General features: G+C 66.5%; 101 protein-coding genes. 69 read left to right on the forward strand and 32 right to left on the reverse strand.

Translation table 11 applies throughout. The features are described from left to right. From V6M37_RS05010 to V6M37_RS05020, 3 genes are all read left to right on the forward strand, one after another. Window positions 1-861, forward strand: an 861-nt coding sequence (locus V6M37_RS05010) for an anthranilate synthase component I family protein (RefSeq protein WP_332671425.1), incomplete at its 5' end; no start/stop codon positions are given. A gap of 71 nt (window positions 862-932) precedes the next feature. Beyond that, window positions 933-2,285, forward strand: a complete 1,353-nt coding sequence (locus V6M37_RS05015) for an aspartate aminotransferase family protein (RefSeq protein WP_332671426.1) — start codon at window positions 933-935, stop codon at window positions 2,283-2,285. Beyond that, window positions 2,282-3,109, forward strand: a complete 828-nt coding sequence (locus V6M37_RS05020) for a 3-keto-5-aminohexanoate cleavage protein (RefSeq protein ID WP_332671427.1) — start codon at window positions 2,282-2,284, stop codon at window positions 3,107-3,109. The genes V6M37_RS05015 and V6M37_RS05020 overlap by 4 nt, the downstream gene beginning before the upstream one ends. An 88-nt stretch (window positions 3,110-3,197) precedes the next feature. Here V6M37_RS05020 and V6M37_RS05025 read toward each other — a convergent pair whose 3' ends face one another. Together V6M37_RS05025 and V6M37_RS05030 are read right to left on the reverse strand one after the other, a co-directional pair. After that, window positions 3,198-4,346 carry a trans-sulfuration enzyme family protein gene (locus V6M37_RS05025; RefSeq protein WP_332671428.1) on the reverse strand — a complete coding sequence of 383 codons (1,149 nt, stop codon included), beginning with the start codon at window positions 4,344-4,346 and terminating at the stop codon, window positions 3,198-3,200. Between the two features lie 22 nt (window positions 4,347-4,368). Next, window positions 4,369-5,739 (reverse strand): cystathionine beta-synthase, encoded by a 1,371-nt coding sequence (locus tag V6M37_RS05030; RefSeq protein ID WP_332671429.1) that lies wholly within the window; start codon window positions 5,737-5,739, stop codon window positions 4,369-4,371. Between the two features lie 315 nt (window positions 5,740-6,054). Here V6M37_RS05030 and V6M37_RS05035 point away from each other — a divergent pair, with 315 nt between their 5' ends. The 3 genes from V6M37_RS05035 to V6M37_RS05045 all read left to right on the forward strand — a co-directional run bounded on the left by V6M37_RS05035 (window position 6,055) and on the right by V6M37_RS05045 (window position 8,414). Beyond that, window positions 6,055-7,182, forward strand: coding sequence for an aminotransferase class V-fold PLP-dependent enzyme (locus tag V6M37_RS05035; protein ID WP_332671430.1), 1,128 nt, complete (start codon window positions 6,055-6,057; stop codon window positions 7,180-7,182). A 229-nt stretch (window positions 7,183-7,411) separates the two neighbouring features. Beyond that, the gene (trxC, locus tag V6M37_RS05040) at window positions 7,412-7,852 is read left to right on the forward strand and encodes a thioredoxin TrxC (protein ID WP_332671431.1); all 441 of its coding nucleotides are present in this window, start codon (window positions 7,412-7,414) and stop codon (window positions 7,850-7,852) included. 220 nt (window positions 7,853-8,072) lie between these two features. Next, window positions 8,073-8,414: a zinc ribbon domain-containing protein YjdM gene (locus V6M37_RS05045; protein WP_332671432.1), complete on the forward strand. Its 342-nt coding sequence runs from the start codon at window positions 8,073-8,075 to the stop codon at window positions 8,412-8,414. A 20-nt stretch (window positions 8,415-8,434) separates the two neighbouring features. Here V6M37_RS05045 and V6M37_RS05050 read toward each other — a convergent pair whose 3' ends face one another. Together V6M37_RS05050 and V6M37_RS05055 are read right to left on the reverse strand one after the other, a co-directional pair. Then, entirely contained in the window at window positions 8,435-10,420 is a 1,986-nt protein-coding gene (locus tag V6M37_RS05050) for a GumC family protein (RefSeq protein ID WP_332671433.1), read from the reverse strand. Between the two features lie 297 nt (window positions 10,421-10,717). Continuing rightward, the gene (locus V6M37_RS05055; RefSeq protein ID WP_442880992.1) at window positions 10,718-11,530 is read right to left on the reverse strand and encodes a transferase; all 813 of its coding nucleotides are present in this window, start codon (window positions 11,528-11,530) and stop codon (window positions 10,718-10,720) included. 234 nt (window positions 11,531-11,764) lie between these two features. On the opposite strand from V6M37_RS05055, the gene V6M37_RS05060 reads away from it, so the two are divergent. The 8 genes from V6M37_RS05060 (at window position 11,765) to V6M37_RS05095 (ending at window position 20,504) form a co-directional block, all read left to right on the forward strand. After that, window positions 11,765-12,043, forward strand: a complete 279-nt coding sequence (locus V6M37_RS05060) for a hypothetical protein (protein WP_332671435.1) — start codon at window positions 11,765-11,767, stop codon at window positions 12,041-12,043. 201 nt (window positions 12,044-12,244) lie between these two features. Next, on the forward strand, window positions 12,245-12,811 hold the full coding sequence (locus V6M37_RS05065; RefSeq protein WP_332671436.1) for an aminodeoxychorismate/anthranilate synthase component II: 567 nt from the start codon (window positions 12,245-12,247) through the stop codon (window positions 12,809-12,811). A gap of 48 nt (window positions 12,812-12,859) precedes the next feature. Then, the gene (gene trpD, locus V6M37_RS05070; RefSeq protein ID WP_332671437.1) at window positions 12,860-13,891 is read left to right on the forward strand and encodes an anthranilate phosphoribosyltransferase; all 1,032 of its coding nucleotides are present in this window, start codon (window positions 12,860-12,862) and stop codon (window positions 13,889-13,891) included. A 7-nt stretch (window positions 13,892-13,898) separates the two neighbouring features. After that, window positions 13,899-14,687, forward strand: coding sequence for an indole-3-glycerol phosphate synthase TrpC (gene trpC / locus V6M37_RS05075; protein WP_332671438.1), 789 nt, complete (start codon window positions 13,899-13,901; stop codon window positions 14,685-14,687). 141 nt (window positions 14,688-14,828) lie between these two features. Then, entirely contained in the window at window positions 14,829-18,962 is a 4,134-nt protein-coding gene (locus V6M37_RS05080) for a translocation/assembly module TamB domain-containing protein (protein ID WP_332671439.1), read from the forward strand. Window positions 18,963-19,023: 61 nt separating this feature from the next. Beyond that, entirely contained in the window at window positions 19,024-19,587 is a 564-nt protein-coding gene (gene msrA, locus V6M37_RS05085; RefSeq protein WP_332671440.1) for a peptide-methionine (S)-S-oxide reductase MsrA, read from the forward strand. Between the two features lie 33 nt (window positions 19,588-19,620). Continuing rightward, a complete protein-coding gene (locus tag V6M37_RS05090; RefSeq protein ID WP_332671441.1) occupies window positions 19,621-19,965 on the forward strand; it encodes an FKBP-type peptidyl-prolyl cis-trans isomerase in 345 nt (114 codons plus the stop codon). A gap of 80 nt (window positions 19,966-20,045) precedes the next feature. Further along, window positions 20,046-20,504 carry an Lrp/AsnC family transcriptional regulator gene (locus tag V6M37_RS05095; protein WP_332671442.1) on the forward strand — a complete coding sequence of 153 codons (459 nt, stop codon included), beginning with the start codon at window positions 20,046-20,048 and terminating at the stop codon, window positions 20,502-20,504. Between the two features lie 174 nt (window positions 20,505-20,678). On the opposite strand, the gene V6M37_RS05100 is transcribed toward V6M37_RS05095, so the two are convergent. Together V6M37_RS05100 and V6M37_RS05105 are read right to left on the reverse strand one after the other, a co-directional pair. Next, window positions 20,679-21,668 carry a sodium-dependent transporter gene (locus V6M37_RS05100; protein WP_332671443.1) on the reverse strand — a complete coding sequence of 330 codons (990 nt, stop codon included), beginning with the start codon at window positions 21,666-21,668 and terminating at the stop codon, window positions 20,679-20,681. Next, window positions 21,665-22,036 (reverse strand): hypothetical protein, encoded by a 372-nt coding sequence (locus V6M37_RS05105; protein WP_332671444.1) that lies wholly within the window; start codon window positions 22,034-22,036, stop codon window positions 21,665-21,667. Before V6M37_RS05105 ends, V6M37_RS05100 begins: the two co-directional genes overlap by 4 nt. Window positions 22,037-22,806: 770 nt before the next feature. Between V6M37_RS05105 and V6M37_RS05110 the strand changes: the two genes are divergently transcribed. Continuing rightward, entirely contained in the window at window positions 22,807-26,409 is a 3,603-nt protein-coding gene (locus V6M37_RS05110; protein WP_332671445.1) for an indolepyruvate ferredoxin oxidoreductase family protein, read from the forward strand. Window positions 26,410-26,606: 197 nt separating this feature from the next. Then, window positions 26,607-27,659 (forward strand): Glu/Leu/Phe/Val dehydrogenase dimerization domain-containing protein, encoded by a 1,053-nt coding sequence (locus V6M37_RS05115; protein WP_332671446.1) that lies wholly within the window; start codon window positions 26,607-26,609, stop codon window positions 27,657-27,659. Here the strand turns inward: V6M37_RS05115 and V6M37_RS05120 are convergent. After that, window positions 27,649-27,879: a hypothetical protein gene (locus V6M37_RS05120; RefSeq protein ID WP_332671447.1), complete on the reverse strand. Its 231-nt coding sequence runs from the start codon at window positions 27,877-27,879 to the stop codon at window positions 27,649-27,651. The two genes, V6M37_RS05115 and V6M37_RS05120, sit on opposite strands and share 11 nt — an antisense overlap. 81 nt (window positions 27,880-27,960) lie before the next feature. On the opposite strand from V6M37_RS05120, the gene V6M37_RS05125 reads away from it, so the two are divergent. Further along, window positions 27,961-29,349, forward strand: a complete 1,389-nt coding sequence (locus V6M37_RS05125; RefSeq protein WP_332671448.1) for a fused MFS/spermidine synthase — start codon at window positions 27,961-27,963, stop codon at window positions 29,347-29,349. Window positions 29,350-29,391: 42 nt separating this feature from the next. On the opposite strand, the gene V6M37_RS05130 is transcribed toward V6M37_RS05125, so the two are convergent. The 3 genes from V6M37_RS05130 to recQ form a co-directional block, all read right to left on the reverse strand. Further along, a complete protein-coding gene (locus V6M37_RS05130) occupies window positions 29,392-30,303 on the reverse strand; it encodes a YihY/virulence factor BrkB family protein (protein ID WP_332671449.1) in 912 nt (303 codons plus the stop codon). Between the two features lie 262 nt (window positions 30,304-30,565). Beyond that, on the reverse strand, window positions 30,566-31,915 hold the full coding sequence (locus tag V6M37_RS05135; protein WP_332671450.1) for a dicarboxylate/amino acid:cation symporter: 1,350 nt from the start codon (window positions 31,913-31,915) through the stop codon (window positions 30,566-30,568). A gap of 340 nt (window positions 31,916-32,255) precedes the next feature. Then, on the reverse strand, window positions 32,256-34,088 hold the full coding sequence (recQ, locus tag V6M37_RS05140) for a DNA helicase RecQ (protein WP_442880993.1): 1,833 nt from the start codon (window positions 34,086-34,088) through the stop codon (window positions 32,256-32,258). A gap of 72 nt (window positions 34,089-34,160) precedes the next feature. On the opposite strand from recQ, the gene V6M37_RS05145 reads away from it, so the two are divergent. Further along, the gene (locus V6M37_RS05145; protein ID WP_332671452.1) at window positions 34,161-34,514 is read left to right on the forward strand and encodes a hypothetical protein; all 354 of its coding nucleotides are present in this window, start codon (window positions 34,161-34,163) and stop codon (window positions 34,512-34,514) included. Between the two features lie 188 nt (window positions 34,515-34,702). Here V6M37_RS05145 and rfaE2 read toward each other — a convergent pair whose 3' ends face one another. After that, window positions 34,703-35,191 carry a D-glycero-beta-D-manno-heptose 1-phosphate adenylyltransferase gene (rfaE2, locus tag V6M37_RS05150; RefSeq protein WP_332671453.1) on the reverse strand — a complete coding sequence of 163 codons (489 nt, stop codon included), beginning with the start codon at window positions 35,189-35,191 and terminating at the stop codon, window positions 34,703-34,705. Between the two features lie 556 nt (window positions 35,192-35,747). On the opposite strand from rfaE2, the gene coxB reads away from it, so the two are divergent. The 6 genes from coxB to V6M37_RS05180 all read left to right on the forward strand — a co-directional run bounded on the left by coxB (window position 35,748) and on the right by V6M37_RS05180 (window position 40,264). Continuing rightward, a complete protein-coding gene (coxB, locus tag V6M37_RS05155; protein ID WP_332671454.1) occupies window positions 35,748-36,662 on the forward strand; it encodes a cytochrome c oxidase subunit II in 915 nt (304 codons plus the stop codon). A 103-nt stretch (window positions 36,663-36,765) separates the two neighbouring features. Then, entirely contained in the window at window positions 36,766-38,343 is a 1,578-nt protein-coding gene (gene ctaD, locus V6M37_RS05160; RefSeq protein ID WP_332671455.1) for a cytochrome c oxidase subunit I, read from the forward strand. Window positions 38,344-38,354: 11 nt separating this feature from the next. Next, the gene (locus V6M37_RS05165) at window positions 38,355-38,462 is read left to right on the forward strand and encodes a cytochrome oxidase small assembly protein (protein WP_332671456.1); all 108 of its coding nucleotides are present in this window, start codon (window positions 38,355-38,357) and stop codon (window positions 38,460-38,462) included. Continuing rightward, a complete protein-coding gene (locus V6M37_RS05170) occupies window positions 38,459-39,016 on the forward strand; it encodes a cytochrome c oxidase assembly protein (protein WP_332671457.1) in 558 nt (185 codons plus the stop codon). Before V6M37_RS05165 ends, V6M37_RS05170 begins: the two co-directional genes overlap by 4 nt. Continuing rightward, entirely contained in the window at window positions 39,013-39,246 is a 234-nt protein-coding gene (locus V6M37_RS05175; RefSeq protein WP_332671458.1) for a DUF2970 domain-containing protein, read from the forward strand. The genes V6M37_RS05170 and V6M37_RS05175 overlap by 4 nt, the downstream gene beginning before the upstream one ends. A gap of 166 nt (window positions 39,247-39,412) precedes the next feature. Further along, window positions 39,413-40,264, forward strand: a complete 852-nt coding sequence (locus V6M37_RS05180) for a cytochrome c oxidase subunit 3 (protein ID WP_332671459.1) — start codon at window positions 39,413-39,415, stop codon at window positions 40,262-40,264. Here V6M37_RS05180 and V6M37_RS05185 read toward each other — a convergent pair whose 3' ends face one another. Continuing rightward, window positions 40,265-40,459 carry a twin transmembrane helix small protein gene (locus V6M37_RS05185; protein ID WP_332671460.1) on the reverse strand — a complete coding sequence of 65 codons (195 nt, stop codon included), beginning with the start codon at window positions 40,457-40,459 and terminating at the stop codon, window positions 40,265-40,267. A 72-nt stretch (window positions 40,460-40,531) separates the two neighbouring features. Here V6M37_RS05185 and V6M37_RS05190 point away from each other — a divergent pair, with 72 nt between their 5' ends. The 5 genes from V6M37_RS05190 to V6M37_RS05210 are packed head-to-tail and all read left to right on the forward strand — an operon-like array spanning window position 40,532 to window position 44,319. Further along, a complete protein-coding gene (locus V6M37_RS05190) occupies window positions 40,532-41,224 on the forward strand; it encodes an SURF1 family protein (RefSeq protein WP_332671461.1) in 693 nt (230 codons plus the stop codon). Further along, a complete protein-coding gene (locus tag V6M37_RS05195; protein WP_332671462.1) occupies window positions 41,221-41,796 on the forward strand; it encodes an SCO family protein in 576 nt (191 codons plus the stop codon). Before V6M37_RS05190 ends, V6M37_RS05195 begins: the two co-directional genes overlap by 4 nt. Beyond that, window positions 41,793-42,839 carry a COX15/CtaA family protein gene (locus V6M37_RS05200; protein WP_332671463.1) on the forward strand — a complete coding sequence of 349 codons (1,047 nt, stop codon included), beginning with the start codon at window positions 41,793-41,795 and terminating at the stop codon, window positions 42,837-42,839. Before V6M37_RS05195 ends, V6M37_RS05200 begins: the two co-directional genes overlap by 4 nt. Continuing rightward, complete coding sequence (gene cyoE, locus V6M37_RS05205; RefSeq protein ID WP_332671464.1) at window positions 42,814-43,719, forward strand: heme o synthase; 906 nt, start codon at window positions 42,814-42,816, stop codon at window positions 43,717-43,719. The genes V6M37_RS05200 and cyoE overlap by 26 nt, the downstream gene beginning before the upstream one ends. An 18-nt stretch (window positions 43,720-43,737) precedes the next feature. Next, window positions 43,738-44,319, forward strand: coding sequence for an SCO family protein (locus tag V6M37_RS05210; RefSeq protein ID WP_332671465.1), 582 nt, complete (start codon window positions 43,738-43,740; stop codon window positions 44,317-44,319). A gap of 279 nt (window positions 44,320-44,598) precedes the next feature. Here V6M37_RS05210 and rpoH read toward each other — a convergent pair whose 3' ends face one another. Continuing rightward, complete coding sequence (gene rpoH, locus V6M37_RS05215; RefSeq protein WP_332671466.1) at window positions 44,599-45,450, reverse strand: RNA polymerase sigma factor RpoH; 852 nt, start codon at window positions 45,448-45,450, stop codon at window positions 44,599-44,601. Between the two features lie 462 nt (window positions 45,451-45,912). On the opposite strand from rpoH, the gene V6M37_RS05220 reads away from it, so the two are divergent. Further along, window positions 45,913-47,064, forward strand: a complete 1,152-nt coding sequence (locus V6M37_RS05220; protein WP_332671467.1) for a porin — start codon at window positions 45,913-45,915, stop codon at window positions 47,062-47,064. Window positions 47,065-47,226: 162 nt separating this feature from the next. Here the strand turns inward: V6M37_RS05220 and V6M37_RS05225 are convergent, their stop codons facing one another. Together V6M37_RS05225 and V6M37_RS05230 are read right to left on the reverse strand one after the other, a co-directional pair. Continuing rightward, on the reverse strand, window positions 47,227-48,636 hold the full coding sequence (locus V6M37_RS05225; RefSeq protein WP_332671468.1) for an MBL fold metallo-hydrolase: 1,410 nt from the start codon (window positions 48,634-48,636) through the stop codon (window positions 47,227-47,229). 186 nt (window positions 48,637-48,822) lie between these two features. Then, entirely contained in the window at window positions 48,823-49,605 is a 783-nt protein-coding gene (locus V6M37_RS05230; RefSeq protein WP_332671469.1) for an outer membrane lipoprotein-sorting protein, read from the reverse strand. A gap of 45 nt (window positions 49,606-49,650) precedes the next feature. Between V6M37_RS05230 and V6M37_RS05235 the strand changes: the two genes are divergently transcribed. Both V6M37_RS05235 and V6M37_RS05240 read left to right on the forward strand, forming a co-directional pair. Continuing rightward, window positions 49,651-50,409, forward strand: a complete 759-nt coding sequence (locus V6M37_RS05235) for an ABC transporter ATP-binding protein (RefSeq protein ID WP_332671470.1) — start codon at window positions 49,651-49,653, stop codon at window positions 50,407-50,409. Further along, complete coding sequence (locus V6M37_RS05240; protein WP_332671471.1) at window positions 50,406-51,725, forward strand: DUF1302 family protein; 1,320 nt, start codon at window positions 50,406-50,408, stop codon at window positions 51,723-51,725. Before V6M37_RS05235 ends, V6M37_RS05240 begins: the two co-directional genes overlap by 4 nt. A gap of 160 nt (window positions 51,726-51,885) precedes the next feature. Here V6M37_RS05240 and V6M37_RS05245 read toward each other — a convergent pair whose 3' ends face one another. Next, entirely contained in the window at window positions 51,886-52,500 is a 615-nt protein-coding gene (locus V6M37_RS05245) for an N-acyl amino acid synthase FeeM domain-containing protein (RefSeq protein WP_332671472.1), read from the reverse strand. Between the two features lie 384 nt (window positions 52,501-52,884). On the opposite strand from V6M37_RS05245, the gene V6M37_RS05250 reads away from it, so the two are divergent. From V6M37_RS05250 to V6M37_RS05355, 22 genes are all read left to right on the forward strand, one after another. Next, window positions 52,885-53,499 (forward strand): XrtA/PEP-CTERM system exopolysaccharide export protein, encoded by a 615-nt coding sequence (locus V6M37_RS05250; protein ID WP_332671473.1) that lies wholly within the window; start codon window positions 52,885-52,887, stop codon window positions 53,497-53,499. An 86-nt stretch (window positions 53,500-53,585) separates the two neighbouring features. Continuing rightward, entirely contained in the window at window positions 53,586-55,127 is a 1,542-nt protein-coding gene (locus V6M37_RS05255) for an XrtA system polysaccharide chain length determinant (RefSeq protein WP_332671474.1), read from the forward strand. Window positions 55,128-55,138: 11 nt separating this feature from the next. Further along, entirely contained in the window at window positions 55,139-56,140 is a 1,002-nt protein-coding gene (locus tag V6M37_RS05260) for an XrtA-associated tyrosine autokinase (RefSeq protein ID WP_332671475.1), read from the forward strand. Next, window positions 56,109-57,656, forward strand: a complete 1,548-nt coding sequence (locus V6M37_RS05265) for a TIGR03016 family PEP-CTERM system-associated outer membrane protein (protein WP_332671476.1) — start codon at window positions 56,109-56,111, stop codon at window positions 57,654-57,656. The genes V6M37_RS05260 and V6M37_RS05265 overlap by 32 nt, the downstream gene beginning before the upstream one ends. A gap of 10 nt (window positions 57,657-57,666) precedes the next feature. Next, window positions 57,667-58,755, forward strand: a complete 1,089-nt coding sequence (locus V6M37_RS05270; protein WP_332671477.1) for an XrtA/PEP-CTERM system-associated ATPase — start codon at window positions 57,667-57,669, stop codon at window positions 58,753-58,755. After that, window positions 58,745-59,905 (forward strand): non-hydrolyzing UDP-N-acetylglucosamine 2-epimerase, encoded by a 1,161-nt coding sequence (wecB, locus tag V6M37_RS05275; RefSeq protein ID WP_332671478.1) that lies wholly within the window; start codon window positions 58,745-58,747, stop codon window positions 59,903-59,905. The genes V6M37_RS05270 and wecB overlap by 11 nt, the downstream gene beginning before the upstream one ends. After that, the gene (locus tag V6M37_RS05280) at window positions 59,902-60,741 is read left to right on the forward strand and encodes an XrtA system polysaccharide deacetylase (RefSeq protein ID WP_332671479.1); all 840 of its coding nucleotides are present in this window, start codon (window positions 59,902-59,904) and stop codon (window positions 60,739-60,741) included. Before wecB ends, V6M37_RS05280 begins: the two co-directional genes overlap by 4 nt. 24 nt (window positions 60,742-60,765) lie before the next feature. Further along, window positions 60,766-61,803, forward strand: coding sequence for a FemAB family XrtA/PEP-CTERM system-associated protein (locus V6M37_RS05285; RefSeq protein WP_332671480.1), 1,038 nt, complete (start codon window positions 60,766-60,768; stop codon window positions 61,801-61,803). Window positions 61,804-61,810: 7 nt separating this feature from the next. Next, window positions 61,811-63,367 carry an exosortase A gene (xrtA, locus tag V6M37_RS05290; RefSeq protein ID WP_332671481.1) on the forward strand — a complete coding sequence of 519 codons (1,557 nt, stop codon included), beginning with the start codon at window positions 61,811-61,813 and terminating at the stop codon, window positions 63,365-63,367. Next, window positions 63,364-64,533, forward strand: a complete 1,170-nt coding sequence (locus V6M37_RS05295; RefSeq protein ID WP_332671482.1) for a TIGR03088 family PEP-CTERM/XrtA system glycosyltransferase — start codon at window positions 63,364-63,366, stop codon at window positions 64,531-64,533. Before xrtA ends, V6M37_RS05295 begins: the two co-directional genes overlap by 4 nt. 15 nt (window positions 64,534-64,548) lie before the next feature. After that, window positions 64,549-66,477, forward strand: coding sequence for an XrtA/PEP-CTERM system amidotransferase (locus tag V6M37_RS05300; RefSeq protein WP_332671483.1), 1,929 nt, complete (start codon window positions 64,549-64,551; stop codon window positions 66,475-66,477). A 3-nt stretch (window positions 66,478-66,480) separates the two neighbouring features. Further along, window positions 66,481-67,698, forward strand: coding sequence for a TIGR04063 family PEP-CTERM/XrtA system glycosyltransferase (locus tag V6M37_RS05305; RefSeq protein ID WP_332671484.1), 1,218 nt, complete (start codon window positions 66,481-66,483; stop codon window positions 67,696-67,698). A 3-nt stretch (window positions 67,699-67,701) separates the two neighbouring features. Beyond that, window positions 67,702-69,630: an asparagine synthase (glutamine-hydrolyzing) gene (gene asnB / locus V6M37_RS05310; protein WP_332671485.1), complete on the forward strand. Its 1,929-nt coding sequence runs from the start codon at window positions 67,702-67,704 to the stop codon at window positions 69,628-69,630. Continuing rightward, complete coding sequence (locus V6M37_RS05315; protein WP_332671486.1) at window positions 69,627-70,856, forward strand: TIGR03087 family PEP-CTERM/XrtA system glycosyltransferase; 1,230 nt, start codon at window positions 69,627-69,629, stop codon at window positions 70,854-70,856. Before asnB ends, V6M37_RS05315 begins: the two co-directional genes overlap by 4 nt. Beyond that, window positions 70,853-72,169 (forward strand): nucleotide sugar dehydrogenase, encoded by a 1,317-nt coding sequence (locus V6M37_RS05320; RefSeq protein WP_332671487.1) that lies wholly within the window; start codon window positions 70,853-70,855, stop codon window positions 72,167-72,169. Before V6M37_RS05315 ends, V6M37_RS05320 begins: the two co-directional genes overlap by 4 nt. 13 nt (window positions 72,170-72,182) lie before the next feature. Further along, a complete protein-coding gene (locus tag V6M37_RS05325) occupies window positions 72,183-73,238 on the forward strand; it encodes a transglutaminase domain-containing protein (protein WP_332671488.1) in 1,056 nt (351 codons plus the stop codon). Continuing rightward, window positions 73,235-74,494 carry a glycosyltransferase gene (locus V6M37_RS05330; RefSeq protein ID WP_332671489.1) on the forward strand — a complete coding sequence of 420 codons (1,260 nt, stop codon included), beginning with the start codon at window positions 73,235-73,237 and terminating at the stop codon, window positions 74,492-74,494. The genes V6M37_RS05325 and V6M37_RS05330 overlap by 4 nt, the downstream gene beginning before the upstream one ends. A gap of 1 nt (window position 74,495) precedes the next feature. Continuing rightward, entirely contained in the window at window positions 74,496-75,875 is a 1,380-nt protein-coding gene (locus V6M37_RS05335) for a phenylacetate--CoA ligase family protein (RefSeq protein ID WP_332671490.1), read from the forward strand. Then, window positions 75,868-77,199, forward strand: coding sequence for a putative O-glycosylation ligase, exosortase A system-associated (locus V6M37_RS05340; RefSeq protein ID WP_332671491.1), 1,332 nt, complete (start codon window positions 75,868-75,870; stop codon window positions 77,197-77,199). The genes V6M37_RS05335 and V6M37_RS05340 overlap by 8 nt, the downstream gene beginning before the upstream one ends. Then, window positions 77,196-78,161 (forward strand): polysaccharide deacetylase family protein, encoded by a 966-nt coding sequence (locus V6M37_RS05345; protein WP_332671492.1) that lies wholly within the window; start codon window positions 77,196-77,198, stop codon window positions 78,159-78,161. The genes V6M37_RS05340 and V6M37_RS05345 overlap by 4 nt, the downstream gene beginning before the upstream one ends. Then, window positions 78,158-79,639, forward strand: coding sequence for a polysaccharide lyase (locus tag V6M37_RS05350; protein ID WP_332671493.1), 1,482 nt, complete (start codon window positions 78,158-78,160; stop codon window positions 79,637-79,639). The genes V6M37_RS05345 and V6M37_RS05350 overlap by 4 nt, the downstream gene beginning before the upstream one ends. A 25-nt stretch (window positions 79,640-79,664) precedes the next feature. Continuing rightward, complete coding sequence (locus V6M37_RS05355) at window positions 79,665-80,912, forward strand: hypothetical protein (RefSeq protein ID WP_332671494.1); 1,248 nt, start codon at window positions 79,665-79,667, stop codon at window positions 80,910-80,912. 24 nt (window positions 80,913-80,936) lie between these two features. On the opposite strand, the gene V6M37_RS05360 is transcribed toward V6M37_RS05355, so the two are convergent. Beyond that, window positions 80,937-81,692 (reverse strand): tetratricopeptide repeat protein, encoded by a 756-nt coding sequence (locus V6M37_RS05360; RefSeq protein ID WP_332671495.1) that lies wholly within the window; start codon window positions 81,690-81,692, stop codon window positions 80,937-80,939. A 138-nt stretch (window positions 81,693-81,830) separates the two neighbouring features. Here V6M37_RS05360 and V6M37_RS05365 point away from each other — a divergent pair, with 138 nt between their 5' ends. The 8 genes from V6M37_RS05365 to V6M37_RS05400 all read left to right on the forward strand — a co-directional run bounded on the left by V6M37_RS05365 (window position 81,831) and on the right by V6M37_RS05400 (window position 92,121). Continuing rightward, window positions 81,831-83,378 (forward strand): oligosaccharide flippase family protein, encoded by a 1,548-nt coding sequence (locus V6M37_RS05365; protein WP_332671496.1) that lies wholly within the window; start codon window positions 81,831-81,833, stop codon window positions 83,376-83,378. A 59-nt stretch (window positions 83,379-83,437) separates the two neighbouring features. Further along, window positions 83,438-84,442: an aminoglycoside phosphotransferase family protein gene (locus V6M37_RS05370; RefSeq protein WP_332671497.1), complete on the forward strand. Its 1,005-nt coding sequence runs from the start codon at window positions 83,438-83,440 to the stop codon at window positions 84,440-84,442. A 30-nt stretch (window positions 84,443-84,472) separates the two neighbouring features. Beyond that, entirely contained in the window at window positions 84,473-85,372 is a 900-nt protein-coding gene (locus tag V6M37_RS05375; RefSeq protein WP_332671498.1) for a polysaccharide pyruvyl transferase family protein, read from the forward strand. Window positions 85,373-85,421: 49 nt separating this feature from the next. Continuing rightward, window positions 85,422-86,459 carry a hypothetical protein gene (locus tag V6M37_RS05380; RefSeq protein WP_332671499.1) on the forward strand — a complete coding sequence of 346 codons (1,038 nt, stop codon included), beginning with the start codon at window positions 85,422-85,424 and terminating at the stop codon, window positions 86,457-86,459. A 23-nt stretch (window positions 86,460-86,482) separates the two neighbouring features. Then, window positions 86,483-88,279 (forward strand): asparagine synthetase B family protein, encoded by a 1,797-nt coding sequence (locus V6M37_RS05385; RefSeq protein WP_332671500.1) that lies wholly within the window; start codon window positions 86,483-86,485, stop codon window positions 88,277-88,279. 88 nt (window positions 88,280-88,367) lie between these two features. Beyond that, window positions 88,368-89,477, forward strand: coding sequence for a sugar-transfer associated ATP-grasp domain-containing protein (locus V6M37_RS05390; RefSeq protein ID WP_332671501.1), 1,110 nt, complete (start codon window positions 88,368-88,370; stop codon window positions 89,475-89,477). A 70-nt stretch (window positions 89,478-89,547) separates the two neighbouring features. Next, window positions 89,548-90,657, forward strand: a complete 1,110-nt coding sequence (locus V6M37_RS05395) for a sugar-transfer associated ATP-grasp domain-containing protein (protein ID WP_332671502.1) — start codon at window positions 89,548-89,550, stop codon at window positions 90,655-90,657. A 411-nt stretch (window positions 90,658-91,068) separates the two neighbouring features. Next, on the forward strand, window positions 91,069-92,121 hold the full coding sequence (locus tag V6M37_RS05400; protein WP_332671503.1) for an ATP-grasp domain-containing protein: 1,053 nt from the start codon (window positions 91,069-91,071) through the stop codon (window positions 92,119-92,121). Between the two features lie 234 nt (window positions 92,122-92,355). Here the strand turns inward: V6M37_RS05400 and V6M37_RS05405 are convergent. Then, window positions 92,356-93,302 (reverse strand): IS5 family transposase gene (locus V6M37_RS05405; protein WP_442880994.1). Its coding sequence is split into 2 segments (ribosomal slippage): window positions 92,356-92,610 and window positions 92,613-93,302, totalling 945 coding nucleotides; the frame shifts between segments, so codons are not numbered across the junction. A 122-nt stretch (window positions 93,303-93,424) separates the two neighbouring features. Here V6M37_RS05405 and V6M37_RS05410 point away from each other — a divergent pair. Next, window positions 93,425-94,396: a glycosyltransferase gene (locus V6M37_RS05410; RefSeq protein ID WP_332671505.1), complete on the forward strand. Its 972-nt coding sequence runs from the start codon at window positions 93,425-93,427 to the stop codon at window positions 94,394-94,396. Window positions 94,397-94,868: 472 nt separating this feature from the next. Then, window positions 94,869-96,776, forward strand: a complete 1,908-nt coding sequence (gene pth / locus V6M37_RS05415) for an aminoacyl-tRNA hydrolase (RefSeq protein ID WP_332671506.1) — start codon at window positions 94,869-94,871, stop codon at window positions 96,774-96,776. 25 nt (window positions 96,777-96,801) lie between these two features. Here pth and V6M37_RS05420 read toward each other — a convergent pair whose 3' ends face one another. The 4 genes from V6M37_RS05420 to V6M37_RS05435 form a co-directional block, all read right to left on the reverse strand. Further along, the gene (locus tag V6M37_RS05420; protein WP_332671507.1) at window positions 96,802-97,743 is read right to left on the reverse strand and encodes a glycosyltransferase family 2 protein; all 942 of its coding nucleotides are present in this window, start codon (window positions 97,741-97,743) and stop codon (window positions 96,802-96,804) included. A gap of 11 nt (window positions 97,744-97,754) precedes the next feature. Then, window positions 97,755-98,999: a pyridoxal-dependent decarboxylase, exosortase A system-associated gene (locus tag V6M37_RS05425; RefSeq protein WP_332671508.1), complete on the reverse strand. Its 1,245-nt coding sequence runs from the start codon at window positions 98,997-98,999 to the stop codon at window positions 97,755-97,757. Window positions 99,000-99,097: 98 nt separating this feature from the next. After that, window positions 99,098-100,678, reverse strand: a complete 1,581-nt coding sequence (locus V6M37_RS05430) for an acyl-CoA ligase (AMP-forming), exosortase A system-associated (protein ID WP_332671509.1) — start codon at window positions 100,676-100,678, stop codon at window positions 99,098-99,100. Window positions 100,679-100,767: 89 nt separating this feature from the next. After that, window positions 100,768-101,496 carry a GNAT family N-acetyltransferase gene (locus tag V6M37_RS05435; protein WP_332671510.1) on the reverse strand — a complete coding sequence of 243 codons (729 nt, stop codon included), beginning with the start codon at window positions 101,494-101,496 and terminating at the stop codon, window positions 100,768-100,770. A 159-nt stretch (window positions 101,497-101,655) separates the two neighbouring features. On the opposite strand from V6M37_RS05435, the gene V6M37_RS05440 reads away from it, so the two are divergent. The 4 genes from V6M37_RS05440 to V6M37_RS05455 all read left to right on the forward strand — a co-directional run bounded on the left by V6M37_RS05440 (window position 101,656) and on the right by V6M37_RS05455 (window position 104,348). After that, complete coding sequence (locus tag V6M37_RS05440) at window positions 101,656-101,904, forward strand: acyl carrier protein (RefSeq protein ID WP_332671511.1); 249 nt, start codon at window positions 101,656-101,658, stop codon at window positions 101,902-101,904. An 11-nt stretch (window positions 101,905-101,915) separates the two neighbouring features. Continuing rightward, window positions 101,916-102,734, forward strand: coding sequence for a hydrolase 2, exosortase A system-associated (locus V6M37_RS05445; RefSeq protein ID WP_332671512.1), 819 nt, complete (start codon window positions 101,916-101,918; stop codon window positions 102,732-102,734). Then, on the forward strand, window positions 102,731-103,600 hold the full coding sequence (locus V6M37_RS05450; RefSeq protein WP_332671513.1) for a hydrolase 1, exosortase A system-associated: 870 nt from the start codon (window positions 102,731-102,733) through the stop codon (window positions 103,598-103,600). The genes V6M37_RS05445 and V6M37_RS05450 overlap by 4 nt, the downstream gene beginning before the upstream one ends. A 115-nt stretch (window positions 103,601-103,715) precedes the next feature. Then, the gene (locus V6M37_RS05455; RefSeq protein ID WP_332671514.1) at window positions 103,716-104,348 is read left to right on the forward strand and encodes a hypothetical protein; all 633 of its coding nucleotides are present in this window, start codon (window positions 103,716-103,718) and stop codon (window positions 104,346-104,348) included. A gap of 3 nt (window positions 104,349-104,351) precedes the next feature. Here V6M37_RS05455 and V6M37_RS05460 read toward each other — a convergent pair whose 3' ends face one another. From V6M37_RS05460 to V6M37_RS05480, 5 genes are all read right to left on the reverse strand, one after another. Continuing rightward, on the reverse strand, window positions 104,352-105,287 hold the full coding sequence (locus V6M37_RS05460; RefSeq protein ID WP_332671515.1) for a GNAT family N-acetyltransferase: 936 nt from the start codon (window positions 105,285-105,287) through the stop codon (window positions 104,352-104,354). Then, window positions 105,287-106,249: a polysaccharide deacetylase family protein gene (locus tag V6M37_RS05465; RefSeq protein WP_332671516.1), complete on the reverse strand. Its 963-nt coding sequence runs from the start codon at window positions 106,247-106,249 to the stop codon at window positions 105,287-105,289. Before V6M37_RS05465 ends, V6M37_RS05460 begins: the two co-directional genes overlap by 1 nt. A gap of 276 nt (window positions 106,250-106,525) precedes the next feature. Further along, window positions 106,526-107,701, reverse strand: a complete 1,176-nt coding sequence (locus V6M37_RS05470; RefSeq protein WP_332671517.1) for a VanZ family protein — start codon at window positions 107,699-107,701, stop codon at window positions 106,526-106,528. Window positions 107,702-107,766: 65 nt separating this feature from the next. After that, window positions 107,767-108,669, reverse strand: a complete 903-nt coding sequence (argB, locus tag V6M37_RS05475; protein ID WP_332671518.1) for an acetylglutamate kinase — start codon at window positions 108,667-108,669, stop codon at window positions 107,767-107,769. A 135-nt stretch (window positions 108,670-108,804) separates the two neighbouring features. Continuing rightward, complete coding sequence (locus tag V6M37_RS05480) at window positions 108,805-109,224, reverse strand: Hsp20/alpha crystallin family protein (RefSeq protein ID WP_332671519.1); 420 nt, start codon at window positions 109,222-109,224, stop codon at window positions 108,805-108,807. Between the two features lie 128 nt (window positions 109,225-109,352). Here V6M37_RS05480 and V6M37_RS05485 point away from each other — a divergent pair, with 128 nt between their 5' ends. Continuing rightward, a complete protein-coding gene (locus V6M37_RS05485; RefSeq protein ID WP_332671520.1) occupies window positions 109,353-109,574 on the forward strand; it encodes a cysteine-rich CWC family protein in 222 nt (73 codons plus the stop codon). Here V6M37_RS05485 and nudB read toward each other — a convergent pair. From nudB to aspS, 5 genes are all read right to left on the reverse strand, one after another. Beyond that, on the reverse strand, window positions 109,499-110,053 hold the full coding sequence (gene nudB, locus V6M37_RS05490) for a dihydroneopterin triphosphate diphosphatase (protein WP_332671521.1): 555 nt from the start codon (window positions 110,051-110,053) through the stop codon (window positions 109,499-109,501). The two genes, V6M37_RS05485 and nudB, sit on opposite strands and share 76 nt — an antisense overlap. After that, window positions 110,050-110,493, reverse strand: a complete 444-nt coding sequence (locus V6M37_RS05495; RefSeq protein ID WP_332671522.1) for a barstar family protein — start codon at window positions 110,491-110,493, stop codon at window positions 110,050-110,052. Before V6M37_RS05495 ends, nudB begins: the two co-directional genes overlap by 4 nt. Continuing rightward, a complete protein-coding gene (locus tag V6M37_RS05500) occupies window positions 110,490-110,855 on the reverse strand; it encodes a ribonuclease domain-containing protein (RefSeq protein ID WP_332671523.1) in 366 nt (121 codons plus the stop codon). The genes V6M37_RS05495 and V6M37_RS05500 overlap by 4 nt, the downstream gene beginning before the upstream one ends. A 65-nt stretch (window positions 110,856-110,920) precedes the next feature. Further along, complete coding sequence (locus tag V6M37_RS05505) at window positions 110,921-112,543, reverse strand: response regulator (RefSeq protein WP_332671524.1); 1,623 nt, start codon at window positions 112,541-112,543, stop codon at window positions 110,921-110,923. Between the two features lie 153 nt (window positions 112,544-112,696). Next, window positions 112,697-114,496 (reverse strand): aspartate--tRNA ligase, encoded by a 1,800-nt coding sequence (gene aspS, locus V6M37_RS05510; protein ID WP_332671525.1) that lies wholly within the window; start codon window positions 114,494-114,496, stop codon window positions 112,697-112,699. Between the last annotated feature and the right edge of the window lie 34 nt (window positions 114,497-114,530).

Raw genomic sequence — 114,530 nt, forward strand, 5'->3', positions numbered from 1 at the left:
CAGCCCGCGACGTCGAGCTTCGGCGAGGACGCGTTCAAGGTCGCGGTGAACCGCGCGAAGCAGTACATCATCGACGGCGACATCATGCAGGTCGTGCTGTCGCAGCGCATGAGCAAGCCGTACACGGCGAGCCCGATGGCGCTCTATCGCGCGATCCGCACGCTGAACCCGTCGCCGTATCTCTTCTACTTCAATTTCGAGGACTTCCACGTCGTCGGTGCGTCGCCGGAAATCCTCGTGCGACTCGACGAGGACGGCGACGGCAAGCGCGTCACGGTGCGGCCGATCGCCGGCACCCGCCCGCGCGGCGCGACCGCGACGGACGACGTCGCGCTCGAGGCGGATCTGCTCGCCGACGAGAAGGAGCGCGCCGAGCACCTGCAGCTCCTCGACCTCGGCCGCAACGACGCCGGGCGTGTCGCCGAAATCGGCACGGTGAAAGTCACCGAGCAATTCACCGTCGAACGCTATTCCCACGTGATGCACATCGTGTCGAACGTCGAAGGGCGCCTCAAGGACGGGCTCAACGCGCTCGCGGTGCTGCGCGCGACCTTCCCGGCGGGCACGGTGTCGGGCGCGCCGAAGCTGCGCGCGATGGAAATCATCGACGAGTTAGAACCGGTCAAGCGCGGCATCTATGCCGGGGCGGCCGGCTACATCGGCTTCCACGGCGACATGGACCTCGCGATCGCGATCCGCACCGCGGTGATCAAGGACGGCCAGATCCACGTCCAGGCCGGCGCCGGCATCGTCGCGGATTCGAATCCCGACTCCGAATGGACCGAGACGCAGAACAAGGCGCGCGCGATGCTGCGCGCCGCGGAGATGGCCGAATCCGGCCTCGACACGCGGGTCGATTGACGCAGGGCGGCGCGGCCGCGGCGGTCGAACGCTGCGCACCCCCGCGTCGAAGGCGGCAGGGAGGAAACCGGATGCTGGCGAACGACGAGACGCATGTCTTTTACCGCAACCCCTTCACGCGCTATCCGACGGTCGCGCGGGGTGAAGGGCCGTACCTATTCGACGAGAACGGCAAACGCTACCTCGACGCGTGCGGCGGCGCCGTCGTCTCGGCGCTCGGCCATTCGGTGCCCGAGATCGCCGACGCGATCAAGGCGCAGCTCGATCGCGTCGAGTTCGCGCATACGAGCCAGTTCACGAACCCGTCCCAGGAGGAACTCGCGCGGCTCCTCGCCGAGCGGGCGCCGCCCGGGCTGAATCACGTCTACTTCGTCTCCGGCGGATCGGAAGCGGTCGAGTCGGCGATGAAGATGGCGCGCGCGTACTGGGTGCAGATGGGGCGCCCGGACAAGTGGATGATCCTCGGGCGCGAGCAGAGCTACCACGGCAACACGCTCGGCGCGCTGGCGGCGGGCGGCAACCGCTGGCGGCGCGCGGTGTACGAGCCGATGCTGTTCAAGGCGCCGCGCGTCGCCGCGTGCTACTGCTACCGCTGCCCGTTCGACAAGACGCCGGACACCTGTTCGCTGCCGTGCGCCGACGACCTCGAGCGCGCGATTCTCGAAGCCGGCCCCGAGAGCGTTGCGGCCTTCATCGCCGAGCCGATCGTCGGCGCGACCGCCGGCGCTCTCGTGCCGCGCGACGATTATTTCCGGCGCATCCGCCAGATCTGCGACAAGTACGACGTGCTGCTGATCGCCGACGAGGTGATGACGGGCCTCGGGCGCTGCGGCACGTGGTTCGCGATCGACCAGTTCGGCGTCGTGCCGGACCTGATCTGCCTCGCGAAAGGGCTCGCCGCCGGGTTCGTGCCGATCGGTGCGACGCTCGTGCACGACCGCATCATCGAAACCTTCCACCGCCGGCGCAACGTCTTCCAGCACGGCCACACCTACATGGGGCATCCGCTCGCGACCGCCGCGGGCGTCGCGGTGATCCGCTACCTCGAACAGCACCGGCTCGTCGAGGCGAGCCGGACGCTCGGCGACGAACTGATCGGACGGCTGCGCGGCGCGCTCGGCGGCCACCCGCAGGTCGGCGACATTCGCGGCCGGGGATTGTTCGTCGGCATCGAGTTCGTCGCCGACCGCGAAACGAAGACGCCGTTCGAGCCCGAGCTCGCGTTCCACCGCGTGCTCGGCGACGCCGCGTTCGCCAACGGCCTGATCGTCTACGCGATGGGCGGCACGATCGACGGGCGCCGCGGCGACCACGTGCTGATCGCGCCGCCGTTCATCGTCACGCGCGCGCAACTCGACGAAATCGTCGAACTGCTGGTCCGGTCGATCGACGCTGCGGTCGCCGAGGTCGGCGCGCGCCAATGAGCATTCTTGCGCCGGTCTCGATCACCGTCGCGCCGAACGGCGCGCGGCGCGGCAAGGCCGACCACGCGGCGCTTCCGCTGACGCCAGCCGAAATCGCCGCCGACGCGGCAGCTTGTTATGCGGCCGGCGCGTCGATCCTGCATCTGCACGTGCGCGGACTGGACGGCCGGCACAGCCTCGACGTCGGATGCTACCGCGACGCGATCGCGGCGGTGCGCGAAGCCTGCGACATCGTCATCCAGCCGACGACCGAGCGCGCGGGCGCCTTCGCGCCGGACGACATGATCGCGGCGTTCCGCGGCCTCGCGCCGGAGATGATGAGCTTCAACCTCACCGAACTGCTCGACCCGGACGACGCCGCACAGCACGCGAAAGTGCGCGACTTCCTCGCCGAAGTCGCGGCCGCGGGCACCGTGCCGCAGTACATCGTCTATCATCGCGACGAACTCGACCGCTTGCGGCGCTGGCACGACGCGGGCTGGCTGCCACAGGCTCAGCCTTTCGTGCTGTTCGTGCTCGGTCGCCGCGCCGGGGCCGTCAGTCGGCCGGCCGAACTGTTCGACTATCTGCCGCATGTCCCGCAAGGCTGGCGCTGGGGGCTGTGCGCGTTCGGCGCGCCGGAACTCGCCTGCGTCGTCCAGGCGGCGCTCGCCGGCGGCCATTGCCGTGTCGGCTTCGAGAACAACCTCGTTGCCGCCGACGGTACGCCGCTCGCCGGCAACGCGGAGCAGGTCCGGCGGCTGCGGAACATTCTCCGGGAACTCGGCATCGGCGCGATGGCCCCGGACGACGTGAGGCAGGCCTTCGGCATTCGGGCACGCTGACGGCGGCGGGCGTGCTCGGGGTTATGCAGGCGTGAGGCCGGCACCCCTTCGCCCGGCCGGACCCCCGGTTTCGACGGCTTCGGCGTCGTTACACCGCCTCCAGCGCCTGCGCCAGGTCGCCGATCAGGTCGTCGATGTCCTCGATGCCGACCGACAGCCGCACCAGCGCGTCGCCGATCCCCAGCGCCGCGCGCACGTCCGCCGGCACCGACGCGTGGGTCATGATCGCCGGGTGCTCGATCAGGCTCTCGACGCCGCCGAGGCTCTCGGCGAGCGTGAACAGTTCGCAGCGTTCGAGGAAGCGCCGCGCCTCCGCTTCGCCGCCGCTCAGGACGGCAGTCACCATGCCGCCGAAGCCGCGCATCTGGCGGCACGCGAGCGCGTGCTGCGGGTGGTCCGGCAGGCCGGGATAGAGCACGCGCTCGACTTTCGGGTGCGCCGCGAGCCATTGCGCGACCGCGAGCCCGTTGTCGCAGTGGCGCTGCATCCGCAGTCCGAGTGTCTTCAGCCCGCGATTGACGAGGAAACAGTCGAACGGGCCCGGGATCGCGCCGACCGCGTTCTGCAGGAAACCGAGCCGTTCGGCGAGCCCGGCGTCGCGCACGACCGCGATGCCACCGACGACGTCCGAATGGCCGTTGAGGTACTTCGTCGCCGAATGCACGACGACGTCGAAGCCGGCCGCGAGCGGGCGCTGGATCCACGGCGACGCGAAAGTGTTGTCGGCGACGGCGAGGACGCCGCGGCGCTTCGCGACGCGCGCGACCATCTCGAGGTCGACGAGCTTCAGCAGCGGGTTGCTCGGCGTTTCGATCCAGACCATCCGCGTCTCCGGCGTGATCGCCGCATCGAGATCGGCTTCGGACGCGAGCGCCGAGTACGTGAAGCGCAGCCCCGCGGAGCGCCGCCGCACGCGCTCGAACAGTCGCCGCGTGCCGCCGTACAGGTCGTCGAGCGCGACGACGTGCGCGCCGGCATCCAGCAGTTCGAGCACGCTCGCGATCGCCGCCATCCCGGAGCCGAACGCGAAACCGGACGTCCCGTCCTCCAGCGCCGCGAGGCAGCGCTCGTACGCCCAGCGCGTCGGGTTGTGGCTGCGCGCGTAATCGAGGCCCTGATGCACGCCGGGGCTCGACTGCGAGTAGGTGGACGTCGCATAGATCGGCGGGATCACCGCGCCGGTGGAGGGGTCCGGCGCCTGGCCCGCGTGCACCGCGCGCGTCGAGAATCCGTTCATGTCCGTCACCCCTTCATGTCCTTCACGGCCGCTTGATCCTGCGCCGCAGATGGTTGAGAAGGTCGATGCGCGTGATGAGGCCGACGAAGGCGTCGCCGTCCATGACGATCGCGACCATGCCTTGGTCGAGAATCTGCATCACGCGGGTGAGCGACGCGTCGGGCTGCAGCGTCTCCAGCCGCGTGCTCATCACCGACGACACCGTATCGCCGAAGTGCGTCGTCTCGCTGACGACCGCGTGCAGCACGTCGGACTCGTCGATGATGCCGACGACGCGGTTGGCATCGACGACCGGCAGCTGCGACACCTGGTAGAGCTTGAAACGGCCGAACGCGGTCAGCAGTGTGTCGTCGGGCCGCACGGTGACGACCGAGCCTTCGGCGTAGCGGCGCTGCACGAGGTCCGTGAGCCCGCCGGCGGCCGGATGCGTCAGGAAGCCCTGGTCGTACATCCAATAGTCGTTGAACATCTTCGACAGGTACTTGTTGCCGCTGTCGCACGCGAAAGTCACGACGCGCTCGGGTTGCTCGCGGCTGCGGCAGTAGCGCAGCGCCCCCGCGAGCAGCGTTCCCGACGACGAACCCGCGAGGACGCCTTCCTTCGCGAGGAGTTCGCGCGCGGCGGAAAAGCTTTCCGCGTCGTCGATCGTGTAGGCCGCGGCAACGCCCGAGAGATCCGCGATCGGCGGGATGAAATCCTCGCCGATGCCTTCGACGAGCCACGATCCGGCCTCGGTCATTTCGCCGGTGGCGACGAAATGCGCGAGCACCGAGCCCGCCGGGTCGGCGAGCACCATCTTCACGTGCGGCGCGACGGCGCGGAAATAGCGCGTCAGCCCGGTCAGCGTGCCGCCGCTGCCGACCCCGCAGACGACCGCATCGAGCCGGCCGTCGGTCTGCGCCCAGATTTCGGGGCCGGTCGTCTTCTCGTGCGCGTCGGGATTCGCCGGGTTGCCGAACTGGTTGATATAGACCGAGTCCGGCGTCTTCGCGGCGAGCGCCTCGGCCATGTCCTGGTAATACTCCGGGTGGCCCTTGCCGACGTCCGAGCGCGTCATCACGATCTCGGCGCCGAGCGCGCGCAGATGGAAGACCTTCTCCTGGCTCATCTTGTCGGGCAGCACGAGTTTCGTGCGGTAGCCCTTCGCGAGGCCGACCAGCGCGAGCGCGAGCCCGGTGTTGCCGGCGGTCGCTTCGATCAGCGTGCCGCCGGGCCGCAGGCGGCCGTCGCGCTCGGCCGCCTCGATCATCGCCACGGCGATGCGGTCCTTGATCGAGCCGCCGGGGTTCTGGTTTTCGAGCTTGATGAAAAGCTCGCAGCGACCGGTGTCGATGCGGGTGATCGGCATCAGCGGCGTGTTGCCGATGAGGTCAAGCAGGCTCGAGGGTGCCATCGCCGTCTCCTCCCGATCCGGGGTCTGCCCCGTGCGACAGCCGAAAGGCGCACGGAGTTCGCGACGGCGGGAGCCGGGTCGAGTTCAGGCGCCCCGAGTCGCTGAAAGGGCGAGCTTCGGCGGCGTGCTCGCGTCTGAACGGCTGGACGCATCAGCCGAACCGGGCAGCGTCCTGCCGTCGCCGTCCGCCCCAACCGACGATCGGGAAAGCCCGGCAGGCGCTACCTCGCTCCCGGTAAGCGCGCAGCCGGCGCCGCTGCAGCCCGAGGACGACGTGCTAAGCTCCCCGCTCATTCCCCTTCGCCGGAGATCGCGATGCCCAGTCTGTTGTCCGATGTCGACCCCCAGGGACTGCTCGAATATTCGGTCGTGTATACCGACCGCGCGCTGAACCACATGTCGCAGAAGTTCCAGGGCGTCATGCGGGATATTTCGAAGATCCTGCGCGACGTGTATCGCGCGAAGGCGGCCGTGATCGTGCCCGGCAGCGGATCGTTCGCGATGGAGGCGGTCGCGCGCCAGTTCGCCACCGGCAAGCGCTGCCTGGTGATCCGCAACGGCTGGTTCAGCTACCGCTGGACGCAGATCTTCGACATGGGCGGTATTCCTTCGGCTTCGACCGTGCTGAAGGCGCGCCGGCTGGTCGACGACGCAAAGGCGCCGTTCGCGCCGGCGCCGATCGAAGAAGTCGTTCGCACGATCCGCAGCGAGCGGCCGGACGTCGTGTTCGCGGCGCACGTCGAGACCGCCTCCGGGATGATGCTGCCCGACGATTACGTGCGCGCGGTCGGCGAAGCGGTGCGCGCGGTCGGCGGCCTCTTCGTGCTTGACTGCATCGCGTCCGGAACGATGTGGGTCGACATGGTCGGAAACAGCGTCGACATCCTGATCAGCGCGCCGCAAAAGGGCTGGAGCGGGCCGCCGTGCTGCGGCCTCGTGATGCTCGGCGAGCGCGCGCGCGCGCGAATCGACGAGACGACGAGCACGAGCTTCGCGTGCGATCTGCGCAAATGGCTGCAGATCATGGAAGCCTACGAAAACGGCGGCCATGCGTATCACGCGACGATGCCGACCGACGCCCTTGCGCGCGTTCGCGACGTCATGCAGGAAACCGAGGCCTACGGCTTCGACAAGGTGAAGGCGGAGCAAGTCGAGCTCGGCGCACGGGTCCGTGCGCTGCTCGTGCGCAAGGGCTTCCCGAGCGTCGCCGCCGCGGGCTTCGAGGCGCCCGGCGTCGTCGTCAGCTACACCGACGACCCGGAAATCCAGTCCGGCCGGCGCTTCCTCGGCGCCGGGCTGCAGGCCGCCGCGGGCGTGCCGCTGCAATGCGACGAGGGAACGGATTTCCGCACTTTCCGCCTCGGCCTGTTCGGGCTCGACAAGCTGCACGACCCGGGCCGCACGGTCCGCAACCTCGAAGACGCGCTGAACCGGATCCTCTGACGCGGTGCTCAACCCGAACGGTATTTGACTGCCGGGCAATAAGCCTTTGCGGGTGATCGCGGCGGACTCGGTCGACGCTCCGGCGCCGCGACCCCGCCGCGACCCCGCTGCGACAGGGCGGGACTCCGCCAGGACTCGCCCCGGCACCGTCCCGGTTACCGCCGCCCGGATCGTTTCGGAACCACCCCGGTCCACCACGTTTCGTCCATCCGCGAAAACGGGAGCTGAAATGACGACCGACAATCTCACGATCGCCTGTCCGCACTGTCACGCGCCGAACCGCGTGCCCGGTGCCCGGGTCGCCGAAGGGCCGAATTGCGGCAAATGCCATCGGCCGCTCTTCACCGGACACCCGGTCGCGCTCGATTCGGCGAGCTTCGACCTGCACGCGGGGCGCAGCGACGTGCCGCTGCTCGTCGATTTCTGGGCGTCGTGGTGCGGGCCGTGCCGGATGATGGCGCCGGCGTTCGAGGAAGCCGCGGCGAAACTCGAACCGCGCGTGCGGCTCGCGAAAGTGAATACCGAGGAAGCGCAGGATCTCGCCGCGCGCTACGCGATCCGCAGCATCCCGACGATCGTGCTGTTCCGCGCGGGGCGCGAAGTCGCCCGCCAGGCCGGCGCGATGAACAGCGGACAGATCCTGCAATGGGTCCGCGGGCAGGGCATCTAAGCCGGCCCCGCCGCCCGGTCTCGGCACGTCTCGGGGCGGAGCGCGCGCGCCGCCCGCCGGTCAGGGTCGTCGTCGTTCGTTCGGGCGTCCGCTCGTGATCGCGCTGTTGCAGCGCGTCTCGACCCTCGCCGGATATTGCGCGGTTTCGCGGAATGGTTGCGTGGGCGGGTTCGGGCGCCGATACTCGCGGCCTCCGATCGACCCGATACCCGAAAGAACCATGTCCACGATCCCAGCCTGCCCGCAATGCGCGATGGAAAACACCTACCCTGACGGCGACAACTATGTCTGCGCGGACTGTGGCCATGAATGGCCGATCGCCGCCGCCGGGGATGCCGAAGACGACGCGGACGCGGCCGTGAAGGACGCGAACGGCAACGTGCTCGCGAACGGCGACTCGGTCGTGCTGATCAAGGACCTGAAGGTCAAGGGATCGTCGATCACGCTGAAGGTCGGCACGAAGGTCAAGAGCATCCGCCTCGTCGGCGGGGACCACGAAGTCGATTGCCGGATGGATGCCGGCAACTTCATGCTGAAGGCCTGTTACCTGAAGAAGGTCTGAAGGCCTTCGCCGCCCGCTTTTTACCCGAAGCGGATCTGGCGCAGCGCCGGGTGGAACAGATCGATTTCGTCGAGCGCCCGCTTCCTGCCGGCCGGCGACAGCGCGGTGTAGGCGCCGAGCAGATCGGCCGGGAGCCGCCCGACGATGCCGGCGAGGTCCGCGAAGCGCACGCCCTGGCGCACGAGGTACGCGACGTAGCTGTGGCGCAGGCTCGCGGCCGTGATCTCGTCGGCGCCGGCGAGACCGGCGTCATGCGCGGCATAAAGGAGCGCGGCGTCGACCGCCTCGCGTGTCCGTAGCGGCGCCGGAACGACCAGGCCGCCGTCCGCGTCCCCGCGCCTGCCGCGATAAGCGTCGAGTTGCCGCTCGAAGGCCGGCGACAGCCGCAGCGTCCGGTCGGGCGGCCGGATGCGCCGGTGCTCGAGATCCACCGCGGCCCATTCGAGCCGCGCGATCTCGTCGATCGACAGGCCCGAAAGCAGGCCGAGCGCGACGATGCCAAGGTCATCGGGCAGCTCGTCGAGCAGTTGCGCGATCTCGGCGTCGTTGAGTTCGCGCGGCAGTTGCGCGGCGCCCGCGAGCAGCGCCGAAGGCGAGATGCCCGCGAGTGGTTCGGGTGTGCGGGCCGCGGGCGCCTGCAGGCTGCGCACCCAGGCCGGCGCGACGACCAGCGACGGGCCCGCAGGCGTGCGGTTGAAAAGCTCGACGATCCACGTCGCGAGCAGCGCGAGGAGCAGCGACGCCGACACGCCGATCGCCGCGTCCCGCCCGTATTGCGGGCGCCACGGCTCGCCGGGCGCGAACGCCGCTTCGAGCAGCGTGATCTCCGGCACGCGGATCCGCTCGGCCGCCTGCAGCCCGGTCGCCTGCACGACCGCGGCGCGGTGCATGTCCTCAAGCCCGGCGAGCTCCTCCTGCATCGCCTTGAATTCGCCGAGACGCGCGGTGAACGCCTGCACCGCACGACGGTCGCCGCCCGCCTGCTGCTTCAGGCGCTCGACGGCCGCCCGCGCCGCCGTGACTTCCTCTTCGGCCTCGTTCAGCGCCGCGCGCTGGCCTCCCTCCCGGACCTGCTTCATCTGCTCGTCGAGGTTCGCGAGCCGCATGCGCAGCGCCTTCGCGCGTGGATCGAACGCGAGGAAGTCGGGCGTGTAGGTGCGCTCCATCTCGTGCTGTTCCTCGCGCAGCTGCGACGCGCGCTGCTCGAGGTTCGACAGCGTCGGGTTGTCGCGCGCGCGGACGACCGGATTGCCGGCCGCGACCGAATCGCGCAGGGAACGCAGTTTCGCTTCGGCGGCGACGAGGCGGTCGTTCGCGATGTTCAGCGATTGCCCCACGCCCTTGACCTGGCTGAGGACCTGGTTCTCCTCCCGTTCGAGCGAGACGATGTCGTGGCGGCTGCGGAACTCGTCGAGCGCTTCCCGCTTCTCGGTCACGCGCACCGCGAGCCGCTCGGCTTCGGCCTGCGCCTTCGCCGCGCGGCTGCTGGAGTCCTGCCGGTAGCGCTCGGCGAGCTGGTTGCGGTAGACGTCGATCAGCGTGTTGACGAGCGTCGGGAGCACCTCCGGCGGCGAGCCGTTTGCGGTGAGCTGCACGACGTTCGTCCCGTCGACCGGCGTCGCGGTCAGCATCCGCCGGTAGTCTTCGGCCGGATCGAGCGACTCGTCCGGCATCGGCACGCCGATGATCGCGAGCCGGCCGACCGCCTTGTCGACGGTCGGGCGGCTCGTGAGGACTTCGACTTCGGTCAGGAACGCGGCCCGGCTCGCGCTGCGGCGCTCGTCGGCGGTGTCGCCGTGGCCGGGCATGTCGATCCGCAGCCGCGCCGCGGTCCGGTACTCGGCCGGGCGCGAGTAGTCGTACAGCAGGCTCAGGCTGGCGAGGAGCAGAAAAGCGACGCCGAAGACCGCGACGCGCCGCCGCAGCGCCGGCGCGGCGCGGTAGGTCGGGGCGATGCCGGTCCAGAACGGATCGAGGCTGGCAGGGCCGGTGTCGTCGCGGATCATCTCAGCGGGTCCCCCCGCGACGGCAGTGACGCGAAGCGATGTACCGGCGGACGCAGGCTGAACCGGCGCCCGCGCGGATCACGAGGGCGCCCGAACCGGAATCTTCCATCTGCTTGTCTCCTTCCTGAGCGCATCGCGTCTACTTGACGGACGGATTGCGTGAATGCATCGACGTATGCTCATTGAAGCACCGTGCGCGGGAAAATACATGCACGTATTCATCCGCTTACAGTCTCGGGCTGGGCGGGTCGCGGAAGAAGTCCGGCCGGGGACGCCGCGCCCGGGCTGCAGGCCGCGTCAGCGGCGCCGATGGTCCCGCGGCCAGTCGTCGCCGCCGAGCTCGCGGCGTCGATCGAGACGATGCAGCACGCGCTGCGCCAGCGGAACCATTCCGATCGGGTGGGCTGCGGCGAGTGCGCGCGCGCGTTGCAGCAGTTGCGAGCGGGCGGGCGGGAAGCGCCGGTCCTTGCTCGCGAACACGATGCGGTTCGTGTCTTCCTCGGCGCGCACGACGACGACCCGGTCGTCGAAGCTGTCGCGGATGCGCGACGCGTAGAGCCCGTAGCGCGAATCGCCGGACCACAGGTTCACGACCATCATCCCGTCGTCGGCCAGCATCGCGCAGCAGTGATCGTAGAAGCCTGCCGAGCACAGCTGGCGCGGCATGCCGGCGACGTCGAAACCGTCGACGATCAGCACGTCGGGCGCCTCCCCCGGATCGCGCACGTAGTCGGCGCCGTCGCGACACAGCACCTTCAGGCGCGGGCCGTCCGGAGGGATGCCGAATTCGTCGCGCAGCGCGATGACTTCCGGGTTGATCTCGACCGCGGTCACGGCGGTCTCGGGGAGGGTCGCGAGGCAGTACTTGACGAGCGAACCGCCGCCGAGCCCGATCATCGCGATGCGGCGCGGCGCGGGGTGGAACAGCAGGAAGCCCATCATCGAGCGCGTGTAGTCGAGCGCGAGGCCGTCGGGATCGTCCACCGCCATCTGGCTCTGGATCGTCACGCCGTCGAACTGCAGCGAACGCTGGCCGTCCGCGTCGACGATGAACGGATGACCGTCGCCGCGCCGTGAAAGCAGGCCGCACCAGCCGACCAGATCCTCCATGTCCTCCAAGTTCCTTACTCCTTGCGCGCGATTCGCGTTTTCAGCCGGTGCACACTACGTTGCAACCGGTGACGCTTTCAATGTCGATCCGATGTTAATGGTGCAGCAGGTGGAGCGGCGGACGGCAGCACGCGTAGGTCGGCGCGGGGCGCAGGCGAAGGCCGGCGTCAGGGGCTCGGGTTCGACGATGCCCGGTTCCAGCCCGCGACCCGATTCGCAGTGGAGACATTTCCGATGAAGAGACCTTTCCATGCCGGTCCCGGCCCCGAAATTCCGAATCCGGTGCAGCCCAAGCCCGAGATCCCGGACACGACCCCGGCGAAGCCGGAGATCCCGAAGCCCGATCAGCCGGTGCCCGAGGAGCCGCGCCCGATTCCGCCGAAGCCCGAAATCCCGGATCCGGGTCCCGCGCGGCCGGAGACCGAGCCGGACACGCCCGCCCCCGAGTTGCCCCCGCTCGGCGAGCCGCCCGACGTCGTCGGGGCATCGCATTCGCCGCCGGTCGCGGCATAGCTTTCTCCCGGGCGAAGGCGGCGTCCGCATTTCGAGCGGGCCGCCGCCTTTGCGCGAAAGCCGTTCGCGGCCGATAATGCCCGGCTCGGATGCCGTCTCATCCGGCGTTGTGCCAGGGCAGGAAATAGCGCGTAGCAAAGCGGGTACCAAAGTGACGGCATCGCGCTCGCGGTCCAGTCAAATCAAGGTGATACGCCAACTATGCTGCTGATGATCGACAACTACGACAGCTTCACGTACAACCTCGTGCAGTATTTCGGCGAGCTGGGTGCGGACGTGAAGGTGTATCGCAACGACGAGCTGACGCTCGAACAGCTTGCGGCGCTGAAGCCCGCGCAACTCGTGATCTCTCCCGGGCCGTGCACGCCGGCCGAAGCCGGGATCTCGGTGCCGGCGATCCGCGAATTCGCCGGCAAGCTGCCGATCCTCGGTGTCTGCCTCGGCCACCAGAGCATCGGCGCGGCGTTCGGCGGCAAGGTCGTCCACGCGAAGCGCCTGATGCACGGCAAGACCTCGCCGGTTTTCCACGAAGGGCAGGGCGTGTTCCGCGGGCTGCCGAACCCGGTGACCTGCACGCGCTATCATTCGCTGGCGATCGAACGCGAAAGCCTGCCCGACTGCCTCGAAGTCACCGCGTGGACCGACGACGACGAGATCATGGGCGTGCGCCACCGCACCCTCGCAGTCGAGGGGGTGCAGTTCCACCCCGAATCGATCCTTTCCGAGCAGGGCCACCAGCTGCTGCGGAATTTCCTCGAACAGAACTGAAACCGGGCCCGGCGCCGCGCGGCGCCCGGTCACCGCAAAAGGGACGTCATGACCATTACTGCGCAGGAAGCGCTGCAACGTACGATCGACCACCGCGAAATCTTCTACGACGAGATGCTGTCGCTGATGCGCCAGATCATGGCCGGGGAAATCTCCCCGCTGATGACGGCGGCGATCATCACCGGCCTGCGTGTCAAGAAGGAAACGATCGGCGAGATCACCGCCGCGGCGACCGTGATGCGCGAACTCGCGACGAAGGTGACCGTCCCCGGCCCGGACAACAACTTCCTCGACGTCGTCGGCACCGGCGGCGACGGCGCGAACACATTCAACATCTCGACGACGACGATCTTCGTCGCGGCCGCGGCGGGTGCGCGCGTCGCGAAGCACGGCGGGCGCAGCGTGTCGTCGAAGAGCGGCGCGGCCGACGTCCTCGAAGCGCTCGGCGTCAAGCTCGGCCTCGCGCCCGAGCAGGTCGCCGAGTCGATCGAGGCGACCGGCATCGGCTTCATGTACGCCCCCGCGCACCACAGCGCGATGAAGAACGTCGCCGCGGTGCGCCGCGAGATGGGCGTGCGCACGATCTTCAACATCCTCGGCCCCCTGACGAACCCGGCCGGCGCGCCGAACACCTTGATGGGCGTATTCCATCCCGATCTCGTCGGCATCCAGGCGCGCGTGATGCAGCGCCTCGGCGCGAACCACGTACTCGTCGTGTATGGCATGGACGGCATGGACGAAGCCAGTCTCGGCGCCGCGACGATGGTCGGCGAACTCAAGGACGGCGAGATCCGCGAATACCAGATTCATCCGGAAGACTTCGGCCTGCAGATGATGGGCACGCGCAACCTGCGCGTCGAAACCGCCGAGGAATCGAAGGCGACGCTGCTCGGAGTGCTCGACAACCGGCCCGGCCCGGCGCGCGAGATCGTGATCCTGAACGCCGGTGTCGCGCTCTACACCGCGAACCTCGTCGATTCGATCGCCGCCGGCATCGGCCGTGCGCGCGAACTCATCGAGAGCGGCGCGGCGCGCGCGAAGCTCGACGAGTTCGTAACCTTCAACCGCAAGTTCGGCTGAGCGCGAGATGAGCGACATCCTGAACAAAATCCTCGCGGTCAAGCGCGACGAAGTCGCCGCCGGCAGTGCCGCCCGGCCGCTCGGCGCGGTCCGTGCCGAAGCGGGAGCCCAGGCTCCGGCGCGCGACTTCGTCGGCGCGATCCGCGCGAAGATTGCCGCCGGAAGCGCTGCGGTGATCGCCGAGGTCAAGAAGGCGAGCCCGTCCAAGGGCGTGATTCGCGAGGATTTCCGCCCGGCCGAGATCGCCGTGCAGTACGAGCGCTCGGGCGCGGCCTGCCTGTCGGTGCTGACCGACCGGCAGTTCTTCCAGGGCGCGCCGATGTATCTGCAGGCGGCCCGCGCGGCGTGCGCGCTGCCGGCGCTGCGCAAGGACTTTCTCGTCGACCCGTGGCAGGTGTTCGAGGCGCGCGCGATGGGCGCGGATGCGATCCTGCTGATCGTCGCGGCGCTCGATCTCGACACGATGCGCGAGATGGAAGCGGTCGCCGACAGCCTCGGCATGGCGGTGCTCGTCGAAGTGCATGACGCGGCCGAGCTCGACACCGCGCTGCAGCTTCGCACGCCGCTCGTCGGCATCAACAACCGCAACCTGCGCACCTTCGACGTCAGCCTGCAGACGACGCTCGACCTGCTCGGGCGTGTGCCGGCCGACCGCATCGTCGTCACCGAATCGGGCATCGTGACGCCGGAAGACGTCGCGCTGATGCGCGTGAACAAGGTCCATGCCTTCCTCGTCGGCGAAGCGTTCATGCGTGTGCCGAACCCCGGCGACGGCCTACGCGCGCTGTTCGGCTGAACCGTTCTTCGCGCCCCGGGCGGGAATGCCGTTCGCAGGATCGCCGGGGCAGGCCGGGCGTCCGGCGCGACACGGAGGAATCGGCGAGTGGGTAACGCAGCGCGTCGCAGCGACGGCCGGGACGCCTGAGCGACGATCGCGATGGAACCGGCCGACAAACCCCTGACGAGACGCCGCGCGTCGCAGATCGCGGGCGCGGTGTTGGTGGTCGTCCTACTGTCGGTCGCGGCGCTGGCGCTGTTCGCCGGGTGGATCGTGACGACCGAGTCCGGATTGCGGTTCGCGGCGCGGACGGCCGAACGCCTGAGCGGCGGACAAGTCGCCGTCGAGGCGGCGTCGGGCCGTCTCGCCGGGCCGCTGCGGATCGACGGGTTGCGCGTCGACACTGCCGACCTGCGCCTGCGCCTGCAGGGCGTTTCGCTCGACTGGAACCCGGCGGCGCTGCTCGACCGCCATCTCGAGATCGCCGCGCTGTCGATCGCCGACGTCTCGGTCGCGACGCCGCCGAAGGAAGCCGCGCCCCCGTCCGGCCCGCCGCAGAAGCTGACGCTGCCCGTTTCGCTGTCGCTCGCGGCGCTCGAAATCGGGCATCTCGCGATCGTCGAATGGGCCGGGGAAGGGGCGCCCGCACCGGAGCCGGTCCCGCCCGTCGCACCCACCGAATCGGGCAAACCTGCCCCGCCGCCCCAACCGTCGCGGTCGGCTGAAACGTCCCGATCGTCTCAACCGTCCCAACGATCTCAACCGTCTCAACCGCCTCAACCGCCTCAACCGCCTCAACCGTCCGAACCGCCTCAACCCGCCGAACCCGATTCCGCCGAACCTGCTCCCGCGCAGCCCGTCGCCCCCGGCGTCACGTTCGAGCTGTCCGCGCTGACGGCGGCGGTGCATAGCGACGGTCGGCGGCATCGCATCGACGCGCTCCAGGTGACGCTCCCATTCGGGCAGGCCGGGCTTGCCGGCGAGATCGACGGCGGCGCGCAGCCTTTTCCGCTCGGCGCGGCCGGCAGCTTGCGCGGCGAACTGACGGGGCACGCCTACGCACTGAATTTCCGCGCAGACGGCGATCTCGTCGCGCCGCACATCGTCGTCGACGCCGAGGGCGCAGGGCTCACCGGCAGCGCCGACGTCCTCGCCGCGCCGTTTGAGCCCGTGCCGCTGCGCCGGCTGCGCGCCGCGCTCGGCGAGATCGACCCGTCGGCGTTCAACGCCGCGGCGCCACGGGCCGCGCTGCGGGTCGAGGCGGATCTCGCGCCGGCGCCGGACGACGCGATGGCGCTCGTCGGCCCGGTTACGGTCGAGAACCGCCGGCCCGACACGCTCGATCGCGGCGGGCTCCCGATCGAGCGCCTTGCCGCACAATTGCGCTGGACGCCCGCCGCGACGAGCGCCGACGCGTTGCGGATCGAGCTCCCGGGCGCCGGGACCGTCGGCGGCAACGCGGGCTGGACTGCGGGCGGCGGCATCGGCCGCCTCGTCGCGAACCTGCAGCTCGCCGGCATCGATCCGGCCCGCCTCGACGCGCGCCTGCCGTCGGCGCTTGTGCGCGGGACGGTCGAGGCGGCCGGGGACGAGGCGGTGCAGACCGCGAAGATCGACGTCCGCGTCGGCGACGCGCGCGTTCGGGCGACCGGGGAGATGACGGTGAGCGGGACGGTCGCCGGGATTCGCCGCGTCGTCGCGAGCGGCGAGCTCGAGCGTTTCGATCCGCACGCGCTCTTCGCGTCGGCGCCCGGAGCGAGCCTGAACATGAATTTCGAAGCGCGCGCCGACCTCGCCGATCCGCTGCGCTTCGACGTAGGGTGGAACCTGCGGCCGAGCCGCCTCGACGGGCGGCCGGTGTCGGGCCGCGGCCGCGTCAAAGTCGACGGGCGGCGCCTCGTCGACGGCGACGTCGATCTGGTCGTCGCCGGCAACACCGTGCACGCGCGCGGCGCGTGGGGGCGCGCCGGAGACCGCCTCGCTTTCCGCATCGACGCGCCGGCGCTCGCGGCGCTCGGCGACGGATTCGCCGGCAGCGCCCGCGCCGAAGGGACCGTCTCGGGCACGCTCGAACGGCCTTCCGGCACGCTCGCGCTGTTCGCCGAGTCGCTGCGCCTGCCCGGCGGCCTGCGCGTCGCCGGCCTGAACGCCGAAGGGCGGCTCCCGGACGGCCTCGACGGGGAGGTCCGGCTGGCGGTCGCGCTCAGCGGGCTGGGCCGCGGCGAGGAAAGCAACCTCGTCGATGAAGCGACGCTCGGCATCGCCGGGCGGGGCAGCGCGCACACGATCGACCTCGTCGCGACCGGGCTGGAGAAGGACACGGTGCGCTTGCGGCTCGAAGGCGGGCTGACCGACGTCGTAACGGTGGAGAAACCCGGTCCGCTCGCAGACCTCGTCTGGGAAGGCCGCGTCCTGTCGCTCGAAACGAGCGGCCGCTTCCCGTCGCGCCTGACCGCCCCGGCCGGGTTGCGCGCCGGTGCGGAGCGCGTCGCGCTCGGCGCGGCGACCATCGAAGCGGGCGAGCGCGGGCGCATCCGGCTCGAGGCGACCGAATGGACGCCGGAGTCCGCCATCGCGCGCGGGTCGCTGACCGGCCTCGCGCTCGGACTCGTGCGCCGCCCGGACGGCAGCGCGCGCCGCGGGCCGGGACCGCTCGTGCTCGGCGCCGAATGGGACCTGAGGCTTGGCGAGACGGCTGAAGGGGCCGCGCGCGTATTCCGCGAAGCGGGCGACCTGCGCGTCGAAGGCGAGATTGCCGCGCGGCTCGGCCTCGAACGTCTCGAGGCGCGGCTGAGTGCGCGGGACAACCGGCTCGCGCTGTCGTGGGACGCGCGCGGGACCGAGTTCGGCGAACTCGTCGGTTCGGTGACCGCGCTCGCCGAGCGGGACGCGGTCGAAGGCTGGCGCCTCGCGCCGGACGCCGAACTGCTCGGCTCGGCGCGCCTGACGATGCCGTCGATCGCATGGTTCGGCCGCCTGATGCAGGAAAACATCGTCACGGGCGGCAGCCTCGTCGCCGATTTCGCGCTCGCCGGCACGTCGGCCGAGCCGCGCGCGAGCGGCAGCATCGACGGTCGCGCACTGTCGATCGCGCTCGTCGACCAGGGCCTGCACCTGTCCGGGGGCGAACTGCGGGCCGAGTTCGATCGCGACGCGCTGCGCCTCGTGCGGCTCGAATTCGTGTCGCCGAACCGCGTGCGCCCGCGTGACAACCGCGTGCCCGTGGACCGCTTCACGCAGGAGCCGGGACGCCTGTCGGCTTCCGGCGAAATCGCGCTCGAAACCGGCGCCGGGGAGTTCCGCTACGTCGCCGACCGCCTGCCGATCCTGCAGCGCCCCGACCGCTGGCTGATCCTGTCGGGCGCCGGCACGGCGCGCAGCACGTGGACGTCGCTCGACCTCAATGCCGAATTCGCAGGCGACGCGGGATACGTCGAACTCGCGGAAACGCCGCCGCCGAGCCTGTCGGCCGACGTCGTCGTCCTCGGCAGCGAGGCGCCGCAGGAGAAAGGCGGCTTCAAGCTCTCCGCCGATGTCGCCGTCGCGCTCGGCGATCACCTTTACCTGTCGGCGCTCGGCGTCGACACGCGGCTAACCGGAGAACTGCGGCTGCGGATGCGCGATGGCGAAGCGCTCAGCGCGGTCGGCACGATCTCGGCGGTCGGCGGCACGTTCCGCGGCTACGGCCAGAACCTCGCGATCGAGCGCGGGCGGATCAACTTCCAGGGGCCGCTGGACAACCCGGGGCTCAACATCGTCGCGCTGCGCAAGGGCCTAGCGGTCGAAGGCGGCCTCGCGATCGTCGGCAGCGCGCGCCGCCCGCAAGTGCGGCTCGTCTCGGAACCCAACGTGCCGGACCCGGAAAAACTGTCCTGGCTCGTCCTCGGACGTCCGCCGACGGCCGGCAGCGGCGCCGACCTCGGGATGCTGCTGCCCGCGGCCCAGGCGCTGCTCGGCGGGCCGGGCGGCGGGATGACCGATCAGATGTCGCGCAGCCTCGGGTTCGACCAGTTTTCAATCGGGCAGGGCGAACTCACCGGCGCCACGCGCAGTCCGACCAGCCGCGTGGTCGGCGACGGCACCGACGCCCCCGGGCTGGGAACTGTCAGCGGACAAGTCCTGTCGCTGGGTAAGCGCCTGTCGTCCGACCTGTTCCTGTCCTTCGAGCAGAGTCTCGGCGGCGCCGAAAAACTCGTCAAGCTGACGTATCAGCTCACGCGCCGGGTGTCCGTCGTCGCGCGCGGCGGCAGCGACAATTCGGCGGATATCTATTACACGATCTCGTTCAGATAACCGGGAATCATGCCGCCCGACCGGGGTCACAAGGGCAGCGGTTCCAAAGGAGGTGATCCGTATGACGGAACAGGAAGTGCCTGGGGTACATGAAACCGCCATCCTCGCGGGCGGCTGTTTCTGGTGTCTCGAAGCGGTATTCAAGGATGTGGAAGGGGTGAAGTCGGTGACGTCGGGTTACATCGGCGGCCGCGTCGAATCCCCGTCCTATCGTCAGGTCTGCGACGGCGGGACGGGCCACGCGGAAGCGGTGCGCATCGAGTTCGACGCGCAGGTGATTTCCTACCGCGACCTGCTCGAAATCTTCTTCGTCGTCCACGATCCGACCAGCCTGAACCGGCAGGGCAATGACGTCGGCACGCAGTACCGGTCCGCGATCTTCGCGACGAGCGAGGCGCAGCTCGATGATGCGCTCGCGCTGGTCGAGGAAATGGGCGAGATGCGCCTCTATCCGTCGGCGATCGTGACGACGATCGAGATGGCCGAAACCTTCTGGCCGGCCGAGGAGTTCCATCGCGACTACTACGCGCGCAACGCCGACCAGTCGTACTGCCAATACGTCGTCGCGCCGAAGATCGCGAAGTTCCGCGAGAAGTTCGCCAGCCGGCGCAAGCAGGGCGGGTAGAATCCGCGCCTTTACCCTCGTCAGGAGAACTGCATGACCCAGACCACGACCCCGAGCGGCCTCGTCATCGACGACATCGAAGCCGGCACCGGCGCGACCGCCGAAAAAGGCAAGCGCGTGTCGGTGCATTACACCGGCTGCCTGACCGACGGCCGCAAATTCGACTCGAGCAAGGATCGCAACGACCCGTTCGAGTTTCCGCTCGGCGCCGGCCACGTGATCCGCGGCTGGGACGAAGGCGTGCAGGGGATGAAGGAAGGCGGCAAGCGCAAGCTGACGATTCCGCCGGAGCTCGGCTATGGCGCGCGCGGCGCGGGCGGCGTGATTCCGCCGAACGCGACGCTCGTGTTCGAAGTCGAGCTGCTGAAAGTCTACTGAGCGGCGCACGGGAAGGCTGCGTCGTGCGGTCGCGGGTTCCGCCCGCGCCGGGCGCGGCCCGACGCAACGGGGGCGCAGACATGAAACTCGATCAGGCCCAGCGGCGCATCCTCGCGCTGCTGCAGCAGGATTCGTCGCTCAGCACCCAGAACCTCGCCGAAAAGGTCGGCCTGTCGCCGTCACCGTGCTGGCGGCGCGTCCGCGAAATGGAGGAGGCCGGGCTGATCCGTGGCTACGTCGCACTGCTCGATCGCCACAAGCTCGGCTTCGGCACTTGCGTCTGGGTGCGGGTCAAGCTGAAGAAGCACAGCGCCGACGTCCTCGACCGTTTCGAGAACGTCGTGAAGGGCTGCAACGAAGTCGTCGAGTGCTACGAACTGCTCGGCGAGACGGACTGCCTGCTGAAGCTGTATCTGCCGAACCTCGACGCTTTCTCGACGTTCATGCATAACTTCCTGCTGAAGCTCCCGGAAGTCGACGTAACGCATTCGAGCGTCGCGCTGCGCGAGATCAAGAACGAGACGGCGCTGCCGCTGTAGCGGGGCACCCCGGGTCGGCCTTCGCCTGCGGCTCACGCCGACCTACCACGGCTAGGTCGGACCGAGCGCAGCGATGTCCGACGCAGGAGGCCGGACAATCGGGCAGTCCGGAGCGAGCGCATTGCCCCGGTTGCGCTCGTGCCGACGCACGGCGGGGAGGCGTCCGATTCCCGCCTACAGGCTGCCCCAAAACACCGCGATCACCCCCGCGGGCGCGACGTAGCGGGCGAGCACGTTCCAGATCCCGAATCCGACCGGTCCGAGGTCGAGGTCCTTGCGCACGCTCTCGCGGTCGAGGAACCATGCGACGAACACGATCGCGCCTAGGCCGCAGGCCGGCAGCAGGAACTTGCTCGTCAGCTTGTCGAGTAGATCGAAGATGTTCTGCCCGAAGATCAGGACGTCGCTCCACGCGTTGAACGACAGCAGCGCGGCGATGCCGAGCGCCCAGGTCGCGAGGCCCGCGACGACGCTCGATGCGATCCGGCCCATCGGTGTGCGCTCTTCGAGCAGTTCGACGACCGGTTCGAGCAGCGAGATCGACGACGTCAGTGCGGCGAAGATCAGCAGCGCGAAGAACAACACGCCGATGCCGAATGCGAGCGGCAGCGTGACGAACACGAGGCCCGGTCCCGACGACGGATCGAGACCGTTCGCGAACACGATCGGGAAGATCGCGAGGCCGGCAGTGAGCGCGATCGTCGTATCCGCGACGGCGACCGTGGCCGCGGCGCGAACGAGGTCGATGTCCTGTCGAAGATAGGAGCCGTACGCGATCATCACGCCCATCCCCAGCGACAGCGTGAAGAACGCGTGGCCGAGCGCGGCGAGCACGACGGTGCCGTCGAGCTTGCTCCAGTCGGGTGAGAAGAGGTAATCGACGGCCGCGCCGAAGCTGCCGGTCGTCGTGCCGTAGCCAACCATCACGAGCAGGATCACGCCGAGCGCCGGCATCATCAGCTTCGTCGCGCGCTCGAGGCCGGTCGACACGCCCATCGCGACCACGCCGACCGTCAGCAGCATGAACACCGAGTGCCACGCGAGAAGCCGGCCGGGGTTCGCGAGCAGGCCCGCGAACAGCGCCGCCGCCGAGTCCTTGTCGATGCCGGTGAACGAACCCGAGCCGGCCTCGGCGAAATACGCGAGCGCCCAGCCGCCGATCACGCTGTAGAACGACAGGTCAGGAAGGCGGCGAGCGTGCCGCCTGCGCCGACCAGCACCCAGCCGCGCCCGCGACCGCTCGCCTTCGCGACTTCGGCCAGCGTGTTGATCGGGTTCTTCTGGCCGCGCCGGCCGATCAACCACTCGGCGACGATGATCGGCAAACCGATCAGCGCGATGCAGCCGAGATAGACGAGCACGAACGCGGCGCCGCCGCTCTGCCCGACCATGTACGGAAATTTCCAGATATTGCCGAGCCCGACTGCCGAGCCGACGGCCGCGATGATGAAGCCGATCCGCGAGGACCAGTGGTCGTGCACCTTCACCGCGCCCATCGCGAGCGTCCCGTGTGCCGTTTCGATTGCAGCCATCTCAATACCCCCCGCACACGGCAACGAAAAGTGCGGGGATGGGCCGACCGCGCAACGCGGCGGGGTGTCGAACGTTCGATCGCATGAGTCTCCTCCGATTTGCCTCGTGGGCATTCGCGTTCAAGGGGAGACGCTGCAGCGCGTTCGACGCGGGGGTCGCCGCGGCGTTCGCCCGCCCACGAAAAATCGTCTCCACCTTGCTTTCTTGTATTCATCGCCGTCGTGGTCCGCCGATGAGGAACGGAAATGTTAAGCAGCCCGGTGCAGAAGATTCGTGCGGGTTCGCCGTCCGTTTGCGGGCTTTCGGGAAAATCTTGTCGCCGCTGACGCGGAATTCGCGGATTTCTTGCGTTCGGCACCGCTGCGCTGCCGCGATTGCTCCCGCACCCGCCCGCGCACGCGTGCCGCGCGCCATTCTCGACGGCTCGCGACCGTTTTCAAGCACGGAATGTACGCATTGCGCCGGACAGGTCGCGGTTTCGCATATCCGGCACCGCGAGGTCGTCCGATTTTCCGCGCGATGTTGCGGCGCGTCGGAGTGCGTCGAAGCGTTTTTGCAGAATCGTGCGGAAACAGGAAAAGTTATTTCCGGAAATTCTGAATTCCGGCGAGAAGAAGGAAATTTTTTGCCCGGTTTTCTCCTTACGATGCCAATGCGCCGTCGGATGCCGCGACGCGCAATAACAGCAACCACACAGGAGACCACGTCGGCAGGCCGGACACGGGCGTCACGAGCGCCCCGCATATCGGTCTGCGACGGTTCAAACGCCATGGCACAGACAGCCTCCCCGACGGCACTTCGCCCCGTCTCGCTCGACGACAAATACACGCTGACCTGCGGCCGCGCCTATATAACCGGCATCCAGGCGCTGGTGCGCCTGCCGATCATGCAGCGGCTGCGCGACGAGGCTGCCGGCCTCAACACCGCCGGCTTCGTCACCGGCTACCGCGGCTCGCCGCTCGGCAACGTCGACCAGGAGTTCTGGAAGGCGAAGAAATATCTCGAGCCGCATCACATCCGCTTCCAACCGGGCCTGAACGAGGACCTGGCGGCGACCTCGGTTTGGGGCACGCAGCAGGTCAACCTCGACCCGAACGCGAAGTACGACGGCGTGTTCGCGATCTGGTACGGCAAGGGGCCGGGCGTCGACCGCAGCGGCGACGTGTTCCGCCATGCGAACGCCGCGGGCACGTCGGAGCACGGCGGCGTGCTCGTGATCGCCGGCGACGACCACGGCGCGAAGAGCTCGACGCTGCCGCACCAGACCGAGCACGTCTTCAAGGCGATGATGATGCCGGTGCTCGCGCCCGCGGGCATCCAGGACTACCTCGAATACGGCCTGCACGGCTTTGCACTGTCGCGCTACTCGGGCTGCTGGGTCGCGTTCAAGGCGCTGACCGACACCGTCGAGACGTCCGGCTCGGTCGACATCGATCCGTTGAGGGTCAAGACCGTAATTCCGTCGGCCGAGGCGTTCCCGCTCCCCGCCGACGGCCTGAACCTGCGCTGGCCCGACCCGCCGCTCGTGCAGGAAGAGCGCCTGATGCACCACAAGCTGTACGCGGCGCTCGCCTACTGCCGCGCGAACCAGCTCAACAAGACGGTCATCGATAGTCCGAACGCCAAGCTCGGCATCATCACCGCCGGAAAAAGCTATCTCGACGTGCGCCAGGCGTTCGAGGACCTCGGTATCGACGACGCGCTCGCGGCCGAGATCGGCATCCGCCTCTACAAGGTCGGCATGGTGTGGCCGCTCGAGTCCGAAGGGGTGCGCCACTTTGCCGAAGGGCTCGACGAAATCCTCGTCATCGAGGAGAAGCGTCAGTTCCTCGAATACCAGCTGAAGGAAGAGCTCTACAACTGGAACGAAAGCGTCCGTCCGCGGGTGATCGGCAAGTTCGACGAGAAAGGGGAGTGGGCGCTTCCGCATGGCGAGTGGCTGCTGCCCGCGGCCGGGGACCTGACGCCGGCGATGATCGCGCGCGTGATCGCCGCGCGCATCGCACGCTTCTACACGTCGGATCGCATCAAGGCGCGCCTCGCGTTCTTCGACGCGAAGGAAGCCGCGCTCGCGAAGCCGCGGCTGTCGATCGCGCGCGTGCCGCACTACTGCTCCGGCTGCCCGCACAACACCTCGACGAAAGTGCCCGAAGGCTCGCGCGCGATCGCCGGCATCGGCTGCCACTACATGGCGACCTGGCTGTCGCCCGAGTCCACCCAGACTTTCTGCCAGATGGGAGGCGAAGGCGTGCCATGGATCGGCCAGGCGCCGTTCACCGCAACGAAGCACGTGTTCGCGAACCTCGGCGACGGCACCTACATGCACTCGGGGATTCTCGCGATCCGCGCCGCGGTCGCCGCACAGGTCAACATCACTTACAAGATCCTATACAACGACGCGGTCGCGATGACCGGCGGGCAGCCGCACGATGGCACGCTGTCGGTGCCGATCATCGCGCGCCAGCTCGCCGCCGAAGGCGTGCATAACATCGTCGTCGTCAACGACGGCACGCCCCGCGCGTACGGCCCCGCCGACCTGCCGCACGGCGTGCCAATCCGCCACCGCGACGAGCTCGACGCGGTGCAGCGCGAGCTGCGCGAGGTGCCGGGCGTGACCGCGATCATCTACGACCAGACCTGCGCGGCCGAGAAGCGCCGCCGCAGGAAGCGCGGCAAATTTCCCGACCCCGCGACCCGCGTCGTCATCAACGACCTCGTCTGCGAAGGCTGCGGCGACTGCAGCGACAAGTCGAACTGCATGTCGGTGGCGGCGGTCGAGACCGAGTTCGGCAGGAAGCGCACGATCGACCAGTCGTCGTGCAACAAGGACTACTCGTGCGTGAAAGGCTTCTGCCCGAGTTTCGTCACCGTCGAAGGCGGCCGGCTCCGGAAGGGCAAGGCGGCCGATGCGAGCGCCGACGCGTTCGCGTCGCTGCCGGAGCCCGCGCTGCCGGCGACCGCGGCGCCGTGGGGCATTCTGATCACCGGCGTCGGCGGCACCGGCGTCGTGACGATCGGCGCGCTGCTCGGCATGGCCGCGCACCTCGAAGGCAAGGGCGTCTCGGTGCTCGACATGGCCGGCCTCGCGCAGAAAGGCGGCGCGGTGTGGTCGCATGTGAAGATCGCCGACCGGCCCGAGGACATCTTCGCCGCGCGCGTCGCCGCTGGCGACGCTAACGTCGTGATCGGCTGCGATCTGGTCGTGTCGGCGAGTGACGAGTCGCTCGCGAAGATGCGCATCGGGCACACCCGCGTCGTCATCAACCGCGACCAGACGAACACCAGCGAGTTCGTGCGCGGCTTCGCGGCGCAGGCGCGCACCGGCGACGTCGCGAAGCACCCGGACCCGCAGTTCCCGGCCGGCTCGATGGAACGGCAGATCGCCGACGCGGTCGGCAGCGGGAACGTCGAGTTCCTCGAAGCGTCGCGGCTCGCGACCGCGATCCTCGGCGACTCGATCGCGACGAACCTCTTCATGCTCGGCTTCGCGTGGCAGCGCGGCCTCGTGCCGCTGTCGGGCGAGGCGATCCTGCGTGCGATCGAGATCAACGGCGCCGCGGTCGACGCGAACAAGGCCGCGTACCAGTGGGGCCGGCGCGCGGCGGTCGATCCGGACGCGGTCGAGGCCGCCGCGAAGCCGCGGTACGGCACGCCCGAGCACCACAAGCTGTCGGCGTCGCTCGACGAAGTGATCGCGCGGCGCAAGGCTTACCTCGCCGACTACCAGGACGCCGCGTACGCCGGGCGCTACGCCCGGCTCGTCGAGCGCGTGCGCGAAGCCGAAGCGAAGGTCGCGCGCGGCCGCACGCGGCTCACCGAGGCGGTCGCGCGCGGCTACCACAAGCTGCTCGCCTACAAGGACGAGTACGAAGTCGCGCGGCTCTACACCGCGAGCGACTTCATCAAGCGCGTCGAGGAAGCGTTCGAAGGCGACTACAAGCTCGTGTTCCATCTCGCGCCGCCGACGCTTGCGGACAAGGACCCGGCGACCGGTCAGTTGCAGAAGAAAAAGTACGGCCCGTGGATGCTGAAGGCGATGCGCGTGCTCGCGAAGATGAAGGGGCTGCGCGGCAGCGCGCTCGACCCGTTCGCGCGCACGCACGACCGCAAGCTCGACCGCCGGCTGATCGCCGACTACGAGCGCGTCGTCGACGAAATCCTCGCGAAGCTCGACGCCGCGAACTACGACACCGCGGTCGAACTCGCGCAGCTCCCCGAGCAGATCCGCGGTTTCGGCCACGTGCGCGAGCGCTACGTCGCGAACGCCAAAAAGCGCGAGGCGGAGTTGCTCGACGCGCTGCGCGGCAGCGGCAACGCGACAGCGTCGGCCGCCCGCGGCGAGCGCAGGACGATCCGCGTCGTCGCCGCGTAGCCGTGTCGGACGGCTTCGGCGCCTCGCGTAACCCCGCCCGCGCCGGCGGGTCCAAGCAGATGAAGGAAACCACCGGCCGCAAGGCGTCGCCCCGGACATGCGGCGACACCGATTCCCCGCGGCGCATCCGTCCGCCATCGCCATAAGCGGTGGCGGCGGGTTTGCCGCATCCTCAAGACCAACGAAGGAGACAGGCAATGAGCGTATTTTCGACCCCCGATTTCGCCGACCACGAGCAGGTCGTGTTCTGCAGCGACGAGCGGAGCGGCCTCAAGGCGATCATCGCGGTGCACAACTCGAACCTCGGGCCCGCGCTCGGCGGCTGCCGGATGTGGCCGTATGCGAGCGAGGACGAGGCGGTGCGCGACGTGCTGCGGCTGTCGCGCGGCATGACCTACAAGTCGGCGATCGCGAACCTCAAGCTCGGCGGTGGCAAGTCGGTGATCATCGGCAACCCGCGCACCGACAAGACGCCCGAGCTGCTGCGGGCGTTCGCGCGTGCGGTGGAGAACCTTAACGGCCGCTATGTCGCCGCGGAGGATTCGGGCACCGGCGTCGCCGACATGCAGTACATGTCGCAGTTCACGCGGCACGTCTCGGGCGTCCGTGAAAAGCCCGCCGAGCACGGGACGCGCAGCGGCGACCCGTCGCCGTCGACCGCGTACGGCACCTTCGTCGGCATCCGCGCCGCGGTGAAGGAGCGGCTCGGCCGTGAATCGCTCGAAGGCCTGCGCGTCGCGGTCCAGGGCCTCGGCCACGTCGGCCTCGATCTCGCGCGCCGGCTGAAGGACGTGGGCGCCGAGCTGTGGGTCACCGACCTCTACCGTGAACCGCTGCTCGCCGCGGGCAAGGAACTCGGTGCGACGGTCGTCGCGCCCGAGGACATCTTCGCGCTCGACGTCGAGGTGTTCGCGCCGTGCGCGATGGGCGCCGTGCTCAACGACCGGACGATCCCGCAGCTCAAGGCGAAGATCGTCGCCGGCGCGGCCAACAACCAGCTCGCCGAGCCGCGCCACGGCGCCTCGCTGATGGAGCGCGGCATCCTCTACGCGCCGGACTACGTCATCAACGCCGGCGGCATCATCGACGTGTATTACGAGCGGATCGGCAATTTCGACGCCGCCGCGCTGAGGCGCCATATCGACGGCATCCACGACAACCTGATCGAGATCTTCGCGCGCGCCCGCAAGGAAGAACGTCCGACCGGCGAAGTCGCCGACGCGATCGCGGAGGAGCGGTTCAAGCGCTGATCTGTCCCCCATTTTCGGGCGCGCCTTCCTTCGCTTCGCCCTTCCGGACGGCGTTCTCCTCCGATGCGTCTTTTCCGACGGCGTCTTTCGCGCCCACGTCTTCGTCGTCCGCGGCGAGCCGGCCAGCAAGTTTCCCGGCCCCGCGGCTGCCGCGATGCGCGATGGCGCCGATCACGACGACGAGGAGGCCGAGCAGGACGGGGTGCAGGAGGTCGCGCATGAGGCGTAGTCTATCCGGCGGCCGACGCGGGAGGCGTGCGGCGCATCCCCCGTCGCCGTGCCTGCCGATGTCGAGTTGCCCATGAATCGCTCACCGAAGCCCGTTCCGTTCGCGCTCCCCGGGGCCGTGCTCTTCGCGACCGTGTTCGTCGAAGGGTTCTCGTCGCTCGGCGCCGAGATCATCGCGCTGCGCCGGCTCGTGCCGCACGTCGGCAGCTCGATCACCGTCACCGCGCCGACGATCGGCTTTTTCCTGCTCGCGCTCGCGCTCGGCTACCAGGCGGGCGGACGCGTCGAGCGCGGCTTCCTCGTCCGCGTGCGGCACAACTTCCTGCTCGCGGCCGCGATCGTCGCCGTCGGGCTCGCCGGACCGGTCGTCGACGCGCTGTTCGCCCACGTCCGCCCGGCGCTGCTCGCCTACCTGATCTTCATCGGCGCAGTGCTGTGCCCGATCGCGTGGCTGCTCGGGCAGACGGTGCCGCTGTTGACGAACCTGCTGCGCGACGAACGCGTCGGCGCGCGCAGCGGCGAGGCGCTGTATTGGTCGACGCTCGGGTCGTTCCTCGGCTCGCTGTCGTTGTCGCTGCTCGTGATGCAATGGCTGGGGGTGTACGCGGCGGTGCTCGCCTGTGCGCTGCTGCTGCTCGCGCTCGTACCGTGGCTCGGCGATGCGCCCGCAGCGCGGAGCTGGCGCGATCTGCCGCGCATCGCCCTGGTCGCCGCTGCGGCGTTCGGTTGCAACGTCGTCCTACCGCAGCAGATCGAGACCGCCTACGCGACCTACCGGACGGAGCGCGTGACGGTACCCGACATGAACGATCCGCGGGTGTTCTGGATCAACAACCAGGTCGCATCGATGATCGACGACAGCAAGCCGCCGCGTTACACGCGCTATATCGAGCGGCTGCGCGAGCTGCTGGTCGCCGAACTCGGCTTTCGCGAGAAGCGCATCCTCGTCCTCGGCGCCGGCGGCTTCACGCTGTCGCACCTCGAGCCCGACAACGACTATCTCTACGTCGACATCGACCCGGCGGTGCGCGAGCTCGCCGAGCGCGAGTTTCTCGGTGACAAGGCGCGCGGGCGCTTCGTCGTCGCGGATGCGCGCCGCTTCGTCACCGACACCGATGAGCACTTCGACGCCGTCGTCGTCGACGCCTACAGCGCGCTGACGAGCATCCCCGCTCACCTCGTCACGCAGGAGTTCTGGCAGGGTACGCGCCGCGTGCTGCGACCCGATGGCCTGATGTTCGCGAACCTGATCGTCGATTCGCGCCTCGCGACCCCCTACGCGCGCAACCTCATCGCAACGATCCAGTCGGTATATGGCCCTTGCGCCGTCGAGATCCTGTTCCGCGATCGCCCGACATCGAACGTGCTCGTCCAATGCTTCGCCGGCCCGGTGCCGGCGGACGTGCAGCCGTACACCGACGAGCGCAACCGCGCGGACGTGGACATCCTGCGCTCGCGCTGAGCGCACCTCGTCGGCGGTTCCGCGTCGAACGACCCTGTTCGGTCACTGTCCCGCCGACCGCGTGCGCGGTAGCGCGCTGTTTTCTCCGCTGCCGCGCCCCGGCGATTTCGATCCCGCGCCCTGCGCATATTCATGGGTGAACTCGGCGCCGAGCAGGAACACGAGGCTCGAGTAATACACCCAGACGATGACGACGACGAAGGTGCCCGCGGCGCCGAAACCGGACGCGAGCGCGCTCCTGCCAATATAAAGGCCGATCAGGAACTTGCCGATCGAAAACAGCAGCGACGTCACCGCCGCGCCGATCCACACGTCGCCCCAGGCGATCCTTTCGCTCGGCAGGATCTTGTAGATCATCGCGAAGAGCCCGGTCACGACGGCGAAGGACACGAGGAAGTTCACCGTCTGCAACGTCAGCTCCCACTCGCTGAACCACGCTCCCCACCATTTGCCGAGCGCGGCGAGCGCGGCGTTGAGGACCAGCGACACGATCAGTAAAAAGCCGACGCCGAGCACCATGCCGAACGACAGCAGCCGCGCGCGGATCAGTCCCCAGATCCCGCTGCTCTGCTTTTCCGGCGGGACTTTCCAGACGACGTCGAGGTCGGACTGCAACTCGGCGAAGACGGTGGTCGCACCGATGACGAGCGTGATCATGCTGACGAGGGCCGCGATCGCGCCGCCTTCCGGGTCGCGGGACGCGTCGAGCACGCTGCGAACGCCCTCTGCGCCGGTTTCGCCGACAAGCCCGCCCGCCTGCTCGACGATCGCGTCGCGCGCCGCATCCTCGCCGAAAACGAGCCCGGCGATGCCGATCGAAATCAGCAGCAGCGGCGCGAGCGAGAACATCGTGTAAAACGCGATCGCCGCCCCCATGCTCGATGCGCGGTCGTCGATCCACGCGTTGACCGACTGCTTCGCGAGCGCCCAGAGCTTTCCTGACGACGTTGCCATGGCCCTCTCCAGCGGCGGTTTTCGAACGACGTGATGCAAGTGTCGTGCCCTCGTCGCTAAGGCGCTGCGGACGACTCGCTCGCACATTCCAGGGGGCCGGCACGGTGCGCTGCGGCGGGGGAGGAGGCTGCGCCGCGGCGATCGTCCTGCGCGCGCCAGCGCGACGGTCGGCCGAAAAAGCAAACGGCCCGGGGTAACCGGGCCGCGAACCGCGCGAGGCGGGAAAGCGCCGTCGGCAGGACGCCGACGGATGGGTTAGCGATCAGTGGTGCTGGGTCGCGGGGCGCGGCGCGTGGAAATCCATCGTCGCGACGCTGTCGTCGAGCACCGCTTCCGGCACGTCCGCTTCGTCTTCCGTCTCGTCGGACAGCACCGCGTTGAGCCGCTTCGTGTCGAGCGCGTCGCACCACTTCGCGACGACCAGCGTCGCGACGCTGTTGCCGACGAAGTTCGTCAGCGCGCGGGCTTCCGACATGAAGCGGTCGATGCCGAGGATCAGCGCGAGGCCGGCGACCGGCACGTTGCCGACTGCCGACAGCGTCGCCGCGAGCACGATGAAGCCGCTGCCGGTGACGCCCGCCGCGCCCTTCGACGTCAGCAGCAGCACGAGGAGCAAGGTGATCTGCTGGCCGATGTCGAGCGGCGTGTTCGTCGCCTGCGCGATGAAGACCGCGGCCATCGTGAGGTAGATCGACGTGCCGTCGAGGTTGAACGAGTAGCCCGTCGGCACCACGAGGCCGACGACCGATTTCTGCGCGCCGGCGTTTTCCATCTTCGCCATCAGGCGGGGCAGCGCCGACTCGGACGACGACGTGCCGAGCACGAGGAAGAGCTCTTCCTTGATGTACTTGATCAGCTTGATGACGCTGAAGCCGTGCGCCTTCGCGATCGAACCGAGCACGACGAACACGAACAGGAGGCAGGTCAGGTAGAACGCGCCCATCAGCTGCGCGAGCTGCGCGAGGCTGCCGAGGCCGTGCTTGCCGATCGTGAAGGCCATCGCGCCGAACGCACCGATCGGGGCGACCTTCATGATCACGCCGACGATGCCGAACAGGATGTGCGACAGGCGCTCGATGAAGTCGAACACCGGCTTGCCGCGCTCGCCGAAGGCATGCAGCGAATAGCCGAACAGCAGCGAGAAGAACAGCACCTGCAGCATGTCGCCCTTCGCGAACGCGTCGACGACGGTCGCCGGGATGATGTTGAGCAGGAAATCGGTTGTTGTCTGCATCTTGCCCGGGGCCGCGTACTGCGCGATGGCCTTGGTGTCGAGCGTCGAGGCATCCACGTTCATGCCGGCGCCGGGCTGCCAGACGTTGACGACGATCAGGCCGATGATCAGCGCGATCGTGCTGACGACCTCGAAGTACAGGATCGCGAGGCCGCCGGTCTTGCCGACCTTCTTCATGTCCTCCATGCCGGCGACGCCGACGACGATCGTGCAGAAGATGATCGGCGCGATGATCATCTTGATGAGCTTGATGAAGCCATCGCCGAGCGGCTTCATCGCCGCGCCGGTTTCGGGGTAGAAATGCCCCAGCAACACGCCGATCGTGATTGCGACCAGCACCTGAAAATACAGACTCTTGAAAACGGCCTTTCTTGCCATATCTCTCTCCTCACTCCGCTGACGTATCTACCCGAACAACTCTGGCGGGGACGCGAGTATGGCGTCCATCAAGACCCGTCGACTGTTGTGGACTTCCGAGTTGTGGACATCCGAATTGTGGAAATCCGCAGTGCGGTGGACGAGCGAACGCCATGCCCGGAACGTACCCGGATTGGGCGAATCACGACGGGAGATGGACGCCGCTACAGGGGGCCTGCAGGACGACCGCGTCCGGCGGCGGACTGCCGGGTGAACCGCGACGGGAAACCGGCACGGCTGCGCGGGGGCGGAAAGTCCCGCCTGCGGAAGGTTTGGCGGTTTTTGGGGGCGAGGCCGGTTTCTAGACTTCCCGCGTGATCTCTTCGAGGATCGCCGTGCCGTAGGCGTCGAGCTTGCGGTCGCCGATGCCCGAGATGCCGGCGAGGTCGGCGAGGCTCGCGGGGCGCGCGATCGCGATCTCGCGCAGCGTAGCGTCGTGGAAGATCACGTACGCGGGCACGTTGCGTTCGCGGGCGGTCGCGGCGCGCCACGCGCGGAGACGGTCGAACAGCGTCAGCGGCACGCCGTCGGGGATCTCAAGGCGCGTGCTGCGGCTGCGGCGGGCACGCTGCTTTTCGGGCGGAATCCGCAGCGCGAATTCGGATTCGCCGCGCAGCAGCGGGCGCGCGAGGTCGGTCAGCGTCAGCGCGTTGTGGCGGTCGTGGTCGACGGCGAGCAGGCCGTGCGCGACGAGCTGGCGGAACAGCGTGCGCCAGGTCTTCTCGTCGAGATCGGTGCCGATACCGAAGGTGCTGACCTTGTCGTGCTCCCAGTCGCGCACCTTGTCGGTGAGTTCGCCGCGCAGCACGTCGATCACGTGCCCGGCGCCGAAGCGCTGGCCGGTGCGGAAGACCCCCGACAGCGCGCGGCGCGCGGCGTCGGTCGCATCCCACGTGCGCGGCGGTTCGAGGCAGTTGTCGCAGTTGCCGCAGGGTTCGCTCGCCTCGCCGAAATGCGCGAGCAGGTGGCGGCGGCGGCAGCCGGTCGTCTCGACGAGGCCGACGAGCGCGTCGAGCCGCGCGCGGGCGCGCCGCTTGAAGTCCTCGGCGCCTTCGGATTCGTCGATCATGCGCCGCTGCTGCACGACGTCCTGCGCGCCCCACGTCATCCACGCCTGCGCCGCAAGGCCGTCGCGACCGGCGCGGCCGGTCTCCTGGTAGTAGCCCTCGATCGAGCGTGGCAGGTCGAGGTGCGCGACGAAGCGCACGTCCGGCTTGTCGATGCCCATGCCGAACGCGATCGTCGCGCACATCACGATGCCGTCCTCGCGCAGGAAGCGGTTCTGGTGCGCCGCGCGCACTTCCTGCGGCATTCCGGCGTGGTACGGGAGCGCGCGGATGCCCTGTTCCTCGAGCCACGTCGCGGTCTCCTCGACCTTGCGGCGCGACAGGCAATAGACGATGCCGGCTTCGCCGGCGTGGTCGTCGCGGATGAACGCGAGGAGCTGGTTGCGCGGGTTGTCCTTGTCGACCATCCGGTAGCGGATGTTCGGGCGGTCGAAGCTCGACACGAAGCGGCGGGCGTCGACGAGGCCGAGGCGCTCGGCGATCTCCTCGCGCGTTTCCGGGTCCGCGGTCGCGGTCAGCGCGATCCGCGGCACGCCGGGAAAACGCTCCGGCAGCACCGACAACTGCAGGTACTCGGGCCGGAAGTCGTGGCCCCATTGCGACACGCAGTGCGCTTCGTCGATCGCGAACAGCGCGAGGCGGCCGTCGCGATGCAGGCGTTCGAGCGTCGCGAGCAGCCGCCCGGTCAGCAGGCGTTCCGGTGCGACATACAGCAGATCGAGCCGTCCGCCGACCAGGTCGCGCTCGACCGTGATGGATTCGTCATTGGTCTGGCTCGAGTTCAGATAGGCTGCCGCCACCCCCGCTTCCTGCAGCGCACTCACCTGGTCCTGCATCAGCGCGATCAGCGGCGAGACCACGACCGCGGTGCCGGGGCGCAGCAGCGCAGGGATCTGGTAGCACAGCGACTTGCCGCCGCCGGTGGGCATCAGCACCAGCGCGTCGCCCCCGGCCGCGACGTGTTCGACGATCGCGTGCTGCTCGCCGCGGAACGCGGTGTAGCCGAAAACGTGTTCGAGCAGGTGAAGCGCGGATGGGGATCGGGGGTCGGTGCTCATCGGCGCCATTCTACCGGCGATCGTCCGCCACGGAGGCGGAGGGGGCGGGTAAGGTGGCGGCGCGAGCACGGAAAATGCGGGGTGAATATTCTCGACCGCGGCGTGCGGGTAGGATCGCGCCCGGCCAAGGGTGCCAAGCAGTGCGATCAGGACAGATTCCGGGGGCAACGAATGCGGAAAACCGACGTTTCAGCGCTGTACACTGCATTTCCCCACCTCGAGAAACTCGAAAAACTGTGGGGCAGCAAGGACGGTCGCGATTTCATCAACGCGCTGCTCAACGACACCCGGGGCGGCACGCGCCAAGGCTTTCCGGCCGAGCACGCCGTGACGATCCTGCGGCTGCTGCTCGAGCACGACGCGCTCTTTCCGCAGTTCGAGGATTCGACGGGCGCGATCTGGCAGGACCCGGAGCGGCAGCGCCGCCCGCGCTGACCGGGGCGATTGACCCGGTAATCGGACAGGCAACCCCGTTCGCTCCGGGCTTGTCGATGGGCGTTCATGCTTGCCCGGCTTCGACAGACCGGTTCTGAGCGAAGTCGAAGGATCCGGCCCGGAGGCGGTTTTGCTTGCCGCGTGAACAATCGCCGCCGCCCGCGGTGCGGACGGTCTTCTCGCGCGCGTCAGCCGCCGCGAATGCGGCCGAGCAGCGCGGTCGTCGAGCGTTCGTGCTCGAACGGAATCGAGTGCACCGCGCCGCCCCAGCCCCGCACTTCCGCCGCGCCGACGATCCGGTCCACGGCCCAGTCGCCGCCCTTGACGAGCACCTCGGGCCGTGCGTCGAGGATGCGAGCGAGCGGCGTGTCCTCGTCGAACCACGTCACGAGATCCACGCATTCGAGTGCCGCCATGACCGCGAGGCGGTCTTCGAGCGGATTGACCGGCCGGTCCTCCCCTTTGCCCAGCCGCCGGACCGACGCGTCGGTGTTCAGCGCGATGACCATCGCCGCGCCGAGCGCCCGCGCCTGCGCGAGATAGGTGACGTGTCCGCGGTGCAGGATGTCGAAGCAGCCGTTCGTGAAGACGAGCGGGCGCGCCTGCGCCGCGGCGCGCGCGGGCAAGTCGTCGGGCGGGCAGATTTTCGATTCGAAAGCGGGGCGGGGATAGGGCATTGGCGGTGACGTCTCGGAACGGGCGCCAATTCTAGCCCGCGCAGGCACGACGGTCGCGGGTGACGGAAAAAGCGGCGGCGCCGCGCCGGGCGAACGTGGGCGGACTGCGCCGCGCTCCGGTGAGCCGGTCTCGCGGGAAGGGGGCCTACCGGATAGTGCGTGCGAACCCTACCGGAGAGTCCGGAGTCATCTCTTTGTCGTATGCATGCTGCGCTGCAACAGCCGTGCATCCGGGAAAACCCGCACCGAAAAGCAGCCCTCTTCGCGACGGTCGCGGCAGTACCACGTATTGCAACGCAATATCTTGATCCGCCGCAAAAAACCGTTATTGCGGGTGCCGATTTCGCTATGGCATGATCGGTTCGAACAGGCGGTTTGCCCGTCGCATTTCCCGCTCCGGTAAGACTCCCTGCGAATCGTCCTGCAGACCGGGAGATCGCGGAAAGGCGGCGCGGTCCCTCCTGTTTCCATCGGGCTCTCCGAAAAAGGGGCCGCGCTTCTCGCGAAGGCCCGCGCTTTCGCGGATGCCGCCACCGCAATCGATGGGGGTTGGGACATGAGTTTTGCCGGTCGCGCCGCAGCTCCAGTCACCCTGCTCGTCGCCGCTCGCTCCGCCCTCGCGCAGGGCGATGCGATGGCGAAGAGCAAGTACAACCTTCCGCCCCCGGTCTCCGAGATCGGCGCGCAGATCTACGACATGCACACGATGATGCTGATCATCTGCCTGGTGATCTTCGTCGGCGTGTTCGGCGTGATGTTCTGGGCGGTCTTCAGCCACCGCAAGTCCCGCGGGGCGGTCGCGGCGAATTTCCACGAGAACACGACCGTCGAGATCGCGTGGACCGTGATCCCGGTATTCATCCTGCTCGGTATGGCGTGGCCGGCGACGAAGACCGTGATCGCGATGAAGGACACGTCGAACCCCGACATCACGATCAAGGCCACCGGTTACCAGTGGAAGTGGGGTTACGACTACCTGCAGGGCGAAGGCCAGGGCATCCGCTTCGTGTCGAACCTGTCGACGCCCCGCGAGCAGATCGAGGGCAACGCGGCGAAGGGCCCGAACTACCTGCTCGAAGTCGACAACCCGCTCGTCGTGCCTGTCGGCAAGCGCATCCGGGTGCTGATGACGGCGAACGACGTGATTCATTCATGGTGGGTACCGGCGTTCGGCGTCAAGCAGGACGCGATACCCGGTTTCATCCGTGACGCGTGGTTCCGCGCCGACACCGAAGGCGTCTATCGCGGCAACTGCGCCGAGCTGTGCGGGCGCGACCACGGCTTCATGCCGGTCGAAGTGCACGTCGTATCGCTGCAGGCGTACAGCGAATGGGTCGCGCGTCAGCTGGCCGCTTCCGGTGGCGAGGATCACCCCAACCCGCCGATCAATACGCCGACGACCGGCGCGAGCGCCGCGCGCGAGGGCACGCCGCACCCGTCGGCGGCAGGCGGCAGCACGGCGACCGAGTGAAGGCACCGCGCCCGCGGGTGAACAGCGACTCGACCGACGCCGCGGGCGGCAGACAGTAGGCGGGCCGGGCCTCGTACCGGCAAGGGAACGTCAAGGAGGCAGCATGGCCGCGGTAACCCCCGATCAGTTGCACGACCACCACCACGGTCCGACCGGCCTGATGCGCTGGGTCACGACGACGAACCACAAGGACATCGGCACGATGTACCTGATCTTCGCCTTCGTGATGTTCCTGTCCGGCGGCGTGCTCGCGCTGACGATCCGCGCGGAGCTGTTCCAGCCCGGCCTGCAGATCGTGCAGCCGGAGTTCTTCAACCAGCTCACGACGATGCACGGGCTGGTGATGATCTTCGGTGCGATCATGCCGGCTTTCGTCGGCTTCGCGAACTGGCAGATCCCGCTGATGATCGGCGCCTCCGACATGGCGTTCGCGCGGATGAACAACTGGAGCTTCTGGCTGCTGCCGCCGGCAGCGATCCTGCTGATCGGCTCGTTCTTCGTGCCCGGCGGCGCGACCGCGGCCGGCTGGACAATGTACGCGCCGCTATCGGTGCAGATGGGCATCGGCCAGGACATGGCGATCTTCGCGGTGCACATCATGGGGATCAGCTCGATCATGGGCGCGATCAACATCATCGTCACCGTGCTGAACATGCGCGCGCCGGGCATGACGCTGATGCGGATGCCGCTCTTCTGCTGGTCGTGGCTGATCACCGCGTACCTGTTGATCGCGGTGATGCCGGTGCTCGCCGGCGCCGTGACGATGGTCCTCACCGACCGCCACTTCGGCACGAGCTTCTTCAACGCGGCCGGCGGCGGCGACCCGGTGATGTACCAGCACATCTTCTGGTTCTTCGGCCACCCGGAGGTCTACATCATGATCCTCCCGGCCTTCGGCATCATCAGCCAGATCATCCCGACCTTCGCGAGGAAGCCGCTGTTCGGCTACGCGTCGATGGTCTATGCGATCGCGGCGATCGCGATCCTGTCGTTCTCGGTGTGGGCGCACCACATGTTCACGACCGGGATGCCCGCAACCGGCCAGCTGTTCTTCATGTACGCGACGATGCTGATCGCGGTGCCGACCGGCGTGAAGGTGTTCAACTGGGTCGCGACGATGTGGCGCGGCTCGATGACGTTCGAGCCGCCGATGCTGTGGGCGGTCGGCTTCATCCTCGTGTTCACGATCGGCGGCTTCACCGGCCTGATCCTCGCGGTCGCGCCGATCGACATCCAGGTGCAGGACACCTACTACGTCGTCGCGCACTTCCACTACGTGCTCGTCGCCGGCAGTCTCTTCGCGCTGTTCGGCGGCGCGTACTACTGGCTGCCGAAATGGACCGGCCACATGCCCGACGAGCGGCTCGGCACGATCCATTTCTGGTGCTCGATGATCTTCTTCAACGTCGCGTTCTTCCCGATGCACTTCCTCGGGCTCGCCGGCATGCCGCGGCGCATTCCCGACTACTCGCTGCAGTTCGCGGACTTCAACATGATGGCGACGATCGGCGCGTTCGGTTTTGGGCTGTCGCAGCTGATCTTCATCGTCGTCGCGGTGAAGTGCGTGCGCGGCGGCGCGCGCGCGTCGGCGCGGGCGTGGGAGGGTGCCGACGGGCTCGAATGGACGGTGCCGTCGCCGGCGCCGCATCACACGTTCGAAGAGGCGCCGGTCCTGCGCTGAGGCCGGCCGAGATGAACTCCAGGCGCTCCAGGAACCTTTGCACCGGCTTGCTGCTCGCGGCGGTCGCGCTCGCGTTCTTCGTCGGCGTCATCGTCAAGTACAAGGTGTTCGGGCAATGAACGGCGCGGCCTCCGAAAACCGTCGATTGCTGGTGCGCCTCGCGCTCGCGGCGGTCGTGATGTTCGGCTTCGGCTTCCTGCTCGTGCCGTTCTACGAAAAGATCTGCGAAGTCACCGGCCTCAACAATCTGCTCCGCGCGGACTCCGTCGCGAACACGCAGGTAGACGCGACGCGCACCGTCACCGTGCAGTTCGACGCCAACGTCCATGATCTGCCATGGAAGTTCCGTCCGCTGCAGGCGTCGGTACAGGTGCATCCGGGGGAACTCGTGACCGTCGCGTACGAAGTATCGAACGGTCGCAGCGAGCCGGTCACCGGCCAGGCGGTGCCGAGCTACGGGCCGCAGTTGGCCGGGAAATTCTTCCGCAAGATGGAGTGCTTCTGCTTCACGCAGCAGACGCTCGCGCCGGGCGAGAAGCGGCTGATGCCGGTCGCCTTCGTCGTCGATCCCGGCCTGCCCCCGGATGTCGGCACGATCACGCTTTCCTACACGTTCTTCGAGATCGCCGGGCGGCGCATGGTCAGCGACGGAGGCAAGGGGACCCCGTCTTGAGCGACGCGGAGCGCGGCCCGGACGCGCCGCAGCCGCGGGCGAGGCGGGCGGGATTCTGGGCGACGCTGAAGGCGGTGATGTGGGCGTTCCTCGGCGTGCGGCGGCGGGACGACTACCACCTCGACGCGAGCTCGCTCGACCCGAAGGCGGTGATCGTCGCCGGCCTGCTCGGCGGCCTGGTGTTCGTGCTGACGCTGGTCGCGGTCGTGACCTTCGTCGTCCGGGCGTAGCGGGCCCCTCCCGGCGCCAGGGGCGAGGCGCGACGAGAAGCTTGTCCAGTCGCGACGGTGGCGCGGGCAGGGGCGAGGCGAGGGTTTTTTCGGCCGGCGTCGAAACGGCAAATGCCGCGTCACGGCGCGGGGAACTGCGAAACGACGGCCAAACTGGGAGGCACTCATGACGCACGCGATGGAAAGATATTTCGTCCCCGAGCCGTCGAAATATCCGATCTTCGGCTCGATCGCGCTGCTGCTGTTCGCGTCCGGCGCGGTGATGTGGCTCAATCGCGTCGGCCCGGGCCAGTGGGTGTTCTTCCTCGGCATCGCGGTCCTGGTCTACATGCTGTTCGGCTGGTTCGGACAGGTCATCCGCGAATCCGAGAGCGGCAAGTACGGCGCAAAGGTGGACCGCTCGTTCCGCTGGTCGATGGGCTGGTTCATCTTCTCGGAAGTGATGTTCTTCAGCGCGTTCTTCGGCGCGCTGTTCTACGCGCGCGTGCTGACCGTGCCGTCGCTCGCGAGCGGCGCCAACGAGGCCCTGATCTGGCCCGGCTTCACGCCGGCGTGGCCGACCGACGGCCCCTACCTCGTCGACCCGTTCACGCCGATGGGCGCCTGGGGCATTCCGGCGCTGAACACGCTGATCCTGCTGACCTCCGGCGGCACGCTGACTTGGGCGCACTACGGCCTGCTGAAAGGCAACCGCACGCAGTTGAAACTCGGCCTGCTGCTGACGATCCTGCTCGGCGCGACCTTCCTCGGCTTCCAGATCTACGAATACATCCACGCGTACGGCGAACTCAACCTGCGGCTCGACACCGGCATTTACGGCTCGACCTTCTTCATGCTGACCGGCTTTCACGGGCTTCACGTGACGATCGGCGCGATCATGCTGACGGTGACGCTCGGCCGCGTGCTCGCCGGCCATTTCCGCCCCGATCACCACTTCGCGTTCGAGGCGACCGCGTGGTACTGGCACTTCGTCGACGTCGTCTGGCTGATGCTCTTCGTCGTCGTGTATTGGCTGTAGTCAGAGGCGCTTCGTGATCAGCCCCGTCGCGAACCCCGCCATCAGCAGCACGAACAGCGCGATCGACAGCCCGACGCGGATCGCCAGCGCCCGCGCCGTGCGCCGCCCCTTTCCCTGGTCGCGGAGCAGGAACAGCAGCGCCGACGCGAGGCTGCCGACGATGAGCACGAGGAAGACGATCACGACGATGCGCATGACGGGACTCCGGCGGGCTGGGATCGGCGCTCATTCTCGCGCGGTTTTTCCGCCAGCGGGAGCGGTGAAGGGATGAGTTTCACGCGGTTCCACCCTATGCCGCTCGTCGCCGGGCTCGCGGTCCTGGTCGTGACTTTGCTGCTCGGCAACTGGCAAGTCCGTCGCGCGGCGGAAAAAGCCGACCTGCAGGCGCGTATCGAGGCCGGCGCCGCGGCGGGCGCCGTTTCGGCGGCCGACGCGGGCGTGGTCGCCGAGTGGCGAACGGTCTCGTTGCGCGGCGAGTGGCAGGCGGCGCAGACGATCTACCTCGACAACCGCGTCCTGCGCGGGCGCGTCGGCTACCACGTGCTGACGCCGCTGCGGCTCGCCGACGGCAGCGAGCCGGTGCTCGTGAACCGCGGCTGGATCGCCGGCACGCGCGACCGCCGCGAGCTGCCGCCGGTCGCGTCGCCTGCCGGCCCGGTCGCACTCGCCGGCACGGTGCGCGTGCCCGAAGCGCATCCCTTCACGCTTGCCGACGAGGCGGGGCGCGGGCAGGTCTGGCAATACCTCGACCTCGCGCGCTATCGCGAATCGACCGGGCTGCCGGTGCGCGGCTGGATCGTCCAGCAGACGTCCGACGCGGCCGACGGCCTCGTGCGCGACTGGCCGCGGCCCGACGCCGGCATCGACCGCCACCGCGGCTACGCGTTCCAGTGGTATTCGCTCGCCGGCCTTTCGTTCGTGATGACCGCAGCGTATGTGATAAGGAGGCTCGGAACGTGACGCAACGCAACGCGAAGCTCACCCTCGCTGCGCTCGCCCTCGTGTGCACGCTGCCGGTCGCGGCATCGTATCTCGCGTACTACGTGTGGCAGCCGACGGGCAAGGTCAATTACGGCGAACTGATCGGGCCTGCGCCGCTGCCCGAGGCGCAGCTCGCCGGCATCGCCGGACAGCCGGCAGTCAGGCGCGCCGAGCTGAACGGGCGCTGGATGCTGCTCTATGTCGGCCCCGGCGATTGCGACGCGGCGTGCGAGCACGCGCTGTATGCGTCCCGGCAGTCGCGCCTCGCGCAGGGCGAGGACATGACGCGCGTCGGGCGGCTGTGGGTCGTCACCGACGACGCGGTCCCGTCGCCTCGCGTCCTCGCCGATCACGATGGTCTGCGGGTCGCACGGGGCGATCCCGCCTGGGCCGCGGCGTTGCCTGCGGCGAACGAGGGCGGGGGGCTGATTCTCGTCGATCCGCTCGGCAACGCGATGATGCGGTTTCCGCCGCTGGCCGACATCAAGCTCGTGATCAAGGACTTGCAGCGCCTGCTGAAATACTCGCCGCTCGGCCGGGGCGAGTCATGAAGCTCTATCGACGGCTGATCCTCGCCGCATTCGCGCTCGCCGCGGCCGTGATCGTGTTCGGCGCCTACGTCCGCCTCGCCGACGCCGGGCTCGGCTGTCCCGATTGGCCCGGTTGCTACGGGCAGTTGAGCCCGCATCACGCGCAGGCTGACATCCTGCAGACGCAGGGAGTCGACCCGCACGGGCCGGTGAGCCTGCCGAAAGCGTGGAAGGAGATGATCCACCGCTACCTCGCCGCGAGTCTCGGCCTGCTGATCGTCGTGATCGCCGGGGTCGCCTGGCGGCGGCGAGACCGGCAGGGCACCGCGCCGGGCACGGCGACCTTGCTCGTCGGCGTCGTGATCTTTCAGGGCATCCTCGGCAAATGGACCGTCACGCTGCTGCTGAAGCCGGCGATCGTCACCGCGCATCTGCTCGGCGGGCTGACGACGCTGGCGCTGCTCGCGTGGCTCGGGCTGCGCGCGCAGCGCGTCGCCAGACTGCCGGTGCCGCCGGGCGTGCGCGCGGTCGCGCGAATCGGCCTCGCGCTGCTCGTCGCCCAGATCGTGCTCGGCGGCTGGACGAGCACGAACTACGCGTCGCTCGCCTGCACCGACTTTCCGACCTGCCATGGCACTTTCTCGCCCGCGACCGATTACGGAAACGCGTTTCACGTCGTCCGCGAGCTCGGCATGACCGCCGACGGCGACTTCCTGCCGCTCCCCGCGCTGACGGCGATCCACTGGTCGCACCGGCTCGGCGCCGTCGTCGCCGGTGCGGCGCTGTACCTGCTCGCGTGGCTGCTGGCGCGGCGTCAATCGACACAGCCGCTCGGCCTCGCGCTGCTCGCCGCGATCACGCTCCAGGTCGCGCTAGGCATCGCGAACGTCGTCTTTGGCCTGCCGCTCGCGCTCGCGGTCGCGCACAACGCGGGCGCGGTGCTGCTTGTCGCGCTGCTCGTGTCGATCAATTACCGCGTCGGTCCGCTACGGGCCGAAGCCACCGTCGGGCGACGGAAAGCCGCCGGGAGAGGAAAGCATGAACACCAGAACTCTTTCGCCTGACCGACACGCCGCCGCGCGGCGGCTGCACGCGTTCTACGTGCTGACGAAGCCGCGCGTGAATACGCTGATCGTGTTCTGCGCGGTGATCGGCATGTTCCTCGCCGAGAGCACGGGACTGCCGTCGCCGGCCATCGTGCTCGCGGCGACGATCGGCATCGCCTGCGTCGCCGGCGCGGCGGCGGCGATGAACTGCCTCATCGAGGCCGGCCTCGACGCGCGCATGACGCGCACCCGCCACCGCCCGCTGCCGACCGGGGAACTGACCCCGGGCGAGACGCTGCTGTTCGCCGGCGTTCTCGGCGGCGTCGGCCTGACGGTGCTGCACATCTGGGTGAACCCGCTGACGATGTGGCTCACGCTCGCGACCTTCGTCGGCTACGCGGTGGTCTACACCGTGCTGCTGAAGCCGCGCACGCCGCAGAACATCGTGATCGGCGGCGCGTCCGGCGCGATGCCGCCGGTGCTGGGCTGGGCGGCGGTGACCGGCGAAGTCGGCGCGGACGCGCTGCTGCTGTTCCTGATCATCTTCGCGTGGACCCCGCCGCACTTCTGGTCGCTCGCGCTGTACCGCAGCGCCGACTACGCCCGCGCCGGCCTGCCGATGCTGCCGATCACGCACGGGCCCGAGTTCACCCGCCTCTCGGTGCTGCTCTACACCTGCATCCTGTTCGGCGTGACGCTGCTGCCGTATGCGACGCGGATGAGCGGCGGCATCTATCTCGCCGCGGCGGTCGCGCTCGGCGGCGCGTTCCTACGCTACGCGTGGAAGCTTTACGTCGACTACAGCGACGCGCTCGCGCGCCGCACGTTCCGCTTCTCGATCCTGTATCTGTTCTTGCTCTTCGCGGCGCTGCTGGCGGATCATTACCTCCGGTTCTGATCACGCCCCGGATGCCCGATGTTCCGTACCCTCGTCGTCGCGGCCGCGCTCGCGCTCGCCGCCTGTTCCGGCCCGCCCGCGCCGACCTTCCACGCTACCGACATCACCGGCGCCGAGTACGGCCGCACGCTCGCGCTGACCGACCATAACGGAAAGCCGCGGACGCTCGATGACTTCCGCGGCAAGGTCGTCACGGTTTTCTTCGGCTACACGCAATGCCCGGACGTCTGCCCGACGACCCTGACGACGATGAGCGAAGTGATGCGTCGCCTCGGACCCGAGGCCGACCGCGTGCAGGTGCTCTTCGTCACCGTCGACCCGGAGCGCGACACGCAGGCGCTGCTCGCGAACTACGTCCCGGCCTTCGATCCGCGCTTCCTCGGCCTGCGCGGCAGCCTCGACGAGACCGCCGCGGTCGCGAAGGATTTCCGTACCTTCTACCAGAAGAGCGGCGACACGAGCGGCCCGAACTACACGATCGACCACGCCGCCGGCACTTACGTGTTCGACTCGCAAGGCCGGGCGCGGCTGTACGTCAAGCATGGCGAAACGGCGGAAAACATTGCTGCCGACATCCGGGTGCTGCTCGCCGGGAATTAGGAATCGGTCGACGTTACCCGAAAACGCGCGGCCCTTCGCCTGCGGCTCATGCCGACCTGCGCCGGGGCACGCCCGAAGCGTAGCGGGCCGCAGGTCGGCGGAGCGATGTCCGACGTCCTCGGCGTCCGGGGCTTCGCGTCGGCCTTCGCCTGCGGCTCACCCCGACCTACGCCGAATCTCGCCCGCGCGGAAACCCGAACCGTAGGTCGGACCGGGCGAAGCGATATCCGGCATGAAGCGCGACCGATCGGCGCGAAAGCCGCCGCGGCCAAGCTGGCATCAAGCGGCGACCAGCAGTCCCCGCATCTTCTGCATCGCTTTTGCCTCGATCTGGCGAATCCGTTCGGCCGACACGCCGTATTCGGCGGCGAGTTCATGCAGCGTCGCGCTGTCGCCTTCGGCTAGCCAGCGCCGCTTGACGATGTTGCGGCTGCGGTCGTCGAGGCTCGCGAGCGCCTCGCTGAGCCCTTCGTCCTGCAATCGCGACAGCTGCGCCTGTTCGAGCACTTCGGACGGCTCCGCATGCGGGTCGGGCAGGTAAGCGATCGGCGCGAAGCGCTCGTCATCGTCGTCGCTGCCGCCTTCGAGCTGGATGTCGCGGCCGGAAAGGCGCGTTTCCATCTCGACGACTTCCTCCGGCTTGACGCCCAGCTGCAGCGCGATCGATTGGACTTGGTCGCGGTTCAGCGCGCCGGTGTCCTGCTTGAGCCCGCGCAGGTTGAAGAACAGCTTGCGCTGCGCCTTCGTCGTCGCGATCTTCACGAGGCGCCAGTTTTTCAGGATGTATTCGTGGATCTCGGCCTTGATCCAGTGCATCGCGAACGACACCAGCCGCACGCCGCGCGTCGGGTCGAAGCGCTTGACGGCCTTCATCAGGCCGATGTTGCCTTCCTGGATCAGGTCCGCGTGCGGCAGTCCGTAACCGAGGTAGCCGCGCGCGATCGCGACGACCAGCCGCAGGTGCGACATGACGAGCTTGCGCGCTGCTTCCACGTCACCCTCGTCGCGCAGACGCGTCGCCAGATCCACTTCCTCGCGCTCGGTGAGCAACGGGATGCGGTTCACCGCCTGGATGTACTGGTCGATGCTGCCTACGGCAGAAGGAAGCGGGAATGACAGGGCTTGACTCATGGGTTCAGGTCCTCCTTGGCTCGTGATTTTAGCACTCGCGCGGTGAGAGTGCTAAAGGGGCGGCGAGTTCCCGTCGCGCGGGCGTGCGGACGCCGCGTTTCCTGCGCGCAGCGGGCTGGTTCGCCGCGCTTCCCGGCTTCCGCAGTGCGTGGATTTCCGCGACCCGGCCGACGCATTCCTGCAGACGAAGCGCGAGCGAATCCGCTGAAAATTCATTTGTTTGTAATGCACAGAAACAGGTTTGTATGCAAGGGCTTCAATGACGACGACGTCGTCCCGCCATGCCAAACGCGCCCCTTGTTGCGCCTGCGCAACACCTTTTGCTCAAACCGTCGATTCAGGCCGTGTCGAACTTGCGTTGCCCGCAGCCGGCTTTGCACAATCATCGCAACTTCTCGCTTGAGAGGTAAGTCTGGCCGCGGTCAGTGCCACGGCCTCAGCTTCAAATTAGAGGAGAAACAAATGCAGAAGAAACTGATCGCCCTGGCCGTCGCCGGCCTGGTCTCTGCTCCGGTTTTCGCGCAGTCGAACGTGACCGTCTATGGCATCGTCGATGCGTTCTTCGCATACAGCAAGTATGACGACAACAAGTTCACCGGTATCGAAAGCGGCGGTCTGGCCGGCTCCCGCCTCGGTTTCCGCGGCACCGAAGACCTCGGCAACGGCCTGAAAGCGGTGTTCACGCTCGAGTATGGTCTGGAAGTCGATGATAACGAAGGCGTCGGCGCCGGCGGTTCGCGTAGCCGCCAGCAGTTCGTCGGCCTGCAGGGCAACAGCTGGGGCTTCATCGGTCTCGGCCGCCAGTACTCCCCCGGCTACTGGACGTCCGCCAAGTACGACGCCATCCCGACCGTTCCGTTCAGCCCGCAGTTCGTGCTCGCGAATTCCCGCGGCTCGAACATCGTGGCCGGCACCGCGGCTCGCGTCAGCAACGCGATCAATTACAAGTCGCCGAACTGGGGCGGTCTGACGGTGAACGCGATCTACGGCTTCAACGAAGCGAACCAGGAAGACAACCGCCAGGCGGGTGACCTCGCCGCGGTCGGCGTCGACTATTCGAACGGCCCGCTCGGCATCGGTCTCGTCTACAGCCAAGTGAAGCAGGATGCGGGGGCGATCGGAACCGAGAAGTTCCAGCCCGCTAATACCGGTACCGGTTTCGTCATCACTGGAGTCGATCCTGTCACCGGAGTCGTCACGGCGGCTCCGGTTGGATTGACAACCGCCGACGAGACGAAGAAGGAATGGTACGTCGGTGCCGGTTACGATCTCGGCATGTTCAAGCTGGTTGCGTCCTACCAGCAGATCGACGATGCCAATGCCTTGGAACAGAAGGACAAAGTCTGGCAGGTCGGCGGCGTCGTCCCGGTCGGCGCTGCGGGCAAGGTGCACGTATCCTATGGCCGCCTCGATGCCGATGCGGACAACATGGATACCGATTCCTTGGCGCTGCTGTACTCGCACAGCCTGTCGAAGCGGACGACCCTCTACACGGGCGTCAGCGTGATCGACAACGACGACCTTACGCGCATCTCGTCGGTCGCTCGGAACTCCGATCAGAGCGCAGGCGAGAAGGATAAGAACTTCTTCTTCGGCGTGAATCACACGTTCTGATCGTCTCCTGACGGTTTGAACTCGAACGGGTGCTTCGGCACCCGTTTTTTTTCGTGCGCTGGGAAGGGCGTGCAACGCTTGGAGGCGGGAGGCGTTTCGCTGTCCGATGTCGCTCCAGCCGAATCGCCTCGTGCTACCGGCGACGCAGGCGATGCTGCCCGGTTACGGAACGACCTTGACCCGCCCGCCGGTCTTGTCGATCAGGTGCCGGGCGAAGGCTTCGCGGGTGCCGGGTTCGCCGTGGATCAGGCGCACTTCCTTGGGCAGGTAGCGCATCCCGGTGATGAAGCGCGTCAGGTCGTTGCGGTCGGCGTGCGCGGAATAACCGGAAATCGAGTGGATGCGGGCGCGGATGTCGATGCGTTCGCCGTCGAGATCGACGTAGCCGCCGCGCGGACCGAATTCCTGGATGCTGTAGCCGGGTGTGCCACGCGCTTGGTAGCCGACGAAGACGACGTCGTGGCGTTCGTCGCCGAGCATCGCCTTCAGGTAGTCGACGACCCGGCCGCCGGTGCACATTCCGCTCGCGGCGATCATGATCGCGGGTTCGCCGCTGCGCGCGAGCCGCCGGACGTTTGCGAGATGCGCTTCGTGGTCGTCGATCGCGACGAGCTGGTCGAAGGCGAGCGGCTTTCGACCGGCGCGCACGCGGGCGAGCGCTTCGCCGTCCCAGAACGCTTCGAGCTGGCGGTACTCCTCCGTGAACCGGCTCGCGAGCGGCGAGTCGAGATAAACGCGCAGATTCGCCCAGCGCGCCGCGTGCTTGCCCGGGCGCTTGTGCTGCCGGTGGATGATGTCCTCGAGCTCGTACAGGAGTTCCTGCGTGCGGCCGATGCTGAAGGCCGGCACGATCACCGTGCCGCCGTCGTTGAGCGCGCGCTCGATGACCTGCTGCAGCCGGTCCCGCCGGGTCTTGCGGTTTTCATGCACGCGGTCGCCGTAGGTCGTCTCGATGATCACGAGGTCCGCGCTCCAGGGGGGCGACGGCGGGCTCAGGATCGGGGCGTGGGGCGCGCCGAGGTCGCCCGAGAACAGCACCCGCTCGCGCGTGCCGGCCTGCGGCTGCGTGACTTCGCATTCGACATAGGCCGAGCCGAGGATGTGGCCGGCGCGTTGCAGCCGGATGCGGCATTTCAGCTCCGGCGTGTCGACGACATGGCGCCACTGGCGGTACGGCAGCGCGACGAGGCGGGATTCGACGAGTTTCAGGTAACGCTCGACCAGCTTCTGGTCGCGGCTGATGCCGAGCGCGAACGCGTCGGCGAGGACGATCGGCAGCAGGCGCGCGGACGGCTCGCTGCAGAGTATCGGCCCCTGAAAGCCGGCCGCGAGCAGCCACGGAATCCGTCCGACGTGGTCGACATGCACGTGCGTGACGATGAGCGCGCCAATAGTGTGGACATCGAAATCGATGTCGAACGTCTTCGCATCGGCGCCGCCGCTGCCGGAAGTTTCCGCGCCCTGGAACAGGCCGCAGTCGATCAGGAGGCTGTGCGCGGAATCGAGCACGAGTTCGTGGCAGGAGCCGGTTACGCCGTGCCGGCCGCCGTGATGGATGATTTTTGTCGTCATCGGCGAATTGTATTCGCCGGCGGCGCCGCCGGAAATGCTTGCAGCATGTTCAGGGTCGCTTCGCATGGTTCTCGCCCGATCGATTGCCGGGCGTCCCAGGTGCCCGCGCCACGCCGAGGGAGCAAGCGGGGGACCTGAACGGGAAGCGCTCCGGTGCGACCGTTTGCGGCCGGACGTCTTCGCCCGTCAGTCCAGGCGGCGGAGGTACTCGCGGGTAAACATCCGTTCGGGCAGTTCGCGCAACTGCATCGACTCGTACACGAGCACGGATTTGTCGCCCTTCTTCAACGCGTCTTCCATCACGAGCCGGGTCGGGCGAGTCTGGCCGGCGAGGGGGCGGAACTCCTCGTAGCGGCAAGTCTTCAACAGGCGTCCCGACAGCGCGTAGAACTCGGCCTGGATCGGGCGCGCATCCTTCTGCGCGACCCAGTATTTGACCTTCGCATAGGTCACGCTGCGGTCGACGGCCGCGAGGTCGAGGACCTGCGTCGCGACACCGTCGAGGGTGTCGGCGCCGACGATCACCGAACGGTAGTCGCCCGAAAAGTTGGCCCGTGCGAGGTCGCCGTTCGCGACCTGGCCGGTGAGCCGCTGAGCGAGCGAAAGGCGCACCGGCTGCGACACCGACGGCATGAAGACCCACAGGTCGCGTCCCCGCATCAGCAGAGCCTGGCCGCGCTCGGACGCGGGCTCGACGGTCAGCACGATCGTGTCCTCGTTGCCGCGCGAAAGGATGCGGTACTTGCGCTCGTCACCGGCCTGTCCGTCGCTGAAGTTCGTGATCGTGATATCGCTCTGGAAGCTTTCGCGCGGAAAGCGGATCGCATCGGCCTGCGCGACGAGCTTGCGCGCTGCTTCGTCGCCTTGCGCAGGGGGCTGCGACTCGGCTGCGCGTGCAATCGCGGGGGCGAGGAAGCCGGCGGCGAGCGCCGAAATGAAACACCGGCGGGGGCGTACGTTATCGTCCATGAGTGCTATCCTTATTTCGGTTTCATCACTGCGGGCCCGGGCAATATGGCGATCGTGCAGGTCTTGAACGTCAGCAAGCAATATCGGCTCGGCGAGCAGGAGGTGCAGGCCTTGCGCGACGTGTCGCTGACGATCGAGCCGGGCGTGTTTCTCGCGATTGCCGGGCCGTCCGGCAGCGGCAAGTCGACGCTGCTGCACATCATCGGCTGTATAGACACGCCGACCTCCGGGCGCGTTCTGATCGACGGGCGCGATGTGTCGGGGCAGACGCCGGACCAGCTCGCGGACCTGCGTGCGCGCACGATCGGATTCATTTTCCAGACGTTCAACCTGCTGCCGGTGCTCTCTGCCGAAGAGAACGTCGAGTACCCGCTGCTGCAATTCCCGGAGCTGTCGAAGCACGAGCGCCGCGAACGCGTCGCACATTACCTCGAAATGGTCGGGCTGGCGAAGTTCGCGCGCCATCGGCCGAATCAGCTTTCCGGTGGCCAGCGGCAGCGGGTCGCGATCGCCCGTGCGCTCGCGACGCACTCGAAGATCGTGCTCGCCGACGAGCCGACCGCGAACCTCGACCGTCACACCGGGGAGAGCATTCTCGAGCTGATGAAGGAGATCAACCGGCGCTCTGGAACGACGTTTGTCTTTTCGACGCACGACCGCCACGTGATGAACCTCGCCGATCAGCTCGTTTATTTCGAGGACGGCTCGATCGTCGGGGAAGACCGGAAGGCCGAACGCGAGGCGCGGCCCGCGGCTTCGGGTGTCGATGCCTCGACCTTCGCGGGTCCCGGAGCGGGGCGGTGACTGCAATCCGGCGCGGGGTCGCAGCGCTCGTCGTGTGCAGCCTTTGGTCGGTCCTCGCTACGGCGGCGGACGACATCGATGCGCTGTTCGATCTCGACAAGCCGCTCGCCCCGGCCGAGCCGTCCGGAAGCGGCCTGCGCTGGAGCGGCTATGCGGAAGCGAGCACGGCCTATGCGTACGAGGAGCCGGCGCACTGGTCGAAGCTGCGCGCGCGTTTCGAACTGGCGGCGAACGGCACGCTGGGCGAGCGGGCGAAGTTCAAGCTGTCCGGGCGGCTCGATGGCGACGGCGCGTACGATCTCGAAGACGGGCATTATCCGGAGCCGGTGCGACGCGACCAGCGTCGCGAGTTTTCGGTGCGCGAGGCGTATATCGACACGTCCGCGGGTGACTGGGAGTTCCGCTTCGGCCGCCAGCACGTCGTCTGGGGCGAAGTCGTCGGCATCTTTCTCGCCGATGTCGTCTCCGCGCGCGACATGCGCGAGTTCTTCCTGCCCGAATTCGAAGCGATGCGGATTCCGCAGTGGGCCGCGCGCGCCGAATATTTCGGCGAGAACTCCTACCTCGAGCTGCTGTGGATCCCGGTGCCGAGCTACGACGAAGTCGGCAAGCCCGGCGGGGATTTTTTTCCGTTTCCACTGCCGCCGGACTCGCGAGTGCACGAGCGCAAGCCGGCGGACAGCATCGAGAACACGAACTGGGGTGTCCGTGCGACACATCTGATCAACGGGTGGGACCTGTCCGCGTTCTACTATCGCAGCCTCGACGTGTCGCCGACGCTCTACCGGATTTCGCCCGCGCCGACTTTCGAATTGCGCCATGACCGCATCCGCCAGATCGGCGGGACGGTGTCGAAGGATCTCGGGGCGTTCGTGCTGAAAGGCGAAGCCGTGCATACGCACGGGCGAAGCATCAACACCGCGGACCCGGCCGCGCCGTTCGGCCTGAAACCATCGGACACGTTCGATTACATCGTCGGCGTCGATATTCCTGTCGAGGACCAGTGGCGGTTCAACATCCAGCATTACGGGCACGTGATCCGGTCGCACGAGGCGGCGATGGGCGTCGAGCGCCACGAGCGGGGCCTCACGCTGCTCGTCAATCGCAAGCTCGGCGACGACATCGAAGCCGAGGTGCTGCTCGCTTCGAGCATCGAGCATAAGGACTATATGGTCCGGCCGAAAGTCGCGTGGCGCCTGACGCGCGATTGGCGCGGGCAGGTCGGCGTCGACTTGTTCGGCGGCGGGCAAAACGGGCTGTTCGGGCGCTTCGCGAATCGTGACCGGGTGTATCTGGAATTGCGGCGCTGGTTTTAACGCGCGCGCACGGATTCCCCGGTCCCCTGCGCAAATCTGCGCGGCGGCACCTATAGTAATTTGAGACGATTTCGGCGATTCGTGCTGGCAGAAACCGGCCGTGCCGGGTTCGGATCGATGCCGGAGCGGGGAGGGGAGGATGCTGCCGACGACTTTCGCTTCAGACGCCGCATTGCGTTCCGCGCAGCTTCAACAACAGCTGATCCTGCTCGCTCGGCGAAAAGAACAGGCGGTAAAGACTGCGCTCCGGGCCTGGCTGGTTGCCGCCAAGGCGCTGGATCTGCTCTTCGGCATGTTCGAGCGACAGCCGCATCAATACCGCGGGAGCGCCGACGCGCGGACACGTGCGCTCGGGCCCCGCGACGCGATAGCCCATCATCCGGCGGTAGAAGCCGGTGTGCCGCGGGTGCACCTCGATGAAGAGGTCGGTCATGTTGTTGATCAGCCGCGTGATGATGAACGCGAGGTGGAACACCGTCGCCATCACTTCGGGGGAGCTGTGCGACGGGTCCATCGCAAGCCGGGTGACTTCGCAGACCCGCGCGCCCTTGCGTCGCGCCTGGTCGATTTCGGGGCGATACAGCGTGTCTGCGAGAAGACCTTGAGCGGAATCGACGCCGACCGTCAGGGTGCCGAAGAGCAGGTCCCCCTTGCAGGCGACGAGCGTGGTTTGACCGGGACGTTGCGCATGCATGACCGGGTGTTCGGTTTCCAGTCCGCGCCACGAATACATCCGTTGGACCAACGTGCTGATTCGGGTTTTCAGCGATTCCATCCGGTGGTCGGCGAGCCGAACATGGTAGCCGTCCCGTCTGATCGCGAATTCGGAGGGCATTAATTGCGACCCATGATCCTTAATTGAAAACGTCGGTTTCAGCGATGGTCCCTTGAACTCCGGGGCGCGTTCCACATGGTAAGCTGTTTCAGTCATTTGTCTTCGCGCCTCGCAGTCGTTTAACAAGAACAGCGGCATATCGAATAGGACAGAGGAGAGCGATCTGTCCTCGACCGCGGAGCGAACTTTACCGGAACGCTACTTTCATTCGCTGTAAGCGTATGTGTATCCCGGGCTGTGGGAAATATTCGCAAGGTCTTGTAACAGAAGGAAAATAGCTGGATGGAGTAAGCTCGGTATTCATCCTGACGAGGGGACATAAAAATGGCAGGGAGTAATAGTCTCAGGGTGTTCGGCCTGACGGTTACGGCGGTATTGCTCGCCGGTTGTGCGACATCGTCATATCCGCCGGCGCCGGCCGCCGCGGCGAGTGCCGAATACAATTACGTAATCGGGCCGGGCGATGCGGTGAACATCGTCGTCTGGCGCAATCCCGAATTGTCGATGTCGGTGCCGGTGCGGCCGGACGGCAAGATCACCACTCCGCTCGTCGAGGATCTGCCGGCGATCGGCAAGGATTCATCGACCCTCGCGCGGGATATCGAGCAGGCGCTTTCGAAGTTCATTCGCGAGCCGGTCGTCACGGTGATCGTGACGAACTTCGTCGGTCCGTACAGCGAGCAGATCCGCGTCGTCGGCGAAGCCGCGACGCCACAGGTCCTGCCCTACGTCCAGAAGATGACCCTGCTCGACGTCATGATCGCGGTCGGTGGCGTGACCGAGTTCGCCGACGGCAACGGCGCGTCGATCCTGCGGACGGGAGAGGGAAACAAGCAATACAGCGTCCGGATCGAGGATTTGATCAAGGACGGCGACGTTTCCGCGAACGTGGAAATGAAGCCGGGTGATGTCCTGATCATTCCGCAGAGCTGGTTCTGATCTCCTGAATTCGATTCTTCGCATCGGCTGGACTCCCGCGATCGAACGCGACCGCGAGGGGGAGGCCGGGTGCTTCGAGGACGCTCATGGAAGAACTTCTTGCCCAGATATTCGGCTACCTGCGGGGCATGTGGCGGTTCCGGTGGTGGGGGCTGGTGTTGACGTGGATCGCGGGGGTCGCCGGCGGGGTTGCGATCTACCTGATGCCCGACCGTTACGAGTCGTCGGCGCGGATTTTCGTCGATACCCAGTCGGTGCTGCGCCCGCTGATGTCGGGCCTCGCGGTGCAGCCGAACATCGACCAGCAGGTCGCGATCCTCAGCCGAACGCTGATCACGCGCCCGAACGTCGAGAAACTCATCACGATGGCCGATCTCGATCTCACGACGGGCGATGCGGCCGAGCGTGAGGCGCTGATCGCCCAGCTGACGAAGGGTCTGCGGATCAGCGGCACCGGCCGCGACAACCTCTTCAATCTCGCGTATCAGGACCACCATCCCGAGCGCGCGCGGCAGATCGTGCAGGCGCTGGTGTCGCTGTTCGTCGAGTCCGGTCTCGTCGGCAAGCAGCAGGACTCGAGTTCCGCACGGCGCTTCATCGACGAGCAGATCGCGAGCTACGAGCAGAAGCTGGCCGAAGCGGAAAACCGGCTCAAGGATTTCCGTCTGCGCAACATGGGCCTGCTGGGCGACGGCGGCCGCGACTACGTGTCGCAGTTGGCCGACCTTGCGGGGCGCCTGAGCCAGGCCCAGCTCGAGCTGAAGGAAGTCGAGAACTCGCGTGACTCGCTGCGACGTCAGCTCGTCGGCGAGGAGCCGGTGCTGCTCGCTCAGCCTTCGAATCCGGCGGCGGTGTCGATTCCCGAGATTGACGGACGCATCGACGTGTTGAAGAAGAATCTCGACGCGCTGCTGCAGCGTTACACCGAGGCGCACCCGGACGTCACCGGCACGCGCAGCGTGATCGCCCAACTCGAGGCGCAGAAGCAGAAGGAAGTGGAGGCGATGCAGCAGACGGGGCCGACGGTGTGGGCGCCGAACGCGAACCCGGTGATCCAGCAGATGAAGATCTCGCTGGCGGACGCGGAAGCGAGGGTCGCGTCGCTGACCGCGCGGGTGCAGGAGCTTCAGGCGCGTCAGAACCAGCTGCGCGAGTCGTCGGAACTGCTGCCGAAGATCGAAGCAGAGCAGACGCAGCTGAACCGCGATTACGAGATCCACAAGCGCAACTACGAGGCGCTGGTCGCGCGACGCGAATCGGCGAGCATGACGATGGAGATGAGCGCGCAGGGCGGCATCACCGAGTTCCGCGTGATCGACCCGCCGAGCCTGCCGACGAAGCCCGCGGCGCCGAACCGCGCGCTGCTGATGCCGCTCGCCGGCTTGGTCGCGCTCGGGGTCGGCATCGCGCTGACCTTCCTCCTTTCCCAGCTGCGCCCGGCGTTCGCCGACATCCGCACGCTGCGCGAGATCACCGGACTGCCGGTCCTCGGCGCGGTGTCAATGATTCCCGACCCCGGCACGGCACGCGCGGCCAGGCGCAGCCTCGTCGCCTTCGGCGGCGGCCTCGCGAGTTTCGTGGTCGTCATTGCGGGTATGACCGTGTTGGTCCAGGTGCTGCAGGGCTAGGAGATCGACTGATGAGTCTCATTGAGAAAGCTGTCGAACGGCTCGGTCAACTCCGGCAGGCCGAGGGCGACGCCCCCTCCGAAGTGGTGGACGCTTCTGCCGCGGCGTCCCGCCCGGCAGGAGCGAACTCGACTGCGACGGCTGCAGCGTTGTCGGCGAACGCGCTGCGCGACATGCGGGAGAACGCGAAGTGGGGGACGGGAGCCGGGCCGTCGATCGAGCTCGATATCGACCGGCTCGCGCAGATGGGGATGGTCACCCCGAGCCAGCCGCGCTCGGTGATCGCCGAGGAATATCGCGTCATCAAGCGGCCGCTGCTCCATAACGCGCAAGGCCGGGGCGCCGCGGCCATCGAGAACGGCAACCTGATCATGGTGACGAGCGCGCTGCCGGGCGAGGGCAAGTCGTTCACGGCGATCAACCTCGCGATGAGCATCGCGCTCGAACTCGATCACACCGTGCTGCTGGTCGACGCCGACTTTTCCCGGCCCTCGGTGCTGCAGAAGCTCGGTCTGCCGCCGAAGAAGGGGCTGATGGACGTCCTAGTCGGCGAGGTCGGCGACCTGTCCGAGGTCATGTTGCGCACCAACGTCGAAAAACTGTCGATTCTGCCCGCCGGCATGCAGCACCAGCGCGCGACTGAACTCATCGCGTCCGAGGCGATGAACCGGATGCTCGAGGACATGGCGAACCGCTATGCCGACCGGATCGTCGTGTTCGATTCTCCGCCCTTGCTCGCGACGACCGAGGCGCGCGTGCTCGCGTCGCACATGGGGCAGGTGCTGATCGTTGTCGAATCGGAGCGCACGACGCACGGCGCGATCCGGCAGGCGCTGTCGACGATCGAATCCTGCCCGGTGAAGCTGTTGGTGCTCAACAAGGCGGGCGACAGCGGCCGGGCCGGGCTCTATGGATACGGCTACGGGTACGGCTACGGATATGGATACGGCCACGGAGCGGATTCCCCGATGGAGGGCAACGATGCTGCGCCTCGAACCGATGCGCTCGGTTGAGCCAATCGCGGCGGCACAGGCGGGCGGTGGGCTGAAAGTCCTCGCACTCGTCGGTGCGCTGATGGCGACCGGCAATGCCGGCGCGCAGGCCCTGCAGATCCGGCCGTCGATCGACACCCGGCTAACGTATTCCGACAATATCAATGCGTCGTCCGACAACGAAAAGAGCGACTGGGTCGCCGAAATCGCGCCGTCGATCGTGATGCTGCGGGAGGAGGGAAGGTTCACGGGCCGCCTCCAGGCGACCTTGCGCAATGTCATTCACGCGAGGGAAGGCGACCGCGACACGAGCTTCGTCGCGCTCGATGGCAACGGGCAGCTCGAAGCGGTCAGGAACCGGCTTTTTATCGACATGGATGCGGCGACGAGCCGAAACAACACGACCGGACTCTCCGGCCGCGCATCGTCGGATTTCCTCTCCACGGACAGCAGCAATGAGACGCGGCAGTTCTCGATCGGTCCCCGGCTGCTGTTCCGCCTCGGCGATGCCGAGGGCGCGGCGAGCCACCGGCGCACGTGGTTCGACGGCGGCGGCGCGCTGCTGCAGCGCAACGTCGGGGATTCGCAGATCGGCCTGTCGGACCCGACCGCGTTCGGGCGCTTCGGATGGGGCTTGTCGTACGGCCGCACGGATACGAGCTACGACGATGGCCTGACCAACGATGTCACCGAGGAAATCTCCCGCGCGACGCTCTATCTGAACGTGTCGCGGAAGCTGCGGCTGCATGGCGTCGTCGGCTACGAACAGAACGATTATTCGGTAAACGAGGAGCACGGAAGGATCGCCGGCGGCGGCTTCGACTGGCATCCCAGCGAGCGGACCCTCATCGCGGCCAGCGCCGAAGACCGCTTTTTCGGTCGCAGCTACAGTCTGCAGCTCAACCACCGGCGGCCGCGCTCCGTCTGGGATGTCTCCTGGTCGCGCGACGTCACGTCGTCGCTGGATAGCCAGAGCAGCTTTTTCAACGATCCCGCTTTCAGGCAGCTTTACGACAACCCGCTCCTCGAGCTGATCTTTCCCGACCCGGTCGATCGCTTCAATGCGGTGCGGGGCTCGCGTCAGGAATGGTCGGGCGCGAACGCGCACGGTTTCGTCACGAACAATTATTTCGTCTCGCGCACGCTGCGCGGCAGCTTTTCATTGATCGGCGCGCGCAACGTGCTGACGTTCGCGCTTCAGCGCTCGGACAATTCCCGCCTCGGCGACCCGCTGGTCACCGATCCGCGCGACGATTTCGCGGAATTCGATGACGTCGAGACGGACTCGGCGATTCTGTCGCTGAACCACCGGCTGACGTCGAACGCGTCGTTGAATGCGACTCTCACGCGCTCGCGCTCGATCGGCCACGCGACCGACGAGGAGGACGAGACGCGGCGCACGATGCTGTCGGTCGGAGTCAGCCGCCGGCTCGGCGCCTACACAAATGCTGCGCTGGCCTACCGTTATCAGCGGGCAGACGGGTCCAGCGATTTCACCGAGAATGTGCTGACTGCCAGTCTCGGCATGCAATTCTGAGCGACGCCGAATGTACGAGACATTTTTCAAGTTCCGCGGCAAGCCCTTCCAGCTCAACCCCGACCCCGCGTTCTACTTCGCCAGCAAGGGACATCGGCGGGCGATGGCCTACCTCGAATACGGGCTGCATCAGCACGAAGGCTTCATCGTCGTGACCGGCGAGGTCGGCGCCGGCAAGACCACGCTGGTGCGCAGCCTCCTCGAACACCTCGACCCGGGCCGGATCGTCGCGGCGAACCTCGTCAGCACCCAGGTCGACGAGAGCGAAATCCTCCGCATGGTCGCGGGCGCGTTCGGCGTGCCCAGCCGCGGGCTCGACAAGCCGGGGCTGCTGCTCGCGCTCGAAACCTTCTTCGTGTCGCTCGCGGCTGCCGGCAAGCGCGCGCTGCTGATCGTCGACGAAGCCCAGAACCTCAGCGAAAGCGCGGTGGAGGAACTCCGGATGCTGTCGAACTTCCAGCTGGAGGATCACGCGCTGCTGCAGAGCTTCCTCATCGGGCAGCCGGAGTTCCGCGACATCATGCAGGGTCCGCAGATGCTGCAGCTGCGCCAGCGGGTGATCGCGTCGTACCACCTCGGGCCGATGGATGCCGAGGAGACGCGCGCCTACATCGAGCATCGCCTGCGCCACGTCGGCTGGCAGGACGACCCGTCCTTCGACGACGATGCGTTCGACGCGATCCATGGCTACAGCGGCGGCGTGCCGCGGCGGATAAACAGCCTGTGCGACCGGGCGCTGCTCGGCGCGTTCCTGACGGCGTGCCACGAGGTCGGCGGCGACGACGTGCGCGCGCTCATCGCGGAGCTGAACGAGGAGTTCCCCCCGGCCGCAGGCCAGCCCGTGAACGGCCAGCACTTGCCGCGCAATGGATCGTCGGCGGAGATGTTCGCGCCGGGATCGATCGTCGCCGAGCGGCTGCAGGTTCCCGCGCTGCTCGCCGACCAGGTCGCGGACATGGCGGGCGGGTTCGATGTGCAGCGCCTCGAGGCGAGGATTTCCGGTCTCGAGCAGTCGCTGTCGGCGACGCTGCTCGTACTCAACCAGTTGTTGCAGGCGGTCCGCCGCGACGACCCCCGGGACAGGTCGCATGACGCATGACGGTGAACGCATGGCGCCCGTGATCTGCGTCGTCGGCGCGCGGCCGAACTACATGAAGATGGCGCCGATCATCCGCGCGCTCGCCGCACACCGCCCGCCGCTGCGCGCGCTGCTCGTGCATACCGGCCAGCATTACGACAGCGCGATGAACGACCGGCTGTTCGACGACCTCGACCTGCCGCGTCCCGGCGTCAACCTCGAAGTCGGCTCGGCGAGCCACGCGGTGCAGACGGCGGAGGTCATGAAGCGTTTCGAGCCGGTCATCGACGAACACGGCGCGCGTGCGGTGCTGGTCGTCGGCGACGTGAATTCGACGCTCGCGTGCGCGCTCGTTGCCGCCAAGCGCGACATCCCGGTCGTGCATGTCGAAGCCGGCCTGCGCAGCGGGGACCGGCGGATGCCCGAAGAGATCAACCGCGTCCTCACCGACCAGATTTCCGACGTCCTGTACACGACCGAACGCAGCGCGCACGACAATCTCGCGCGCGAAGGCATCGCCGACGCGCGCGCGGTCTTCGTCGGCAACGTGATGATCGACAGCCTGCTCGCGAACCGGCGCAAGGCCGTCGCGCCGGCCGAACTCCTCGCGACGGCGGGGCTCTCGCCCGCGCAAATCGGCGACGGCTACGGCGTCGTGACGCTGCACCGGCCGTCGAACGTCGACGACCCCGAAACGCTCGGCCCGATCATCGACGCCCTCGCCGAAATCGGCCGCCGGCTGCCGCTGGTCATCGCGCTGCACCCGCGCACGCGCAACAACCTCGAACGTTTCGGCATGAAGCAGCGGCTCGACGAGCCCGGTTTCGTCGTGCTGCCGCCGCAGGGCTACCTCGAAATGCTCGGGTTGATGGCCGGCGCGACGATGGTGCTGACCGACTCCGGCGGCATCCAGGAGGAAACGACCGCGCTTGGCGTGCCGTGCCTGACGATCCGCGAGAACACCGAACGACCGATCACCGTGGAGCAGGGCACGAACACGCTCGTCGGCGTCGACCCGGCGGCGCTCCTCGCGGCGGCCGGCGCGGTGCTCGCCGGCGGCGGCAAGCGCGGGCGCATCCCGGAGCTGTGGGACGGCCGGGCCGCGGAGCGGATCGCCGCGCACCTCGCCGGCTGGCTCGACACGCACGACAAGGCACGGCCGCACGCATGACCCCGGCGATCATCAACGCGCTCACGATCGACGTGGAGGACTACTTCCAGGTTTCAGCGCTCGCGCCGCATTTCCCGCGCAGCGACTGGGAGAGCACGCCGTGCCGCGTCGAGCGCAATGTCGACCGCATTCTCGAACTGCTCGCCGAACGCGACGCCCGCGCGACTTTCTTCGTCCTCGGGTGGGTCGCGGAGCGCTATCCGCAGCTCGTCCGCCGCATCGCCGAGCGCGGACACGAGGTCGCGAGCCACGGGTATTCGCACGAACGGGCGAGCGCGCAGTCGCGCGAACGCTTCCTCGCCGACATCGTGCTCGCGCGCGCGGTGCTCGAAGACATCGGCGGGCTGGCGGTGCGCGGCTACCGCGCGCCGAGTTTTTCGGTCGGCAAGACCAATCCGTGGGCGCACGACTGCATCGCCGAAGCGGGCTACGCATACAGCTCCAGCGTCTACCCGGTGCGGCACGACCACTACGGCATTCCGGACGCGCCGCGCTTTCCGTACCGCCTCGACAACGGACTGCTCGAAGTGCCGGTGACGACGACCCGGCTGCTCGGACGCAACTGGCCGGCCGGCGGCGGCGGCTATTTCCGGCTGTTGCCGTACGCGGTGTCGCGCTGGCAGATCGCGAAGGTCAATCGCGACGACGCGCGGCCGGCGATCTTCTATTTCCACCCGTGGGAAATCGACCCGGGGCAGCCGCGCGTGCGCGAGGCATCGTCGAAGACGCGCTTCCGGCACTACGTCAATCTCGAGCGCACCGAAGGCCGCTTGCGCCGCCTGCTGGCCGATTTTTCCTGGGGACGCGCGGACCACGTATTCCACGGCGCCGCCTGACGCGCCCTGTTCCCGGAGAGTTCGATGGATCGTGCGCCCTTGGTCGTCAAGCATCTCACCGAAGCGGATCGGGGGCGCTGGGACGCCTTCGTTAGGGACTGCGAGGACGCGACCTTCTTTCACCTGTCGGCGTGGCAGGGAATCGTGCGCGACGTCTTTCGTCATCCGACCTATTTTCTCTACGCCGAGCGCGCTGGCGACATCGTCGCGGTGCTGCCGCTCGCCCACGTGCGCAGCCGGCTGTTCGGCAACGCGCTGACGTCGGTGCCGTTCTGCGTCTATGGCGGCATAGCCGGCGGGCCGGAGGGCGTCGTCGAACTCGAGCAGGCGGCCGAAGCGCTCGCGCGCCGGCTCGGCGTGCAGCATCTCGAATTCCGCAACCTGACGACGCGCCACGCCGACTGGCCGCGGCAGGATCTCTACGCGACCTTCCGCAAGACGATCCTGGCCGACGACGATGCGAACCTCAACGCGATTCCGCGCAAGCAGCGCGCGATGGTGCGCAAGGGCATCCGGCACGGGTTGAGCGCAGAACTGGACGCCGGCGTCGACCGATTCTTCGCGCTCTACGCCGACAACGTGCTGCGGCATGGCACGCCGGCGCTGCCGAAGGCGTTCTTCGAACGGCTGCGCCGCGAGTTCGGCCGCGATTGCGAGGTGCTGACGGTCACGGACGGCCACGGACAGCCGCTCTCGAGCGTGCTGACGTTCTATTTCCGCGACGAAGTCCTGCCGTATTACGCCGGCGACGCGGTCGCGGCACGCGACGTCGCGGCGAACGATTTCAAGTACTGGGAGCTGATGCGGCGCGCCGGCCGGCGCGGCTGCCGCCTGTTCGACTTCGGCCGCAGCAAGGTCGGCACCGGTCCGTACAGCTTCAAGAAGAACTGGGGCTTCGAGCCGCAGCCGCTGTCGTACGAATACCGCCTGTACAAGCGCGACGCGATCCCGCAGAACAATCCGATGAATCCGAAGTACCGCACCTTCATCGCGCTGTGGCGCCGTCTGCCCCTGCGGGTCGCGAACGCGCTCGGGCCGCACATCGTGCGCAACCTGGGGTGACGGACCGATGAAACGCGACGCGGATTACGAGAACCTCGCGGTTGACGGCGGCCGTGCGGAGCGGGACGGGGTCCGCGGCGGCTTTCGCATCGTCTCGGTCACGCTCGCGGTTTCGTTCGTCTGGCTCGTCGCGTGGTATTGGGAGACCGCGAGCGAGATCGGGCGGATCTGGTGGCGGTCGGAAACCTACGCGCACGGACTCACGGTGCTACCGCTGTTCGCGTGGCTCATATGGCGGGCGCGGAACCGCGTCGCGCTGTTGCGCCCGCAGCCGGTGCCGTGGATGGTCGTGCCGATCGTCGGTGCCGGCCTGCTGTGGTTGGTCGGCCGGCTCGTCGGCGTCGCCGGTGCGTCGCATTTCGCGCTCGTCGCGATGCTCGTCGCAGGCCTCGCCGGCGTGCTCGGCTGGCGGCTCGCTCGCGCGCTGCTGTTCCCGCTCGCGTTTCTCGCGTTCGCGGTGCCGGTCGGCGACTTCCTGCTGCCGACGCTGATGAAATTCACCGCGGCGTTCACGGTCGGGGCGCTGCGCGCGAGCGGCGTGCCGGTGTACCAGGAAGGCCTCTATTTCGTCGTGCCGAACGGTCGCTGGTCCGTCGTCGAAGCGTGCAGCGGCATCCGCTACCTCGTCGCGTCGACGATGATCGGCGCGCTCTACGCGTACCTGAACTACACGGCGCTGCGCAAGCGAGCGCTCTTCATGGGCGTCGCGGTGGTGGTGCCGATCGTCGCGAACTGGCTGCGCGCCTACTTGATCGTGATGCTCGGTTACCTGTCGAATAACCGGCTCGCGGCAGGCGTCGATCACTTGATCTACGGCTGGATCTTCTTCGGCGTCGTGATCATGCTGATGTTCTGGATCGGCGGACGCTGGCGCGACTCGGCTTCGCCCGTCGCCGCCACGGCGACGCGGGCGGTGCCGTCGTCGACGGACTGGCGCGGCGCGCTGCCGATCGCGCTCGCGGTCGCCGCGTTCCCGGTTGCGCAGTCGGTCATCGACCGGCCGGTCGACGACTACGCCGTCCGCCTCCAACTTCCCCCGCCGGCCGCGGGATGGAGCGAGGAGCCTCCCGATCGGCTGGACTACCGCCCGAGCTACGCGCAGGCCCGCGGCGATGCGTTCGCGATCTACCGCGCGCCGGACGGCAACCCGGTCGGCGCGTACGCCGCCTGGTACGCGCACCAGCGAGACGGCAGCGAGATGGTCGCGTGGGGCAACGGCCTCGTCACTGTCGGCAGCCGCAACCGAGTCATCTCCCGTTTTCCGGTCGATGCGCCGAACGGGCAGATCCAGGGCGCGGACCTGGTCGCGCCCGACGGGCGGCTGCGGGTGTGGCACTGGTACCGCGTGAACGGGCGGTTCGTGACCGGCGACGTCGAGGTCAAGCTGCGCCTCGCGGTCGACCGCGTGCTCGGGCGGGCCGACGAATCGAGCGTCGTCGTGCTGGTCACCCCCGAACTCGACGCGCCGCTGCTCGCCGACGAGCGGTTGCGCGCGTTCGTCGATGCGCACGGCGAGGCGATCGAGGCCGCCCTCGACGCCGCCTCACCGGAGCGGGACCGATGACCATGCCGCAGCACCTCTTGATGCACGTCGTCTACCGCTTCGATGTCGGCGGGCTCGAAAACGGCGTCGTCAATCTCATCAACCGGATGCCGTCCGACCGCTTCCGCCACGTCGTCGTCGCGCTGACCCGCTGCGAGCCAGCGTTCTGCCGTCGGGTCGTTCAGCCGGACGTCGAATTCCTCTCGCTCGAGAAGCCGCCGGGCCACGGCATCAAGCTCTATCCGCAGCTCTATCGGCTGTTCCGCGACCTGCGCCCGGCGATCGTGCACACGCGCAACCTCGCCGCGCTGGAAGCGGTCGTGCCGGCGCGCGCCGCGGGGGTGCCGGTGCGCGTGCACGGCGAACACGGCTGGGATGTGAGCGACCCGGAGGGTCGGCGGCGGAAGTTCCAGCTGATGCGGCGGCTGTACCGGCCGTTCGTGAGCCGCTATGTCGCGCTCTCCGGGCATCTCGAGCGCTACCTGACCGATACGGTCCGCGTCCTGCCCGGGCGCGTCGAGCGCATCTGCAACGGCGTCGATACCGCGCGCTTCCGCCCGGCGGCGGGCGGGCGTGCCCCATTGTCCGATGGGCCATTCGGCGCGCCCGGAGAAGTGCTGATCGGCACCGTCGGCCGGCTCCAGGCCGTGAAGGACCAGACGAATCTCGTGCGCGCGTTCGCGCACCTCATCGGCCAGCGGGCGCCGGGGGTGGACGATGCCCGTCTCGTGATCGCCGGGGACGGGCCGCTGCGCGGCGCGATCGAAGCGGAAATCCGCGCCGGCGGCGTCGGCGACCGTGTGTGGCTCGCCGGCGAGCGCACGGACGTGCCGGACGTAATGCGCAGCCTCGACCTCTTCGCGCTGCCGTCGCTTGCCGAAGGCATTTCGAACACGATCCTCGAAGCGATGGCGTGCGGCCTGCCGGTCGTTGCGACCGACGTCGGCGGCAACGGCGAGCTCGTGGATCACGGTCGAACCGGTACGCTCGTACCCCGGGCGGATTATGTCGCGCTCGCCGACGCGCTGGCATCATACGTGCCCGACATTGCGCTGCGCCGGCGCCATGGCGCGGCCGGACGGCAACGCGTCGAGACCGAATTCAGCCTCGACGGCATGGTCGACCGCTACGCCGCGCTCTACGGGAACCTGATCGACGCGGCGATGCCGTCGCGCGTATTCGCCTGACAAAGGAGTCGCGTCATGTGCGGGATCGCGGGCCTGTTCGACCTTCGCGGCAAGCGCCACTTCGCGCCGGAGCTCGTCCGCCGCATGAACGACGTGCAGCTGCACCGCGGCCCCGACGAAGGCGGCTACCACTTCGAGCCGGGCGTCGCGCTCGCGCACCGGCGGCTGGCGATCATCGATATCTCGACGGGACAGCAGCCGCTGTTCAACGAGGACGGCTCGGTCGCCGTCGTGTTCAACGGCGAGATCTACAACTTCCAGGAGTTGGTGCCGGAGCTCGAAGCGCTGGGCCATGTCTTTCACACGCGCAGCGATACCGAGGTCATCGTCCACGCGTGGGAAGCGTGGGGCGAGGACTGCGTGAAGCGCTTCCGCGGGATGTTCGCGTTCGCGCTATGGGATCGCAACCGCGCGACGCTCTTCCTCGCGCGCGACCGGCTCGCGGTCAAGCCGCTGTTCTATGCGCTGCTGCCGGACGGGACGTTCGCGTTCGGCTCCGAGCTGAAGGTGCTGATGCAGCACCCCGCGCTCGACCGCCGCATCGACCCGCACGCGGTCGAGGAATACTTCGCGCTCGGTTACGTCGCCGAGCCGCGCACGATTTTTGCCGGCGCGCGGAAGCTCGGCGCGGCCGAGACGCTGTGCCTGCGCCGCGGGCAGCCGCTGCCGCAACCGAAGTCGTACTGGGACGTGCGCTTCACGCTCGACAACCCGGTGTCGGCCGCCGATGCGGCCGCCGAGCTGATCGCGCGGTTGCGCGAGTCGGTGCGCCTGCGGATGATCGCCGAAGTGCCGCTCGGCGCGTTCCTGTCGGGCGGCGTCGATTCGAGCGCGGTCGTCGCGACGATGGCGGGCCTCTCCAACGAGCCGGTGCACACCTGCTCGATCGCGTTCGACGACCCGGCGTTCAACGAGTCCGAATTCGCGCAGAAGGTCGCGGACCGCTATCGCACGGACCATCTCGTCGAGACCGTGAAATCCGACGACTTCGACCTGATCGATTCGCTCGCGTGCCTGTACGACGAGCCATACGCGGACAGCTCGGCGATTCCGACCTGGCGGGTGTGCCAGCTCGCGCGGCGGCGCGTGACGGTGGCGCTATCCGGCGACGGCGGCGACGAGAGCTTCGGGGGCTATCGCCGCTACCGGCTGCACCTGATGGAAGAGAAAATGCGCGGCGCGCTGCCGCTCGGGCTGCGCCAGCCGATGTTCGGCCTGCTCGGGCGCGTCTACCCGAAGGCGGACTGGGCGCCGCGCGTGTTCCGTGCGAAGACGACTTTCGAGGCGCTCGCGCGCGATTCGGTGCAGGCGTATTTCCACTCGGTGTCGATCCTGCGCGACGACATGCGCCGGCAACTGTTTTCGGACGGCTTCCGCCGCGAGCTCGGCGGCTACGGCGCGATCGACGTGTTCCGCCGCCATGCCGCGACCGCCGGGACCGATGACCCGCTGGCGCTGATCCAGTACGTCGACCTCAAGACCTATCTCGTCGGCGACATCAACACGAAGGTCGACCGCGCGAGCATGGCGCACTCGCTCGAAGTGCGCGAGCCGCTGATGGACCACCCGCTGGTCGAATGGCTCGCGACGCTGCCGTCGCACCTGAAGGTCAAGGGGCAGGAAGGGAAGTACCTGTTCAAGAAGGCGATGGAGCCGCTGCTGCCGGACGACGTGCTGTACCGGCCGAAGATGGGCTTTTCGGTGCCACTCGCGCGCTGGTTCCGCGGTCCGCTCCGGCGTCGCGTTCGCGATGCGGTGCTCGGCGACACACTCGCCGCCACCGGTGTCTTCAATGCCGAATACCTCCGTCATCTCGTCGACGCGCACCAGTCGGGCGCCCGCGACTACAGCTCGCCACTGTGGTCGCTGATGATGTTCGAGGCCTTCCTGCGCCATTCGCGGCTGCCGTCGCAGCCGGTGCGCGATCTTGCCGAGGCGGTCTGACGTATGCGAATCCTGCACGTCCTCGACCATTCGCTCCCGCTGCATAGCGGCTACACCTTCCGCACCGCCGCGATCCTGCGCGAGCAGCGGGCGCTCGGCTGGGAGACCTTCCACCTGACGACGCCGAAGCAGGGGAGCTCGCCGGGCCGCGTCGAGGAGGCGGGCGGATTGCAGTTTCATCGCACGCCGGCCGGCGACGGCGTCGGGCTGCTCGGCCAGATGCGGCTGACCGCCGCGCGCATTGATCAACTCGTCGCAGCGCTGCAGCCGAACGTGATCCACGCGCATTCGCCGGTGCTGAACGCCCTGCCGAGCCTGTGGGTGGGCCGGCGCCGCAAGCTGCCCGTCGTCTATGAGATGCGCGCGTCGTGGGAGGATGCCGCGGTCGATCACGGCACGACGACCGAGGGCAGCGTGCGATACCGGATGTCCCGCGCGCTCGAGAGCTTCGCGCTGCACCGCGCCGACGAGGTAACGACGATCTGCGAAGGCCTGCGCGGCGACATCCTGATGCGCGGCGTGCGCCCGGACAAGGTCACGGTGATCCCGAACGCGGTCGACGCGGGCGCCTTCAGTTTCGGCGGCGAACCGGACGCCGCGCTGCGCGCGCGGCTCGGGCTCGACGGCAAGACGGTCATCGGCTTCGCCGGCTCGTTCTACGGCTACGAAGGGCTGCATCTGCTCGTGTCGGCGCTCGCGCGGCTCGTCGGACGGTTCCCGGACCTTCGGCTGCTCCTCGTCGGTGGCGGCATGCAGGAGGACGCGCTGCGCCGGCAGGCGGAGGCCGAAGGCGTCGCCGGGCGCGTCGTGTTCGCCGGGCGCGTGCCGCACGAAGAGGTGCAGAAGTACTACGACCTGATCGACGTGCTCGCGTATCCGCGGCTGCCGATCCGGCTCACCGAGATCGTCACGCCGCTGAAGCCGCTCGAAGCGATGGCGCAGGGGCGGATGTTCGTCGCGTCCGACGTCGGCGGGCACCGCGAGCTGGTGCGCCACGGCGAGACCGGTTTCCTGTTCAAGGCCGGCAGCATCGATGCGCTCGTCTCGGCGATCGCGGCGGTGCTCGACGCGCGCGATGCGTGGCCGGCGGTGCGCGCGCAGGCGCGTGCGTTCGTCGAGCGTGAGCGGACCTGGGCGAACAGCGTCGGCCGCTACCGTGACGTCTACCGCCGGGCGCTCGGTATGCGCGCCGGGGACGCCGCGCTCGCGGGGGCCAGCTAGATCATGTGCGGCATCCACGGCATTTACCGCTTCGACGACGAACGCGTGTCGCCGGAGCAGCTGTCGACGATGGGGGACGTGACCCGCCACCGCGGGCCGGACGACGAAGGGGCGCATGTCGACGCGTCCGGCCGCTGCGGCATCGCAATGCGTCGCCTGTCGATCATCGACCTCGCCGGCGGCCACCAGCCGATCTCGAACGCCGACGACAGCCTGTGGATCGTCTGCAACGGCGAGATCTACAACTTCCGCGAGCTGCGCGGCGAGCTCGTCGCGCGCGGCTACCGCTTCAAGACCGGCTCGGACAGCGAAGTGCTGCTGCATCTCTACGACGCGTTCGGCGACGACTTCGTGCACCGGCTCGACGGCATGTTCGACTTCGCGCTGTGGGACGCACGCCGCGGGCGGCTCTTGATCGGCCGCGACGCGCTCGGCGTCAAGCCGCTGTACATGCATCGCTCGGCGAAGATGCTCGCGTTCGCGACCGAGGCGAAGGCGCTGCTCGCGCTGCCCGGCGTGCCGCGCGAGCTCGACCGCGACGCCGTCGCCGACTACCTGCACCTCGGCTACGTCGCTGCGCCGCATTCGATGTTCGCCGGCATTCGCAAGCTGCCGCCGGCGACGCTGCTCGCGGTCGAGAACGGCGAGGTCCGCGAGTGGCGTTACTGGCGGCTGCCGTCGCGGGTCGAGCGCGGCGTCGACGAGGCCGAATGGGTCGCGCGCATCCGCGCCGGCCTCGACGCCGCGGTCGAGCGCCAGATGGTCAGCGACGTGCCGATCGGCGCCTTCCTGTCGGGCGGTGTCGATTCGAGCGCGGTCGTCGCGTTCATGGCGAAGCACTCCGGCCAGCCGATCCGCACCTACGCGATCGGCTTCGAGGGCGGCGAGGCCGAGCGGCTCTACAACGAGCTGCCTTATGCGCGGCGTGTCGCCGAGCTCTTCGGCACCGAGCACCACGAGATCGTCGTCAAGCCCGACGTCGTCGGCCTGCTGCCGAAGCTGCTGTGGCACATGGACGAGCCGGTCGCCGATTCGGCCTTCATCACGACCTACCTCGTCTCCGAGTTCGCGCGCCGCGACGTGAAGGTCATCCTGTCGGGCGTCGGCGGCGACGAGCTTTTCGGCGGCTATCGGCGCTATCTCGGCGGTCACTACGTGAAGAAGCTGCAGCGCCTGCCGCGCTGGTCGCGCGACCTGATGTCGCGCACCGCGTCGCTGCTGCCCGCCGACCGCCATTCGAAACTGCTGAATACGATGCGGCTGGCGCGCGGTTTTCTCGCGTCGGCCGAAATGTCGGCGGACGAACGCTACCGCCATTACCTGCAGGTGCTCGACCGCGACGTCGTCGCCGAGCTAATGACCGGGCACGGGGCCGATCGTGACGCGCTCGCCGCCGCGTTCACCTCGGCCGGCGACGACGACCCGTTGAACCGGATGTTCGCCGTCGACGCCGAGACGCAGCTCCCGGACGACCTGCTGCTCCTCACCGACAAGATGAGCATGGCGGTGTCGCTCGAATGCCGCGTGCCGCTGCTCGACCGCGCGCTCGTCGAACTCGCGGCGGCGATCCCCGAATCGCTGAAGGTCCGCGACGGGCGGCTCAAGCACCTGATGAAGGCGGCGCTCGCCGACGTGCTGCCGGCCGACATCCTCGACCGCAAGAAGCGCGGCTTCGGTACGCCGATGGGCGCTTGGCTGAAGCGCGAGCTCGCGCCGGTGCTGCACCGCCTGCTCGCGACCGACGTCGTGCGCGACCGCGGCCTGTTCGATCCGAAGGCCGTCGCACGCCTCGTCGCCGACCACGACGCGGCCCGCATCGACGGCACCGACGCGCTGCTTGCGATGATGAACCTCGAAATCTGGAGCCGGATGTACCTAGACCGTCGCTCGCCCGACGAGGTCGCCGCCGAGCTGAAGGGCTTCCTGCGATGAACATCCTCTACGTGTGCCACCGCTTCCCGTTCCCGCCGAAGCGCGGCGGCAAGATCCGGCCGTTCAACATGATCCGTCACCTGTCGCAGCGACATCGCGTGACGGTGTGCTCGATCGCGCGCTCGGACGCGGAGGCCGAGGAGGGCGCCGGCATCGCGCCGCACTGCGAGCGCTTCGAGATCGGCAAGGTGTCGAACCCGGTGCAGGTGCTGCGCATGGTGGCGCGGCTGCCGACCGCCGTGCCGTCGTCGATGGGCTTCTTCTGGTCGCCGGAGCTCGCCGAGAAGGTCAATGCGCTGCTCGCGGCCGAGCGCTTCGACCTGATCTTCGTGCATTGCTCGTCGGTCGCGCAGTACGTGAGCCACGTGCGCGACATCCCGAAGATCCTCGATTTCGGGGACATGGACTCGCAGAAGTGGCTCGAGTACGTGCGCTACAAGCCGTTCCCGCTGAAGCTCGGCTACTGGCTCGAAGGCAGCAAGATGGAGCGCGAGGAGCGCCGGCTCGCGCAACTTTTCGACCTCTGCACCGCGACGACTCGCGCCGAGTGGGAGACGCTCGAAGGCTACGGCACCGGCGTCGCGACGGACTGGTTCCCGAACGGCGTCGACGCGGAATTCTTCAAGCCGGACGGGCAGGGGTACGACGCTGACACGGTGAGCTTCATCGGGCGCATGGACTACTACCCGAACCAGGAGTGCATGTTCGATTTCTGCGAACGCGCCTGGCCGCTCGTGCGTGCTCGCCGCCCGGGGATGAAGCTGGTGATCGTCGGCGCCGACCCCTCGCCGGCAGTGAAAAAGCTCGGCGAGCTGCTTGGTGTCACGGTGACCGGCTCGGTGCCGGACGTGCGCCCGTACGTGCTGCGCTCGGCGGCGATGGTCGCGCCGCTCAACATTGCGCGCGGCACGCAGAACAAGATCCTCGAGGCGATGGCGATGGGCGTGCCGGTCGTCTCGAGCGGCGTCGCGGCCGGCGGCGTCGACGCGCTCGCCGACGAGCATTTCCTGGTCGCGAACGAACCCGCGCAATACGCCGAAGCGATCCTGCGGATCGCCGAAGACCCGGACGAACGGGCACGGCTCGCGCACGCCGGGCGGCAGCGGATGCTCACGCACCACGCGTGGCCGCGATCGATGGCGCGCCTCGACGCGATCGTCGAGCGCTGCATCGCACGGCACGACAACAACAACCAGCACCAGTCCAACAGGGAAATCGTCGAATGAAAATCAGCATTTTCGGACTCGGATACGTCGGCGCGGTGTCGCTCGCGTGCCTCGCGCGCGACGGGCATTCGGTGATCGGCGTCGATATCGACGCCGCGAAGCTCGACCTGATCCGCGCCGGCACGACACCGGTCGTCGAGGAAGGCATGGTCGAGCTGATGGCGAAGGTCGCCGCGAGCGGCGTCGTCGCGGTGGCGACCGACGTGCGCGAGGCGCTGCTTGGAAGCGAACTGTCGCTCGTCTGCGTCGGCACGCCGTCGGCGGCGAACGGCAGCCAGGACCAGGGCGCCGTGCTTCGGCTTGCGCGAGACATCGGCCGCGCGCTGCGCGACAAGGCAACGCCGCACGTCGTCGTGTTCCGCTCGACGCTCGTGCCCGGCACGGTTGAGGAGACCTTGCGGCCGATCATCGAGGCCGAGTCGGGCAAGCGCGACGGCGAGCATTTCCACCTGTGCTTCCAGCCGGAATTCCTGCGCGAGGGCTCGTCGATCCGCGACTACGACAAGCCGCCCTTCACCGTCGTCGGTGCGAACGACGACTACCCCGTCGAGCGGCTGCGCGAGCTCTTCGGCCACCTGCCGTGCAAGTTCCTGCGCACCTCGGTGCGCGCCGCGGAAATGATGAAGTACTGCTGCAACAACTTCCACGCGCTGAAGATCACGTTCGCGAACGAGACCGCGCGTCTGTGCGATGCGCTCGGCGTCGACCCGTTCGAAGTCATGGAACTTGTCTGCCAGGACACGCAGCTCAACATCTCCCCGGCGTACCTGAAGCCGGGCTTCGCGTTCGGCGGCTCATGCCTGCCGAAGGACCTGCGCGCGACCGCGTACCTCGCGAAGACGCGCGACGTCGAGCTGCCGATGCTGTCCGGGATCCTGCAGTCGAACCGCCAGCACATCGACCGCGCGATCGCGAAGATCCTCGACACCGGCCGTCGCAAGGTCGGCATGCTCGGGTTGTCGTTCAAGACCGGCACCGACGACCTGCGCGAGAGCCCGCTGGTCGTGCTTGCCGAGCAGTTGATCGGCAAGGGCATGCAGCTGTCGATCTACGATCCCGACGTGCAGCTGTCGCGCCTGCTCGGCGCGAACCGGCGCTTCATCGAAACGCAGCTGCCGCACATCGGCGAGCTGCTGAAGCCGGATCTGGCCGACGTGATCGGGAATACGGACGTGCTCGTCGTCGGCGTGTCGAACCCGGCGATCTTCGATGCGCTCGCGACACACGCGCGGGCCGATCAGTACGTGCTCGATCTCGTGAATCTACCGAACGCGGGGATGCTCGCGGCGCGGGTCGATGGGCTGTGCTGGTGACGCGGAGCGCGCGATGAGCGGCGAGCGCACCGACGACCGGATCGACGGAACGAGCCGTCACGCGCGGCTCGCCCGCGTGTGGTTCGCGCTGTTCGTAGTGTCGTCGATTCTCTCAGCTGTAACTGCCGCGACGCTCGTGCCACATCTCCAGAACTCCGCCGAGCTCGTGCGGATGCGCAACGCGTTACTGCTCGAAGCCGAGCCGGCGGTCTACGAGTGGTCACCGGCGGCGGCGCCCGAGGCGTTCGACCTCGACGACGCAACGCCGAACCCGCTTTATGCCGAGGCCGTCCGCGAGCACTCCCTGCGTGTCGAAGGTGACGACTGGGCAAGTGCGCTCGCGATCGGCCGGCATCTTCTCGCGAGCGGCAAGCGCAATGGCGGCGCGATCCAGTCCGACCTCGACGACACCTACCGCCGCATCACGACGCGGGGCGAAGGCTATTGCGGCGACTTCGCCGACGTCTTCACCGGTCTCGCCAACGTGGCTGGCGTGTTCTCGCGACCGTGGGCGTTCTCGTTCGACGGCTTCGGCGGCCACGGCCACATCTTCAACGAGATCTGGGACAGCGGTCGCAGCCGTTGGGTCGCCATCGACGTCTTCAATAACATGTATTTCACCGGCGAAAACGGCGAGCCGCTGTCGGCGATCGAACTGAGGACGGCGCTTGCGGGGGACACGCCGCTCCGCCTCGTCCGGATCGAGCCGTCTGCGCCGCCGGGCTATCAGTACGAGGACAAGGCGATCGCCTACTACCGCCGCGGGTTGCCGGAATGGTACATGTGGTGGGGGAACAACGTGTTCGAGTACGACCAGTCCCCGATCGTGCGCACGCTCGGCGACGCCCATCGCGCGCTCGAACAGCTCGGTGGCGTGGCCGCCGGCGTGCATCCTGCGGTGCGGATTCTCGAAACGCCCGACAACGAGGCGCAGCGCGAGTCGATCTACTGGCTGCGCTTGCGGCTGCTTGCAGCCGTGGTACTCGCGGTCGCGACGATCGTTTGTCTGGCCGTCTGGCTGCGGCTTCGCCGCGGTGCGCAACGCGAATCGGGAAGGGCGCCGCGATGATGCGCGAATCCTCCACGTCGCGGCCCGTCACCACGAAAGAGCTGCCGTGCATCGCGATCTATTCGTCGCTGTTCCCGAGCACGGTTCAGCCCAATGCGGGTCTTTTCGTCCGCGAACGCATGTTCCGGATGGGGGAGTATGCGCCGCTCGTCGTCGTGTCGCCGCAGCCGTGGTTTCCGTTCCAGTCGATCATCAGCCGCTTCAAACCGGGCTATCGCCCGATGCCGCCGCGCGAGGAAACACAGCAGGACGTCACCGTGCTGTTTCCCCGTTTTCTCGCCGTTCCGGGCGTGCTGCGCCGCCTCGACGGGCTGTCGATGGCGGTGTGCACGCTGCCGCTGATGCGGCGGCTGCGCCGCGAGCGGCGGATCGGCGTCATCGACGCGCATTTCGCGTACCCCTGCGGGTACGCCGCTGCGACACTCGGTCGCTGGCTCGGCCTGCCGGTGTCGGTCACGCTGCGCGGCACCGAGTCGCGCCATCTCGCCGACGCGCTGCTGCGGGATCGCGTGCTCGACGCGGTCCGGGGTGCGACGCGCGTGTTCAGCGTGTCCGATTCGCTGCGCCGGCTCGTCGTCGAGCAAGGGGTCGCGCCGCGACATGTCTCGGTCGTCGGCAACGGCGTGGACCTCGGGCGTTTTCGCCCGATTCCGACCGAGCAGGCACGCCGCGAGCTCGGCTTGCCGGACGACGCGAAGGTGCTAGTGTCGGTCGGCGGTCTCGTCGAACGCAAGGGCTTCCATCGCGTTATCGAGCTCCTGCCTGCGCTACTCGAGCGCTTTCCGTCTCTGCACTACATAGCGGTTGGCGGACCGAGCCCCGAAGGCGACATGACGGCGCTGCTCCGCGATCAGGTGCACAAGCTCGGACTCGGGCAGCGCGTGATCTTCACCGGTCCGCTGCCGCCCGACCAGCTGCACATTCCCCTGAGCGCGGCCGACGTGTTCGTGCTGCCAACACGCAACGAAGGCTGGGCGAACGTTTTCCTCGAAGCGATGGCCTGCGGGCTGCCGGTCGTGACGACCGACGTCGGCGGCAACGCCGAGGTCGTGAATGCGCCGAAACTCGGAACGATCGTGCCATTCGGCGAGCCGCACGCGCTGCGCGACGCGATCGGGCGCGCGCTCGAAACCGACTGGGATCGCGAGTGCATCATCGCGTATGCGCGCGACAATACCTGGGACAAGCAGATTTCCGTGCTGCTCGGGCATTTCCGCGAAATGATGGTCGACCGTGGGTCGGCCGGGTCTGCATGACATGACTTCGATCTATACCCGTTTCGCCTCCGGATGGCTCTTCCCGCTGCACGAGCGGTTGAAGGGCCACGACAGCGTCGCGCTGCGCCGCCGGCTCGAGGAGAGCCAGTGGTGGTCGCCCGAACGACTGGAGGCCGACCGCACGGCGCGCCTGCGCGGTTTCCTCGCGCGCATCGGTGCGACCGTCCCATACTACCGCGAGCTGTTTGCGCGGCGCGGGTTCGATCCGGAGCGCGTCGATTCCCTCGACGCGCTCGACGCGCTGCCGCTGCTGACGAAGCCCGCCATCCGCGCGAACGTCGAGGCCTTGAAGGCCGAAGGTCACGGGCCGCTGACGCGCTACAACACCGGCGGATCGTCCGGCGAACCGCTGATCTTCTACATGGACAAACTGCGCAAGAGCCACGACGTCGCGGCGAAATGGCGGGCGACGCGCTGGTGGGGCGTCGACATCGGCGACCGGGAGCTCGTCGTCTGGGGCAGCCCGGTCGAGCTCAACGCGCAGGACCGGCTGCGCGGGCTGCGCGACGGGTTGATGCGCAGCCGTCTGCTGCCCGCGTTTGAGATGTCGCCAGCGAACCTCGACCGTTTCGTCGACGCGATTCGCGCGGCACGCCCGGCGATGCTGTTCGGCTACCCGTCGAGCCTTGCGCTGATCGCCGGTCACGCACGCAAGAAGGGGATCGCGATGAATCAGCTCGGCATCCGCGTCGTTTTCGTCACGTCCGAGAAACTCTACGACGAGCAGCGGCAGACGATCGAGTCGACGTTCGGTGCGCCGGTCGCCAACGGCTACGGCGCGCGTGACGCCGGTTTCATTGCCCATCAGTGCCCGGCCGGCAGCCTGCATATCAGCGCCGAGGACATCATCGTCGAGACGGTCGGCTCTGACGGCAGGCGGACCGCGTCGGGCGAGGCCGGCGAGATAGTCGTCACGCACATGGCGACGCCGGGCTTCCCGTTCGTCCGCTATCGTACCGGCGACGTCGGCGTGTTGAGCGACGAGCGCTGCGCGTGCGGGCGCGGGCTACCGGTGCTGAAGGAGGTGCAGGGGCGGACGACCGATTTCGTCGTCGCGAAGGACGGCACGGTGATGCACGGCCTCGCGCTGATTTACACGGTGCGCGATCTGCCCGGCGTCGAGCGCTTCAGGATCGTGCAGGAATCCTTCGACCGCACCGAGGTGTTGCTCGTCACGAATCCGTCGTTCCGAATCGAATCCGAAGCGCGGATCGTCCGCGATTTCCGTGCGCGGCTGGGACACGACGTTGAGATCGTGGTCCGTCGTGTTGCTGAGATCCCGGCCGAAAAATCCGGCAAGTACCGCTATGTCACGAGTCGGGTCGCCTCCGGCGCGCTGCGGGAGGCCGCCCATGCGTGACATCCTCGTTACCGTGATCGTCCTCGGCGTACTGCCGTTCGTCTTCCGTCACGCGTGGATGGGCGTGATGCTGTGGACGTGGATCAGTATGATGAATCCGCACCGCCTCGCGTGGGGATTCGCCTACGACGCGCCGTTCGCAGCACTTGCCGCGGGAGCGACGCTGATCGCGCTGATCACTTCGAAGGACAAGATCAGCTTCCCCCACCCGCCGCCGGTGAAGGCGCTGATCGTGTTCATTGTCTGGATGGCCATCACCACCGCCTTCGCGGTCTACCCCGGCGAGTCGCTGATCCAGTTGAACAAGATCCTGAAGATTCAACTCATGACGCTCGTTGCGCTGGCCGTGTTACACGAGCGGCTGCACATCCAGTCGTTCGTGTGGATCAATGTGCTGTCGATCGGCTTCTACGGCGTGAAAGGCGGGATCTACACGATCGCCACTGGCGGAGGAGGCCGTGTCTGGGGTCCAGGGGGCTTCATCGGCGGTAACAACGAAGTTGGTCTCGCGATTCTCGTGACGATTCCGCTGATGTATTACCTCTATCTGACGACGCCGCATAAATGGATCAAGCGCGGACTCGCCGGGGCGATGCTGCTGTCCGCCGTTTCCGTGCTCGGAACCCAATCGCGCGGCGCGTTCCTCGCGATCGGCGCGATGTCGCTCGTACTCTGGTGGCGCGCGCCGCGGAAGATGCTGTTCGGAACCGCGCTGGTCGCCACCGGTGTGGCGGCGCTGGCGATCATGCCGTGGTCGGTCGGCGAAAAGGTCGACTCGATCACGAACTACGAGACGGATTCCTCTGCGATGGGGCGTATCAACGCGTGGGAGACCGCGGTCAATATCGCGAACGACCGCGTATTCGGCGCCGGCTTCGAGATGTACGAGAAGGTCGTGTGGGCGGTCTACGCGCCGAATCCCGCCGAGGATCGCGCGTCCGACCCGTCGATTGTCCGTGCTGCGCATAGCATCTATTTTCAAGTGCTGGGGGAGCACGGTTGGATCGGCCTGATTCTCTTCATGATCGTCTGGTGGTTCGTCTGGCGCGACGCGGCGCAATTGCGGCGGAGAACACGGGGCGACCCCGAACTCGAGTGGATCTTCCATCTCGCGGGGATGCTCCAGGTGTCGCTCGTCGGCTACGGGGTCGGCGGAGCGTTCCTCAGCCTTGCGTATTTCGACCTCCCGTACAACCTTCTCGTAATCATCGTCGTCACGCAGCGCTGGCTGCTGCGCTACATCGAGGAGCGGCAGCCGGCCGCAATGGGCACGGGCGGGCAACGTCTATGGCCGCCGCCGGTGACGAGCGGAGCGGCGTCATGATGCTCACCCGCTTACTGGCGGGGCTGCTCTCGCCGCGCGGCGGCCGCGGCCGGCTGTCGATCCTGATCTTTCACCGCGTGCATGCGCAGCCGGACCCGCTCTTCCCTGACGAGCCGGACGCCGAGCGGTTCGACAAGCTGTTGTCATGGATCGGGTCGTCTTTTACGGTGATGCCGCTGGACCGCGCGATTGCGGCGCTGCGCGCCGAAACCCTGCCCCCAAGGGCACTAGCGATCACGTTCGACGACGGTTACGCGGACAACTACCAGGTTGCGCTGCCGCTGCTGCAGAAGCACGGGATGTCCGCCACATTTTTCGTAGCGGCTGGCTTTATCAACGGCGGGCGGATGTGGAACGACGTTGTTATTGAAGTGGTGCGCGGTACCAGGTCGGACCAACTCGATCTGCGCATGCTCGGCTTCCGGCGGTACGACGTGCGAACCGCCGCCGAGCGCCGAGCCGCTATCGACCATCTGCTTCCGCAGATCAAGTATCTGCCTTCCGCCGAGCGCGCCTCGACCGTGGCTGATATTGCGGCACACTGCGCCCCCGTGCTGCCTGATGATTTGATGATGACGTCGGCGCAACTGCGCGCTTTGCGCGCCGCCGGAATGACGATAGGCGGCCACACTCGGACCCATCCAATTCTCTCCCGGCTCGATGATGGCGACGCGTACGACGAGATTTCAGGCGGGAAGACCGACCTCGAACGTATCGTCGGCGAACCAGTGACGCTTTTCGCGTATCCGAACGGCAAGCCAGGACGGGACTATTCGGCGACTCACGCCGTAATGGTCGAACGCGCGGGGTTCGCGGGTGCGGTGTCGACATCCGCGGGCGTCGCGCGGACGGGAACCGACGTCTTTCAGCTCCCGCGCTTCACCCCGTGGGACCGCACTGAATTCCGCTTCGGCCTGCGTCTCGTCAACAACCTTCGTTGCGACGGGAGGATCGCCGCATGATGCTCGGGGTTTCGCTGCGCTTCGGGTTCTCTCTGGCTACGCTCGGTTTGGGGCTGCCGGCTGAGGCAACGCCGGTGCCACTTTCCGACGGGCCGGACGGCATGTCCTGCTACTACTATGCCTCGGGAATGCGCATGGCGTGGCGGCAACCCGGCGGCGACTGGGTGGATGCCGCTGGAAAAGCGCACGGAGACGAAGCCTACAGCGTAGCGCGCGTCGGGCGGGCGAAACAACGGCAGACGGTGTCCTGGGATCTGACGGAGCTTGCGAAACAGTGGGGCGCGAAAGAGCGGCTGCCCGGCGCCCTGTTCCTCCGAGCGCTAGACGCCGGACGATCCGGCGTCGTCAACCTCGCGAGCCGCGAGGCTCAGGAGGTGGGTCCGGTTCTCGTCATCGACTGGGAGGGCGGCCGTTCCACGCGGCTTGCTCCCGTCGCCGACGTTCATTTCTCTTGTCCGAATTCGCGAAGCGACGGCAAGCGTAAAGTGATGCAGGTCGGCCACCGCTATATGGCAGTCGTCGTTTTTCCGTTCGAACGGAAGGGCGACCAGCGGGTTGCGCGCGCGACCCTCGAGATGTCATCCGACAAGCAGTACGACGGCGGCGCGAAGATCGGTATTTTCAGTCCGTTGCTTCCGTGGTTCGAGCCCGGCGAGCCACGCACGGGTTTCGCTGCTGCCCATCCGAGCGACCGCGGCATTGCGGCGGACCCTAATGTGATCTTTGCCGACGATTTTGAGTCTGGGGACTGGCGCTCGAAATGGACCCGCCACAGCCCCCACAGCAACTCCGAGACGGTTCGGGCCGACGGCGGTGACCTTTTCGAGCCGTTTGCCGGCAAGGCGCTGAAAGTCACCGTCGAGAAGGGCAAGCGCCTCGGCCTAGGAATGCATTACCGCTTCGAGGACCATCCCGCGGGGGAACCCGAGGAAGCATTCTTCCGGTACTACCTACGCTTTGGCGATAGCTGGAATCCGACGACGGGCGGCAAGCTTCCCGGCCTCGCAGGTACGTATGACCGCGCCGGATGGGGTGGTCGTCGGGCAGACGGAGTCAACGGCTGGTCGACCCGCGGCAGCTTTTTCCCGCGCCTTTCGAGGGAGATGGAGTTCGAGGACCTACGTGGGATCGGCTCGTATGTCTATCACGCGGGCATGGACAGCGAGTACGGCGACTCGTGGGGATGGAGCCTCGGACCTTCTGGCGCGCTGAAGAAGAACCGCTGGTACGCCGTCGAGCAGCAGGTGCGACTGAATACGCCGGGCGAGGCCAACGGCATACTTCGCGCCTGGGTTGACGGCCGACTCGTGTTCGAAAAGCTCGACATGCGTTTTCGTGATGTGCCGGACCTGAAGATCGAGTCCTTATGGATGAATGTGTATCACGGCGGCACTGCGCGTGCGAAGTCGGATCTCGTACTCTATATCGACAACGTCGTCGTCGCCCGCGAGTATATCGGGCCGATGGTGCGGCCCTGAGCGGTATCGGCGGAGGGCCGAGTCCATGCGCTTTTCCGCCTTCCTAAACAGTGATGCGCAGGCCCCGTCAATACTGTTTCTTGTCGTCTTGTTTCTGATTCATGTTGCTGCCGCCCAGGCGGATGAGCCGGTCCGTCCACGGCTCGAGGCGAAACCCGACGTACAGAAGATTCTCGGTCGGCTGAGACCGAACGAGGCGGTGCTCCTCGGTAAGGCGAGCGTCGTCGGCGATTTCAACGCTGTCGCCCGCCGCTTCGATCTCGACTCCACCGGTCCACGTGCGAGGGACTACTCGATCAAGATGGTTTGGGTGCCGGAGCGTCGCCGCGCGCTCTTCGCGGGAGCGAATCACGGCAGGCCGCATCGCCTGAACGACGTATGGGAATTCGACCTCGCCGCGCTCTCGTGGGTGCTGCTGTACCCGCCAGACAATCCCCGCAGCTATTCGGGGCTCGGGAGCGACTACAGCGACGTCGAGTTCCGCGACGGCATCCTCATCACGAGGCGGGGGGGGCCGGTGGTCATCGCGCACACTTGGTGGGGCCTGACGTGGGATCCGAAAATCCGCAGGATGTTGTTCATGAACACGTGGGACACGAAGGAGGAGGAGGCGATCCGTCTCGTCGGTGGCGACCCGGCACAACGGTACACCGGTCCGCCGCTCTGGTCCTTCGATCCGCAGATGGGGAAGTGGGAGTTCGTCCAGACTGAGCGCCCTTGGCCAGCCGCGCCGTTCGGAGCGATGCTCGAGTATGTGCCGGAACTCGCGGGGTCAGTCTGGCACATGAACAACTGGAAGATGCGCGGAGCCTGGCTCTACCGGGCGCCGGAGCGATCGTGGTCGAACCTGCATGCGAATCGGGAGGCCGGGAATTTCAAGCAGGCCGCGCCCGGTGCCGAACTCGTCGGTTACTACGACCCCTCACGCCGCATCGTCGTTGCTCAGCGGCGCAAGGAGACTTTTCACTTCGACGTCGCGCAGGCGGCCTGGAAGAAGGTGGCGACGGCGGCGAAGGACGACGAGTCGATGCCCTACGGCCACGACGCCCGAAACCCGTTCCACTACGACCCGGTCAGCCGCTTCGGCTTGCTTGTCGACGTGCGGGGCGGCGCGGTTTGGAGCTACGACCCCGACGGTGTGAAATGGACGCGTCTGGAGCCCAAAGGCGACCCGATGCCGCGCGGTAAGCGCTCGCTCGCGTACGTGGACCATGCGGCGAAGGTGCTGGTCGTCATCGACGACACGACGGTCTGGGCCTACCGATACCGCTGATCGCGGCCGCGGCGGCGGACCGCGTTACTCCTGGCCGCCCTCGGCGCCTGCGCTTGTATTCTGCACGCCGGGTTCGCGCCACTTCCCGGCACGCTGTAGCTTCTCACGCAGGCCGGGCAGCGGAAAACCCTGAGCGTACGCACGATGCGCACTCTCGAGCGCCTTGTCGTAGTCCTTGATCTGAAAATACGCGAGGCCGAGGTTGTAGTTCACGTTGGCGTTGTTGCTGTTGAGCGTCCTGGCCGTCTCGAATTTTGCGACCGCTTCCTGCGTGCGGCCCGATTTCAGCAGAAACAGTCCGTGGATCGCCTTGACCATCGGATCATCCGGCCTCCAGCGCTCGCCGCGGATCATGTAGCACTCGACCGAATACGTCGCGCCGCGTACGTGCGCCGCTTTTTCGCGGAAGCCCAGCTTCAACATCGCCATCAGCGCTCGATGATGGTTAGGGAAGGAATTGAGAGTGTAGGACAGGTTGCTCGCGAGACCCGTCAACGGCCGCTTGGTAAGGTTTTCCTGTGCTCGCCCGAAGTGGAAGCGCTCAACGAGTTCGAGGCGCTTCGTTTCGACTCGATAGTCGAACGGCCCGAACCCTGCCGTCAGTTCGCCGCAGACGTTCACGTCTTGCGCGTTCGCGAAAGAAGCTCCCAGCCCGATAAGGGCCGTGATTGCCATGCTGCTAAGTCCTTTCCCGAATCCTTTCATGAATGACACCCCCGTGTAGCGACAGTGGGTTTCGCCGAGCGAATGCCTGATAACAGGCATATGCGGTACGAACATTCCGCGCGACACTGCGGGCAGCGAGACTGCGCAGTGGACGTTCGAACGCCTCCTCCATGCCTCGCCGCACTCCATCGTATTTATACCGTGCGGCAGGAGACGGATATTATATGGGGCATTCGTTTGATTCGTGGTTGAATGGACGAAGAATGGCTCCCGTGCATGATAATAATCGATAACAAACTGGCCGGCTCCACCTCTGCTGCGGATGATCGATCGATGAATATAAGAAAAGCCCTTGGGGTCAGTTTTGTAACAGAAATTATCATTTTTCTGATTTCATTTTTAAGCGTAATCGTCGTTTCCCGTCTGCTTACGCCCGAAGAAATCGGAATTTATTCCGTCTCGGTGGCGCTGCTTGCGTTTGCGCATGTTTTTCGCGATTTCGGCGTAGGTAAGTATCTGATTCAGGTAGAAATAGTGACTCGGGAAAGGGTGCGCGCCGCATTTTCCGTGACGCTGATGTTTTCGTGGACGATTGCAGTCGCGCTTTATCTCCTCCGCTTCCCTGCTGCGGAGTTTTACGGTAATCGAGGTATTGCAGAAGTTCTGCGTCTCGTGGCAATCAATTTCGTAATATTGCCCTTCGGCTCGCCGCTGATGTCGCTACTGAGGCGAGAAATGCGGTTTGGGACGATCGCGGGTGTCCGTGCTGTGAGCACTTCAGTAAATGCCGGGGCGACGATCGCAGCGGCACTGGCCGGCGAAAGTTATCTAAGCATGGGCTGGGGTGCGGTGGCCGGAAATATCAGCAATGTGATTTTGCTTAGCATGATTCGTCATGAGGATTCTCTGATGCTGCCGAGCTGGCGCGGCGTAGGCGAGGTACTCGCATTCGGGTCGAAGGCAAGCGGCGTTTCGGTCATTGGCCAGTTGGGCGGCAGCGCGCCCGATCTGATTTTCGGCCGCACGCTCGGTTTCTCCGAAGTCGCGTTCTACAGCCGGGCCGCAAGTATCACGAGCACGCTCCTCGGCAAGTTCGTCACAATGGTCAAGGGCGTGCATTTCCCGTCGTTCGCGAAGGAGACTCGCGCAGGGCGCGATCCGGCGATGCTCTACGCGCAGTCGACCTTGTACATGGTCGGCGTCACGGTTCCGGCGCTCGCGGTGCTCGCGCTGATTTCCGATGCGCTCATCGTGTTTATGTTCGGCCCGCAGTGGGGGCGGTCGACGCCGCTCGCATCGATGCTCTGCGTCTTCGGCATGCTGTCGGCGCCTTATTCCCTGTGCGATACTGCACTGATCGCGTGTGGTAAGGTCGGGCGCGTGCTACGCATTCAGTGGTGGCTCCAGTCCGCCCGCATCCTCGTGATGTTGACGTCGATCTGGCTGTCGCTCGAGCAGGTGATCATGCTTCTTGTGGCAACCGCTTCGCTGAGCGCAGGTCTGCACCAGTACGCGTTGCGCGATGCGTTTGGCCTGACCTTCGGGATGCTTTGGCGGCAGGTGCGCGAGGCCTATCTGATCGCGTTGTTCACGCTGCCGGCCCCGGCTCTGCTGAAGTATTTCTTTATTCGCGAGGGCATTGACGTAGCAAGCTTCGGGTTTCTCGCCGGCGCGACGGCACTTGCTGCGCTCGGGTGGTTCGCAGGGGTGCTATGGTTCGATCATCCCCTCAAGCGCGATGCGCTGTTCGCGTGGCAGAAGTTCGTGACGCTGGCGCTGGGGCGCCCCAAAGCGCCATGACGTCGGCTGCGGCGGCCCCCCCGCGCGGTGTCTTTCCCACCTCGGAACTCGTTAGCGCCGTGCTCGGCGATCTCGCTGCGCGCGTCGGCCGTGACATCGCGCCCCCGCCCGGGGCGATTCATCTGATCGCGAACCCGTATTCACGCGTGTTTCGCATCGAGGTCGACTCCGGGCGCAATGGGCTGCGGGTCTTCCTGAAGATGCCGCGGGTCCGGCACGACAACCGACAGAGGGTCGCCGCTGCTCTGCGAAATGAATTCGATGCGCTGACGTTTCTCGAAGGGCGCTTCGGGCCGGGCACGGGCCTCGGCGTCGTCAGCCCGCTCGGGCTATATTCCGAGTACCACGCACTCGCGACGCTCGAAGCACCGGGCGCGTCGCTGCGTTCCGAGCTTGCGTCCGCATCGGCGTGGCTCGTCGGACGCCAGCGTGGGCAGCGGATGCGCGAGCTCGTCCGGAGCTGCGGCCGCTGGCTGCGGCAATTCCATGCGCTGACCACCCAACCTTCCGCATCGTTCGACGTGGGGGAGCTCGCCGAGTACTGCGGGGAGCGGCTCGACACACTCGCGCGCCGCGCGGCGTCGACCTCGGCGGGCAATGCCGTCGCCGAGATCGCCCGACGCATCGAATTGCATGCCCGACGACTGCGTGGCGCCGAATGCCTCATGGCCGGCCGTCATAACGACTTCGCGGCTCACAACATCTTCGTTTCCGATACGGGAACGACCGTCCTCGATTTCTACATGTTCGATTACGGGCCGATTCACTACGACGTCTGCAGCTTCTGGATGGACCTCGAGTTCATGAAATTCGATCCGCGCTACCGCAGCAGCTTCCTGTCGACGCTGCAGAGCGATTTCCTCGCCGCGTACGACGGGCTGGACGGGCAGGAGCCGCTGTTCGAACTGGTTAAGGGCCGATATCTCGTTAATCGCATGCTCAACGCGACCGGACGGGGCCGCAGCCGATCGATTTCAGGAATCGGCTCGCGCCTCGAAGCGACGGCCTGTAAACGGGCGCTCCTCCGCTCGCTTCAAGGTGTATCCGACGGCGCGCCGCTCTGAGCGCCGCTCTTTCCGCGACAGTCTGCCAATATGAAGCTCTACTACTACAAGGATCCTCGCGGCAATTTCGGGGACGATCTCAATCCTTGGCTCTGGAGCCGGCTGCTTCCAGATGTGCTCGACGGCGACGACAGCACGCTGTTTGTCGGCATCGGCACGCTCCTGAACCATCGGCTGCCCGACGCGCCCGTCAAACACATATTTGGCTCCGGCTACGGCTATGGCGAACTGCCGCGGATCGATGGGCGGTTTGTTTTTCACGCGGTGCGTGGCTACGGGACCGCGCGCATGCTGGGCCTGAGCGAGAAGACAGTCGTCACCGACGCGGCGGTACTGTTGAAGACGGTCGCGTTCGAGCGTGCGCCGGCGGCGAGGCACCGGATCGGCTTCATTCCGCACTGTCAAAGCAGCCGATATTTCGATTGGGAGTCGGTGTGCGCCGAGCTCGGCTTCAAGTACATCAGCGCCGAATGGGACGTCGATACCGTGCTGCGTGAGATGACGAGTTGCGAGGCCCTCGTCTGCGAAGCGATGCACGGCGCGATTGCGGCGGATACCCTCCGCATCCCGTGGATTCCCGTGTCCTGCTACGACTACATCTCGTCGTTCAAATGGGAGGACTGGCTCTCGACGCTCGAACTTCCCTACGCGCCGGCGCGGATCACTTCCCTCTACGACATCGAACGGTCGTTCTCTCCAGGGTTGAAGATTAAGAACCATGTCAAACGCGGGCTGCGCGCGGTCGGAGCGTGGTCGCCGAACTGGACGCCGCCGCCACGGCGCAAGACCGGCCGCGAGGAATTCGATCGCGCGGCCGACGAACTGCGCGTCGCGGTCCGGGGACCGCAATACCTGAGCCGCGACGAGGTACTCGACGCGCATGTGTACCGCTATCTCGAACTGCTCGACTCGATGAAGAGGGGCAACTGATGACGGTCGAAAGTGAATGGGAGCTTCGTTGCCATGCGGGGGTGCGTCGGTGAGCGAGGCGGTCCACCGGATGCGGAATGCCTGCGAAAAACAGACGGCGCGGTTCGCGAGCTTGTCGAACCGCGTGCTGCGCGGTTTCGGGCTACAGCTTGTCCGTGTTCGTTCCGCGCCTGCCGACGCCCCCTTGCCGCCGCTCGAGGATCACCCGGTCGCTGCGTTACTTGCGAGTCGCGTAGGCCGAAAGGTCGCTTTCCCGTGTCCCGTAGGGTCGATCGTCACGCTCAACGGCTTGCGTTTTGGCGGCCTCGGCTGGCATCCGTTCTCGGCGGCGTTACGCTCGTATGCGTCGAACGGAAGGGTCGCTGCGGAAGCGGCATTGGCGCGCTTCTACTCCTTCTGGCAGCCGGCGGATGCCGCCTGCGCGATCGCGGGGTTTCATGAACGGCCGAGGGCGCTGCGGTCGGCGCCGGCTCATGCCTATCACTTCAGCCCCTGGTCCGATAAGACGCTCCAGCAGGAGCTCGCCCAGATCGAGCGCTACTATCGCGCGGACTATGTCGAGCACGGCTGCGCCAGCTTGCAGCTCGACATCGACGGTTTCAAGCATCATGGCCCGGTGAGCGCACAACTCGCCCGGATCGAGCTCGAGCGTCTCCTGCACATCTATGACTGCCTTGCCGCGCAGGGCTACGACCGGCGCCATGGGCACGTCCACGTCTATCTCCTCCGTCGTGGTGGCGAGCTCCGCTTCATCTGCCGCGGCGGACTCCACCGCGTTGCGGCGGCGGATGCGCTTGGCCACGAATGTGTCCCGGCGACGCTTTGCGCGCCATACGTCGTCGAGGCGGACGAGAGCGAACACTGGCCGCAGGTCGCGAACGGGTGCTGGGACGGAGAGGGCGCCCGGCGCTACTTTCATCACCTGTTCGATTTCGATGCACCCGGCTGGGCGAGCGCCCTCGGCATTGTGGGCGAGCCGGGAGAGTCGCCCCGTGAATCGCAAGCTGCGACCGGGATGGCGATGGAACGGGACGCGCCCGGTGCGGGCGTCCTCGGAGCCGATGCAGACGCCGCAGCCGGCCAATAAGAACGACGAATCTGGGAGGGAATATGAGAGCTTCGTTCCTCGGACAACTGTCCATCTCGGCGCGCCCGACGGACGCCGTGCCACTAGGTGGCGCGATCGCGTTCGACGGCGGCTACGTGCGGGTCGGCGATCGGGTCGGCGACCGCGCCGACGTCGCCCGGCATGACGGACTGGTGTGCATCGCTTCCGGCGCCGCGAATTTTCCGTCAGGCCGGTCGGCGGAACACGGGCAGGGGGCACTGTGGATCGACGCATACCGCGCACACGGCGTTCTCGCCGCTGCGCGGGCGCGCGGGCGCTTTTCGGTCGTCATCATCGACACCGTCGCGCGACGCGTATGGGCGGCAACGGACCGCTTCGCGACTTATCCGGTCTGCCTGGCGCCCGACGAGGCCGGCTGCCGCTTCGCCGACCGGGCCGACGCCTTAGCCCACGAGCGCGCTGAGCTGTCCCCGCAGGGCATGTTCGACTACCTCTTCTTTCACGTCGTCCCGGCGCCGCTGACAATCTTCGAAGGGGTCGTGCGGCTCGAGCAGGGGCACTACGCGCTATGGGAGAATGGTCGCCTCGAGCGCGACGCCTGGTGGAAACCCGAGTTCGCCGAGCCGGGCTCGGGCAATTTCGACGCGGCGAAACGGGAATTTCTCGACCTCGTCCGCCGCGGCGTCGAGCGCGAAGCGCAGGGCGACCGCGTCGGCGCATTTCTCTCCGGCGGCACCGACAGCTCCACCGTGTCCGGAATGCTGTGTGAAGTCCTCGGCAGGCCCGCGCGCACGTATTCGATCGGCTTCGACGCGGCGGGTTACGACGAGATGGAATATGCCCGGATCGCCGCGAAGTGCTTCGGCACGGATCACCACGAGTACTACGTAACCCCGGACGATCTCCTCGACGGCATTCCGAAGGTCGCCACACATTTCGACCAGCCCTTCGGCAACTCGTCGGCGGTGCCGGCATGGATCTGCGCGACGCGGGCGCGTGAGGACGGCGTGACGAAGATGCTCGCGGGCGACGGCGGCGACGAGCTGTTCGGCGGCAACGTCCGCTACGCCAAGCAGCGCATGTTCGGACTCTACGACAGCGTGCCGCCGTTGCTGCGCTCGGCGGCGCTCGAACCGCTGCTCGGGCTCGCGCCGCTCCAGCATGTCGCGATCGTGCGCAAGGGCGCGAGCTACGTCGAACAGGCGCGCGTACCGATGCCGGACCGGATGCAGATGTACAACATGCTGATCCGTCTCGGGACAGAGAACGTCTTCGCGCCCGATTTTCTCGCACGTGTCGATCAGGAGGAACCGTTTCGCGCGCAGCGCGAGGTGTGGCGCGCGGCACGCGGGGACGCCCTGATCAACCACATGCTGGCGTACGACTGGAAATACACCCTCGCCGACAACGATCTGCCGAAAGTGATCGGGACGACGCAGCTCGCGGGTGTGGACGCCGGCTTTCCGCTCGTCACCGACGAACTGCTCGAGTTCTCGATGACGCTGCCGCCGGAGTGGAAGCTCAAGCGCTTTCAGTTGCGTTGGTTCTTCAAGGAGGCGCTGCGCGGCTTCCTTCCCGACGAGATCATCGCGAAGAAGAAGCACGGCTTCGGCCTGCCGTTCGGGGTCTGGGTGTGCAAGCACGACGGGCTGAAGGCGCTCGCGTTCGACGCGCTCGAGAGCTTCAAGCATCGCGGAGTCGTCCGACCCGGCTTCATCGACACGCTGCTGAAGGAGCATCTGCCCGCGTACCCCGGTTACTACGGCGAAATGGTGTGGATCCTGATGGTCATGGAGTTCTGGCTGCGGTCGCGGGTGCCGGAGTGGCACATTCGGTGAGTCGCCCCACGGTCGGGCGCGACAACTCGTAACAGCGCCATGCCGACGCCATTCACATACTGTCGCGCAAGCATCGACTCGGCCCACCATGTCACAACTCGTTCGTAAACTCGGTCCAGAAGCCCTGCGTTTTTTCGATACCGTGCTGAGGTATCGGGCGAATCCGCTCGCTGCGGCGCGGCGCTACTGGACGCTTTACCGACACCACCGGTTTTCGCCGGACGAGATCCATTTCCTGCGCCTGCTCGATCCGGCGCTCTCGGAATCGGACCTGAAGCGTGCGGTGAGCAAGGAGGAACTGCTCGCGGTGCAGGGGCGGCTGAACCCGGCGCACCTTCACGCGCGCACCGAGGACAAGCTCTGCTTCCATGCGTTCTGCCGGCAAGCGGGACTTCCGGTACCGGAAGTCCTCGCGCTGTTCGATCGGGAGGCCGCCGGATCTCCCCCGTTCCCCGTACTCGCGGATACGCAGGATGTCGCCCGCTTTCTCGACGGACTGGGCGCGGATGCCGTGATCCTGAAGCCTGTTGCCGGCGTGCATGGCGAAGGCGTGATGCGGCTCGAACGGGCGGGCCGCGAATGGCGCGACAGCAACGGCCAGGTGCGGCGAGCGGAGGAGCTGGTCGGAATGATGTCCGGGAGCGGCTACGCAAGCTGGCTTTTCCAGGAGCTCGTCGTCGGCCATCCCGAGCTGTGCGCGCTGTCCGCAACGTCCGGGTTGCAGACCGTTCGCGTCGTCACCGTCATCGACGAGCGCAACGACGTGCGGATTCTCGCCGCCCGGCTGCGCTTGATCAGCGGCAATCACGCTCACGACAACTTCGATTACGGCAAGACCGGGAACGTCATCGCACTGCTCGACCCCGAAAACGGGGTGATCCGTTCGGCGGTCGGCGGCGCGAGCGGGCGTCACGAAATGCGCTCGGTCACGCAACATCCGGCCACCGGCCGCGAGCTAATCGGCTATCGGCTGCCGAAATGGCTGCAGGTGCGCCAGCTTGCGGTCGACGCCGCGAACGCGTTCCACCCGCTGCGCACGATCGGCTGGGACGTGGCGATCACACCCGATGCGCTCCGCCTGATCGAAGGAAACGTCACGTGGGACACCCTGTCGGGCGAAAGCCGCATGGGGGAGATTTACCGATATCTGCAAACCCTCGCCGAGGGGCAGGCGCCGGCACGGATGGCGGCGGCATGATACGGAGCGCGACTGAGCACCACGCAGGACGTCGCGCGCGTCGTTTGGCGCGAGAACCAGAGGTGCGGGAATGCTGATCAAGAAAACCTACAGGGAAACGCGGCGGCTGCTGAGCCAGTACGGCAACGCGATTGCGTTCGAATCGCGCGGCCGCGCGTCGGCAGTGCTGCCGAACGTGTACAAGATCCTGCGGGCGCGCTTCAAATACGGTGTCGGCCCGGTCTATTACGCGCTGTACCGCTTCTCGCAGGTTCCGGAGTCCGAATGGGGCAATTACGTCACCGACGATCCGCGGTTCAAGGAGTTTCTTAAGAAGCTCAATCCGGACAAATTTCGGACGATTGCCGACAATAAGTTGTTGTTTCATCGGCATTGCGTGAGGAACGGGCTTCCGACGATTCCGATGCTGTGCCTCGTGACCGATGACGCGGACCTGGCGACACATGGCGCGCAGCGGGTGAGGGACGCAACGCAACTCCGAACAGCCCTTCAGGCTGCGCCGGGCGAAATGTTCGTCAAGACGATGGCGGGGACCTATGGCGAAGGGGCTTTCGTCCTGCGTCGGGAGGGCGACCTGTTTTCGTTCGCGGGACGGACCGGATCCCCCGACGCGCTCTTTCGCTACCTCATCGAGAACCTCGGCGACGAGCAGGGGTGGATCTTGCAGCCGCGCGCTCGCTCGCACGAGTCGCTGCGAGGCGTCGTATCGCCTAATGCGCTCGCGACCGTCCGCGCAGTCACGCAGATGCGTGGCGATCGGGCCGAGCTGCTGATCGCCGATCTGAAGATCACCGTCGGCGACAGCGTCACGGACAACTTTTCGAAGGGCAAGTCGGGCAATCTCCTCGCGGGCATCGACGTGGCAAGCGGCCGTCTTGGGGCGGCGTGGGGATCGATCCGGAAGGACTGGCCGGTAATGACGCCGTTTGCGAATCACCCGGAAACGGGTTGCAGGATCGAGGGCTACGAGTTGCCGTTCTGGCGCGATCTCGTCGACGTGGCGCTGCGTGCGCAGGAAAGTGTCCCGCAACTGCGAAGCCTTGGCTGGGATATCGCCGCGACGACCGACGGCATCATGCTGGTCGAGGCGAATAGCACCTACGATGTATCCATTCTCCAGGTCGCGCATCAGAGAGGGCTGAAGCGCGAGTTGCAGCGGGCGCTTGCGCGGTCCGATTGAGTGGTTGCACACGACCTCGCAAGTGTGCTGAAAGGGTTTCGAAGGGCGACAACATCGGTTGCATGTGCGACATCGATCGCCGACGACGGCTTTGATGCAGAGCCAGTGCCTGAAGCATTCAGGGAACTGGGGGCGAGTTTAAATGCTGATCGCACCCTCGTGAAAGGAGGAGGCCGTTTTCATCGATATCCTTTATGTGGCCACCCGTTCAGAAGAATTGTCCACCTTGTCCGCCAAATTGATTTGGCCGGAAAGTACCTTTGCAAGGATTTTCTTGCTTACGAGCAGTTCGTGGGGCCAGTCAGCGTCGTATGAGTCCGCGTGAGGACGCAGACTGTACGAGCCGAACCGCGAGCCGCCGGCACGGTCACATATTCTCATGACGTTAGGCTGCTACAACGGAGGTCGCAATTGACAAACGTATTGGGAATTCATGGTGACTTAGTGCGCCACGGTAACGGTGAAGTGCAGTCGTTTTCGCGGCGATGGATGGAATTGGCTCAAGCGCGCGGTATCGCTGTCAAACAGCTCGACTCCGGATCGCCTGATTTCTTCAGCCAACTGGCGCCTTGCCAGGGATTCATGTGGCGATTCGGTTACTTGTCGACGGAAATGGCCATTGCAAAACGGGTCCTCCAGGGAATCGAATACGGAATGCGAATCCCGGTGTTTCCGAATGCACAAACCGCTTGGCATTTCGAGGACAAGATCTCTCAATACTATCTCCTTAGGGCAGCCCAGTTCCCGACTCCAAACACGACGATATTATGGAATGAAGAGGACGCTTTAGAGTTCTGCGAAACCGCCTCCTATCCAATTGTGGTGAAACTGGCGAGCGGCTTCCAGTCGCGCAATGTCCGACTCGTAACGCGCCGCGCGGAAGCCGTGAATCTTACAAGGCGGCTGTTCAAAGCCGGAATGCTTTCCCTCGATCATCCCGGTTCAGCAGCAAGGCGACTCCTTGGTGCATCGTTCATCCCGCTCAAATTGCTGCTCGGACGGTCTGTTCCCGCCGACATTCAGTCCGGCTATCTCCTCGCCCAGGAATTCCTGCCGGATAATGAATTCGATACCCGTGTGACCGTAATCGGAAAACGCGCATTCGCATTCCGCAGGTTTAACCGTCCAGGGGATTTTCGTGCAAGCGGCAGCGGGCGCATCGATTGGGATCCTGCGCGCGTCGATCCCGAAATGATAAGGCTAGCTTTCAGGCTTACCGCTCATCTCGGTACGCAGTCTCTAGCGATCGATGGCTTGAAGCGTGGGGGAGTGCCGGTGATTGCGGAAATAAGTTACACCTACGCTTCATGGGCCGTTCGTGATTGCCCGGGTCATTGGCGCGGTGGCGAACAAGGCATGCTGGAGTGGGTGCCTGGAGAAATGAGGCCAGAAGACGCGATTTTCGAGGATTTCATCGAGCTGCTGCCCCAACAGCGTTCAAGACTGGGCGCACTGATCGCTTAAGCGATCAGCTCTGAAGGTGCAACGGAGATATCTCTTCGTCGGTAACGATGTTATGGGTCCCAACTTTCTAATGTTCTTCGGGAACCCCTGATCAATTGATGTTCTGAGCGCGCTCACCCAAGCCAGCCATTCTTGCCAGCTCTGATGATCGATTTCTCCGCCTCTACCGCTGCGTTTCGGGGCCTTTCGGGCCCCAAGCGCCCGTTTTCGGGCGCAGCGGGCGGATTTCGCCCATCAACTCATCAAGGTTCTCCTCGCGAGATAAAGGTTGGTCAATCCGATCAGCGAGAACACCTGCGCGGCGTTCTTCGCGATCCCCTTGTAGCGCACCTTCGTGTAGCCGAACTGGCGCTTGATGACGCGGAACACGTGTTCGACTCGCGCGCGGATCGACGACATCCGGTGGTTGAAGCGCTTGTTCGCCTCGGTCAGCGGATGCTGCTTGCTGGCCTTGAGCGACACCCCCCAGAAGACACCAGCCTTGCGGGCCAGTCGCTTTTGTTGTTCACGTAGCCCTTGTCGCCGAACACCACCCGATCATCCTCACGCACAAGGTGCGCCAACTGGCTGATGTCCGAGGCGTTGGCCGGCGTGACCGAAACCGTATGCACAAGTCCGGAATTGACGTCGGCTCCGACATGGACCTTCATGCCGAAGTACCACTGGTTGCCTTTCTTCGTCTGATGCATCTCCGGATCGCGCTTCTTGTCCTCGTTCTTCGTCGAGGGCGGGGCGTCGATGATGGTCGCATCGACCATGGTGCCGCCCTTGAGCAGCAAGCCACGTTGTTCGAGCGTGTCGTTGGTGATGCTCATCATCTGCGCGGTCAGCCCGTGCTTCTCGAGCAGGTGGCGGAACTTGAGGATCGTCGTCTCGTCGGGCATCGCATCGTTGGTCAGATCCAGGCCGGCAAAGCGGCGCATCGACTCGATCTCGTAGAGCGCGTCTTCCATCGCCGGATCCGACAGCGCGTACCACTGCTGCATGAAGTAGATCCGCAACATCGTCGCCAGCGGCATCGGCGGGCGGCCACGGCGCCCCGTCGTCGGGTAGTGCGGCTCGATCACCGCCAGCAGCGCTGCCCAAGGCACCACCGTCTCCATCTCGGCGAGGAAGCGTTCCCGGCGAGTCTGTTTCTTCTTCCTGTCGAAGGCCAGCGAGGCGAAGGTTGTTTGCTTCATAGCAGCGGCACGATTTATGACTTCAGTATTTTACCGGCTCTGAATAGATCAGAGCTTCCCTAGAAGGTTAGTAAATCAACACCCTGCTAATGCTTTACCACAAATTCTCCTGGAGCCAAATTATGAATGACGATCTACCCGAAGTTAGTGTGTGTACAACAACATACAATTCTTCAAAGTTCATAGAAGAAGCCATCATGGGCGTCCTCGCTCAGAAAGTGTCTTTCCGACTCGAGTTCGTTATCTACGATGATTGCTCAAGCGATGATACCCCATCCATTCTTAAGAAATATGCCGAGAAATACCCGGAGATTATTCATGTATTTCATCAGGCAACGAACATCGGTCTGAATCAAAATTTCATGTCGGCAATGCGACAGTGCCGGGGGAAATACATTGCCTTGCTGGATGGCGATGACTACTGGATTGACCCATCTAAGCTTCAAGTACAATATGATTTTTTAGAGAGCAACCCCGATATTGTTCTCTGTGGCACTGCGTCACTTAAACGACACGAGAGCTCGGGCACTTATATTCGAAGTCATCTATACTTGCCTGCCAATACAGGGGAGGTCAAGGTTTTCGGGACCCCTGAAATGTATAAACTAGACCCTTTCTGGCTCCCCACACACAGTTTGTTGCTCAGATCGCGATGTGTGTGCTTTCCAGCCTGGTTTAAAGATGTCGTCTATGTTGATCGAGCGCTCAGACTCATCCTTTCACTCGAAGGAAGTTTGGCATTTATTAACAAGATTACCTGCGTCTACCGGCTGCACGGGTCAAATACCTCTGCAAATAGAGAAACCTCTCCCGACGTATGTAGAGGATATCTGCACACTTACTGGAATTTTTACAAATATTCCGGGAAGAAATTTCGAGCCGACGCTAGCAGGGCGATCAATCATTCACTGTGCGAAGAGCGGCGTCGTATTCTGGAGTATTGCCATGGCGGTGAAGCCGCAAGCAGACTGTTCAAAAATTTCATCCACTCCCTAAACTACTTTCAAATACTTAGTGTTAGAGACTTTTTGGAATTTATTTACCACTTTATGTTTCTAAAAAATCTGGTTGCTTGGTTGAAGAGGGGCAGGTGAGCAAGGAAAGCCTTGTAGAGCTAAAGACGTTAGCGGATTTTTTCGGATCAGCGGTTTGAAGTGCGGCGTCGGTTATCCTTGGGAGTATGGCCTAAAGGTGATTCAAAAGAGTTCCTGCCGCCATGGTCAGCGGTCGAACGAGTGTAGCGCGGGAATCTCGGCGCATTAGCCTATTATCATAATCGCGGCTATAACACGATCTGGGTGTTGTCGAAAAGGAGGCAGTTTCGCCGATTTAGGAAGATGCTTTACAAGGATGCGCTCAGTGCTTGCGGCTTGACGCGCGCCGCGATCGAGACGGTTGAGGGGGATGATCACGCCGTAAGCGTTCCCGCTCTTAAAGAAAAATGGAGCTGCGAACGTCACACTTGATAAGAACGTTTGATATTCAAGAGAGATAACAATGGAATTTTTCGCTCGTGCCGCCAAGAGCACTTTGTCTAGCCTGCGCACCCGAATCAGCGGGGGGGTCGTGGACGCGCGCAAAACCGTCCGGCGCGCGTTCCTGTATCCGGGCGCATGGATCAACCGGCGCCTGCGGCGAAATACTGTCGTCATCGGCATCACCGGCAGCGCGGGCAAGACGACGACCAAGGACCTATGCAAATCGATGCTGTCGGAGTTCGGTCCGTGTGAAGCCACATCACAATCGGCCAACGAGCACTACGCCATAGCGGAGACGGTAACCCGGTTTAGGAGGGAACATCGCTTTGCCGTCGTCGAGCTTTCCGCCAGCAGACCGGGCTACCTCGACTTTCCCCTTCAACTCGTCAAGCCGACAATCTCGGTGCTGACGGTCATTGCGCGCGACCATTACAGCTCGTTCAAAAGCCTCGAGGCGATTGCCGAAGAGAAAGGCAAGGTCGTGACGGCGCTGCCACCCGACGGGGTCGCCGTGCTGAACATTGACGACCCAAGGGTGCGCGAGATCGGCGCGGCGACGAATCGGCGCGTGATCTGGATCGGTGAAAGCCCGGGCGCGACCTTGAGGCTGATCGAAACGCGGTCGGTCTGGCCGGAGCCCCTGACGCTGAAGGTCGAGTACCAGGGAAGAACGCACGATGTGCCGACCCGGTTGCACGGAACGCAACTCTCTCTCGCGGTGCTCGCGGCACTCGGTGTCGCACTCGCGGCGGGCTTGCCGCTCGAACGAGCGATCGAAGCACTCGGAAAAGCCGAGTCGCCCGAGGGGCGCATGCAAGTCGTTCCGTGCGACGACGGGGTGACCTTCGTGCGCGACGACTGGAAGGCGCCGCTGTGGTCGCTCGACGCGCCGTTCGAGTTCATTCGGCAGGCACGGGCCGCACGCAAGGTGATGATTTTGGGCACCCTGTCGGATTATTCCGGTTCCGCGTCGAAGGTGTATCCGAAAGTCGCCAAGCAGGCGCTGGAAATCGCGGACCTCGTCGTGTTCGTCGGGCCGCACGCGCACCGCGCGGTGAAGGGGCAGGCGGATCAGGCCGGAAAGCGGCTTGTCGGAATTCCATCAGTACGAGAGGCGGCAATTTACCTCCGTAGCGCCCTGCGGGCCGGCGACCTCGTCCTTCTGAAGGGATCGAACAAGGCCGACCACCTCGTGCGCCTGATGCTCGCCCGGACCGGCAACGTCGCATGCTGGAAGGACAAATGCGGTCGCGCGTCGTTCTGCGCGCGATGCCGTTATCTTCGGGTGGCAAGTGGTCCGCGATCGATCGAGCCGATCGAACCAACGTCGGGCGCGGTTCCGGCGACGGGCAGCGCGGTTGTCGCGCAAGCCGACGGACCTCCTGTGATCGTCGGCCTCGGCAATCCGGGCGAGCAGTTTCGCAACACGCCGCACAACGTTGGCCATCGGGCGCTGGACGAGCTGTGCGAGGAGGCGGGCGGGGTCTGGGAGGAGGACGCCGACGGGGTCGTCGCCCGCGTGATGCTCGCCGGATTGCCGGTAACACTCTTCAAGCCGGGGGCGAACATGAATCGCAGCGGCGACCCGCTCCGACGCTTCCTCGCGCGCCTCGGTACGCCGCTGTCTCGGTGCATCGTTATCCACGACGACCTCGATCTGCCGTTCGGCGACGTCCGGCTGAAGATGAGCGGCGGCGATGCCGGCCACAAGGGTGTGCGGTCGGTGATTTCGACCCTGGGGTCGGGCGAGTTCCGCAGGGTGCGCGTGGGCATGCGTCGATCCGACGATCGGCGTCGCGCGCTCGAACTCGTCCTCGCCGAATATTCGAAGGCGGATGAGCCGACGGTGAGGCTTGCGCTCGAAAAGGCCGCTGCGATCGTTTGCAAGGAAGTCCGTACGCTGGCGGGATCGGCTGCACAGGAGGGCGAAACCTCGATCGAGGCGCTTGAGGACGCGTCGACTCGCACGGAGACTTCGGTTCGCGACATGGCCTGACCTTCCGCGGACAGTAGCTTCGTGCTCAGCTCGCGAGCGCGCGCCGAACCCGTTTGAGCCGCGGCATGGCCGGCGCGATCAGCGACTTGAGATAGAGCCGATGGTAGCCGGGAAGAGCGCCCGCCTGCGTGCTTTGCTTCAGCACGCGGCGCGCGTCACGCCCGTTTCCGCGCACGAGCAGGTCGGAAATCCAGCGGGCGTAGACCTCCATACGCCGCGTGCGGAACAGCGCGTGCTGAGCCGGCGAAAGCTCGGGGAGCGTCCTTTCGAGGCGGTCGAACACTTTCAGGTTGTCCTCGTAGCCGCTCAGCCGCTTCGTAAGGCTGCCGGCGCGGAGCTGGAAGCGTGCGAGCGGCTGACGCAGGATCGCGTACGGCCGGTTTGCGCAGAGCTTGAAATACAGATCGACGTCTTCGGCGATCGGCAGGTCGACGTCGAAACCGCCGACTGCGCGTATCGCCCCGGTTTCGGCGATGACGGTCGGCGTGCCGAGGTACGGGTCGCGCAATAGTTGCGTGAGGTCGCGGAAGACCTCGACTCGCTCCGCATCAAAGGCAACCCCGGAATCGGGCTCGCCGTCGCGCCGGTAGTCCCAGCCGAAGTCGCACCCGACGAGAACCAGTTCCGGGTGGCGCCGGAACACTTCGATCTGGTTCGTGATTTTCGTGTCCAGCCAGTAGTCGTCGGCGTCGAGAAAGGCGATGTATCGCCCCCGCGCCGCGGCGATCCCGGCGTTGCGCGCGGCCGATGCCCCGGCGTTGCGCTGCCGCAGCGCCAGAACGCGGTCGCCGAACGACGTTACGACCTCGGGTGTGCCGTCGGTCGAGCCGTCGTCCACCACGATGCATTCAAGGTTGGGATACGTCTGGCCGAGAGCGCTCTCGATCGCGCGGCCGAGGAGTCGGGCGCAGTTGTACGCGGGAATGACGACGCTGACGAGGGGCGCGTCGTTTGGGTCGGGTGCCATTTCCATCAAGGTCAGACGAGGACTTCGATGCTCGACGGGTGCCCGAGAAACGCCTGCGGGCTCGCGCTTGCGCCGTACGCGCCGGACTGGAAGATCACGACGAGGTCACCCGGTTCCGCGTGCGGCAGTGCCATTTTTTCTGCTAGCAGGTCGAGCGGGGTGCACAGGGGGCCGACGACTGAACTGGGCTCGCCGGCAGCGTCGCTCATGCGGTTGCCGATCGCGACAGGATAATTCTTTCGGATGACCTGGCCGAAATTGCCGCTCGCCGACAGGTGGTGATGTAGGCCGCCGTCGGTCACGAGGTAGGTATGCCCGCGCGAGATTTTCTTGTCGATGACGCGGCAGACGTAGAGACCGGCCTCGCCGACAAGGTAGCGGCCGAGCTCGATGACGACGCAGGCTTGGGGCAGCTTCGGTTTCGCCTCGTCGACGAGCGCGGCGAGGTTGTCGCCGATGGGCGTGAGGTCCAGGCGCTGCTCACCGGGGAAGTAAGGGATGCCGAAGCCGCCGCCGAGGTTCAGGAACCTGACCGGCGCGGGCGCGTGTTCGGCGAGTCGAAGGGCGAGCGCGAAGCTCTTCCGCTGCGCCTCGACGATCGCCTCGGCCTTGAGGTTCTGCGAGCCGGCGAACAGATGGAAGCCTTCGAACGCGAGGCCGGCACGGCCGATCGCGGAGAGCAGCGCCGGCACCTCTTCGGCATCGACGCCGAACTGCTTCGGTCCGCCGCCCATCTTCATCCCCGACGATTTGAGCTCGAAGTCAGGATTCACACGGACCGCGACACGGGCCGGGAGCCCGAGCTTCGCGGCGCATTCGGCGAGCGGGGCGATCTCGCGGAACGATTCGACGTTTACGAGAATGCCGGCGGCGACCGCCTGCATCAGCTCGGCGTCCTGCTTGCCGGGCCCCGCGAAGCTGATGTCGTGCGGGTCGGCCCCGGCGTCGAGCGCGATCTTGAGCTCGCCGGCCGAGGCGACGTCGATGCCGTCGACGAGCCGCGTCATGTGTGCGACGAGCGCTGGCATCGGGTTCGCCTTCATCGCGTAGTGCAGCTGCACTTCGCGCGGCAGCGCGGCCCTCAGTTCCGCGACACGACGGTTCAACAATTCCCGGTCGTAGGCATAAAAGGGCGTACGACCGACGCGGGCGGCGAGGCGCGTGAGCGGCAGGTCGCCGACGACGAGCTCGCCGTTTTCGACCGGAAACTGGTTGATCGGCGCGTGGACGGGGGGGGGGCGAGCGGGCGCGTTCATGGGCATCTGTTCGGGTAAGTGTTGGTCGGCGCGGCGGTCGTCATGCCGCTGCTTTCTCATTCGCCTCAGAGGAAGTTATCGGCCGTCGCGTAGTCGTGTCAAACGGTCGCGGAAAGCGCCTTGCGGTCGATCTTTCCGTTCGGGTTGCGCGGCAGCGGCCCTTCCCGCACGTCGATCCGGCTCGGGACCATGTACGCGGGCATGCGAGCGCGGCATTCGGCGAGCAGCCGGTCCGCATCCACTGTGGCGCCGTCGGGGGCCGTAACGACGACGGCGATCGCCTGCCCGAGCGTCTCGTGCGGGACGCCGAACGCGGCGCATTCGCCGACCAGCCGGGTCGCGTACAAAATCTCTTCGACCTCCGTCGGGCTCACGCGGTAGCCGGAGGTCTTCATCATCTCGTCGCGCCGGCTGATGAAGTACAGGAAGCCGTCCTCGTCACGTCGTACGTTGTCGCCCGAGAACACCGCGAGTTCGGGAATCACGAGGCCGCCTTCGCGGCTGCGGAGCGCCGCGGGCAGCGGCTTGTAGCGTTCGGCGGTCTTTTCCGGGTCGTTCCAGTAGCCCATGCCGACGAGCGCGCCGCGCTGCACCAGCTCGCCCGGCTCGTTCGGGGCGCATTCGGTGCCGTCGTCGCGCAGGACGAGCACGTCCGCGTTCGGAATCGCCTTCCCGATCGAATCGGGCCGGCGATCGACTTCCTCGGGAGGAAGGTAGGTCGCACGAAAGGCTTCGGTAAGGCCGTACATCAGGAACGGCTTCGTCGTGGGGACGAGCGAGCGCAGCCGGGTGAGCGTTTCCAGCGGCATGCGTCCGCCGGTATTGGCAAAATAGCGCAGGTGCTCGCCGACCGACTCGGGCCACTGCAGTTGCGAAAGCTGGATCCACAACGGCGGCACCGCGGTCAGGCCGGTGACCTTCTCGCGTTCCATCGCCTTCAGCACGTCGCGCGGCATCAGGTAATTCAGCAGCACGACCCGGGCGCCGGCGTGAAACGCGGTCGAAAGTTGCGAGAACCCGGCGTCGAACGACAGCGGCAGCGCCGCGAGCAGCGTGTCGCCGGGCCGGTTTTCGAGATACTGCGCGACGCTCTTCGCGCCCGTGACCATGTTGCGGTGGGACAGCACGACGCCTTTCGGCCGGCCGGTGCTGCCCGAGGTGTAGAGGATCGCCGCCATGTCGACGTCGATGACGCGGTGACCGGGCGCCGGCGGGGCGTCGAGGAGATCGTTCCAGCAATGCACCGTCGCGCCCGACACCGTCGGCCGTTCCGAAGGGCGGCCGGTCAGCACCACGTGACGCAGGTCGTGGCACGCGCAGAGCGCGTCGCCGATGGCGGCGAGCCGCTCCGGACTCGTCACGAGCACGCGAACGTTGCAGTCCTGGAGGATGTAGGCGACCTGTTCCGCTTTGAGGATCGGGTTGACCGGCACGAACACGCCGCCGGCGGCCGTCGCGCCGAAGAATGACGTGACGGTTTCGGCGCGCTTGTCGAGGTAGATGCCGACGCGCTCTCCCCGGTCGAGGCCGAGCCCCCGCAGACCGGCCGCAAAAGCCGCAACGTCGCCGGCGAGCGCGGCGTAGGTCGATGTCTCTGCGCCCGCGGTAATCGCCGCGGTCTCGGGGGCTCGCTCGGCCGAGGCGAGGATTAATTGATGCAAGAGTATCGTCGCGTTCATGGTGTTACGGATCGTAAAAAAAGCGAAATGGGGAAGCTGCGGCCGGCAAAATCCGCTGCGGTCGAATTGCGTTTACCGTAGCGGAAATGTCATTTCATTGTTGCAACAGATTTTGTTGGCATGCCTCCTCGCGGCGGCTTCAGGTGCAGCGTCGGGCGGGAGCGTTCGGAAAGCGAAAGGTGAAGATACGGCGCAATGCCGGCGACGGTGAGCTGCAGCGGGCCGACGCGGACGAAGGTCACGCTGAAGAGCTTGCGGACGCCCAACCGGCGATGGGCGTTCAGCGACTGCGGGTTGACCGATTCGATGCGCGAAAAGCTCCATAGCACGCCGTCCGCCCGCAGGTGCTCGTTGGCGGTGTCCCATAGCCGCGCGAACGTCCGGCCCACCCGAAACTCCGGCGCGACATAGACGTCATAGTCCCACGCACTCGCTTCCGGAACGGCGAGCGCGTAACGGCAGCGCACCATGTCTTCGTCGTAATGGCCACGTGCGAGCCACAGAAAGCCAGCGAACCGCTCGCCCGCGCGGGCGACGAGACACTGGCCGCCGTCGGCGAAGCGCTTCGCGATGACAGCCGGCGGCCGCGGAAACTCGGCGACGATCGGGGCGTCGGCGTCGGCGAACTCGACAGGATTCTTTGCCGAAGGGCGGCATGCCGCTGCCGCATCGATCGGGACCGGCTGGGCGACAAGGTGGTAGCGAACGATCCGGACACGTCGGCCGCTGATCCTCGAGACCGTGCGCGCGACGAAATAATGGATCGCCTCGATCCAGCCGAGCTGCGTAAAATTTCGGGCGATTCTCTGCAGGGCCATTGAACGTTGCCTCGGGACGTTCGGTTATTGTTGTCGGCTTTCCGGAGCCGTATGGTCCGATTGTGTCATGAGCGTGCCGCTTTGGCGGCATATAATAGCAATGCGCAATTGGGGCGCCTCGTTCGACCACTGTTCGCCCTAAAGCTTCAGGAGTTGTCCTTGGATATCAAACAAGAAGTGCTCGCCGTCGTCGACGAGGTCTTGAGCCTCAACGGACGTGCCTTGGAATTCGACCTCGATACGCCGTTGCTCGGTGCCGTGCCCGAACTCGACTCGATGGCGGTCGTCGGGGTCATCAACATGCTCGAGGAGCGGTTCGGGTTCGTCGTGGAGGACGACGAAATCGACGGATCCGCGTTCGCGACGGTCGGCTCGCTCGTCAACTTCGTTTCCGGCAAGCTCTCCTGACTGCACGCCCCGTGCGCCGCGAAGCCTTCTTCCTCGACGGCCCCGCAGGCAAACGTTTCTGCCTCGTCACGCGTCCGGACGGCGACCCGGTCGGTGGGCTGCTCTACCTGCACCCGTTCGCGGAGGAGTTGAACAAGTCCCGCCGCATGGTGGCGCTCGCTGCGCGCGACTTCGCCGAGCGAGGATGGCTGGTCCTGCAGGTCGATTGCCACGGCTGCGGCGACAGCGCGGGCGACTTCGGTGACGCCACATGGGACGGATGGATCGCCGATGTCGGGCTCGGCTGGGATTGGCTGCGCCGCCATATCGACGCCCCGGTCGCGCTCTGGTCGATGCGGGGCGGTTCGCTGCTCGCGGCCGACTGGATTGCCCGGGGCGATGCGCGCCCGCCGCTGCTCGTGTGGCAGCCGGTGGCGAACGGTAAGCAGCACCTCACGCAGTTCCTGCGGCTCAAGGCTGCGAGCGAGATGCTCGCCGAGTCCGATGCGAAGGCGGTCATGGCGAAGATCCGGGACGAGCTAAACGCCGGGCGCGGTGTCGAAGTCGCCGGCTACCGCCTGTCGCCGCCGCTCGCGTCGGGCCTCGACATGGCGGCGCTGCGACTGCCCGCGTCGTACCCGTCGCCGGTCGCCCTGCTCGAGGTCGGCAGCGGCGAAAGGACGGACGTTTCGCCGGCGCTGCAGGCGAGCGTCTCCCGCTGGTCCGCCGACGGGACGCCGGTAACGGCCGAAGCGATTGCCGGTCCGCCGTTCTGGCAGACGCAGGAAATCGAGCTTGCGCCGCTGCTGATTGAGCGCTCGGCGGCGATCCTGGATCGCTTCGTCAAATGAACGTTGTCGACTCGGCCTTCCTCTTCGACTGCCAGGGCGACGAGCTCCTAGGCATCGTCTCGGCCCCGGAAATCGGCCAGCCGTCGCTCGGCGTGCTCGTGATCGTCGGGGGGCCGCAGTATCGTGTCGGAAGCCATCGGCAGTTCGTGCTGCTGTCACGGCATCTCGCGATGAACGGTATCGCGTGCATGCGCTTCGACTACCGCGGGATGGGAGACGGAAGCGGCGAGCAGCATTCCTTTGAGGCGGTGGACACGGATGTGCGGGCGGCTCTGGACGCGTTTTTTGCGCGGCAGCCGGGCCTGCGGCAAGTCGTGCTGTGGGGCTTGTGCGACGGCGCCAGCGTCGCGTGCTTTTATGCGCCGACCGACGAGCGTGTCGCGGGACTCGTGCTGCTGAACCCGTGGGTCAAGACCGAAGCAGGTGTCGCGAAGACCTATCTCAAGCATTACTACCTGCGACGTCTGACGGACCCCGCGTTCTGGAAGAAGCTCGTCTCAGGGCGGGTCGCACTCGGAGCCTCGGTTGGCGGCGTCGCGGGCGCCATCCGCGCGGCGTCGAAGGGCGGGGGCGGCCCCGACGCTACGGATTCGAGCATACCCGGGCGGATGGCTGCGAGGCTCGACGCGTCAGACCTTCCGTTCGCGGTGTTTCTGAGCCGCCGCGACTACGTCGCGCGCGAATTCGAAGGTGTGCTCGCCGAGTCGGCGGCGTGGAAGCGACTGATGGAAGGCGAGCGCTGCATCGGAACGATGCACTTCGACGCCGACCACACGTTTTCCAGCGCGACGGCGCGCAACTCCGTCGCGGACGCGACGCTTAATGCCGTTGCCCGCTTCGATCGGTTCGCCCAGAAGTGTCGATGAGGGGCGCAGTTGGAGCCAAGGCCGGGGCGCGGGTCGCAGAGGCTTTCCCTTTCGGCGCCTCGCTTGACCACCGTCGGGCGCGAACACGCGCGGACCACCTCACCCGTTCACAGCGATGCGCCGTCTCGTCGAATCGGTGACGCAGACCCGCGTCCTGGCGACGCTGCGCCGTGGCGCGCGCCTCTTGGTCCGTTCGCGCACACATCTGCTCTATGAGCGGTTATGCGACAACGCGCCTTTTCCGTCGCTCGGCGACGGCGAGCAGGCGCTTATCCTTACGCACGAGAATCTGGCGCTGCATCAGCCGTTATGCGGCGCGCTTGTGGCGATGAACCGCGAAAACGCTGACTATCTCGACGACGTACGCAAGGATCGTGTCCTCGGCGTCGTTTTCACTAATGACGGACGGATCGTCCACCATGCGTTCGTGTTCAAGCGCAACCGAACCGTGAAGCTGCTCGGCTTGCCGCGCACGGCCGCGCTCGTCGGGCACGCTTTCACCGTCGACGACTATCGTGGGCGCGGCTGTCAGGGACGGTCGCTCGACGTGCGCGCGTGGGTCGCGGGGCAGGCGGGATTCGAGCGAATGATCGCGGAGACGAGCCCGGACAACCTCGCTTCACAGCGCGGGATGGAGAAAGGCGGTATGCGGCTGATCGGGCGAATCGATCTCGTCGTACTGCTGAACTGTGTCGTGCTACGTTGGCGCCGACCAGAGGGCTTCGCGGCGTTCGACCTGTGCCTGTAGCAATCAGGCCCTCTGCCTCAGCCACTTCTTCACGCGGCTTTTCAACCCGTAGCGGTCGAGTCCTTCGCCAATCAGCCGCGAAGTCGAATCTATCCCTCGGTGGAGCCGTGCGCTCACGTGGGTACGCAAGGACGGGCGCAGGAGCAGTTGCTGGCTGCACGGTGTCTGATGGGTGCTGAAGAACAGCTTGTGCTCCGACTCGCCTTCGGTGAAGTCGAACGCGGTGAAACGCTGCTCGGCGAAAAGCTGCTCGAGCGCGAGCCACTGCAGCACGGTGCCCGGCGAGAGGCCGGCGAAATCGGGCAGGAAGCCGAGGAATGCGTACTCCAGCACGCCGTCGTGCACGGGGCAGTACAGATACGACACGGGGTGCTCGTTGGCGAATAGCAGGAATGCCCTGACTTCGTCGTGCTGCGCCGCGTCGAGAGCTCGATCGATGAATGTCTGGTTGGTTGGCAGGCCGCAGTCGAGCAAGCGCTCTTGGTAGCTCGCGGCCGAAACGCTGCGGGCGACATCGAGAAAGATCACGATTTCGTCCGGCGTCCGGTAGCTGCGGAAATCGAGTTTTCCAGCATGCTCCGCGAACTTGCGCACCTTCCGGTTGATCCCCGAGCGCGATTTGCCGGAGAACTTCGAAAGGTACGCTGCGAAGTCACCTTGCATGTCGATGTAGCAGCGCTGGTACGACTTGAGGCAGTAACTCATCAGCGACCCGGCGCTTTCGATCGCCCCGCTTACGCCAGGCCGCGGAATGTTTGCGAGCAGATAGCCGTCGAGGCCCGCCGGGAGTGCGGGCAGCGCGGGATCGCCTACGAAGTCGCGGATGTCGTTTAGCGTATAGACCCTGCGCAAAACGTCAAGGTGACTTCGGGCAAGCGTCAACTCTCCGAGCCGGTACTTCAGCTCGTGCCGGTAGGGATGCCAGTCGTTGAGTTTCATCAATGGAGTCGGCGCAGCGCCTGCTCGAAATAGCGGAGAGCGGTCGGGAGCCGGCCGACCGCGGGAAGGGGGAGGCCGCGCGGCGCCGAGAGAGGCGGTAGTTGTGCGAAGCCGGTGGTCGGCATCGATGCCCTATTGTCGTCAAGGTGACGGCATAGGCGCTCGAAGCGCTTCACGACGATTGGATCGGGGGCGAGCTTGTCCGGGATCATCAGCTCGAAATTGTGCGACAGCAGGACGAAAGCCGGCCAAGTACCTTCGCAAGCGACGTCGAGGGCTGTCATCAGCTCGGATGCCCCGCAAGCGCCGATTTGCGCGTGGCGTAACCGCCCGAATCCGTCCCGCAGCAGTGTCATCGGGTACATACCGAGACCGTTGAAATCAAACGGCTCGCAATGCCCGGCGGCAGGGTCGAGCGACGATGCCGGAGTCGACACCCCTAGTGCGGCGTTTACGCTGCTGTCGAAACGCAGACCGTTCGCGGCGACTGCGGTAAACGTATCGTCATTGCACGCGAAACTGCCTGACCGGAACGCGACCGGCGCGGGGGCGCCGGCTTCAACGAGCAGGCGGATGCCGTGTGCGATCAACGCTGCCTGTTCCTCGCCGCTGTAGTACGACAGGTGTTGGCGCTTATGCGTCACGTTTGGCAGCAGCGGGACGCGTGCCTCGTCGGTCCATTCGGGGTGCAGATGAAGCTGCACCTCTTGGCCGGCCTCGCGGATCAGTTCGACGATTGTCGCGAGCGGCTCAATACCGAAACGGGCGGCGAAGAGCGGCTCGACGAAGAACACGCCTTTCAGGCCGTTCCGGTCGAGCACCTCAAGCGTCTTCGGGAGCGCGAAATCCCCTTTTGTCGTCCGTCCGTAAACGTAGCGGTCGAAGCTGGAAGGGAAATCCTGCTCGAGCGTGGCCCAGCTATTGCACCAGACCTCGACGTCGAACGTGAGCAACACCTTCACCCGTCAAGTCTCCTTGTCTTTCCATAGGCGCCGCGTCATCATGTCGTGCTCGGCGGCCGCTTCCGTCATCATAAGCGCAGTGCGGGGATCGGCATATGACACGAGGAGGCAGAGCGTTGCGAGATGTGTCCGGGAGTCTATCGACTGCTATCAGCGACGACGTTCTGCGGCTTGTCTTCACTGACCGTTTCGCGTCGCGCGCTACCCTCTGGCACGGCGAGTGAGGAGCTGTCGCTCTGTGCGCTAACGTTCGGATGTAGACACCGGGATTCGGGCTCAGACTGCTACGCGTGCGTTTCGTCGCACCGATCCGGAATGCCTTCTGTCTTGGCCCGCGCGCCCTTTGGATGACGTTCGGGAAATAGCGTAGCCAATCAGCAATGCGAGTAGCGGATCCGTCGTTTCGGGTGTCCGGCCGACCAACATGATCTGACTTCCTTCGACCAGGGCAAGCAACAGGGCAACCGCCAGCGAGGCCCCTGTAATCGTCGTGCCGTTGCGCCAAAGCAGAAATATGGCGGAGCCGTAGAGATAGAGTTTCTCGACGAGGTTGTGGGCGTTGCCTTCCATGTTGCCCTCGAGAAACCCGCTAAACGGCAGCCAGCGGAAGTCATTGGGTGCAGCGGCGATTCCGAAAGGTTGCAGACCCGCTGCTAGCAGGCTTACGAGGAGCGCGGCGCACGCCAGTGGTAACGCACGTGGGTGTCTGAGAAGCGGTAGGGCCGCGATCGCGAGCGAAACCCCGAGGACATTCGCGACAGAAATGCGTCCCCCTACGAAGAGAATCTGCATCAGCGTGATCGCGACCGCGCCAGCAGCAAGCCAGAGACGTGGCAGGTCCTTGAGCGGGGTGAAATCGAATAGTTTGAAAAACGGAAGCCAGGCGACCGCGTTGAGCAGAACGGCGGCAACGTTGACCCGTGGATGGACCAGCAGCGGCTTCAACGCGCCGCGCATGTTCTGGAAGTCGAGCGTCGGCACCAGCGGAAACCAACGATACGCGACCCATAACAGCATCAGGCCTAGCGGTACGAGCACCGTGGAAGTACTCCCTGCGGCGCCCGTCTGCAGTCGCCCACGAGAGACGATCCCCACGAGATAACCGAGCAGCAGGCCGAAACCGTTAAGTACAGCGTCACCGAGTGCCGGCACGCGTCCGGGGATCCAGATCTGCATGACTTGTAGGGCGGGCGCGAGCATGAGACCGAATGCGATCGGCAAGAATGCGATCCGCGGCCGCGCCCCTTCGCGCCCGGACGAGAGCGCGGCGAAAAAACCGTACGGCACAAAGAGAAGGACGTTCCCGACAATGTCGCCGCGCGAGTTCGAAAGCGAGGCCGTGCGGAACAACGCTGCGAGTTCGTGTAGGTTCCCTTCCCGCGTGTCGAACGAGAATGGATAGAGCGAACCGTATGCGATCAGTGCTGCGACGACGATTAGCAGTGTGCGCATGAGGGAATCAATTTACCTGACCGTTCGCGCCGCTTCCGCAAGTTATTGTTCCGACCGGTCCTATTTCACTTGCTCTTGATCATCGTCCCCACCCCGTGATCGGTGAGGATTTCCAGCAGCAACGCGTGTTCGACCCTGCCGTCGATGATATGCACCGACTTCACGCCGTTCCGTGCCGCGTCGAGCGCCGAGCTGATCTTCGGCAGCATGCCGCCTGACAAGGTACCGTCCGCGACGAGATCGTCGATTTGCCGCGGCGTCAGGCCGGTCAGCAGGTTGCCGGCCTTGTCCAGCACGCCCGGCGTATTCGTCAGCAGCACGAGCTTCTCCGCCTTCAGGATTTCCGCGAGCTTGCCGGCGACGACGTCCGCGTTGATGTTGTAGGTTTCGCCTTCTTCGCCGACGCCGATCGGGGCGATGACGGGAATGAAATCGCCCTGGTCGAGGAACGCGATCAGGCTCGGGTCGATCTTGGTAATCTCGCCGACGAGACCCACATCGACGACATCGCCGGGCGCCGCGTCTTCCTTCTGCATCAGCAGCTTCTTCGCGCGGATGAAGCTCGCATCCTTGCCGGTCAGCCCCACGGCCTTGCCGCCGTGTTGGTTGATGAGATTGACGATTTCCTTGTTCACTTGGCCGCCGAGCACCATTTCGACGACTTCCATCGTCTCCGCGTCGGTCACGCGCATGCCCTGGACGAACTCGCCTTTCTTGCCGACGCGGGCGAGCAGGGTTTCGATCTGGGGGCCACCGCCGTGTACGACGACCGGATTGAGACCGACGAGCTTCAGCAGCACGACATCGCGCGCGAAGCAGTCCTTGAGGTGCGGATCGGTCATCGCGTTGCCGCCGTATTTGATGACAACCGTCTTGTCGAAGAAGCGTTTGATGTACGGCAGCGCCTCGGCCAGGATCTCGGCCTTGCGGGCGGGGGTGATGAGGTCGGTGGCGGCAGGGCGTGACATGGCGGGTTCCTGATGACGGAGTCGCGCCATTCTAAAGAGTGATCCTGCAAAGCTGAAGCGCCGGAAAAAGATACGGGCCGCGATCCGGCCCGCAAAAGCGTGCGGCGGAGCGGACTGCGCCCCGCCGACCCGGCATTAGTCGATCGTCAGTCGCTTCGCCTGTGCCTGCGCCTTCTTCGGCAGTCTCAGTTCCAGCACGCCGTCGTTGAACTTCGCCGACGATTGGGCTTCGTCGACTTCCTGCCCGAGCTGGAAGCTGCGGGACACCTTGCCGAAGTAACGCTCGGTGCGCAGCACGCGCTCGCCTTCCTTGACTTCCTTCTCCTGCTTGCGCTCGGCGGTGATCGAAACCACCGGTCCGTCGATGTGCACGTGGATGTCTTCCTTCTTGATCCCGGGCAGCTCGGCATGGACTTGATAGGCGTCGTTCGCTTCCTTGACGTCGACGCGCATCTGCGGCGCCTCGCTGACTTCTCCGCTGCCGAAGTCCACCGGACGGACGAAGAAGCCGCGCAACAGGTCATCGAACGGGTCACGACGAATCAGATTGGCCATCGCTATCTCCTTGTGTTGGCAGGTCCTGGACTACTCACACAACCAATATAGGTTCGAGCGACGGCATTTCAACCCGGCTTTCCGCCGCTGCCGACGTAAAGTCCAGGGGCCCCACAGGAGATGGTTTCATGAACGACAACGCCAGCCATGCCGGCGCCGAACCTCTGTTCGCGTTGCGGCGCGGGTTTCAGTGCGGACTGCAGGCCGGGTGGTCGGAGTGCTGGTGTGCGACGCTCCCGGCGGTCTCGTCGCTTCCGGACAAGGCCGCGGGATGTTATTGCCCGGACTGCCTGAAGTCGCTGCTCGGCGTGGCGTCGGCCGCTACGTCGGGCGAATCCTCGCGGGATTGAACGGCGCGGTCCGCGGTCGGACGTTGACCCGAAAGCCGGGCTTGCAACTGCAAGATCGCGGCGCGATTCGTCCAGGAGAAGACCTTCTCCGCCGCTTGGTCGAGCGGCAGCCATAGCAGCGCGCGGTGTTCGTCCTCGGCCAGCCGTGTCGCCTGACCGTCGGCCACCTGCAGGCTGAACACGTGTTCGACGTTGTGCGTGACTGCCGGGTCGTAGCGGTGGCGCCACTCCGGGCGGATCTCGAAACGGTTGCAGCGTTGCCAGTCGTCCAGTTGCCGGGGAGCGGCAACGACGCCCGTTTCCTCGGCAACTTCGCGCAGCGCCGCCTGCGCCGGCGTCTCGCCCGGTTCGAGGCTGCCGGTCACCGATTGCCAGAAGCCGGGCGGGGAAACGCGCTCGAGCAGCAGGATCTGCAGCGCAGGCGTGTGCACGACGACGAGGACCGAGACGGGCTGCTTGAAGCGGAGTGGCGATGTCATGGGAGCTCACGCAGCCGCGCCGCGCGCGCGCCGGTGTCGACGAAGATCCACATCGGCACGCCTTCGTTCGCCCAGTCCTGCGCCGCCTCGTCGAAGATTTCGAGCGCGGTGTCGAAGGCCGCTTCGGCGGAGGCCCTGAAGGGATCGGCGTTTGCCAGCACGATCACGTAACCATCGGCCGGCAGCCAGCCCAGGTCGCCGAGGCAGTCGGTGAGCGCGTCCCAGTTGTGCCCGAACCACTCAGGAAAGCGGAGCGCTGCGGCGATGCGGTCGAGAAAGTCCGCCTTGTCGGCGCAGGAGGAGAGATCGCACCCGAGGATCGGAAAGCCGGCGGCCTGCGCCGCCGGTGCGAGGGCATTCGCAAGCGGGCGCGTCAGGCGATAGAGCCCGGCCCGCCGCGGCTGCCGGAGCAGGTGAGCGAGTTTTTTGTCGTCGGTCATGGCTGCGTCTCGATGCGACGGAAGCTGCGGTAATGGTCTTCCGTGTAGTAGAAGACGACCGGCGGATCACCGCCTGTGACGAGCCGCCGGGCGCCGCGGTCGCGCGATCCGGGCGTGGGCACAGTGTATTCCCGATAATAGCCGCGAGGCTTCGGCGGCAGCAGCCGTTCGCGGTTCTGGAAGGTCGTGCCATCCTTCCTGAACAGGAAAGGTCCGCCGGCCTGGATTCGTTCCAGCGTCGCGATCGCTTCGGGCGGCAGGTCCGCGGTGCCGGAACGGGGGCTCGCGTCGCGGCCGCAACCGGGAAGCGACGCGAGCGCGAAGGCGAGGAAAAAGACGAGTCGCAGCGCGAGGGGGCGCACGTTGGATTCTCCCGGAACGAGGATGCGGCTTCTGCGGGCCGCGATGCAGGAGCGGCCGGCGACGCTCAGGCGACTGGGCGTGCGCCGTATTTCTTCGACAGCTGGTGCATGAAATCGGTGATCGCTTCGAGCCGCGGGTTCGCGGGATCGAGCTTGCGCGTGCGCCCGATCATCCCGCGCGCCTGGGCCGCCAGACGTTCGTTCCAGCCGCGGTTCTCGATGTGCCGCAGCAGCGCGAGCGCGGCGTTGAAGAGGACGTGCGGGTTCCCCGGCATCTTTTGCACGGCGCTCATCATCTCCTGCACCGCGCCGTCGTAATCCCCGCTCCGGACCTTGTCGGCGCCGGCGGCGATGAGGCTCTTCACCTCGCCGTGTACCCGCTGCTCGAGTTCGTCGGACAGTTCTTCCCGCCCTCGCGCGCGCAGAAGCGCCCGCGTCGTTTCGACCGTGCGCTCATCGGCCGAATTGCGCAGGATGTCCATCACGAGCAGGCTGCCTTCGGCCTCGAGATGGTTGTCGAGGCAGGCTTTCGCGAGCTCCTGTTTCATGTCGACGGACAGGCTCGTGACATCGGCATCGGCACCGATCCCCGACTGGAGCGCGGCCTGTGCCTGATCGGGAGAGCCGACCTGGTTGAAATAGAGCGCCTTCGACAGCGCGCTGCACAAGGTCGTTGCGGGCAGGCCGTCCATCGAGCGCTCCAGGTCGCGGATCGTCGCTTCGGCTTCGCCGACCCGCCCTTGTCCGAGCTGCGCCCGGACGAGGCGGACATGGTCTTCCGGGTCGCGGAAATCGGAGTACTTGCCCTTGCGCACGACCTCGGCGAGCGTGCGCTCGGCCGCCGGATGGTCGCCGACGGCAAGCAGGACGTTGCCGAGATGGCGCAGACGCCCGATTCGGTGCGGCGACAGCGTGACGGCGGCGGCGAGCGTGTCGCGGGCCTCGTCGATGCGGCCGCCCTCTTCGCGGACGCGCGCGAGCCAGTCGTAGGCGTCGATGTAGCGCGCGTTTTCGCCGACCAGTGCGGCGAGGAGTTCTTCCGCTTCGGCGTACTCCTTGCGCGCGAACAGCGTTTTCGCGAGCCCGAGCCGTGCCCACGGGATGGTTTTGCTCTCGAGGATTTCGCGGTAGATCTCCTCGGCGACCGCGGTATGCCCCAGCGCCATCTGCAGTTCCGCCTCGAGTCGCATGAAATCGATGGCGTAGCGCGACTGTGCGTCCCGTCCGCTGATGCACGCGTCGATCGCCTCGTGCGCGTCGCCTTTCTCGATGAGTCGATAAACGGGACGGAAGATGTCGCGCTTCTCGAGCGCCCGTGCGAGCCGGAACTGGAGCGTGTCGGGTGTCAGCGGCTTGAGGATGTAATCGTTCGGCGCGAGTTCCGCCGCGCCGACGACGCGTTCGTAACTGCGCTCGCCGGTGATCATGATGAACAGCGTGTCGAGCGGAATGATTTCCTTCGTGCGCAGATCCTCCAGCAGGTGCTGGCCGTCCTGCCCTTCGCCGAGATTGTACTCGCACAGGATGATGTCGAAGCGCCGTTCGCGCAGCCGGCCGATCGCCACGCCCGCCGAAGGGGCGAACTGCACGTTGTTGATGCCGATGTTGTTAATCATCGAGCGCAACTGGCCGCGCATGCCCTGGTTGGCTTCGATGATGAGGAGGCTGAGGCGGTCGAGATCTGCCATGGCGAGGCGCGCGGTCGGGTGAGAAGCGAAGGCTGTGCGAGAGCTTACGGCATCGGCCGCCCGTTGCTGAAGGCTCGGACGGCGCAATCCGTGCGCGACGGGCGAAAAAAAGGCGGATGACACGCATCCGCCTTCGGTGCGAACTCGTCGCTGTCAGGTTTTGGCGACCTCGACCTGCGTTTCGACTTTCTGGCGCAGACGGATGTGCAGTTCGCGCAACTGCTTCTCGTCGACTTCGCCCGGCGCGTCGGTCAGCAGGCACTGCGCGCGCTGCGTTTTCGGGAACGCGATGACGTCGCGGATCGATTCGGCCCCGGTCATCAGCGTGACGACGCGATCGAGGCCGAACGCGAGGCCGCCATGCGGTGGCGCGCCGAACTTCAGCGCGTCGAGCAGGAAGCCGAACTTGAGCCGCTGCTCTTCAGGGCGGATCGCAAGCGCCTCGAACACTTTCGACTGGATGTCCGCGCGATGGATACGCACCGACCCTCCTCCGATCTCCCAGCCGTTGAGCGCGAGGTCGTACGCCTTCGCGAGGCACTCGCCGGGGTTCGACTCGAGCAGTTCGACGTGCTCGTCCTTCGGGCTCGTGAATGGATGGTGGCACGCGACCCAGCGCTTGTCGTCCTCGTCGTATTCGAACATCGGGAAATCGACGACCCACAGCGGCTTCCACGCGTCGCCGGTGACGTAGCCCTTTTCATGGCCGAGCTTCGTGCGCAGCGCGCCGAGTGCGTCATTGACGATCTTGGTCTTGTCGGCGCCGAAGAAGATCAGGTCGCCGCTCTCGGCGCCGGTGCGCTCGAGGATCGTGCGCAACGCCTGCTCGTGCAGGTTCTTGACGATCGGCGACTGCAGGCCTTCCTCGTTCGGTTTCGTGACGTCATTGACCTTGATGTACGCGAGGCCCTTCGCGCCGTAGATGCCGACGAACTTCGTGTACTCGTCGATCTCGCCGCGGGTGAGCTGGGCGCCGCCGGGCACGCGCAACGCCGCGACACGACCGCCGCTCGTCGCGGGGCCGCTGAACACCTTGAACGCGACGTCCTGAACCGCGTCGGTGACTTCGGTCAGCTCGAGCGTGACGCGCAGGTCCGGCTTGTCCGACCCGAAGCGGCGCATCGCCTCGGCGAAGGTCATGCGCGGGAACGGGTTCGGCAACTCGACCGCGAGTGCTTCCTTGAACACGAAGCGGATCATGTCTTCCATGATCGCGGTGATCTCGGTCTCGTCGAGGAACGAAGTCTCGATATCGACTTGGGTGAACTCGGGCTGGCGATCGGCGCGCAGGTCTTCGTCACGGAAGCATTTCGTGATCTGGTAGTAGCGGTCGAAGCCGGCGACCATCAGCAACTGCTTGAAGAGCTGCGGCGATTGCGGCAGCGCGAAGAACTGTCCGGGGTGCACGCGCGACGGCACGAGGTAGTCGCGCGCGCCTTCCGGCGTGCTCTTCGTCAGCATCGGCGTCTCGACGTCGATGAAACCCTGCCCATCGAGGAAGCGGCGGAACGCCATCGCGACCTTGTAACGCAGCATCAGGTTCTTCTGCATCTGCGGCCGGCGCAGGTCGATCACGCGGTGCGTCAGGCGCACGTTCTCGGAGAGGCTGTCCTCGTCGAGCTGGAACGGTGGCGTCGCCGACGCGTTGAGCACTTGTAGGGTGTGGCACAGCACTTCGATCTCGCCGGACACGAGGTTCGCGTTCTCGGTGCCGGCCGGGCGCCGACGCACCTTTCCGGTGAGTTCGACGACGAATTCGTTGCGAATCGATTCGGCAGTGCGGAAAGTCTCGGCGCGGTCCGGGTCGCAAACGACCTGGACGAGGCCTTCGCGGTCGCGCAGGTCGATGAAGATGACGCCGCCGTGATCGCGGCGACGGTGTACCCAGCCGCACAGGGTGACGGTCTGGTCGAGGTCGGCGGCGGTGACTTGACCGCAATAATGGGTTCGCATGGGTTCGGGTTCCGGAACGAAAGCGCGGCCGTTC

The organism is Aromatoleum sp. (assembly GCF_036675785.1).
Lineage (GTDB): Bacteria > Pseudomonadota > Gammaproteobacteria > Burkholderiales > Rhodocyclaceae > Aromatoleum.

Coding starts and splice junctions, on each gene's coding strand:
- V6M37_RS05025 (WP_332671428.1), bottom strand. CDS start 4,346: ATGAACGGATTCTCGACGCGCGCGGTGCACGCGGGCCAGGCGCCGGAC.
- V6M37_RS05185 (WP_332671460.1), bottom strand. CDS start 40,459: ATGCGCATCGTCGTGATCGTCTTCCTCGTGCTCATCGTCGGCAGCCTC.
- wecB (WP_332671478.1), top strand. CDS start 58,745: ATGACGCATGACGGTGAACGCATGGCGCCCGTGATCTGCGTCGTCGGC.
- V6M37_RS05435 (WP_332671510.1), bottom strand. CDS start 101,496: ATGGCCCTGCAGAGAATCGCCCGAAATTTTACGCAGCTCGGCTGGATC.
- V6M37_RS05030 (WP_332671429.1), bottom strand. CDS start 5,739: ATGGCACCCTCGAGCCTGCTTGACCTCATCGGCAACACGCCGCTGATG.
- V6M37_RS05090 (WP_332671441.1), top strand. CDS start 19,621: ATGACCCAGACCACGACCCCGAGCGGCCTCGTCATCGACGACATCGAA.
- V6M37_RS05330 (WP_332671489.1), top strand. CDS start 73,235: ATGATGCGCGAATCCTCCACGTCGCGGCCCGTCACCACGAAAGAGCTG.
- V6M37_RS05335 (WP_332671490.1), top strand. CDS start 74,496: ATGACTTCGATCTATACCCGTTTCGCCTCCGGATGGCTCTTCCCGCTG.
- V6M37_RS05375 (WP_332671498.1), top strand. CDS start 84,473: ATGAAGCTCTACTACTACAAGGATCCTCGCGGCAATTTCGGGGACGAT.
- trpD (WP_332671437.1), top strand. CDS start 12,860: ATGACCATTACTGCGCAGGAAGCGCTGCAACGTACGATCGACCACCGC.
- V6M37_RS05135 (WP_332671450.1), bottom strand. CDS start 31,915: ATGGCAAGAAAGGCCGTTTTCAAGAGTCTGTATTTTCAGGTGCTGGTC.
- V6M37_RS05250 (WP_332671473.1), top strand. CDS start 52,885: ATGGCAGGGAGTAATAGTCTCAGGGTGTTCGGCCTGACGGTTACGGCG.
- V6M37_RS05425 (WP_332671508.1), bottom strand. CDS start 98,999: ATGAACGCGCCCGCTCGCCCCCCCCCCGTCCACGCGCCGATCAACCAG.
- V6M37_RS05315 (WP_332671486.1), top strand. CDS start 69,627: ATGAACATCCTCTACGTGTGCCACCGCTTCCCGTTCCCGCCGAAGCGC.
- V6M37_RS05285 (WP_332671480.1), top strand. CDS start 60,766: ATGGATCGTGCGCCCTTGGTCGTCAAGCATCTCACCGAAGCGGATCGG.
- recQ (WP_442880993.1), bottom strand. CDS start 34,088: ATGGCGCCGATGAGCACCGACCCCCGATCCCCATCCGCGCTTCACCTG.
- V6M37_RS05225 (WP_332671468.1), bottom strand. CDS start 48,636: ATGACGACAAAAATCATCCATCACGGCGGCCGGCACGGCGTAACCGGC.
- V6M37_RS05360 (WP_332671495.1), bottom strand. CDS start 81,692: ATGTTCGTACCGCATATGCCTGTTATCAGGCATTCGCTCGGCGAAACC.
- V6M37_RS05410 (WP_332671505.1), top strand. CDS start 93,425: ATGAATGACGATCTACCCGAAGTTAGTGTGTGTACAACAACATACAAT.
- V6M37_RS05245 (WP_332671472.1), bottom strand. CDS start 52,500: ATGGAATCGCTGAAAACCCGAATCAGCACGTTGGTCCAACGGATGTAT.
- V6M37_RS05165 (WP_332671456.1), top strand. CDS start 38,355: ATGAACTCCAGGCGCTCCAGGAACCTTTGCACCGGCTTGCTGCTCGCG.
- V6M37_RS05050 (WP_332671433.1), bottom strand. CDS start 10,420: ATGATCCGCGACGACACCGGCCCTGCCAGCCTCGATCCGTTCTGGACC.
- coxB (WP_332671454.1), top strand. CDS start 35,748: ATGAGTTTTGCCGGTCGCGCCGCAGCTCCAGTCACCCTGCTCGTCGCC.
- V6M37_RS05180 (WP_332671459.1), top strand. CDS start 39,413: ATGACGCACGCGATGGAAAGATATTTCGTCCCCGAGCCGTCGAAATAT.
- V6M37_RS05035 (WP_332671430.1), top strand. CDS start 6,055: ATGCCCAGTCTGTTGTCCGATGTCGACCCCCAGGGACTGCTCGAATAT.
- V6M37_RS05300 (WP_332671483.1), top strand. CDS start 64,549: ATGTGCGGGATCGCGGGCCTGTTCGACCTTCGCGGCAAGCGCCACTTC.
- asnB (WP_332671485.1), top strand. CDS start 67,702: ATGTGCGGCATCCACGGCATTTACCGCTTCGACGACGAACGCGTGTCG.
- V6M37_RS05430 (WP_332671509.1), bottom strand. CDS start 100,678: ATGAACGCGACGATACTCTTGCATCAATTAATCCTCGCCTCGGCCGAG.
- V6M37_RS05485 (WP_332671520.1), top strand. CDS start 109,353: ATGAACGACAACGCCAGCCATGCCGGCGCCGAACCTCTGTTCGCGTTG.
- nudB (WP_332671521.1), bottom strand. CDS start 110,053: ATGACATCGCCACTCCGCTTCAAGCAGCCCGTCTCGGTCCTCGTCGTC.
- V6M37_RS05255 (WP_332671474.1), top strand. CDS start 53,586: ATGGAAGAACTTCTTGCCCAGATATTCGGCTACCTGCGGGGCATGTGG.
- V6M37_RS05355 (WP_332671494.1), top strand. CDS start 79,665: ATGCGCTTTTCCGCCTTCCTAAACAGTGATGCGCAGGCCCCGTCAATA.
- V6M37_RS05095 (WP_332671442.1), top strand. CDS start 20,046: ATGAAACTCGATCAGGCCCAGCGGCGCATCCTCGCGCTGCTGCAGCAG.
- V6M37_RS05480 (WP_332671519.1), bottom strand. CDS start 109,224: ATGGCCAATCTGATTCGTCGTGACCCGTTCGATGACCTGTTGCGCGGC.
- V6M37_RS05345 (WP_332671492.1), top strand. CDS start 77,196: ATGATGCTCACCCGCTTACTGGCGGGGCTGCTCTCGCCGCGCGGCGGC.
- V6M37_RS05320 (WP_332671487.1), top strand. CDS start 70,853: ATGAAAATCAGCATTTTCGGACTCGGATACGTCGGCGCGGTGTCGCTC.
- V6M37_RS05060 (WP_332671435.1), top strand. CDS start 11,765: ATGAAGAGACCTTTCCATGCCGGTCCCGGCCCCGAAATTCCGAATCCG.
- V6M37_RS05125 (WP_332671448.1), top strand. CDS start 27,961: ATGAATCGCTCACCGAAGCCCGTTCCGTTCGCGCTCCCCGGGGCCGTG.
- V6M37_RS05210 (WP_332671465.1), top strand. CDS start 43,738: ATGTTCCGTACCCTCGTCGTCGCGGCCGCGCTCGCGCTCGCCGCCTGT.
- V6M37_RS05450 (WP_332671513.1), top strand. CDS start 102,731: ATGAACGTTGTCGACTCGGCCTTCCTCTTCGACTGCCAGGGCGACGAG.
- V6M37_RS05120 (WP_332671447.1), bottom strand. CDS start 27,879: ATGCGCGACCTCCTGCACCCCGTCCTGCTCGGCCTCCTCGTCGTCGTG.
- V6M37_RS05325 (WP_332671488.1), top strand. CDS start 72,183: ATGAGCGGCGAGCGCACCGACGACCGGATCGACGGAACGAGCCGTCAC.
- V6M37_RS05190 (WP_332671461.1), top strand. CDS start 40,532: ATGAGTTTCACGCGGTTCCACCCTATGCCGCTCGTCGCCGGGCTCGCG.
- msrA (WP_332671440.1), top strand. CDS start 19,024: ATGACGGAACAGGAAGTGCCTGGGGTACATGAAACCGCCATCCTCGCG.
- V6M37_RS05105 (WP_332671444.1), bottom strand. CDS start 22,036: ATGGCTGCAATCGAAACGGCACACGGGACGCTCGCGATGGGCGCGGTG.
- xrtA (WP_332671481.1), top strand. CDS start 61,811: ATGAAACGCGACGCGGATTACGAGAACCTCGCGGTTGACGGCGGCCGT.
- argB (WP_332671518.1), bottom strand. CDS start 108,669: ATGTCACGCCCTGCCGCCACCGACCTCATCACCCCCGCCCGCAAGGCC.
- trpC (WP_332671438.1), top strand. CDS start 13,899: ATGAGCGACATCCTGAACAAAATCCTCGCGGTCAAGCGCGACGAAGTC.
- V6M37_RS05365 (WP_332671496.1), top strand. CDS start 81,831: ATGGACGAAGAATGGCTCCCGTGCATGATAATAATCGATAACAAACTG.
- V6M37_RS05350 (WP_332671493.1), top strand. CDS start 78,158: ATGATGCTCGGGGTTTCGCTGCGCTTCGGGTTCTCTCTGGCTACGCTC.
- aspS (WP_332671525.1), bottom strand. CDS start 114,496: ATGCGAACCCATTATTGCGGTCAAGTCACCGCCGCCGACCTCGACCAG.
- V6M37_RS05115 (WP_332671446.1), top strand. CDS start 26,607: ATGAGCGTATTTTCGACCCCCGATTTCGCCGACCACGAGCAGGTCGTG.
- V6M37_RS05260 (WP_332671475.1), top strand. CDS start 55,139: ATGAGTCTCATTGAGAAAGCTGTCGAACGGCTCGGTCAACTCCGGCAG.
- cyoE (WP_332671464.1), top strand. CDS start 42,814: ATGAACACCAGAACTCTTTCGCCTGACCGACACGCCGCCGCGCGGCGG.
- V6M37_RS05395 (WP_332671502.1), top strand. CDS start 89,548: ATGCTGATCAAGAAAACCTACAGGGAAACGCGGCGGCTGCTGAGCCAG.
- V6M37_RS05055 (WP_442880992.1), bottom strand. CDS start 11,530: ATGGAGGATCTGGTCGGCTGGTGCGGCCTGCTTTCACGGCGCGGCGAC.
- V6M37_RS05470 (WP_332671517.1), bottom strand. CDS start 107,701: ATGCGCACACTGCTAATCGTCGTCGCAGCACTGATCGCATACGGTTCG.
- V6M37_RS05295 (WP_332671482.1), top strand. CDS start 63,364: ATGACCATGCCGCAGCACCTCTTGATGCACGTCGTCTACCGCTTCGAT.
- V6M37_RS05340 (WP_332671491.1), top strand. CDS start 75,868: ATGCGTGACATCCTCGTTACCGTGATCGTCCTCGGCGTACTGCCGTTC.
- V6M37_RS05220 (WP_332671467.1), top strand. CDS start 45,913: ATGCAGAAGAAACTGATCGCCCTGGCCGTCGCCGGCCTGGTCTCTGCT.
- V6M37_RS05305 (WP_332671484.1), top strand. CDS start 66,481: ATGCGAATCCTGCACGTCCTCGACCATTCGCTCCCGCTGCATAGCGGC.
- V6M37_RS05065 (WP_332671436.1), top strand. CDS start 12,245: ATGCTGCTGATGATCGACAACTACGACAGCTTCACGTACAACCTCGTG.
- V6M37_RS05080 (WP_332671439.1), top strand. CDS start 14,829: ATGGAACCGGCCGACAAACCCCTGACGAGACGCCGCGCGTCGCAGATC.
- V6M37_RS05460 (WP_332671515.1), bottom strand. CDS start 105,287: ATGAAACTCAACGACTGGCATCCCTACCGGCACGAGCTGAAGTACCGG.
- V6M37_RS05170 (WP_332671457.1), top strand. CDS start 38,459: ATGAACGGCGCGGCCTCCGAAAACCGTCGATTGCTGGTGCGCCTCGCG.
- V6M37_RS05110 (WP_332671445.1), top strand. CDS start 22,807: ATGGCACAGACAGCCTCCCCGACGGCACTTCGCCCCGTCTCGCTCGAC.
- V6M37_RS05200 (WP_332671463.1), top strand. CDS start 41,793: ATGAAGCTCTATCGACGGCTGATCCTCGCCGCATTCGCGCTCGCCGCG.
- V6M37_RS05270 (WP_332671477.1), top strand. CDS start 57,667: ATGTACGAGACATTTTTCAAGTTCCGCGGCAAGCCCTTCCAGCTCAAC.
- V6M37_RS05015 (WP_332671426.1), top strand. CDS start 933: ATGCTGGCGAACGACGAGACGCATGTCTTTTACCGCAACCCCTTCACG.
- V6M37_RS05385 (WP_332671500.1), top strand. CDS start 86,483: ATGAGAGCTTCGTTCCTCGGACAACTGTCCATCTCGGCGCGCCCGACG.
- V6M37_RS05495 (WP_332671522.1), bottom strand. CDS start 110,493: ATGACCGACGACAAAAAACTCGCTCACCTGCTCCGGCAGCCGCGGCGG.
- V6M37_RS05130 (WP_332671449.1), bottom strand. CDS start 30,303: ATGGCAACGTCGTCAGGAAAGCTCTGGGCGCTCGCGAAGCAGTCGGTC.
- V6M37_RS05505 (WP_332671524.1), bottom strand. CDS start 112,543: ATGGCAGATCTCGACCGCCTCAGCCTCCTCATCATCGAAGCCAACCAG.
- V6M37_RS05230 (WP_332671469.1), bottom strand. CDS start 49,605: ATGGACGATAACGTACGCCCCCGCCGGTGTTTCATTTCGGCGCTCGCC.
- rpoH (WP_332671466.1), bottom strand. CDS start 45,450: ATGAGTCAAGCCCTGTCATTCCCGCTTCCTTCTGCCGTAGGCAGCATC.
- V6M37_RS05420 (WP_332671507.1), bottom strand. CDS start 97,743: ATGGCACCCGACCCAAACGACGCGCCCCTCGTCAGCGTCGTCATTCCC.
- V6M37_RS05045 (WP_332671432.1), top strand. CDS start 8,073: ATGTCCACGATCCCAGCCTGCCCGCAATGCGCGATGGAAAACACCTAC.
- ctaD (WP_332671455.1), top strand. CDS start 36,766: ATGGCCGCGGTAACCCCCGATCAGTTGCACGACCACCACCACGGTCCG.
- V6M37_RS05455 (WP_332671514.1), top strand. CDS start 103,716: ATGCGCCGTCTCGTCGAATCGGTGACGCAGACCCGCGTCCTGGCGACG.
- V6M37_RS05280 (WP_332671479.1), top strand. CDS start 59,902: ATGACCCCGGCGATCATCAACGCGCTCACGATCGACGTGGAGGACTAC.
- V6M37_RS05020 (WP_332671427.1), top strand. CDS start 2,282: ATGAGCATTCTTGCGCCGGTCTCGATCACCGTCGCGCCGAACGGCGCG.
- trxC (WP_332671431.1), top strand. CDS start 7,412: ATGACGACCGACAATCTCACGATCGCCTGTCCGCACTGTCACGCGCCG.
- V6M37_RS05235 (WP_332671470.1), top strand. CDS start 49,651: ATGGCGATCGTGCAGGTCTTGAACGTCAGCAAGCAATATCGGCTCGGC.
- V6M37_RS05265 (WP_332671476.1), top strand. CDS start 56,109: ATGCTGCGCCTCGAACCGATGCGCTCGGTTGAGCCAATCGCGGCGGCA.
- V6M37_RS05390 (WP_332671501.1), top strand. CDS start 88,368: ATGTCACAACTCGTTCGTAAACTCGGTCCAGAAGCCCTGCGTTTTTTC.
- rfaE2 (WP_332671453.1), bottom strand. CDS start 35,191: ATGCCCTATCCCCGCCCCGCTTTCGAATCGAAAATCTGCCCGCCCGAC.